The sequence below is a fragment of the Actinoplanes sp. NPDC026619 genome (assembly GCF_040638295.1).
In the GTDB taxonomy this organism is placed as follows: Bacteria; Actinomycetota; Actinomycetes; order Mycobacteriales; family Micromonosporaceae; genus Actinoplanes.
Map to the genome: position 1 here is coordinate 284,409 of NZ_JBEZYA010000003.1, position 115,343 is coordinate 399,751.

Annotated in this window: 93 protein-coding genes (2 of these 93 cut by a window edge); 33 read left to right on the plus strand and 60 right to left on the minus strand. The window is 70.7% G+C overall.

Annotated features, from left to right (window positions below; translation table 11 throughout):
* On the minus strand, positions 1–3,107 hold the 5' portion of the coding sequence (gene galT / locus AB0E90_RS09730; RefSeq protein ID WP_360402110.1) for a galactose-1-phosphate uridylyltransferase. 307 nt of this gene lie to the left of the window's left edge; only the first 3,107 of its 3,414 coding nucleotides appear in the window; the start codon lies at positions 3,105–3,107; its stop codon lies off the left edge, out of view.
* Between the two features lie 256 nt (positions 3,108–3,363).
* Between galT and AB0E90_RS09735 the strand changes: the two genes are divergently transcribed.
* From AB0E90_RS09735 to AB0E90_RS09760, 6 genes are all read left to right on the plus strand, one after another.
* On the plus strand, positions 3,364–4,674 hold the full coding sequence (locus AB0E90_RS09735; RefSeq protein ID WP_360402113.1) for an extracellular solute-binding protein: 1,311 nt from the start codon (positions 3,364–3,366) through the stop codon (positions 4,672–4,674).
* A gap of 64 nt (positions 4,675–4,738) precedes the next feature.
* Positions 4,739–5,686, plus strand: a complete 948-nt coding sequence (locus AB0E90_RS09740; protein ID WP_360402116.1) for a sugar ABC transporter permease — start codon at positions 4,739–4,741, stop codon at positions 5,684–5,686.
* Between the two features lie 2 nt (positions 5,687–5,688).
* Complete coding sequence (locus AB0E90_RS09745) at positions 5,689–6,591, plus strand: carbohydrate ABC transporter permease (protein WP_360402119.1); 903 nt, start codon at positions 5,689–5,691, stop codon at positions 6,589–6,591.
* Between the two features lie 23 nt (positions 6,592–6,614).
* Complete coding sequence (locus tag AB0E90_RS09750; RefSeq protein ID WP_360402122.1) at positions 6,615–7,628, plus strand: LacI family DNA-binding transcriptional regulator; 1,014 nt, start codon at positions 6,615–6,617, stop codon at positions 7,626–7,628.
* A gap of 84 nt (positions 7,629–7,712) precedes the next feature.
* Positions 7,713–8,819 carry a glycosyl hydrolase 53 family protein gene (locus AB0E90_RS09755; protein ID WP_360402125.1) on the plus strand — a complete coding sequence of 369 codons (1,107 nt, stop codon included), beginning with the start codon at positions 7,713–7,715 and terminating at the stop codon, positions 8,817–8,819.
* 113 nt (positions 8,820–8,932) lie between these two features.
* Positions 8,933–10,294: an NAD(P)/FAD-dependent oxidoreductase gene (locus AB0E90_RS09760; protein WP_360402128.1), complete on the plus strand. Its 1,362-nt coding sequence runs from the start codon at positions 8,933–8,935 to the stop codon at positions 10,292–10,294.
* 2 nt (positions 10,295–10,296) lie between these two features.
* On the opposite strand, the gene AB0E90_RS09765 is transcribed toward AB0E90_RS09760, so the two are convergent.
* The 3 genes from AB0E90_RS09765 to AB0E90_RS09775 form a co-directional block, all read right to left on the minus strand.
* Positions 10,297–12,312: a multicopper oxidase family protein gene (locus AB0E90_RS09765; protein ID WP_360402131.1), complete on the minus strand. Its 2,016-nt coding sequence runs from the start codon at positions 12,310–12,312 to the stop codon at positions 10,297–10,299.
* Positions 12,309–12,797 (minus strand): DUF6220 domain-containing protein, encoded by a 489-nt coding sequence (locus AB0E90_RS09770; protein WP_360402134.1) that lies wholly within the window; start codon positions 12,795–12,797, stop codon positions 12,309–12,311. The genes AB0E90_RS09765 and AB0E90_RS09770 overlap by 4 nt, the downstream gene beginning before the upstream one ends.
* 129 nt (positions 12,798–12,926) lie before the next feature.
* Complete coding sequence (locus AB0E90_RS09775; RefSeq protein WP_360402137.1) at positions 12,927–13,892, minus strand: carboxymuconolactone decarboxylase family protein; 966 nt, start codon at positions 13,890–13,892, stop codon at positions 12,927–12,929.
* Positions 13,893–14,037: 145 nt separating this feature from the next.
* On the opposite strand from AB0E90_RS09775, the gene AB0E90_RS09780 reads away from it, so the two are divergent.
* Positions 14,038–15,162, plus strand: coding sequence for a sensor histidine kinase (locus tag AB0E90_RS09780; RefSeq protein WP_360402140.1), 1,125 nt, complete (start codon positions 14,038–14,040; stop codon positions 15,160–15,162).
* Positions 15,159–15,821, plus strand: a complete 663-nt coding sequence (locus AB0E90_RS09785; protein WP_360402143.1) for a response regulator transcription factor — start codon at positions 15,159–15,161, stop codon at positions 15,819–15,821. Before AB0E90_RS09780 ends, AB0E90_RS09785 begins: the two co-directional genes overlap by 4 nt.
* On the opposite strand, the gene AB0E90_RS09790 is transcribed toward AB0E90_RS09785, so the two are convergent.
* From AB0E90_RS09790 to AB0E90_RS09800, 3 genes are all read right to left on the minus strand, one after another.
* Positions 15,792–20,606 (minus strand): DUF4011 domain-containing protein, encoded by a 4,815-nt coding sequence (locus AB0E90_RS09790; protein ID WP_360402146.1) that lies wholly within the window; start codon positions 20,604–20,606, stop codon positions 15,792–15,794. The two genes, AB0E90_RS09785 and AB0E90_RS09790, sit on opposite strands and share 30 nt — an antisense overlap.
* A 128-nt stretch (positions 20,607–20,734) precedes the next feature.
* Complete coding sequence (locus AB0E90_RS09795) at positions 20,735–22,927, minus strand: MMPL family transporter (protein ID WP_360402149.1); 2,193 nt, start codon at positions 22,925–22,927, stop codon at positions 20,735–20,737.
* Positions 22,928–22,942: 15 nt separating this feature from the next.
* The gene (locus tag AB0E90_RS09800; RefSeq protein ID WP_360402152.1) at positions 22,943–23,512 is read right to left on the minus strand and encodes a helix-turn-helix domain-containing protein; all 570 of its coding nucleotides are present in this window, start codon (positions 23,510–23,512) and stop codon (positions 22,943–22,945) included.
* A 258-nt stretch (positions 23,513–23,770) separates the two neighbouring features.
* Here AB0E90_RS09800 and AB0E90_RS09805 point away from each other — a divergent pair, with 258 nt between their 5' ends.
* A complete protein-coding gene (locus AB0E90_RS09805; RefSeq protein ID WP_360402155.1) occupies positions 23,771–25,963 on the plus strand; it encodes an MMPL family transporter in 2,193 nt (730 codons plus the stop codon).
* A gap of 121 nt (positions 25,964–26,084) precedes the next feature.
* On the plus strand, positions 26,085–27,269 hold the full coding sequence (locus AB0E90_RS09810; RefSeq protein ID WP_360402158.1) for a helix-turn-helix domain-containing protein: 1,185 nt from the start codon (positions 26,085–26,087) through the stop codon (positions 27,267–27,269).
* 38 nt (positions 27,270–27,307) lie between these two features.
* On the opposite strand, the gene AB0E90_RS09815 is transcribed toward AB0E90_RS09810, so the two are convergent.
* The 7 genes from AB0E90_RS09815 to AB0E90_RS09845 all read right to left on the minus strand — a co-directional run bounded on the left by AB0E90_RS09815 (position 27,308) and on the right by AB0E90_RS09845 (position 36,187).
* Complete coding sequence (locus tag AB0E90_RS09815) at positions 27,308–28,792, minus strand: MFS transporter (protein ID WP_360402161.1); 1,485 nt, start codon at positions 28,790–28,792, stop codon at positions 27,308–27,310.
* 74 nt (positions 28,793–28,866) lie between these two features.
* A complete protein-coding gene (locus AB0E90_RS09820) occupies positions 28,867–29,451 on the minus strand; it encodes a PadR family transcriptional regulator (protein ID WP_360402164.1) in 585 nt (194 codons plus the stop codon).
* 47 nt (positions 29,452–29,498) lie between these two features.
* The gene (locus AB0E90_RS09825) at positions 29,499–30,374 is read right to left on the minus strand and encodes a glycoside hydrolase family 16 protein (RefSeq protein ID WP_360402167.1); all 876 of its coding nucleotides are present in this window, start codon (positions 30,372–30,374) and stop codon (positions 29,499–29,501) included.
* Between the two features lie 105 nt (positions 30,375–30,479).
* Positions 30,480–31,370 carry a glycoside hydrolase family 16 protein gene (locus AB0E90_RS09830; protein WP_360402170.1) on the minus strand — a complete coding sequence of 297 codons (891 nt, stop codon included), beginning with the start codon at positions 31,368–31,370 and terminating at the stop codon, positions 30,480–30,482.
* Between the two features lie 183 nt (positions 31,371–31,553).
* Complete coding sequence (gene ftsH, locus AB0E90_RS09835; protein ID WP_360402173.1) at positions 31,554–33,563, minus strand: ATP-dependent zinc metalloprotease FtsH; 2,010 nt, start codon at positions 33,561–33,563, stop codon at positions 31,554–31,556.
* A gap of 107 nt (positions 33,564–33,670) precedes the next feature.
* A complete protein-coding gene (locus tag AB0E90_RS09840) occupies positions 33,671–34,822 on the minus strand; it encodes a hypothetical protein (RefSeq protein WP_360402176.1) in 1,152 nt (383 codons plus the stop codon).
* Positions 34,823–34,939: 117 nt separating this feature from the next.
* Positions 34,940–36,187, minus strand: a complete 1,248-nt coding sequence (locus AB0E90_RS09845) for an FAD-binding protein (protein ID WP_360402179.1) — start codon at positions 36,185–36,187, stop codon at positions 34,940–34,942.
* 75 nt (positions 36,188–36,262) lie between these two features.
* On the opposite strand from AB0E90_RS09845, the gene AB0E90_RS09850 reads away from it, so the two are divergent.
* Positions 36,263–37,999, plus strand: a complete 1,737-nt coding sequence (locus tag AB0E90_RS09850; protein ID WP_360402182.1) for an Ig-like domain-containing protein — start codon at positions 36,263–36,265, stop codon at positions 37,997–37,999.
* Between the two features lie 44 nt (positions 38,000–38,043).
* Here the strand turns inward: AB0E90_RS09850 and AB0E90_RS09855 are convergent, their stop codons facing one another.
* The 11 genes from AB0E90_RS09855 to iolC are packed head-to-tail and all read right to left on the minus strand — an operon-like array spanning position 38,044 to position 49,940.
* Positions 38,044–38,898, minus strand: coding sequence for a sugar phosphate isomerase/epimerase (locus AB0E90_RS09855; protein ID WP_360402185.1), 855 nt, complete (start codon positions 38,896–38,898; stop codon positions 38,044–38,046).
* The gene (locus AB0E90_RS09860; RefSeq protein WP_360402188.1) at positions 38,895–39,905 is read right to left on the minus strand and encodes a Gfo/Idh/MocA family oxidoreductase; all 1,011 of its coding nucleotides are present in this window, start codon (positions 39,903–39,905) and stop codon (positions 38,895–38,897) included. The genes AB0E90_RS09855 and AB0E90_RS09860 overlap by 4 nt, the downstream gene beginning before the upstream one ends.
* 11 nt (positions 39,906–39,916) lie before the next feature.
* Complete coding sequence (locus AB0E90_RS09865) at positions 39,917–40,735, minus strand: ATP-binding cassette domain-containing protein (RefSeq protein WP_360402191.1); 819 nt, start codon at positions 40,733–40,735, stop codon at positions 39,917–39,919.
* A gap of 3 nt (positions 40,736–40,738) precedes the next feature.
* Positions 40,739–41,797: an ABC transporter permease gene (locus AB0E90_RS09870; RefSeq protein ID WP_360402194.1), complete on the minus strand. Its 1,059-nt coding sequence runs from the start codon at positions 41,795–41,797 to the stop codon at positions 40,739–40,741.
* A gap of 4 nt (positions 41,798–41,801) precedes the next feature.
* Positions 41,802–42,794, minus strand: coding sequence for a sugar ABC transporter substrate-binding protein (locus AB0E90_RS09875; RefSeq protein ID WP_360402197.1), 993 nt, complete (start codon positions 42,792–42,794; stop codon positions 41,802–41,804).
* The gene (locus tag AB0E90_RS09880; RefSeq protein ID WP_360402199.1) at positions 42,781–43,728 is read right to left on the minus strand and encodes a TIM barrel protein; all 948 of its coding nucleotides are present in this window, start codon (positions 43,726–43,728) and stop codon (positions 42,781–42,783) included. The genes AB0E90_RS09875 and AB0E90_RS09880 overlap by 14 nt, the downstream gene beginning before the upstream one ends.
* A 9-nt stretch (positions 43,729–43,737) precedes the next feature.
* Positions 43,738–45,234 (minus strand): CoA-acylating methylmalonate-semialdehyde dehydrogenase, encoded by a 1,497-nt coding sequence (locus AB0E90_RS09885; RefSeq protein ID WP_360402201.1) that lies wholly within the window; start codon positions 45,232–45,234, stop codon positions 43,738–43,740.
* Positions 45,235–45,242: 8 nt separating this feature from the next.
* Positions 45,243–47,111 carry a 3D-(3,5/4)-trihydroxycyclohexane-1,2-dione acylhydrolase (decyclizing) gene (iolD, locus tag AB0E90_RS09890; protein WP_360402203.1) on the minus strand — a complete coding sequence of 623 codons (1,869 nt, stop codon included), beginning with the start codon at positions 47,109–47,111 and terminating at the stop codon, positions 45,243–45,245.
* The gene (gene iolB, locus AB0E90_RS09895; RefSeq protein WP_360402205.1) at positions 47,108–48,004 is read right to left on the minus strand and encodes a 5-deoxy-glucuronate isomerase; all 897 of its coding nucleotides are present in this window, start codon (positions 48,002–48,004) and stop codon (positions 47,108–47,110) included. Before iolB ends, iolD begins: the two co-directional genes overlap by 4 nt.
* The gene (locus AB0E90_RS09900; protein ID WP_360402207.1) at positions 48,001–48,870 is read right to left on the minus strand and encodes an aldolase; all 870 of its coding nucleotides are present in this window, start codon (positions 48,868–48,870) and stop codon (positions 48,001–48,003) included. The genes iolB and AB0E90_RS09900 overlap by 4 nt, the downstream gene beginning before the upstream one ends.
* 41 nt (positions 48,871–48,911) lie before the next feature.
* Positions 48,912–49,940 carry a 5-dehydro-2-deoxygluconokinase gene (gene iolC, locus AB0E90_RS09905; RefSeq protein ID WP_360402209.1) on the minus strand — a complete coding sequence of 343 codons (1,029 nt, stop codon included), beginning with the start codon at positions 49,938–49,940 and terminating at the stop codon, positions 48,912–48,914.
* Positions 49,941–50,155: 215 nt separating this feature from the next.
* Here iolC and AB0E90_RS09910 point away from each other — a divergent pair, with 215 nt between their 5' ends.
* Together AB0E90_RS09910 and AB0E90_RS09915 are read left to right on the plus strand one after the other, a co-directional pair.
* Positions 50,156–50,908 carry a GntR family transcriptional regulator gene (locus AB0E90_RS09910; RefSeq protein ID WP_360402211.1) on the plus strand — a complete coding sequence of 251 codons (753 nt, stop codon included), beginning with the start codon at positions 50,156–50,158 and terminating at the stop codon, positions 50,906–50,908.
* Between the two features lie 205 nt (positions 50,909–51,113).
* Complete coding sequence (locus AB0E90_RS09915; RefSeq protein WP_360402213.1) at positions 51,114–52,829, plus strand: serine/threonine-protein kinase; 1,716 nt, start codon at positions 51,114–51,116, stop codon at positions 52,827–52,829.
* A 49-nt stretch (positions 52,830–52,878) separates the two neighbouring features.
* On the opposite strand, the gene AB0E90_RS09920 is transcribed toward AB0E90_RS09915, so the two are convergent.
* From AB0E90_RS09920 to AB0E90_RS09930, 3 genes are all read right to left on the minus strand, one after another.
* Positions 52,879–53,484, minus strand: coding sequence for a GNAT family N-acetyltransferase (locus AB0E90_RS09920; protein ID WP_360402215.1), 606 nt, complete (start codon positions 53,482–53,484; stop codon positions 52,879–52,881).
* 73 nt (positions 53,485–53,557) lie between these two features.
* A complete protein-coding gene (locus AB0E90_RS09925) occupies positions 53,558–55,075 on the minus strand; it encodes an APC family permease (protein WP_360402217.1) in 1,518 nt (505 codons plus the stop codon).
* Positions 55,076–55,113: 38 nt separating this feature from the next.
* The gene (locus tag AB0E90_RS09930; protein WP_360402219.1) at positions 55,114–55,764 is read right to left on the minus strand and encodes a GPP34 family phosphoprotein; all 651 of its coding nucleotides are present in this window, start codon (positions 55,762–55,764) and stop codon (positions 55,114–55,116) included.
* 459 nt (positions 55,765–56,223) lie between these two features.
* Between AB0E90_RS09930 and AB0E90_RS09935 the strand changes: the two genes are divergently transcribed.
* Positions 56,224–56,985 (plus strand): class III extradiol ring-cleavage dioxygenase, encoded by a 762-nt coding sequence (locus AB0E90_RS09935; RefSeq protein ID WP_360402459.1) that lies wholly within the window; start codon positions 56,224–56,226, stop codon positions 56,983–56,985.
* Between the two features lie 82 nt (positions 56,986–57,067).
* On the plus strand, positions 57,068–58,063 hold the full coding sequence (locus AB0E90_RS09940) for a TerC/Alx family metal homeostasis membrane protein (protein WP_360402221.1): 996 nt from the start codon (positions 57,068–57,070) through the stop codon (positions 58,061–58,063).
* Here the strand turns inward: AB0E90_RS09940 and AB0E90_RS09945 are convergent.
* The 9 genes from AB0E90_RS09945 to AB0E90_RS09985 form a co-directional block, all read right to left on the minus strand.
* Positions 58,060–58,317 (minus strand): hypothetical protein, encoded by a 258-nt coding sequence (locus AB0E90_RS09945; protein WP_360402223.1) that lies wholly within the window; start codon positions 58,315–58,317, stop codon positions 58,060–58,062. The two genes, AB0E90_RS09940 and AB0E90_RS09945, sit on opposite strands and share 4 nt — an antisense overlap.
* 174 nt (positions 58,318–58,491) lie before the next feature.
* Positions 58,492–61,278 (minus strand): AAA family ATPase, encoded by a 2,787-nt coding sequence (locus AB0E90_RS09950; RefSeq protein ID WP_360402225.1) that lies wholly within the window; start codon positions 61,276–61,278, stop codon positions 58,492–58,494.
* Positions 61,279–61,404: 126 nt separating this feature from the next.
* Entirely contained in the window at positions 61,405–62,025 is a 621-nt protein-coding gene (locus AB0E90_RS09955) for a hypothetical protein (protein ID WP_360402227.1), read from the minus strand.
* A gap of 9 nt (positions 62,026–62,034) precedes the next feature.
* Positions 62,035–63,243 (minus strand): ABC transporter permease, encoded by a 1,209-nt coding sequence (locus AB0E90_RS09960; protein WP_360402229.1) that lies wholly within the window; start codon positions 63,241–63,243, stop codon positions 62,035–62,037.
* 85 nt (positions 63,244–63,328) lie between these two features.
* Positions 63,329–64,066, minus strand: coding sequence for an ABC transporter ATP-binding protein (locus AB0E90_RS09965; protein WP_360402231.1), 738 nt, complete (start codon positions 64,064–64,066; stop codon positions 63,329–63,331).
* The gene (locus AB0E90_RS09970) at positions 64,063–65,265 is read right to left on the minus strand and encodes an HlyD family efflux transporter periplasmic adaptor subunit (protein ID WP_360402233.1); all 1,203 of its coding nucleotides are present in this window, start codon (positions 65,263–65,265) and stop codon (positions 64,063–64,065) included. The genes AB0E90_RS09965 and AB0E90_RS09970 overlap by 4 nt, the downstream gene beginning before the upstream one ends.
* Before the next feature lie 65 nt (positions 65,266–65,330).
* Positions 65,331–66,845, minus strand: a complete 1,515-nt coding sequence (locus tag AB0E90_RS09975; protein WP_360402235.1) for a HAMP domain-containing sensor histidine kinase — start codon at positions 66,843–66,845, stop codon at positions 65,331–65,333.
* Complete coding sequence (locus AB0E90_RS09980) at positions 66,842–67,600, minus strand: response regulator transcription factor (RefSeq protein ID WP_360402237.1); 759 nt, start codon at positions 67,598–67,600, stop codon at positions 66,842–66,844. Before AB0E90_RS09980 ends, AB0E90_RS09975 begins: the two co-directional genes overlap by 4 nt.
* Positions 67,601–67,669: 69 nt before the next feature.
* Positions 67,670–68,965 (minus strand): efflux RND transporter periplasmic adaptor subunit, encoded by a 1,296-nt coding sequence (locus AB0E90_RS09985; protein WP_360402239.1) that lies wholly within the window; start codon positions 68,963–68,965, stop codon positions 67,670–67,672.
* Between the two features lie 188 nt (positions 68,966–69,153).
* Here AB0E90_RS09985 and AB0E90_RS09990 point away from each other — a divergent pair, with 188 nt between their 5' ends.
* Positions 69,154–69,744, plus strand: a complete 591-nt coding sequence (locus AB0E90_RS09990; RefSeq protein ID WP_360402241.1) for a hypothetical protein — start codon at positions 69,154–69,156, stop codon at positions 69,742–69,744.
* 118 nt (positions 69,745–69,862) lie between these two features.
* Here AB0E90_RS09990 and AB0E90_RS09995 read toward each other — a convergent pair whose 3' ends face one another.
* Together AB0E90_RS09995 and AB0E90_RS10000 are read right to left on the minus strand one after the other, a co-directional pair.
* Positions 69,863–70,333 carry a hypothetical protein gene (locus AB0E90_RS09995; protein ID WP_360402243.1) on the minus strand — a complete coding sequence of 157 codons (471 nt, stop codon included), beginning with the start codon at positions 70,331–70,333 and terminating at the stop codon, positions 69,863–69,865.
* Between the two features lie 104 nt (positions 70,334–70,437).
* Entirely contained in the window at positions 70,438–71,430 is a 993-nt protein-coding gene (locus AB0E90_RS10000; protein WP_360402245.1) for a LacI family DNA-binding transcriptional regulator, read from the minus strand.
* 36 nt (positions 71,431–71,466) lie between these two features.
* Here AB0E90_RS10000 and AB0E90_RS10005 point away from each other — a divergent pair, with 36 nt between their 5' ends.
* The gene (locus AB0E90_RS10005; RefSeq protein WP_360402247.1) at positions 71,467–73,845 is read left to right on the plus strand and encodes a glycoside hydrolase family 3 C-terminal domain-containing protein; all 2,379 of its coding nucleotides are present in this window, start codon (positions 71,467–71,469) and stop codon (positions 73,843–73,845) included.
* 5 nt (positions 73,846–73,850) lie between these two features.
* Here the strand turns inward: AB0E90_RS10005 and AB0E90_RS10010 are convergent, their stop codons facing one another.
* The 4 genes from AB0E90_RS10010 to AB0E90_RS10025 form a co-directional block, all read right to left on the minus strand.
* Positions 73,851–74,519: a hypothetical protein gene (locus AB0E90_RS10010; protein ID WP_360402249.1), complete on the minus strand. Its 669-nt coding sequence runs from the start codon at positions 74,517–74,519 to the stop codon at positions 73,851–73,853.
* A gap of 74 nt (positions 74,520–74,593) precedes the next feature.
* On the minus strand, positions 74,594–74,800 hold the full coding sequence (locus tag AB0E90_RS10015) for a hypothetical protein (protein WP_360402251.1): 207 nt from the start codon (positions 74,798–74,800) through the stop codon (positions 74,594–74,596).
* 114 nt (positions 74,801–74,914) lie between these two features.
* Positions 74,915–76,297 (minus strand): MFS transporter, encoded by a 1,383-nt coding sequence (locus AB0E90_RS10020; protein ID WP_360402253.1) that lies wholly within the window; start codon positions 76,295–76,297, stop codon positions 74,915–74,917.
* Positions 76,298–76,320: 23 nt separating this feature from the next.
* Positions 76,321–76,884, minus strand: coding sequence for a histidine phosphatase family protein (locus tag AB0E90_RS10025; RefSeq protein WP_360402255.1), 564 nt, complete (start codon positions 76,882–76,884; stop codon positions 76,321–76,323).
* Positions 76,885–77,041: 157 nt separating this feature from the next.
* On the opposite strand from AB0E90_RS10025, the gene AB0E90_RS10030 reads away from it, so the two are divergent.
* Positions 77,042–77,443 carry a hypothetical protein gene (locus AB0E90_RS10030; RefSeq protein ID WP_360402257.1) on the plus strand — a complete coding sequence of 134 codons (402 nt, stop codon included), beginning with the start codon at positions 77,042–77,044 and terminating at the stop codon, positions 77,441–77,443.
* Positions 77,444–77,446: 3 nt separating this feature from the next.
* Here the strand turns inward: AB0E90_RS10030 and AB0E90_RS10035 are convergent, their stop codons facing one another.
* From AB0E90_RS10035 to AB0E90_RS10050, 4 genes are all read right to left on the minus strand, one after another.
* Positions 77,447–78,244, minus strand: a complete 798-nt coding sequence (locus AB0E90_RS10035; RefSeq protein WP_360402259.1) for a DUF6879 family protein — start codon at positions 78,242–78,244, stop codon at positions 77,447–77,449.
* A 187-nt stretch (positions 78,245–78,431) separates the two neighbouring features.
* Positions 78,432–79,046, minus strand: a complete 615-nt coding sequence (locus tag AB0E90_RS10040) for an FMN reductase (RefSeq protein ID WP_360402261.1) — start codon at positions 79,044–79,046, stop codon at positions 78,432–78,434.
* Positions 79,043–80,125, minus strand: a complete 1,083-nt coding sequence (locus AB0E90_RS10045; protein ID WP_360402263.1) for an LLM class flavin-dependent oxidoreductase — start codon at positions 80,123–80,125, stop codon at positions 79,043–79,045. The genes AB0E90_RS10040 and AB0E90_RS10045 overlap by 4 nt, the downstream gene beginning before the upstream one ends.
* A gap of 339 nt (positions 80,126–80,464) precedes the next feature.
* Positions 80,465–81,013: a DUF4352 domain-containing protein gene (locus tag AB0E90_RS10050; protein WP_360402265.1), complete on the minus strand. Its 549-nt coding sequence runs from the start codon at positions 81,011–81,013 to the stop codon at positions 80,465–80,467.
* Between the two features lie 192 nt (positions 81,014–81,205).
* On the opposite strand from AB0E90_RS10050, the gene AB0E90_RS10055 reads away from it, so the two are divergent.
* Entirely contained in the window at positions 81,206–82,096 is an 891-nt protein-coding gene (locus AB0E90_RS10055; RefSeq protein WP_360402267.1) for a hypothetical protein, read from the plus strand.
* Positions 82,097–82,169: 73 nt separating this feature from the next.
* On the opposite strand, the gene AB0E90_RS10060 is transcribed toward AB0E90_RS10055, so the two are convergent.
* A complete protein-coding gene (locus AB0E90_RS10060) occupies positions 82,170–82,736 on the minus strand; it encodes a DUF4352 domain-containing protein (protein ID WP_360402269.1) in 567 nt (188 codons plus the stop codon).
* A gap of 355 nt (positions 82,737–83,091) precedes the next feature.
* Between AB0E90_RS10060 and AB0E90_RS10065 the strand changes: the two genes are divergently transcribed.
* The 4 genes from AB0E90_RS10065 to AB0E90_RS10080 are packed head-to-tail and all read left to right on the plus strand — an operon-like array spanning position 83,092 to position 87,643.
* Positions 83,092–83,871: an SCO2525 family SAM-dependent methyltransferase gene (locus AB0E90_RS10065; protein ID WP_360402271.1), complete on the plus strand. Its 780-nt coding sequence runs from the start codon at positions 83,092–83,094 to the stop codon at positions 83,869–83,871.
* A 51-nt stretch (positions 83,872–83,922) separates the two neighbouring features.
* Positions 83,923–85,767: an SCO2524 family protein gene (locus AB0E90_RS10070; protein WP_360402273.1), complete on the plus strand. Its 1,845-nt coding sequence runs from the start codon at positions 83,923–83,925 to the stop codon at positions 85,765–85,767.
* Positions 85,768–85,769: 2 nt separating this feature from the next.
* Positions 85,770–86,687 carry an SCO2523 family variant P-loop protein gene (locus AB0E90_RS10075; RefSeq protein ID WP_360402275.1) on the plus strand — a complete coding sequence of 306 codons (918 nt, stop codon included), beginning with the start codon at positions 85,770–85,772 and terminating at the stop codon, positions 86,685–86,687.
* A complete protein-coding gene (locus AB0E90_RS10080) occupies positions 86,684–87,643 on the plus strand; it encodes an SCO2522 family protein (protein ID WP_360402277.1) in 960 nt (319 codons plus the stop codon). The genes AB0E90_RS10075 and AB0E90_RS10080 overlap by 4 nt, the downstream gene beginning before the upstream one ends.
* Here the strand turns inward: AB0E90_RS10080 and AB0E90_RS10085 are convergent.
* A complete protein-coding gene (locus AB0E90_RS10085; protein WP_360402279.1) occupies positions 87,628–88,596 on the minus strand; it encodes a hypothetical protein in 969 nt (322 codons plus the stop codon). The two genes, AB0E90_RS10080 and AB0E90_RS10085, sit on opposite strands and share 16 nt — an antisense overlap.
* Positions 88,593–89,513: an SCO2521 family protein gene (locus tag AB0E90_RS10090; protein ID WP_360402281.1), complete on the minus strand. Its 921-nt coding sequence runs from the start codon at positions 89,511–89,513 to the stop codon at positions 88,593–88,595. Before AB0E90_RS10090 ends, AB0E90_RS10085 begins: the two co-directional genes overlap by 4 nt.
* Before the next feature lie 256 nt (positions 89,514–89,769).
* Between AB0E90_RS10090 and AB0E90_RS10095 the strand changes: the two genes are divergently transcribed.
* Positions 89,770–90,756: an FAD-dependent oxidoreductase gene (locus tag AB0E90_RS10095; RefSeq protein ID WP_360402283.1), complete on the plus strand. Its 987-nt coding sequence runs from the start codon at positions 89,770–89,772 to the stop codon at positions 90,754–90,756.
* Here the strand turns inward: AB0E90_RS10095 and AB0E90_RS10100 are convergent.
* Positions 90,718–91,251: a helix-turn-helix domain-containing protein gene (locus AB0E90_RS10100; protein WP_360402285.1), complete on the minus strand. Its 534-nt coding sequence runs from the start codon at positions 91,249–91,251 to the stop codon at positions 90,718–90,720. The two genes, AB0E90_RS10095 and AB0E90_RS10100, sit on opposite strands and share 39 nt — an antisense overlap.
* Positions 91,252–91,287: 36 nt before the next feature.
* Here AB0E90_RS10100 and AB0E90_RS10105 point away from each other — a divergent pair, with 36 nt between their 5' ends.
* Complete coding sequence (locus AB0E90_RS10105; RefSeq protein ID WP_360402287.1) at positions 91,288–92,133, plus strand: alpha/beta hydrolase; 846 nt, start codon at positions 91,288–91,290, stop codon at positions 92,131–92,133.
* Between the two features lie 119 nt (positions 92,134–92,252).
* On the opposite strand, the gene AB0E90_RS10110 is transcribed toward AB0E90_RS10105, so the two are convergent.
* From AB0E90_RS10110 to pgi, 3 genes are all read right to left on the minus strand, one after another.
* Positions 92,253–93,617, minus strand: coding sequence for a glycosyl hydrolase family 18 protein (locus AB0E90_RS10110; protein ID WP_360402289.1), 1,365 nt, complete (start codon positions 93,615–93,617; stop codon positions 92,253–92,255).
* Between the two features lie 76 nt (positions 93,618–93,693).
* Positions 93,694–94,776 carry a winged helix DNA-binding domain-containing protein gene (locus AB0E90_RS10115; RefSeq protein WP_360402291.1) on the minus strand — a complete coding sequence of 361 codons (1,083 nt, stop codon included), beginning with the start codon at positions 94,774–94,776 and terminating at the stop codon, positions 93,694–93,696.
* A gap of 32 nt (positions 94,777–94,808) precedes the next feature.
* Positions 94,809–96,440, minus strand: a complete 1,632-nt coding sequence (gene pgi, locus AB0E90_RS10120; protein ID WP_360402293.1) for a glucose-6-phosphate isomerase — start codon at positions 96,438–96,440, stop codon at positions 94,809–94,811.
* A 182-nt stretch (positions 96,441–96,622) separates the two neighbouring features.
* Between pgi and AB0E90_RS10125 the strand changes: the two genes are divergently transcribed.
* Entirely contained in the window at positions 96,623–98,632 is a 2,010-nt protein-coding gene (locus AB0E90_RS10125) for a glycosyltransferase family 39 protein (protein ID WP_360402295.1), read from the plus strand.
* Between the two features lie 131 nt (positions 98,633–98,763).
* The gene (locus tag AB0E90_RS10130) at positions 98,764–100,017 is read left to right on the plus strand and encodes a benzoate/H(+) symporter BenE family transporter (protein ID WP_360402297.1); all 1,254 of its coding nucleotides are present in this window, start codon (positions 98,764–98,766) and stop codon (positions 100,015–100,017) included.
* Positions 100,018–100,109: 92 nt separating this feature from the next.
* Here the strand turns inward: AB0E90_RS10130 and AB0E90_RS10135 are convergent, their stop codons facing one another.
* Both AB0E90_RS10135 and AB0E90_RS10140 read right to left on the minus strand, forming a co-directional pair.
* Positions 100,110–102,389 (minus strand): sigma-70 family RNA polymerase sigma factor, encoded by a 2,280-nt coding sequence (locus AB0E90_RS10135; RefSeq protein WP_360402299.1) that lies wholly within the window; start codon positions 102,387–102,389, stop codon positions 100,110–100,112.
* A gap of 8 nt (positions 102,390–102,397) precedes the next feature.
* On the minus strand, positions 102,398–102,721 hold the full coding sequence (locus tag AB0E90_RS10140; RefSeq protein WP_360402301.1) for a YciI family protein: 324 nt from the start codon (positions 102,719–102,721) through the stop codon (positions 102,398–102,400).
* 130 nt (positions 102,722–102,851) lie between these two features.
* On the opposite strand from AB0E90_RS10140, the gene AB0E90_RS10145 reads away from it, so the two are divergent.
* Positions 102,852–103,493: a DUF998 domain-containing protein gene (locus AB0E90_RS10145; protein ID WP_360402303.1), complete on the plus strand. Its 642-nt coding sequence runs from the start codon at positions 102,852–102,854 to the stop codon at positions 103,491–103,493.
* A 184-nt stretch (positions 103,494–103,677) separates the two neighbouring features.
* On the opposite strand, the gene AB0E90_RS10150 is transcribed toward AB0E90_RS10145, so the two are convergent.
* Positions 103,678–106,182: an EAL domain-containing protein gene (locus AB0E90_RS10150; protein WP_360402305.1), complete on the minus strand. Its 2,505-nt coding sequence runs from the start codon at positions 106,180–106,182 to the stop codon at positions 103,678–103,680.
* A gap of 312 nt (positions 106,183–106,494) precedes the next feature.
* The gene (locus AB0E90_RS10155) at positions 106,495–106,959 is read right to left on the minus strand and encodes an anthrone oxygenase family protein (RefSeq protein WP_360402307.1); all 465 of its coding nucleotides are present in this window, start codon (positions 106,957–106,959) and stop codon (positions 106,495–106,497) included.
* Between the two features lie 65 nt (positions 106,960–107,024).
* Between AB0E90_RS10155 and AB0E90_RS10160 the strand changes: the two genes are divergently transcribed.
* The 3 genes from AB0E90_RS10160 to AB0E90_RS10170 all read left to right on the plus strand — a co-directional run bounded on the left by AB0E90_RS10160 (position 107,025) and on the right by AB0E90_RS10170 (position 110,750).
* Complete coding sequence (locus tag AB0E90_RS10160; protein ID WP_360402309.1) at positions 107,025–108,200, plus strand: dipeptidase; 1,176 nt, start codon at positions 107,025–107,027, stop codon at positions 108,198–108,200.
* A gap of 31 nt (positions 108,201–108,231) precedes the next feature.
* Positions 108,232–108,498, plus strand: coding sequence for a hypothetical protein (locus AB0E90_RS10165; RefSeq protein ID WP_360402311.1), 267 nt, complete (start codon positions 108,232–108,234; stop codon positions 108,496–108,498).
* Positions 108,499–108,599: 101 nt separating this feature from the next.
* Entirely contained in the window at positions 108,600–110,750 is a 2,151-nt protein-coding gene (locus tag AB0E90_RS10170; RefSeq protein WP_360402313.1) for a peptidase M6 immune inhibitor A, read from the plus strand.
* Here AB0E90_RS10170 and AB0E90_RS10175 read toward each other — a convergent pair.
* A complete protein-coding gene (locus tag AB0E90_RS10175; protein WP_360402315.1) occupies positions 110,729–111,535 on the minus strand; it encodes a cyclase family protein in 807 nt (268 codons plus the stop codon). The genes AB0E90_RS10170 and AB0E90_RS10175 overlap by 22 nt on opposite strands.
* 104 nt (positions 111,536–111,639) lie before the next feature.
* Here AB0E90_RS10175 and AB0E90_RS10180 point away from each other — a divergent pair, with 104 nt between their 5' ends.
* Together AB0E90_RS10180 and AB0E90_RS10185 are read left to right on the plus strand one after the other, a co-directional pair.
* The gene (locus AB0E90_RS10180; protein ID WP_360402317.1) at positions 111,640–112,305 is read left to right on the plus strand and encodes a MerR family transcriptional regulator; all 666 of its coding nucleotides are present in this window, start codon (positions 111,640–111,642) and stop codon (positions 112,303–112,305) included.
* Positions 112,306–112,322: 17 nt separating this feature from the next.
* Complete coding sequence (locus AB0E90_RS10185) at positions 112,323–114,704, plus strand: VIT domain-containing protein (RefSeq protein WP_360402319.1); 2,382 nt, start codon at positions 112,323–112,325, stop codon at positions 114,702–114,704.
* A gap of 153 nt (positions 114,705–114,857) precedes the next feature.
* On the opposite strand, the gene AB0E90_RS10190 is transcribed toward AB0E90_RS10185, so the two are convergent.
* On the minus strand, positions 114,858–115,343 hold the final stretch of the coding sequence (locus tag AB0E90_RS10190; protein ID WP_360402321.1) for an alpha/beta hydrolase. The gene runs 783 nt beyond the window's last position; only the last 486 of its 1,269 coding nucleotides appear in the window; its start codon lies off the right edge, out of view — the gene reads right to left on this strand; it ends in the stop codon at positions 114,858–114,860.

Genomic DNA, 115,343 nt, shown 5'->3' on the forward strand with positions numbered 1-115,343 from the left:
CGGTGCGGGGCCAGGTGCACCTCGACCGGCCAGCGGGAGGCCGCGGGCACATACGCGGTCCAGTGCTCGGTGGCGGCCACGATCCGGGTGCCGGCCCGCCGCTCGGCGTCCAGGATGTCGCGGAACAGATTGCCGCCCTGGTGCGCCGACGCCATCTCGATCATCCGGGCGGCCTTGGGCGGCACGAACGGGAACGCGTAGATCTGCCCGTGCGGGTGCGGCAGGGTCACCCCGATCTCGCGGCCACGGTTCTCGAACGGGAACACGTATTCGATGTCGGGCGACGCGCCGAGTTCCAGAGTGCGGTCGGCCCACGCGTCGATCACGGTCCGCGCGCGACTGGAACTCAGGCTGCCGAACGACCCCTTCGGGGCCGAGGAGAAGCAGACCACTTCGGTACGCCCTCTAGCAGGCTGGACCGGCCAGATGGATTCGTCGTCGACGAGTTCTGCATCGCCCGCGACCCGGGGCGAGAACGAGGGAAAACGGTTCTCGAACACCACGACGTCGTAGGCCGGCTCGGCGATCTCGGTCGGGAAGCCGCCCGGCACGGTCGGGGCGAGGGGGTCCTGGTCGGCGGCCGGCAGGAAGGTTCGGTCGTTGCGCAGCGCCGCGATCGCGATCCACTCCCCGGTGAGCGGGTCGAGGCGCATCTCCGGCCCGGAGGCATCGGCAGCGGCCGGCAGCGGCCGCTGGTCGACGGCCGACCGGTCCGCGTAAGGCTCGGAGTCGTCGAAGTAGATGATCTCCCGCCCGTCGGCCATCCGGCGCGACGTGCGGCGTACCCGATGGGGCTCCCGCCAGACCGGCCGCCCCTCGACCTGAAGCGAGTCGATCGCCAGAAGCTGGCCGTCGGCCGCCGCCAGGCGGTCCCGCGCGTCCTCGGGCAGCGAGATGGTCGACCCGGCGGCCAGCGGCAGCAGGTGCAGCGTGACCTCGGACTCCGCCCGCGCACCGACGTCGCGGAGGCTGACGACCCACTCCGAGCCGTCCCAGAACCGATCGGTGACCGTCCGCCCGTCGACCCGCAGCTGCCCGACGTCTCCCGCCCAGCGAATCCGCAGGTAGGCATCGGCCCCGGCCGCGAAAACCCAGCCCGGCACCGGCACCCGGTAGACAGCGGCAAGCTCGTCGAACGCCTCCGCCGAAGGCGCCGACTGCCGCCCTTCAAACTTCTCGTAGCCAACCGGCACCGCCCCGCCGGCAGCACGCACCAGCTCCGGCTCGACGCTCTCCCGCAACCCGCCGGCGGAGTCGGCAGAACCGGCCGGCGCGGCGGAGCCGGTCGGCGCGGCCGGCTCGAGCGGCAGGGGTGTGAAGGCGCGCAGCGCCTGGTCGTACAGGTGGGCGCCGGCCGCGGTGGACTCGATGCGGCCGTCGGCGGCCCAGGTCAGCTCGGCGGGCGACAGCAGCAGGCGGCGGGCCGGGCCGGCCTCGCTCACCCAGATGTCGGCGGCGACGGCGGCGGGCAGGACCAGCAGGTCCAGCTCGCCGCCGTCCGTCCGGAGCCGGACCGGCGACAGGTCCGGCTCGACGGTGGCGGCCACGCCGCCGACCGAGTAGGTGACGTCGATGCCGGGCTCGGCGACCAGCACCAGCGTGGGGATCCGGCCGGGGAGCACCGTCAGCGCCGACGCGGTGGCCCAGTCCAGGCGCACGCCGCCGGCGGTCAGCGCCAGTGGCCAGCGCGCCAAGGTGCCGGCCGGGATGTCGATCGGCTCGGCCGGGAGCACGATCTCCGAGGAGGAGAGTTCTACATGGAATTGGGCATCCTTGTAGAGCGGCAGCGGCTCGTGCGGCTGATGCCAGGCGATGAAGAGGAAACCGCTCTCACCATCGCTGCGCAACGCCCAGCGGAGAGTTGCAGAATCCTCGACGCCGGCGGGCCGCACCTCGGGCAGGGTGGACGGCATGTCGGCGAGGGTGGCCCCGAAGGCGGCGAGGAACGCGTGCTGCCGGCGCAGTTCGGCGTGTGAGGCGGCGAGCAGCCCGGCCTCGCCGATCGGCGCCCCGAAGTCGTACCCCAGCGATGGCATGTCGTTGGGGTAGCCGGTGGCGTGCGACTCCTGCATCGGGTACGGGCCGGCCGGGTTGGTGCCACCGGCGTACATGTAATAGCCCTGCCAGGCCGACCCGTTGCCGATCTTGCAATGGGCGATGGCCGCGATGTCCGGGGCCGCCGGCCGTGGCCGGCGGTGATAGGCGGTGGCCATGCCGCCGCCGAGTTCGCAGGTGGCGGGCGGGAAAAGATCCGAGGGGGTCCGCGGATGGGCCGCGTCCGCCCGCATCCCCTGCAACTGCATGCGCCGCACGTCGGCGCCGATGCCGGGGTCGTCCCAGACGTGCGAGAAGAAGTAGTGGTCGCGGAACGTCGGGTCCCAGGGCGCGTCGGCGTCGACCCAGAAGCCGTCGCCGTAACCGCCGTAGAGCGGCAGCACCTCATCGGCCGGCAGGTCGGCGCCGCCCCACGCGGTGGCGGTCCACAGCGGCGCGGACATGCCGGCCGAGCGGGCCAGCCGCTTGAGCGTGGCGATGTGCCCGGGCTGGTCGTAGAGCTCGTTCTCCAGCTGGATGCCGATCACCGGCCCGTCGGGGCCGCAGCGCCCGTCCAGTGCGAGTGCGATCTGGCCGAACCACTCCTCGACGAGCGCCAGGTAGCCCGGGTCGTCGGTGCGGTGGCGCACCGGCGCCTCCTGCACCCAGTCCGGGAAGCCGCCGTTGCGCGACTCGCCGTGGCACCAGGGCCCGATCCGCAGGATGACGTCGAGCCCTTCGGCGACCGCCATGTCCACGAACGCGGCCACGTCCAGGTTGCCGTCGAAGCGCGGCTCGCCCGGCAGGGGCACGTGGTGCAGCCAGAAGATGTAGCTGGCCGCGACCGTGACGCCACCGGCCCGCATCTGCCGCAGGCGCCGCCGCCACCGGTTGCGCGGGATCCGGCTGTAGTGGATCTCGCCGGAGACCGGGATGACCGGAACGCCGTCGCGCTCGAGGTAGCGGCTGGTCAGCGAGACCCCGGGCCGGGCGTCCTCGTCGTTGGTCATCCGTGGCCGGCGCAGCGGCTGGGACCAGGGATGGTGCCGTACGGCGAGCGGGTCGGTGGGCACAGGGACTCCTCTGCGACGAACGGATGCTGCGGGCCGACGTGATCAACGATCGACCCACTGCTGCGATCGGGACTGTAACCGGTCACAGGCGTAGTGCTCCGCACGATACATCCAGTTAACGGGCTGGACGCAAGCACTTGACAACCACGAAAACTCGCAGCACTGTAACCGGTCACAGGTCCTGTTCGGTGACGCACGTCTCCCCCGGCAGCGACCCCGGCCGCACCCACCCCGGCCGGCCGATCGAGGAGGATCGTTGAAAAAGACACTCGTTGGCGTTCTCGCCGCCACCCTTTTGATGACCAGCGCCGCCTGCTCCAGCTCCGACGACAAGGACAGCGGCAGCACCGCCGCCAAGCCCGGCGAGAAGGTCGAACTGACCTACTGGGCCTGGGCGCCGAACATGGACAAGGTCGTCGAGGGCTGGAACACCGCCCACCCCGACATCCACGTCACCGTCAACAAGCAGGACGGCGGCGACCCGGCCGTCACCAAGCTGCTCACCGCGATCAAGGCCGGCAGCGGCGCGCCCGACGTGATGCAGGCCGAATACCAGAAGATCCCGACCCTGGTCTCGGCGAACGCGCTCGCCGACATCGCCAAGGAGTCGGGCAGCCTGAAGTCGAAGTTCCCCGACTCGGCCTGGAACGCGGTCACCCTCGGCGGCGAGGCGCTCTACGGCGTGCCGCAGGACTCCGGCCCGATGATGTTCTACTACCGCACCGACGTCTTCGAGAAGCTGGGCCTGCAGGCTCCGAAGACCTGGGACGACTACGCCGCGGCCGCTCGCAAGATCCACGCCGCGAACAAGAAGCAGTACCTCGGCACCTTCTCCGCGACCGACGCGGGCTGGTTCGCCGGTCTGTCGCAGCAGGCGGGCGCGTCCTGGTGGGGCATCAACGGCGACACCTGGTCGGTCGCGATCAACGACGCCGCCACGCAGAAGGTCGCCGGCTACTGGGGCGGCCTGGTGCAGGAGGGCGTCATCGACAACAAGCCGATGTACACCCCGGACTGGAACGCCGCGCTCAACGACGGCACCCAGGTCGGCTGGACCAGCTCGGTCTGGGGCCCCGGCGTGCTGCAGGACAACGCCGCCAGCACCAAGGGCAAGTGGAAGGCCACCCTGCTCCCGCAGTGGGACGCCGCGGCGCCGGCCAACGGCAACTGGGGCGGCTCGGCCACCAGCGTCACCAGCCAGAGCAAGCACAAGGCCGAGGCCGCGCAGTTCATCGCCTGGCTCAACACCGACCCGGCCGGCATCAAGGCCCTGGCCGGCACCGCCAACGTCTACCCGGCCGGCGTCGACTCGTCGGCCGCGCTGACCACGCCGCCGGCGTTCATGTCGAACCAGACCGATTTCTACTCGGTCGCGGCCGAAGCTGCCAAGATCACTAAGCCGTTCACCTACGGCCCGAACGTCAACGTGGCCTACAGCAGCTACAACGACGCCTTCGGCAAGGCGGCCGCGTCGAAGAAGGTCGCGGACTTCACCGCCGCCCTCAGCACGATGCAGTCGACCACCGTCGGCGACATGAAGAACACCGGCTTCAAGGTCGCCGGCTGATCAACCCCTGATGCGGCGCGGCCACAGCCGCGCCGCATCCCAGCACGACAGAAGGTGACGGCCCGTGTCGGCGCTTCCCACCCCATCCCGTACGCCGAGGACGGCAACCCGCCGTGGCGGGCGCGCCGCCGCACCGTACTCGTTCCTCGCTCCCGCTCTGATTCTGTTCGCGGCGTTCCTGGCCGCGCCGATCGTCTACGCGGGCTACCTGAGCCTGCGCCGGGTCAAGGTCAGCGGCCTCGGGCTCGGCGCCGGCGCACGCACCGAGATCTGGGCCGGCCTGAGCAACTACAGTCGCTCGCTCTCCGACCCCGACTTCCTGCCCAGCGTCTACCGGATCGGCGCCTACGGCCTGATCGTGGTGCCCACCATGCTCGGGATGGCCCTGCTCATGGCGCTGCTGCTGGACGCCGGCCGCACCCGGGTCGGCACCTTTACCCGTACCTCAATCTTCCTGCCCTATGCCGTACCGGCCGTGATCAGCTCGTTGCTCTGGGGTTTTCTCTATCTGCCCCGGGTCAGCCCGTTCACCGACCTGGCGCACGCCCTCGGATTCGAGCCGCCCGAGGTGCTCACCGGCTCGTGGACGCTGTGGGCGGTCGCCAACATCGCGGTCTGGGGTGGCACCGGCTTCAACATGATCGTCATCTACACCGCGCTGCGAGCGATCCCGACCGACCTGTTCGAGGCGGCCCGCCTCGACGGCGCGAGTGACAAGCAGATCGCCTGGCGCATCAAGATCCCGGTCATCCTGCCCAGCCTGATCATGACGTTCGTGTTCTCGCTGATCGCGACGCTGCAGGTCTTCGCCGAGCCGATGACGCTCAAGCCGCTCAGCAACACGATCTCCAGCACCTGGACGCCGCTGATGAAGGTCTACCGGGACGCCTTCGTCCGCAACGACATCTACTCCGCCGCCGCCACCTCGGTGATCATCGCGGTCGCCACCTTCGCCGTGTCCTTCGGGTTCCTCAAGCTCGTCGGGAACCGGGCCTTCAACCAGGAGGACTGACAATGACCATCTCCACCGTCGTGCCGGTCGTTCCGGCCACCGCCCAGCCCAAGGCCACCGTCCGGCAGAAAGGCAACCGCAAGAACAGCACCCTCGCGACCGTTCTGCTGCTGCTCGGCGCGCTCTACTGCCTGTTCCCGGTGCTGTGGGTGCTGATCGCCTCGACGAAGAGCTCCGGCGAGTTGTTCTCCACCTTCACCCTGTCGCCCAGCACCCACCTGTTCGACAACATCGGCGACCTGTTCTCCTACCGGGGCGGGCTCTACTGGCGCTGGATGGCCAACACCGTGGTGTACGCAGGGGTCGGCTCGGCCGTCTCCACACTCATCTCGGCGATGGCCGGCTTCGCCCTCGCCAAGTACGACTTCCCCGGCAAGAAATTCGTGTTCAACGTGATCCTGGCCGGGGTGCTGGTGCCCGGCGTCATCCTGGCCATCCCGCAGTACCTGCTGCTGGCCAAGGTCGGCCTGACCAACACGTACTGGTCGGTGCTGCTGCCCAGCATGATCGCCCCGTACGGGATCTATCTCTCCCGGATCTTCGCGGCCGCGACCATTCCGACCGAGGTCCTCGAGGCGGCCCGGATCGACGGCGCCGGCGACTGGCGCACCTTCGGCCGGGTGGTGCTGCCGATGATGCGATCGGGCCTGGTCACGGTGTTCCTGTTCCAGTTCGTGGCGATCTGGAACAACTTCATGCTGCCCTACATCATGCTCGGCGACGACCATCTGTACCCGATCACCGTGGGCCTGTCCGGACTGCTGAACCAGGGCGCCAGCCAGCCCGCGATGTACATCACGGTGGTCACCGGGGCGCTGATCTCGATCATCCCGCTGATCGCGCTCTTCCTCAGCCTGCAGCGCTACTGGCGGGTGGACCTGGGCGCGGGAGCGGTGAAGGCGTGATGGCGCAGTCTATAGTCCCGAACGTGCGAAAGCGGCCCACCATCCGCGACGTGGCGCGCGAGGCCGGGGTCTCCTACGCGACCGTCTCCCGCGTTCTGAACGGGCGGGAATGGGTCAGCCCCGAAGCCGTCCGCGTCGTGCGCGAGGCCATCGCCCGGACCGGTTACACGGCGAACCCGCACGCCCGCTCGCTGGCCACCGGCAAGTCCGGGTCGATCGCGTTCCTGCTCACCGAGCCGCAGCACCTGCTCTTCGAGGACCCCAACTTCTCGGTGCTGCTGCGCGGCGTCGCTCAGGCGCTGAGCGATCGCGAGCTGACGCTGATCCTGATGATCGCGTCGACCCCGGAGGAGCGGACCCGCACCATCGCCTACCTCTCCGGCGGGCACGTCGACGGGGTGCTGCTGGTGTCGCCGCACTCGGGCGACCCGCTGCTGTCGCACCTGGTGCAGGCCGAGGTGCCGATCGTGGCATGCGGCCGGGTCCTCGGCTATGAGCAGCAGATCAGCTCGGTGATGGCCGACGACCGCTCCGGCGGGCGCTCGGCGGTCGAGCACCTGATCGCGGTCGGCTGCAAGAAGATCGCCACGATCACCGGCCCGCAGGACACCGCGGGCGGGGTCGACCGGCTGCAGGGCTACACCGAGGCGCTGATGGCGCACGGCCTGCCGGTCGAGCCGGCCCGGATCGTGCACGGCGACTGGGGCCGGGTCAGCGGCGCCACCGCCATGCGGCAGCTCCTCGAACAGGCCCCCGACCTGGACGGGGTGTTCGCCGCCTCGGACGCGATGGCGGCCGGCACCCTGCCGGTGCTGCGTGACGCCGGCCGGGACGTGCCCGGTGACGTGCGCGTCATCGGCTTCGACGACTCCGGGCTGGCGGCCACGACCGATCCACCGCTCACCACGGTCCGGCATCCCCTTGACCGGATCAGCGACGAAATGGTCCGTCTCCTCACGGACGTCATCAACGGGCGTACCCCCTTGTCGATCACCGTGCCGACGTCACTGGTGATCCGGGAGTCCTCGCCCGCCTGAGGCCAGCATGTCCGGCGGCGTAGCCACCAGCGCATCCGGACATGCCGGAAATGTACGGCAAACCCTATCCCCCAAGGAGGGTTCATGAAACCGTCCCTCAGAGTGGTAGCGGCCGCGCTCGTCCTCGCGGTCCCGCTGGCGCTCTCCGCCACCCCCGCCCACGCGGCGAACACCCTCACCATGCTCGGTGCGGACGTGTCCACGCTGCAGCGCAGCCTCGACCTCGGGGCGAAGTACTACAACAAGGCCGGCACCGCCGCCGACCCGTACGACATCCTCAAGGCGGCCGGCGCCAACTACATGCGCCTGCGTGTCTGGAACAACCCGGCCAGCGGCTACAACAACAAGGCCAAGGTTCTGCAACAAGCGAAGGCGATCAAGGCCAAGGGCCTCAAGCTGCTGATCGACTTCCACTACTCGGACACCTGGGCCGACCCGGGCAAGCAGTACCCGCCGGCCGCCTGGTCGTCGCACTCCCTCGCGCAGATGCAGACCGACGTCTACAACTACACCTACGACGTGTGCACCGCGCTCAAGTCGCAGGGCACCACGCCGGACAGCGTGCAGATCGGCAACGAGATCAACGTCGGCATGCTGTGGCCCAACGGCAAGGTCACCAACAGCAACTTCGCGCCGCTCGCCTCGCTGCTCAAGCAGGGTTACAACGCGACCAAGGCCTGCAACTCGGGCACCCAGGTGATGATCCACACCGCCGACGCGGACAGCGACGCCAACGCCCGCTGGTTCTACGACGGCATCAAGGCGCAGGGCGTCACCTGGGACGTGACCGCACTGTCCTACTACTGCATGTGGCACGGCAGTCTTTCTAATCTTTACAACGTGCTTGTCGACGTGAAGTCCCGCTACGGCAAGCCGGTGGTGATCGCCGAGACGGCGTACCAGTTCACCACCGCCAACGCCGACAGCCAGTCGAACTCGATACCCGGCACCGTGCTCTGCGACGGCCAGCCGGCCAGCTGGGCCGGGCAGGCGACCGAGTTCACGTACGTGCAGAACACCGCACGTAACGCCGGCGCGGTGGGCGTCTTCTACTGGGAGCCCACCTGGTACGCGATCGCCGGCAACGGCTGGGACCCGGCCAACATCAACGGCACCGGCGACGGCTGGGACAACATGGCGGTCTTCGACTGGACCGGCCACGTGAACCCGAACATCGTCTGGGCTCCCTAAACGCGGACGGGGCCCGGCGTGATGTTTCTCGCCGGGCCCTTTACCGTGCTCACCGTCACGGCATAATCACCCGGATCGGGGCGCTGTAAAGAACGCACGAGATGGGAGCAACAATGCATCGTGTCGTCGTCATCGGCGCCGGTTTCGGCGGTCTCTTCGCCATCAAGGCATTGAAGAACGCCCCGGTCGAGATCACTCTGATCAACGGCACCGCGTACCACCTCTTCCAGCCCCTGCTCTACCAGGTGGCCACCGGCATCCTCAGCGAGGGCGAGATCGCGCCGCCGATCCGCGAGGTGCTGAAGAAGCAGAAGAACGTCGACGTACGCCTGGGCTGGGCCCGTGAGATCGACGTCGAGAACAAGATCGTCAAGGTGGACGGTCCCGGCATCGACTACGAGGTCGGGTACGACACGCTGATCGTCGCGGCCGGCGCCGCCCAGTCCTACTTCGGCAACGACGGCTTCGCCGACAACGCCCCCGGCATGAAGAGCATCGACGACGCGCTCGAGCTGCGCGCCCGCATCTTCGGCGCGTTCGAGATCGCCGACCTGCACACCGAGCCGGAGGACATCGAGCGCTGGCTCACCTTCGTGGTGGTCGGGGCCGGCCCGACCGGCGTGGAGATGGCCGGCCAGATCGCCGAGCTGGCCCACCGCACCCTGCCCGGCCAGTACAAGCACATCGACCCGCGGGAGGCCCGGATCATCCTGGTCGACGCGCTGCCCGCGGTCCTCAACACGTTCGGCGACCACCTGTCCACCCGGGCCCTGCGCCAGCTGCACCTGCTCGGCGTCGAGGTCGAGCTGAACACCAAGGTGGTGGGGGTCGACCCCACCGGCATCGAGGTGGACAGCGAGCGCGGCCACCAGCGCATCGGCTCGATGACGAAGGTCTGGGCGGCCGGGGTGTCCGCTCCCCCGCTGGCCCGCAAGATCGCCGAGAAGACCGGCTCGAAGACCGACCGGTCCGGCCGGATCTTCGTGGAGAAGGACCTGACCGTGCCCGGGCACCCGGAGATCTTCGTGCTCGGCGACATGATGAACCTCAACGACGAGCACGGCAATCAGCTGCCCGGGGTCGCCCAGGTCGCCATCCAGGGCGGCCGGTACGCCGCGAAGGCGATCAAGAACCGCCTCGAGAGCAAGCCGGCCGGCAAGCCCTTCAAGTACTTCGACAAGGGCAGCCTCGCCACCATCTCCCGGTTCTCCGCCGTGGCCAGCATCGGCAAGCTGCGGCTGGACGGTTTCCCGGCCTGGGTGATCTGGGTCGCGGTGCACCTGCTCTACCTGGTCGGCTTCAAGAACCGGGTGACCGCGGTGATGCACTGGGCGGTCAGCTTCATCGGCCGCGGCCGCTCCGAGCGGGTGTCCACCGTGCAGCAGGCGTTCGCCCGGCGGGCCATCCACGAGTACGGCGACCCGTTCGAGCGGACCCGCCTGGAGGCGATCGTCGCCGAGAAGTACCGCGAATAGTTTCACCCGGTCACCACCAGGTGCAGCATCATCCCGGCGTCGGCGTGCGGCAGGTTGTGGCAATGGTTGGCCCAGGTCCCGGGGCTGTCGGCCCGGAAGGTGACCTCCCAGACGTCACCGGGCCGCACGTCGAACGAGTCCAGCCACAACGGGCTGCCACGCGCCGCGGTGCCGTTGCGAGACAGCACCAGAACATGAAAACCATGAAGATGCCACGGGTGTACGCCGAGGGAGCGGTTGACGATCGTGAACTTGACCGTGTCACCACGTCCTACCACCTGGTTGGGAATGTCGGGGTAGGCCGCTCCGCCGACCGTGTGGGCATAGCGCGGCACCAGGCCACGCAGGTCGAGGCCGCGGTCCAGCACGAGCGTGAACGCCCGGTCGGCCCCGGCCCAGGGCGCCGGCGCGGGTGAGCCGTAGGCGAGCGGATCCAGCACCGGCCAGGTGTCCGTCGCGGCCGTGACCGCCCCGGTCGAGTAGACCGGGCGGCCGTCGACGAGCAGCGCGATCGGCGTGGCGGGCGCGGTCAGAGTGAGGTCGTAGCGCCCGCCGGCCGGGATCGCCACCGCGGTCCCGCTCAGGTCGGTCGGGCCACGCAGGTCGACGCCGTCGATCGCGGCGACCCGGAACGGCGCGCCGGCCACGGCGTACCGATGCGTGGTGTTGTCGGTGTTGATCAGCCGCAGCCGCACCGGGGAGCCCGCGCCGACCCGGTCCGAAGCCGCCGCGGGCAGCGGATGGCCGGCCAGCGTGTGCACCGCGATGACCCGGTCCACCCCGGCAGCAGCCGCCGGCCGCACCACGAACGCGCCGTAGAGGCCCATCCGCACACCCTCCGACGTGGCCTCGTGGGTGTGGTACCAGTAGGTCCCGGCCTGGTCGGCGCGGAAGCGGTAGACGAACTCCTGCCCCGGCAACACCGCGTCCTGGGTCACCCCCGGCACCCCGTCCTGACTGTTCGGCACGTCGTAGCCGTGCCAGTGCAGCGTGACGCCCGCCCCGACGTCCCGGTTGCGCAGCGTCACCTCAACGACGTCGCCGACGGTAACGGCCAGCTCCGGCCCGGGCACCTGCCCGTTGAACGCCCACGCCCGCACGGCCGCCCCGTCCACCGTGACCGTGGCGGTTCCGGCGGTCAGGGTGAAACGCTTGGTCGGCTCCCCCACCGCCAGGGCGACGGGATAAACATGACGATGGGGTACGCCGGGGGCCGCCCCCGGCGCAACACTGAGCCCGACGCCGGCCACCAGCGCCGCGCCCGCCACCGCAAGGATCGCCCGGGAGACACCCGCCCCCGGCCGCGGCCCGACCAGGCGCCAGGTAACCGCGGTAGCGGCCGCAACCGCGGCAACCGCCAGCAGCCCGACGCCCACCGAAGCCGGATAGCCGTGCAACACCGTCACGAGCAGGGCAGCAGTCTCGGCATAGCCGGCGAAGAGCAGCGCAACAGCAACCGAGCGAATGTCCCGCGGACCCGCCGGCACAGGCAGCGCAGCGTCTCGCTGCGGCAGCGGTGCGGCTTCAGACGCCCCCGCCCCTCCCTCCGGACGCGGTGCCGTTCCGAGCATCGCCGCCCTTCCCACCCGGAACGGCGCTTCGAGCGCTCCCGCCCCTCCCACCGGAAGCGGCGCCTCAGCCACCCCCGGTTCTCGCGCCGGAAGCGGTGTTTCACGCGCCCCAGCCCCTCGCGCCGGAAGCGGTGCCGCTTCAGGTGCCGCCGGAGTTCGCGTCGCTCGCGGCCATCTGGGCCGGAGCAGCCCCGCGACGGCGGCGGCGATCGCGGCGAGCGAGAGCGGGCCGGCGATCAGCACCTTCTCCGCCGCGAACCACCAGCCGGCCCGGGCGAGCGCTATCACCGTGACCGCGCGGGCGAGCGTGGCCAGCAACGCACCGGCCGCCAGGGCCGGCGCCACCCGGCTGCGTCCGGCGGCAGCCGCCCCGCCGGCGCCGAGCCAGCCGGCCGCCGCCAGGACCGCGATCAGCAGGTCGGCGATGATCAGCGAGCCGGTGGTCATCGCGAACCCTCACCGGCGGCCTGCGCAGGCATCTCGTGCGGGTGCCGCGCGGCGTCCGCGCTCAGCCCGCCCGGTTCCGCCGCCGGGCGGCCCAGCTGCTGCGCGGCGCGGAGCACTCCCACCACGACGTGCACCGCGATGATGCCGTTGACCGCGTGCAGGCCGCCGATGATCAGGCCGACCGTGGTGCTGCCGCCGGAATCATCGGTGAGCCCGGAGGCCAGCGCGGCCAGCAGCACCTGCAGGACGACCAGGCCGAGCGGCAGGGCGGCCATCCCGATGACCCGGCCCGGCGCCCGGGCCAGGGCGGCGAACACGATCGTGAGAATCGTCAGGACCGGGATCACGGCCATCCCGTTGATGCTGTGCAGCGCGTACGAGCCGTCCCCGGCGGGTTTGGTGAACGCGCCCACCGCGGCGAACACGAACTGCAGGGCGAACGCGACCAGAAGCAGGCCGCTGACGATGACGAAGGCCTTGCGCATGATGTCCGTCCTAACGAAAGTTTGGTCAACGTGGCCAGGTCGGCAGCGCCCGGTGCCGGTTTCCTTGGACCGGGCCACGAAGGGCCACGCCCCGGGAACCGCCCGCCCACGGCCAGGTTGAGATCGGGTTCAGTGGTGAGCCGGGTCGAGTGCCCGGGCGACGTGATCGGTGGCCGTGATCGCGCCGTAGGCGACGAGCCGGACGAGATCGGCGTCAGCCGGCCGGGAGAGCCGCCACAGACCGACGTCACCCCGGGTGATCGAGGCGGGCGCGAACGCGGCGAGCAGCGCGATCCGGGCGCCGACCCGATCGGCCGGCGGCAGATCGCGCACCAGGTCGGCGGCCCACTCGGCCGGCCGCTCCGGATGCTGCCCGTTCTCCCAGCCCACCGTGCCGGTCACGGTCTCCCGGCCCAGCTCGCTCAGCAGTTCCCCACCCCGGCAGGCGGCGTTGCGCAGCGACGCGTACGCCACCCCGGCCGGGCTGTCCCCGGCCCAGGCCGGCGGCGGCGCGGCCGCGATCAGCCGCAGACCGCGGCCCGGTGGCCGGGGTTCCCGGACCGCCCGCGCATAGAGGCGCCCACCGGCCGAGCGCACCGCCGGGAACCGCTGCAGCCCGCCGGGCAGCAGATCCGGGGCGAGCAGCGCGGACACGATCCGGTTGATGAAGTGGAAGGCGAGCAGGGTGCCGGTGATCTCCGGCCGGTACGGCCCGGGGCGGCGGCCGGCCGCAGCCCACCGGGCGAGCTCGGCGTGCCGCGGCTCAGCGGGTGTGCCACCTGCGGCGATGACCTCGGCCAGGCCGGGCTCGCCCAGCGCGTGCAACATCGTGACGTGCGCGTCGAGGCAGAACCGGCACCGGTTGGCCCGGGACACCGAGGCGGCGACGACCTCGCGGTCGACCCGGTCGGTGTCGCCGGCGAGCAGCGCCTCGCGCATCAGCGCCCAGGTCGCCGCCAGCAGCTCCGGCATCGGTGAGAGCGCCTGGAAGGTGGGCATCGGCCCGAGGAAGTCCTCGCGCAGTTGCCGGTAGACCTCGGCGACGAGGCCGGTCGCTGCCCTCGCCGGGGCCGGCGTGAAGAAGCGGTATGTCATGGCGTCGATGCTGGTCGCCGCCGGGCGGGAAAGCGTCCAGCCGGCGCAGGCACCTGGGGAGGGCACCGGCACAACCCCTGATGTACGTCCATCTACTGCGGAGGTTGGATGCCCGGCCTCGGCCGCTCGTCCTACAGTGCGAGTCATGCGTCCGGATCTGCCCTACGCCCTCGCCGGCGTCACCCTCGGCGCCCTGCTGCTCGGCAACGCGGCGGTCGCCCCCGACGCGGCCGCGGTCCACCCGCTCGACCTCCTGCTGGTGCTGGTCATGACGGCGGCGGTGGCGGTGTCCCGGCGCTTCCCGGTGCCGGCGCTGGCCGTGGTCACGGTGTCCATGCTGGCCGTGCACGTCCGGGTGCACGCCGGGGTGGCCGCCGCGTTCCCGGTGCTCGGCATGGTCTGCCTGGCCGCGTGGCGCGACCACCGGTTGCCCGCGCGCCTGGCCAGCGTGCTGTTCCTGACCGGATTCCTGGCCCGGGACATCTCGGCGGCGCCGCCCGGCCGCCCCGGTCAGGTGCTGGTCGAGCGCACCTCGCTGCTGCTGGGCTGGTTCGTCGCGGTCAACGTCGCGGCGCTGGTGGCCCGGCAGCATCGGGCCTACCTCCGGGAGGCCGAGGAGCGGGCGGCCGAGGCGGAGCGCACCCGCGAGGAGATGGCGCTGCGCCGGGCCGGCGAGGAGCGGCTGCGTATCGCCCGCGACCTGCACGACTCGCTGACCCACAGCATCTCGGTGGTCAAGGTGCAGGCCGGCATCGCGGTGCACCTGGCCCGCAAGGCCGGCGACGAGCCCTCCCCCGCGCTGCTCGCGATCCAGGAGGCGAGCAGCGCCGCGATGCGCGAGCTGCGCGAGACGCTCGACGTGCTCCGCGCGCCGGACGCCGACCGGCTCGGCCTGGGCCGGGTCGGCGAGCTGGCCGACCGCACCCGGGCGGCGGGAGTGCCGGTGCGGGTCAGCGTCTCGGGCGAGCCACCCGAGCTGCCCGAGGAGGTCGACCAGGCCGGCTACCGGGTGGTCCAGGAGGCGCTGACCAACATCGCCCGGCACGCCGGCCCGGCCACCGCCGAGGTCCGGGTCGAGTACGCCCCGGCGCTGCTGACCGTCTCGGTGACCGACGACGGCCGGACGCCGGCGACCGGGTCGCCGACACCGGGCGTCGGGTTGCGTGGGATGCGGGAACGGGTCACCGGGCTGGGCGGCACCCTGGATGCCGCCCACCGCGACGGCGGCGGGTTCGCCGTGCTCGCCCGGTTCCCCCTGGAGAAAGCGTGATCAACGTCCTGCTGGTCGACGACCAGGCGCTGATGCGGGCTGGCTTCCGGGCACTGCTCGACGCCGAGGACGACCTGACGGTGGTGGGCGAGGCCGCGGACGGCGGCGCCGCGGTCGTGCTGGCCCGCCGGCTGCGGCCCGACGTGGTGCTGATGGACGTGCAGATGCCGGGGCTCGACGGCATCGAGGCCACCCGGCGCATCGCGGCCGACCCCGGCCTCGACGGCGTACGCGTCCTGATCCTCACCAACTTCGGACTGGACTCCTACGTCTTCGCGGCGCTGCGGGCGGGCGCCAGCGGCTTCCTGCTCAAGGACGCCGACCCGGCCGACCTGTTGCAGGCCATCGCCGTGGTGGCGCGCGGGGACGCGCTGCTCGCCCCGTCGGTCACCCGTACCCTGATCAGCGAGTTCGTCACCGGCCCGCCGCCGGCCGACCCGGCCGCCGGGCGGGACGCGCTGACCGCCCGCGAGCAGGAGCTCGTCCAGCTGGTGGCGCGCGGGCTGAGCAACGACGAGCTCGCCGGCCGAATGGTGATCAGCCCGCTCACGGTGAAGACGCACATCAACCGGGCGATGGCGAAGCTGCACTGCCGCGACCGCGCCCAGCTGGTCGTCTGGGCGTACGAGTCAGGCCTGGTCGCGCCCCGACACCGGTGAGATGTCCTCCATCCTGGGCTCCACCAGGACGTGACCGATGGGGCGGTGGGTGACGCCGCCCCAGGCCCGGCCGGGCAGCCGGTCGAAGCCGGGGGCCGGGTCGGCCAGCGCGCGCTGGATCGCGCCGAGCAGCCGGCCGGCTTCCTGCTGCTGGTTGGCGTACCAGGCGGTGGACCACACCCGGTGCAGGTGCCAGCCGAGCTCGGACAACTCCTTCTCGCGCAGGCGGTCGCGGTCGCGGGCGGCGCCGACCTGCCGGTAGCCGGGGCCGTCGAACTCGATGCCCAGCGCGTACACCTCGTCCGGGTGTTCGGGGTGCAGGATGCCGAGGTCGACCCAGTGGCCGGAGGCGCCGATCTGCCGGCGGACGTTGAATCCCCAGCCGGTGATCGTGGTCAGCACCGATTCCTCGAAGGCCGACATCCCCTCCCGGTCGGTGGCGTCCTTGCCCAGCGTGGCCGCGTCCCGCTCGGCGTACTCCAAAAATGCCTTGAGGTGGCGAATGCTCTCGTTGCCCATGTCCGGCACGTCGGAGGCGTGGATCGAGGAGACCACCTCGATCCGCTGGCGGCCGCGGGTGATCGCCACGTTCAGCCGCCGCCAGCCCTTCGGCCGGTTGAGCACGCCGAAGTTCGTGCTGATCTTGTCGTTCTCGTCGTAGCCGTAGCCGACCGACATGATGATCACGTCGCGGACGTCGCCCTGCACCGCCTCCAGGCTCTTGACGAAGAAGCCGTTGAGCCGGTCCGAGTCGTCCAGCAGGTGTTCCAGGTCGGGGCGCTCGGAGATCATCCGCTGGACCGCGTTGTCGACCGCGTCGGCCTGCGCCACCGACAGCGTGACCACGCCGAGCGACCGGCCCGGCCGGTGGGTGAGGTGATGCAGCACCCGGGCGGCGACCGCGTCGGCCTCGATCGGGTTGTCCGAGCTGGTCAGCCGGTGATAGATGCCGTCCACCGGATAGAGCTGCACGCCGTGGTCGGGTTCCCGGGCGTACGCGCGGGGCAGGCTGACCAGATCGCCGCCGTAGTAGGCCAGGTTGGCGAAGGCGAACAGCGCCTCGTGCCGGCTGCGGTGGTGCCAGTCCAGCTCCAGCGTGGTGAACGTCTGCTTGGCCAGGTCGAGGATCGACGGGAAGTCGGTCACGTCGTCCTCGACGCGGTCGTAGAACGTGGTCGGTGGCAGCTGCCGCTCGTCGCCGACCACGATGAGCGCGTCCCCGCGGTACACGCAGTTGATCGCGTCGGCCGTGGTGACCTGGGAGGCCTCGTCGATGATCACGACGTCGAACTCGATCTCCGGCGGGAGCAGCCGGCTCACCGCGAGCGGCGACATCAGGAAGCACGGCTTGAGCGCCTGCACCGCGTGCCGGGCCTGGGCGATCAGGTCGCGGACGGCAAGATGGCCGGTGCGCTTGCTGCCCTCCCGGCGGATCAGGGCGGGTTCGCCGGTGGTGGCCGCGGAGGGGCGGCGGGCCTCGACGGCGTAGACGATGTCGGCCAGGGCGGCCGAGCCGAGCTCGGCGTCGAGCAGCTTGAACACCTCGACGAGGTGGCCGCGCTCCTCGGCGTCGGTCGGCATGAGGCCGGGGTCGTCCCGGATGACCGCGTCGGCCCAGCCGCGGTAGAGCGCCTTCTCCAGCACCGGCCAGATCTGCTCGGCCGCCGTCTGGTGGTCGGCGCAGTATTCCAGCGCGTCCTTGAGCCCGAAGGAGTCGATCACGTCGCGGGCATCGGAGTGGACGAACCACTCGTCCTGCCCGTCGGTGTCGTGGATCAGCTCCAGGAGCAGGTCGCGGGCGCTGTCGTAGTCGCCGAGGTGGGTGGTCAGCTCGATCCGCCGGTCCGCGCCGAACGCGGCCAGCACCTGCTCGCGGGCCTGTTCCCAGCCGGCCACCGCGGCCGACAGCCCGTCGCTGGGGGCCGCCTCGGCGATGGCGTCCGCCTGGTCCGGGGTGAGCGCGGCGTCGTGCCCGGTGTGGATACGGCGGGCCTCGGCGGTCCACGCGACGATCTCGTTCATCAGATCGTCGTTGGTCTTGGTGCCCCGGTAGATCGAGCCGAGAACGGCGGCGTGCGGCCCGGCGCTCGACCAGATGGCGGCCTCGGCGTCGACGGCGGCCTGGCGCTGTTGGGCGATGTCGACGGCCTCGGCGAGGGTGAGGTCGCCGCGCCCGGTCGGCCCGCCGTAGGCACGCAGCATCTCGGCGGCGGCCCGCAGCGGGGAGATGTGCGCGCGCATCCAGATGACGGCGTCCTGCACGGCGCCCTCGCCGAGTTCGGGCCGGGGCGCGCGGGCCGGTGGCTCGCGCAACGTGGTGCGGAACCGGTCGAACTCGTCGCGGGCCTCGTTGACGATGCGCAGCAGCGCGCTGTTCGGCCGGGCCGCGGTGACGTGCACGACGACGGCGGCGAGCGCCTCCGGCGGGGTCTCCCGGATCACCTCGTCCGCGTTGTGCAGCGCCTCCTGCACGGCTGCGAAGTCGGTGTCGAGGCCGTCCCAGTGCCGGCCGAGGATCTCGGCGTGCTCGTCGGACATCTCGTCCAGGTGGTCGAGGGCGGCCTTCCAGTTCGCCGCGTCCTCCACGTTGGCCAGCGCTTCCTCCGGCTTCACCTCGGGCAGCGCGGCCTCGATCGCGGCCTTCTTGTCGCGCCGGTAGGTGCGCAGCAGCCGGCGCGGGCCGCGCTGGTTGTTGAGCCGGTCGGCCATCTCCTCGATCGGCTCGTTCAGCACGCCCTCGTCGAAGTGGCGGCGGGCCTGCGCCTCGGCGGCCTGGACCGCCTCGACGGCGCGGCGCAGCGAGCGTACGGCGGCATGCGCGGCGGCCATCCCGCCCTCGGCAAACCAGACGGCCTCCGGCTTGGCGTCCCGGGAGATCAGCTCGGCGATCTTGATGACCCGGTTGGAGTCGGCGAAGGAGACCACGTTGGGCAGGCCGAGCCGGGCGGTGACCCGGTCGAGGCTCTCCTGCCGGATCTCGAGCCGGTCGGCCTCCTCGGCGAACTTGTTGGCCAGGTGCTCGGCCTGCGCGGCGTTCAGCGGGTTCAGGTCGAGCGCCGGCGGCGTCAGGCCCAGGTCGGGCACCGAGGTCAGCTCGGCGGCGGACGGCAGCTCGGCCCACGGGATGCCGCCGTAGCGCAGCGCGGCCAGGTGCTTGGTGAGGTCCTCGGCCGCCTCCTGCACCGGGGCGAGGCTGACCGCGACCAGCCACTCCGGGACAATCGTGGCCGGGCGATGGCCGGCGTGCGCAGCCAGCGCGGCGAGGGTGCCGGCCCCGGCCGGTTCGTGCAGGTCGAACGCGTCGGCGAGCACCGAGTTCGCGATCACCGTCTCGGCCAGCTGGCCGAGGGCGGCCATCGCGGCGCGCAGCCGGCCCTCCATCGGATCCCGCTCGGTCGCGTCCCGCCACAGGTAGCTCTCGCTGCGCAGCCGGCCGAGCCGGCCGACGGCGTCGCGGATCTGGAGCATGGCATCCGGCGTCAGCTCGGCGGGGATCTCGCGCGGCACCGGCGCGGCCGGCACGTCCTGCAGGGTGGAACACACCCCGATGATCTCGTGCAGGGTCCGGCCGAGCGGCGGACGCATGCGATTGAGGCTTTCCGCGTACGACGTGAGCCGTTCCCGCCGCTCCCGCACCGCGCGCCGGTCGATCGGGTCCATCGCGGCCAGCGGCGCCGGGTCGGTGTCGAGCGCCTCGGACAGCGCCGCGGCCACCTCCCGCCGGCCGGTCAGGTCGCTGTGCAGCGGCAGCAGGTAGTTGCCGAGCCCGGATTCGGACAGCCGGCGGTGCACGGTGTCCAGCGCGGCCGCCTTCTCGGAGACGACCAGGACGCGTTTGCCCGCGTGCAGCAGGCAGCCGACGATGTTGGCGATCGTCTGGGACTTGCCGGTGCCGGGCGCGCCGTCGAGCACGAAGCTGTGCCCGGCCACCGCGGCGGCCACGCAGGCCCGCTGGGAGGCGTCCGCGTCCAGCAGCAGCGGCACGTCCTCGGCCGGCACGATCTCGTCGATCCGGTCGACCGAGATCGGGTCGAAGGCGAACGTCCGGTCGGCGTCCCGGGTGGCCAGGGCCCGCACGATCGGGTGCTCGGCGATGTGCGGCTCGCTCTCCACCAGGTCGGCGTGGATCGACTCGCGGTGCACGCCGAACATCGAGAGCAGCACGGTCTCGTCGGCGTACCACCCGGGCCGCTCGCCGATGGCCACGTCGATGTGCGCCCACAGCACCGTGACGTCGAGCTCGCTGAGCGCCGACACCGCGGGCAGCTCGATGTCGTGCGGCTCCATCCGCAGCGCGAGGGCCGGGTTGACGATCGGGTCGTCGGGGCGGGCGCGCAGCACCGGCCCGGCCGGGTCGATCTCCACCGGGACCAGCAGGATCGGGCTCTGGTGCAGGGTGTTGCGCTCGTCGGTCCAGTGCAGCATGCCGATCGCCAGGTAGAGCGAGCTGACGCCGCGGTCGATCATCTCCTGCCGGGACCGGCGGTAGAACCGGTGCAGCATCGCCCCGAGGTCGTGCTCGGCGAGCGGGGTGCGCAGGATCGGCCGGCTCTCGTCCTCGCCGTCATCGCCGGGGAAGCCGAACGCGCCGTCCTCCTGGAGCACCTTGAGGATGCTCTTGGGCGACGGCCCGGTGATCTCCACCGCGTCCGAGGGGGTTCGGCCGAAGTTGAGCAGGCGGTTGGCGTCCGTGAGGTCGACGAGTCCCGAGCGCCACGTTTCCAGCGCAGCCCGGACCGCGCCGTCGGGTTGCTCGCTCAGTTCCGCTGCATGATCCGGCCGCATGCCTCAATTCCAGCAAGTTCGCCCGCTTCCGTCCGGATATTCGCCGTATAGCTCATGATCGGCTCGGGAGCGGGCAAACTTGGGTCTGTCCTGCCGATCGCGCGCGAGCGAGGCGAGACAGACCCAACTCACCTCGTTGGAGCCGGCTCACCCTCGGCTGAGGCGGCCGGGCTGGCCGGGCGGCGCTCCAGGGCGATGCCCTCGACGTCCAGCTCGGGCAGCTTCGACAGCCACTTCGGGAACCACCAGGCGGCCCGGCCCATCAGCGCGATGGCGGCCGGGATGGCCACCATCCGCACCACCAGGGCGTCGAACAGGATGCCCATGGCCAAGGCGAACGCGATCGGCTTGATCGTGTCGTTGCCCTGCGGCACGAAGCCGGCGAAGACCGAGAACATGATTGTCGCGGCCGCGACGACCACCGGGGCGGCGTGCCGGAACCCGCTGACCACGGCCTGCCGGGGCTCGGCGCCGTGGGCGTGCGCCTCGTGCATCCGCGACACCAGGAACACCATGTAGTCCATCGCCAGGCCGAACAGGATGCCGACGATGATGATCGGCGACAGGCTCAGCAGCGGGCCGTTGACCTTGGCGTTGACCACGAAGTCCAGCCAGCCCCACTGGAAGACCGCGACCGTGGCGCCGAACGAGGCGCCGACCGTGAGCAGGAAGCCGAGCACACCGACCACCGGCACCAGGATCGACCGGAAGACCAGCACCAGCAGCACGAACGCGAGGCCGACCACGAGGACCAGATAGATCGGCAGGGCGTCGTCGAGCTTCTGCGACACGTCGATGCTGATGGCCGTCTGGCCGGTGACGTAGACCTTGGCGTCCGGGCCGTCGCTGATCTTGTCCCGGATCGCGTGCACCAGGTCGACGGTCTGGTCGTCCTCGGGGCCGCTCTTCGGGATGATCGTGATGAGGGCCGCGGTGCCCTTCGCGTCCGGCTGCGGGGCGGTCGCCACCAGCACGCCGGGCAGGGCGCTGACCTGCTGGCGCACGGTCGCCGCGTAGGCGGTCGACCCGGAGCCGTCGACCAGGACCAGCAGCGGGCCGGCGAAGCCGGGGCCGAACCGCTCGGCGATGATCGTGTCGGCGTTGGCCTGGGTGCTGCCCGGGACCTCCTTGAGGATCAGCGAGGTCTGCATCTTGGTGACCGGGATGGCGATCACGCCGAGCGCGGCCACCGCGAGGAGCAGGCTGGCCCAGCGCTTGGTCGAGACCGTCTGGGCCCAGCCCTTGAAGAATCCGCGGCCGGCCTCGTCCTCGGTCTTCTCGATCGGCGGGGCGTTGCGGAGCTTCCGCGGCAGCGCCTTGCGCCCGATCATGCCGAGGATCGCCGGGACCAGGGTGATCGCGACCAGCACCGCGATCACGATGGTGCCCGCCGCGGCCAGGCCCATCTGGGTGAGGAACGGGATGCCGGCGACCGACAGGCCGGACAGGGCGATCACCACGGTCAGGCCGGCCGTCACCACCGCCGAACCGGCGGTGCCGACCGCCATCGCCGCCGCTTCCTGCACCTCCAGGCCGCGCCGCAACTCCTGTCGGAACCGGGTGATGATGAACAGCGCGTAGTCGATGCCGACGGCGAGGCCGAGCATGATGGCCAGGATCGAGGTGGTCGACTGCAGCTCGACGAAGCCGGTCAGGGTGAAGATGCCGGCCGCGCCGATGCCGACCCCGACGATCGCGGTCAGCAGGTTCATGCCCGCCGCGATCAGCGAGCCGTAGGTCAGGGCGAGCACGAGCAGGGCGACGACCACGCCGAGGCCCTCGGCCGGGCCGCCGACGTCGGCGCCGGACTCCTTGGACGCCTCGCCGCGCACCTCCACGGTCAGGCCGCCGCTGCGGGCGTCGGTGACCGCGCTGACCAGCGCCTCCCGCTCGTCGGTGGTGATCTCCTCGGCCTGTACGCCGTAGGTGACCGTGCTGTACGCCGCCGTCTGGTCCTGCGACACGATCGGCGACTGGGGATCGAGCGGGTTGCTGGCCGAGACCACGCCCGGCAGCCTGCCCAGCAGCGCGACGGTCTTGGCGACCTGGGCCGCGTTCTGCTGCTCGGTGATCTTGCCGCCGGCCGGGGCCTCGAACACGACCTGCGCGGTGGCGCCGGCCGACGCGTCGCCGAAGCGCTGCTTCATCAGGTCGAGCGCGGTCGTGGACTCCTGGCCCGGGATCGAGAAGGTGTTGACGGTCGGCCCGGAGAGGGTGGCCGCGCCGACGCCGACCGCAACCAGCGCGAGCAGCCAGATGACCGTCACGAGGACCTTGTGCCGCACGGCGGACAGGCCGAGGCGATGCAGCAGGGTTGCCATGAGGGAGTCCCTTGCCTAGTTGTTCGGGCGCTCGTGACCGAGCGCGTCGTAGCTGACCTCGACGATGTCGGCGAGGGCGGCGGGGGTGAGCTTGTCGTGCATGGCCACGGTGGTGACGGCGAGCGCGCCCAGCGCGCCGACTATCCGCACCAGGCGCGGCATGTCGTGCTCGGCGACGCATTCCGGGGCGGCGACGCCGAAGGCCGCGAAGACCGCTTCGCCGGTCTCGTGCAACGCCTCACCGTCCGGGGCGCTCATCAGGCCGCTGAGCAGCAGTGCGACCGCGCCCGGGCGTTCCATGGCGAGCCGGGCGACACCGGTGATGACGATGCGGTCGCGCGCCGGGCCGACCGGCAGGGCGCCGGCCTCGGCGGCGATCACGCGCAGGTCGGCCAGGGCCCGCTCGATCACCGCGGCCTGGAGCGCTTCCTTGGACGGGAAGCGGTGCAGCAGGCCGGTCTTGGAGTAGCCGACCGCGTCGGCCACGCGTTGGATCGACGTCTCCTTGAAGCCGTGCCGCGCGAACAGCGTGGCGGCGGTCTCCAGGATCTCGTCCTCGATCTGCTGCTTCGTCAGACGCGGCATGCGGACCAGCCTAGACGGAGATGGACCAACTCGGTCGGTAAAGGACCGTGTCGGTCCTCACACGATTGTCCGGGTAAGCCCTGAGTGTTTCTCGGGGTCAGCCGCCCGATTTGTCGATCTTATCCGGCATCCTGTCGCCCATCCGACGACTCGCGCCCGATGACCGGATCCGGGGGCGACCGGGGTCCGACCCGGATGTTCCCAGCTCGCGCCCTGCATACCTTCAGTTTCGACACAGGAACCGATGAGGGAGCCCCGATGGCCAAACGGCCGATGACGGTACGCATGGCGCGCTGGAGCGCCGAACACCCGTGGCGCGCGATCGCGCTCTGGGTGGTTTTCGTGGCGGTGTGCTTCGTCGGCGGCAACGCGGCCGGGACGCACGAGGCGACCGCGTCGGACGATGCCATCGGCGAGTCCGGCCAGGCCTACGTGATGATCGACGACGGCAAGTTCGCCGACGAGCCGGCCGTCGACAACGTTCTGATCACCGCGCGCTCCGGCGCGCTGGACAAGCAGGCCGCGAACGCTGCGGCGAAAGACGCCGCCGCCAGGCTGGGCAGCGTCACCGGCGTCGCGAAGGTCGGCGAGCCGATCCCGGCCACCGACGGCACCGCGCTGCTCGTGCCGATCACCATGTCCGGCGACCCGGACACCGCCTCGGACCGGGTCGAGCCGCTGCGCGCGATCACCGCCGAGGTGCAGGCGGCCCACCCGGATCTGCGGATCGAACAGGTCGGCGGGCCGTCGATCATGAAGGCGCTCGACGACACCCTCGGCGACGACTTCCAGAAGGCCGAGATCCTCAGCCTCCCGGTCACGCTGTTCATCCTGATCCTCGCGTTCGGCGCGCTGATCGCGGCCGGCGTGCCGCTGCTGCTCGCGCTCTCCTCGGTCGCGGCCGCGATGGGCCTCTCCACGCTCGCCTCGCACCTGGTGCCGATGGGCGACGCGACCAGCAGCGTGATCCTGCTGATCGGCATGGCGGTGGGCATCGACTACTCGCTGTTCTACGTGCGCCGGGAACGGGAGGAACGGGCCCGCGGGCGCAGTCACGTGGACGCGGTGGAGATCGCCGCCGAGACCTCCGGCCACGCCGTCGTGGTCTCCGGCACCGCGGTGATCATCGCGATGGCCGGTCTGTTCCTGGCCGGTGACTCCACCTTCTCGTCGCTCGCCACCGGCTCGATCCTGGTCGTCGCGGTCGCCGTGATCGGCTCGCTGACCGTGCTCCCGGCCCTGCTGGCCAAGCTCGGCCGCTGGGTGGACCGCCCGCGGGTGCCGCTGATCTGGCGCCTCACGGCCAACCGGGGCGACTCCCGGGTCTGGCGCAAGCTGCTCAGCCCGGCACTCAAGAAGCCCGCGATCACGCTCCTGGTCAGCGTCCTCGCCCTGCTGGCCCTGGCCGCCCCGGCGCTCGGGATGAAGCTCAAATTCCCGGGCACCGAGGACCTGCCGCGCACCACGCCGGCGATGCAGGCGTACGACCGGCTGACCGCCGCGTACCCCAGCAACGGCACCAACCACCAGGTGGTCGTGCAGGCGCCGGCCGGGCAGGCCGGCACCGTCAAGGCGGCGCTGACCGGGCTGGCCGCGAGCACGCAGGGCGACCCGCTGTTCGCGAAGCTCGAGGCGGACGGCCCGAAGATCGACGTCTCGGCCGACGGCACGGTGGCGGTGCTCGATCTGGCGACGCCGTTCAGCGCCCGCAGCGACCAGGCCGCGGACAGCCTGCACGAGCTGCGGCAGAACCTGGTCCCGGCGGCCCTGAACGGCATTCCCGGCGCGAAGTACGCGGTCGGCGGCGGTGTCGCCGAGAACGAGGACTACGCCAAGCACATCTGGCACACCCTGCCGATCGTGGCCGGCTTCGTGCTGATCCTGACGTTCCTGGTGATGGCGTGGACGTTCCGCTCGGTCGTGGTCGCGCTGACCTCGATCGCGCTGAACCTGCTCTCCGCCGGCGCGGCGTACGGCCTGCTCGTCCTGGTCTTCCAGCGCAGCTGGGCGGAGGACCTGCTCGGCTTCACCTCGACCGGCGCGATCGTCACCTGGCTGCCGATGTTCCTGTTCGTGGTCCTGTTCGGGTTGTCGATGGACTACCACGTCTTCGTGGTGAGCCGGATCCGCGAGGCGGTCGGCCGGGGCCTGTCCACCCGGGAGGCGGTCGCCGAGGGCATCGTCGGCTCGGCCGGCACGGTCAGCAGCGCCGCCATCGTGATGGTCGCGGTCTTCTCGATCTTCGCGACGCTGAGCACGATCGACATGAAGCAACTGGGCGTCGGCCTGGCCGCGGCGATCCTGCTGGACGCGACGATCATCCGGGCCGTGGTGCTGCCGTCGGTGATGACACTGCTCGGTCCGGCGAACTGGTGGGCGCCGCGTTTCATGCGGCCGCGCACGCAGACCGAGGAAAGCGAGGAGCGCAAGCCCGAGCTTGTGGGGGTATAAGCGATACGAACGGCGGACCGCTCCCATGTGGAGCGGTCCGCCCGTTTTTTGTAGCCTTTGTCAGCTGCGACGGCTGTTACCTTCCAGTAACGTATCTGGAACAAGAGAGGGCGGCCCCCACATGCCCGTTGACTCCTCCCTCACCGGCACGGTCGCGGCACTCGTGGCCGAGCTGGCCACCGACGCCGACCTGGTCGACGACGTCGTGGCGTCGGCGCGTGCCAACTTCCCCGAGGTGGCCCGGCTGCCCTGGGCGGAGAGCCGCCGGCACGTGGCCGCCCTGCTCGCCGCCGGCTTCACCGCGTTCGCCCGGGCCCTGGCCGAGGGCGACTTCGGCCCCGACCTCGACTTCAGCGAGGCGCGCCGGTTCGGGGCCGAGCGGGCCGCGCTCGGGGTGCCGGTCGCCGGCCTGCTCGCCGGCGTCCACGGCGGCCGCAGCCGCCTGCTGGAGATCGCCATCAACCGCGGCCGCGAGGCCGACATCCCCTACGACGAGCTGCTGCAGGCGCTGCTGAAGCTGGACAAGTACGGCACCGACCTGGAACGCCACGTGATGGACGGCTACCGCGAGGCGGAACGCGACCTCAACCGCGACGACCGCACCGCCCGCATCCGGGTGCTGCGCCGCCTGCTGCTCGACGACGACGGCGGTCCGACCGCGCCCGAGGAGGATCCGGCCCGGTTCGGCCTGCACGACGGCGGCACCTATCACTGCGTGCTCTCCGACGTGGCCGACCCGACCCGGGTGCGGGCCCTCGAGCAGGCGTTCGCCCGGTGCGGCGGTGTCCTCGCCCCGGTCGGCGGCCGGCTCAGCGGCCTCACCCCGCGCCTGCCCGGCAGCCGCGCCCTCGACCCCGGCGTCCTGGTCGTGACCACCCCGCCGGTCACTCTCGACCAGGCCCGCGCCGCCTACAAGCTGGGCCGCACGGCTCTGCACGCCGCCCGGTCACGGGAGTCCACCGGCGTCTGCGACGTGGTCGAGCTGGCCGGCGAGACGGCGCTGGCGGCCCAGCCGATGCTCGCCGCGTTCCTGAGCGAGGGCCTGCTGGGCGCGCTCTCCCCCGCCGACGACTTCCACCGCGAGCTGGTCGGGACCGCCCTCGCCTATCTCGACCACGGCCAGCGGCTCGACCTGACCGCCGGCTCGCTGCACCTGCACCCCAACACGGTGCGTTACCGGCTGCGCCGCCTGCAGGACCTCACCGGCTTCGGCACCCCGGCCGAGGGCCTGCCGGTGCTGGAGACGGTGCGCTGGTGGTGGGCGCTGAGCACCTGGTCACACCACCCGGCCGACCCGAACGCCTGAGGTTTCCTCGCGGAGACGACGTCGCGGGCGGGGCGGCGCTACGCGGTCGTCGAGGCCATCGCGGCCTCGGGCGCCGGGTCGGTTTCGCGTGGCCGGCGGGGCAGCAGGAAGGTCAGCAGGCACACTGCCGCCGTGATGCCCAGGCCGACCTGCAGGCTGCGTTCGAGGCCGGCGACGTAGCCGGGACGCCCGCCGACACCGGCGTGGTCGTCGAGCGTGGTGAAGAAGACGGTGCCGATGGCGGCGACGCCGATCGCGCTGCCCAGTTGCTGCAGGGCGTTGAGGACACCGGACCCGGAGCCGATCTCGTCCTCGCCGAGCGAGGCGAGCACGAAGTCGAACAGCGGGGCGATCACGAGTCCCATGCCGAGGCCCCACAACAGCAGCGGGCCGGCCAGGTCCCACCCGGTGACGCCCATTCCGGTACGGCCGAGAACCATCAGGGTCAGGATCAGCCCGGCGGCCTGCAGTCCGTTCCCGAGCTGAAGGGTGTTGCGGCCGAGCCGGGGAGCGAGCGCGGCGGCGCCGACCAGCGCGCCGACGGAGGAGCCGAACGCGTACGGCGCGGCGGTGAGTCCGGCCCGGATCGCGGAGAAACCGAGCCCGAGCTGCAGGAACAGGGTGAGGGCGAGTCCGACGCCGAAGGTTCCACCGAAGAAAACCAGCGTGAAGATCACTCCGCCGGAGAATCCCCGGCGCCGGAAGACCGATGGCTGCACGAGCGGCTCCCGGCCGTGGCGCAGGCGCATCCGCGTCCAGAGCACGAGCCCGGCGAGAACGGCGAGACCACCCGCGATCATGAGATAGGTCCACGCCGGCCAGCCCGCCTCCCGGCCCTGGATGAGGGGGTAGGTGACCAGGGCCGCAGCCGCCGCGACGAGGAGAATCCCGACGGCGTCGAGACGGCCGGCGGACTCCTGCCGGGACTGCGGGAGGACGCGCGCCGCCCCGATCGCGGCGAGGATCCCGACCGGCAGGTTGATCAGGAAGACCAGCCGCCAGCCGGTGCCGAACAGGTCGGCGTCCACGAGGACACCACCGAGGACCGGCCCGGCGACGGCCGCGAGCCCGACCACCGGCCCGAAGATCGAGAATGCCCGTCCCTGGTCGGCCGGAGCGAACACGGCGAGGAGCAGGGCGAAGCCCTGCGGGATCAAGAGCGCGGCAGCCACCCCCTGAAGCAACCGCCCGGCAATCAGGATCGATGTATCGGGAGCGACGGCGCAGAGTGCGGAGCAGGCGACGAAGCACCACGCGCCGACGAGGAACAGGGTCCGGCGCCCGAAGCGGTCGCCGAGGCGCGCTCCGGCGATCAGGAAGACGGCGAACGTCAGGGAGTAGCCGCCGGTGATCCACTGCACGGCCGTGGTGCTCGAATGCAGGTCGCGGACGATGCTCGGCGCGGCCACGTTGACGATGGTGCTGTCGAGCAGGTCCATGATCTCGGCGCCCAGGATCAGGGCCAGGATCAGCCACGCCCGCGGGTGGCTCTGACGTTCAGGGGTGATGGCAAGGGCAGACATCGGTGATCCTCCCGGAATAATCACCGTTGAATATTCGCCCTTGAACAAAACGCGTCAAGATGGAGTGACAGCGGTCACCCGACCTCCCCGGGGAAGACGTAGCTGCCGGTGCGGATGCGTTCCAGCAGCTCACGAGTGAAGGTGAGCTCGCCCTGCAGCCGGGCGGCGGCGAGCTTCACGAACTCCACGGAGTGCGGCGGCTTGGTGGGACTGTCGACCGTCTGCATCTCGTCGAACTGGAACTGCCGAAGCTGACTCTCCAGCCTCGCGGTCCGCTCTCCGACGGCGGCGATCACCTCGTCGCGACCCAGATCGACCAGGAAGCACAACGCCGCCATGAACGGCGCCGTTCGATAGGGGTCGACCTCCCACAGGGCGCCGCGGAGCAGGTTCGTGAAGGCCGACTCGCCCTCCTCGGTGAGCCGGAACTTGATGCTGTCCTTGTGGGCCCGGCCGCTCTTGGCGGCCGGTTCGGCGCCCTCGACGACGAGCCCGTCCTTGACCAGCGCCCGCAGCGCGCCGTAGATCGATCCCGGATTCACGCTCGCCCAGTCCTGGACTCCCCAGCTGGTCAGCTCGCGCATGATGGCGTAACCGGTCGCGGGCTGCTCCTGCCGGGTCGCGCCGAGGACGAGTAACCGGGTCGGATCAACGCTCATGCCGAGATCGTTGCACGAGCCGATGACCGGCCCGGACCCTGCAAACGTCAGGAGGCCTTCTTGTACTTCCAGATCTTCACCCAGTCGACGTCCATGACGACCTCCTTGGGTGTCTGGGCGTTGCGGCACACGATCGGGTAACCACAGCCCTGGTCGAGCTGGAGCGCCAGGTGCATCGGCCCCTCGGTGGGCAGGCCGGTGTCGATCATGTCGGCCGTGACGTTGAAGTACGGTTGGCCGTCCAGGTAATAGGTGACCCGGTTGGGCAGCCACTCCACGCCGACGGTGTGGAACTTGGTGAAGTCGGCCTTGGTGTAGTCGACGCCCACGTGCTCGTTGTTCTTGCCGTGGTGCATGTAGGTGCCACCGCCCTGGCGCTTCGGGTCGATGACCTCCATCATGTCGATCTCGCCGTTCTTGGGCCAGTCCTCGTTGTTCTCCGGCCACAACAGGACGGCGGGGGCGTAACCGGCGCCGGCCATCACCCGGAACCGCACCTCCCACTTGCCGTACTTCTGGTCCCGGTAGTACGCGGCGCCGGCGCCGACGTCCTTGCCGACCCGCTTGTTCTCGCCGCCGATCAGGTGCAGCATCCCGCCGGACACCTCGACCTGCTCGCGAGCCCGGGGTGGCTTGTTGTCCGGGCTGTCGTAGACACCCCACAGGCTGTTCAGCGAGCTGTTGAAGTTCTCCACATAGACCGGGCTGCCCCAGTTCACCGCACTGCCCGGCTTGGGGCTGGTGTTGGCACTGGCCGTGCCGAGCTTCGTGCCGGGAGTCGGCGATCCGGCCGACGGAGTCGCCCCGATCCACTCACCGGACGACGGCGCATCCGTCGCGCCCTCCTGCTCGGTCCCCCCGCATGCCGCGGCCCCGAACGCCAGAACCAGCCCGGCGCCGACCGCGACCAACCGCTTGAGCAAAACCCCTCCCGGAATACGAAACCGCCCAGGTCCCCGTGCACCGTAGGTGATGAGGCAGCAAATGCCAATCATCAAACGGCCCTAACAGTTTTGTTTTCCGCCAGGTCAGGGCGCTTTGTAGATCCGCACCCAGTCGACGTCCATGACGACCCGTGAGGGCGTCGAGGAGTTCCGGCACCCGGCGTAGTCGCCGCAGCCCTGGTCGAGCTGAAGGGCCAGGTTCATCGCCGACTCGGTCGGCAGGCCGGTCTGGATCTGGCTCGGGGTCACGTTGAAGAACTTCTTGCCGTCCAGGTAATAGGTGACCCGGGTGGGCAGCCACTCGACCGCGATCGTGTGGAACTTGGTGAAGTCGGTGTTGGTGTCCGTGCCGACCTGATGGTTCTCCGAGCCGTGGTGCAGGAACGTGCCGAACGACGAGCGGTCGGCCGAGGTCACCTCGGCCAGGTCGATCTCACCGACCGTGGGCCAGTCGTCGTTGTTCTGCGGCCACAGCAGCACCACCGCGCCGTAACCGGCGCCGGCCATCGCCCGGAAGCGCACCTCGAACCGGCCGTACTTCTGGGCGATCCCGTACATCACGCCGCTGCCGACGTCCTTGCCGGCGCTCGAGCTCACTCCGCCGGCGAGGTGCAGCATGCCGCCGGAGACCGACACCATGTCGCCGCTGCGGGGCGGAGTGCCGCCCGGCGTGTCGTACTTGCCCCACCTGCTGGAAAGTGAGCCGTTGAAGTCGTCCACGAACACCGGGCTGCCCCAGCCGGCCGGGTTCGCCGGCTTCGTGGCGGCCGGCGCCGTGGTGGCAGGCGGTGACGTGTTGGTGGTGTAGGCGGCGGCTCCGAGCTTCTGCATGGGCGCAGCCGACGCGACCGAGCCGGACGGCGTCGGGGTCGGCACGACAACACTGGTCGAAACGCCGGGCTGGGACTCGAGCGCGGCGTCGGCCTCGTCATTCGTCCCGCACGACGCGGCGGCACACAGAACTGCAAGCCCCACGCCGGTAGCGGCTAACCGCTTAAGCAAAACCAACCCCTCCAGAGGTACGACGGCCGGGTGCGTGTTACATGCTTCCGGTGATCGGCGGAGCTCGGGACCGGTGGAACGGTTCATGATCTCAACCCTGCGGCTGAGGCAGTTTGCCGGGACTTAAGAAACTCTCGACGCTGGGTGACGCCCGCCTCACGCGGGGGTGGGAGCTGCGGGAATGCCGGGCGCCGGCACTGTGCCCGGCGTCTCACCACGGGCGATCGCGCCGGGGGCGGTGGTGCGGTCGATGCCGGCCGCGGCGTAGGCGTCGGCCTCGTCGAGGGTCTCGCTCTCGATCAGCTTGTGGGCCAGCTGGTTGAGCTGGGCGCGGTGCTCGCGCAGCAGCCGCAGCGCGTCGGCGTAGCACTCGTCGACGATCTTGCGGACCTCGGCGTCGATCAGCTCCTTGGTCGCCGGGGCGACGCCGTCGAGGCCGAACGGCGACTCCTGCCCGGGCGGCGGCAGCACCGTGACCGGGCCGATCGCGTCGGACATGCCCCACCGGCCGACCATCTGCCGGGCGATGTTGCTGACCTGGTCGAGGTCGGACTCGGCGCCGGTGGTCATGTCGCCGTAGACGACCTCTTCGGCGGCCCGGCCGCCGAGCGCGCCGATGATGCGGCCGCGCAGGTATTTCGCCGAGTATCCGTAGCGGTCGGTCGACGGGCTCTGGAACGTGACGCCGAGGGCCTGGCCGCGCGGGATGATCGAGATCTTGCGGACCGGGTCGGCGCCCGGGGTGAGCATGCCGAGCAGAGCGTGGCCGGACTCGTGGAACGCGGTGCGCTCCTTCTCGTCGGGCGTGAGCATGATGCCCCGGACCGTGCCCAGCATGATCTTTTCCAGCGCGTCGGTGAAGTCGGGCGTCTGCACCTGGTCGTGCCCGCGGCGGGCGGCGAGCAGGGCGGCCTCGTTGATCAGGTTTTTCAGGTCGGCGCCGACCATGCCGGGGGTCGACGAGGCGAGCGCGTCGAGGTCGGCGTCGGCCGCGACCGGCACGCCACGGGTGTGCACGGCGAGGATGGCCCGGCGGCCGGCCTGGTCGGGCGGGCTGACCGTGACCCGCCGGTCGAACCGGCCGGGGCGCAGCAGCGCGGAGTCGAGGATCTCGGCGCGGTTGGTCGCGGCCAGCACGACCACGCCCTCGCTGCCGGTGAAGCCGTCCATCTCGGTGAGGATCTGGTTGAGCGTCTGCTCGCGCTCGTCGTTGCCGCCGAGCGACTGGGCGCCGCCGCGGGCACGGCCGATCGCGTCGAGCTCGTCGATGAAGATGATCGACGGGGCGACCTTCTTCGCCTGGTCGAACAGGTCACGCACGCGGCTCGCGCCGACACCCACGATCATCTCGATGAACTCGGACGCCGAGATCGAGAAGAACGGCACCTGGGCCTCGCCGGCGGTCGCCCGGGCGAGCAGGGTCTTGCCGGTGCCGGGCGGGCCGGACAGCAGCACGCCGTGCGGGATCTGCGCGCCGAGCTTGCGGTATTTCTCGGGCTCGCGCAGGAAGTCGACGATCTCGGTGACCTCCTGCTCGACCTCCTCGATGCCGGCCACGTCGGCAAACGTGGTGCGCGGCCCGGACTCGGGCTGGTAGAGCTTGGCTCGGGACCGGCCGAAGCCGCCGAGGCCACCACCGCCGAGCCCGGAGGCCATCCGCCGGCTGACCCAGACGAGCAGGCCGACCAGCAGGATGGTGGGGCCGAAGCCGACCAGGATCTGCTGCCAGACCGGGGCCGACTTGTCCGGCGAGTTGGCGTTGACCGGCACGTTGCCCGCCTGGAGCTTGGCGAGCAGGTCGTCGTCGGCGAAGGACGGGCGCTGGGTGGTGAAGCGGTCGACCGAGGTGGCCTTGGTCTCGCCGGACGGCGTGTAGGACGCCTTCTTGGTGAACTCGCCCTCGATGGTGTCGCCGGTCGAGGTGACCTCCTTGACGTTGGCGGCCTGCACCTGACTGAGGAAGTAGGTGTAGGACACCGAGGTGCGCTCGGGCGGCGCCAGCAGGAACGACGAGATGATCCAGTTGATCGCCAGCAGCACGACGAGCATCCAGCCGAACCGCAGCCATGGCGACCGCGGTTTCTTCGGCCCGCTCGCGTCGGGGCCGGGCGGCGCGCCTTCGACGCGCCAGGGGTGTCGGGCGGGCTGAGGCGCATCGTCGGGCATGAACGCAAAAGTACCGCTCGCAGGTGACAGAAAAGGGCCCCCGTAAGCAAGATCTCCGGACGCCCCACCACCGTTGGGGGCGCCCGGAGATCCGACCAGGTAGTGCCTTACTTCACGACGGTGCAGGTCTTGAGGCCCTCGGCGTTCAGGTCGGGCTTCGCGGCGTTGCGGCCGATCGCGGTCTCGATCCGGTTGATCGTGGAGAACCGCTTGTCGGCCAGCGGGCCGAGGATCGCGTTCTGCACGAAGGCGGCGCCACCCTGGCCGACCGAGCTCTCCAGCCGCTTCTGCGACTCGGCGATCTGGGTGTTGAGCAGGGTGAGGTTGCTCTGCACCTCGGCCGCGGCCTGGGCCGGGACGGCCACGTTGACGTTCACGGCCGGGCAGCTGATCTTGCCGGCCGAGGCGGCGACGGCGGCGGCGTCCTGGGCCTGAACCGCGGTGCCCTGAGCGGCGCCGGCGCTGCTGCTCACCGAGCAGGTCTTGAGGCCCTCGGCGTTCAGGTCCGGCTTCGCGGACTGGCGGCCGATCGCGGTCTCGATCCGATTGATCGTGGAGAACCGCTTGTCGGCCAGCGGGCCGAGGATCGCGTTCTGCACGAAGTTGGCGCCGCCCTGGCCGACCGAGCTCTCCAGGCGCTTCTGCGCCTCGGCGATCTGGGTGTTGAGCAGCTCGAGGTTGCGCTGCACCTCGGCGGCGGCCGACACCGGCACGGCCACGTTCACGTTGACCTGCGGGCAGCTGATGTTGCCGACGCCGCTCGCCGCGCCGTCGCCGGCGGCCTCGCCGGCCGCGGCCGAGGAGGGAACGGCGGTGGGCTGCTCGGCCGACGCGCCGCCACCCTGGTTCAGCGTGCAGGTCTTGAGACCTTCGGCGTTGAGATCCGGCTTGGCCGCGTTACGGCCGATCGCGGTCTCCATCCGGTTGATCGTCGCGAACCGCTTGTCGGCCAGCGGGCCGAGGATCGCGTTCTGGATGAAGTTCGCGCCGCCCTGGCCGACCGAGGTCTTCAGGCGGTTGTTGGCCTCGCTGATCTGGGTGTTGAGCAACGTGAGGTTGCTCGCCACCTCGGCCTGCGCCTGGGCCGGGACCGCGACGTTGATGTTCACGGCGGGACAGTTGACCGTCGGGACCGCCTCGGCCGCTGACGCGACGCCGAGACCGACGCCCGCGATGACGACCGCGACCCCGGCCACGGCGCCGATCTGCCAGCGGCGCGCGTTACTGTTGGGCTTCTTGTACGACCGGGACCTGTACATTGGACTCGCGCCTTCCCGTATGCCTCACCAAAATTGGCTTCGGCTGGCAATACGGGAGCGCTCCCACGGACGGATCAACACTTAAAGAAGTTTTTATTCGCCCAGGTTGTTACCGGTTTACTTGACATCCCCCAAGATCGCGTCCAACCAGGGGTTTCGGAACGTCCCGGTCGGGTCGTAACGGCGTACAAGATCTTGGAAGTCGCCGAACCGCTCATATTCCGCCGTCAGCGCCGAAGGCGCCGTGGTGAAAACCTTGCCCCAGTGCGGCCGCGGGTGCAGCGGCGCCAGCCGCTCCTCGACCTCGGCCACCACCGGCAGCACCACGTCGGTGTCCGCGATCCAGGTGAAGTGCAGCGCCACCGAGTCGCGGTGATAGTTCGGGCTCATCCACAGCTCGTCGGCCGCGACGCCGCGGATCTCGCAGACCTGCAGCACCGGCGCGACCTTCTCGCGGATCGAGGCCACCGCGTCGATCGCGGCCAGCGCGTCGGAGGCCGCCACGTGCCACTCCGACTGCAACTCGGCGCCGGCGCTCGGGGTGAACTCCATCCGGAAGTGCGGCAGCCGGGTGTGCCAGGGGCCGGGCTCGCCGGACTGGTCGGTGCTGTTGGCCGGCGGCATGCCGGGCACCGGGTGGCGCGGCCCGTCGGCCCGGTGCGCCCCGAACCAGTCCCCCTCGAGCTCCGAGGCGCGCTTGAGCCAGCCCATGTTGGCGTCGAGGCCGGTCCAGTCGGTGAACAGGCTGACGCTGTAGCCGTCGGCGAGCATCTCGGCCAGGTGGGCCTCGATCGACGCGCGCGGCACCGTGTCGTACACGTACTGCCGCAGCTCGAAGGACGGGACCACGTCGAGGGTCAGCGCGGTGACGACGCCGGGCGCGCCCAGCCCGACGACCGCGCCGAGCAGGTCCGCGTCGTCCCTGGTCAGGGTGGTCTTGCGGCCGGTCCCGTCGATCAGCTCGAGGGACGAAACTGTCGTGGCGAGGTTGGCGTTGCGCACGCCGGAGCCGTGCGTGGCGGTGGCGACCGCGCCGGCCACCGAGATGTGCGGCAGCGATGCCATGTTCCGCACGGCCAGGCCGGCCTCCTCCAGGCGCACCGCGAGCTCGCCGTAGCGGATGCCGCCGTCGACCCGCACCGACCGGCGGTCGGCCGAGATCTCCACCAGCCGCGGCAGGTCGGCCAGGGAAATCAGGTCGCCGTCGGTGTCGGCCATCCGGTTGAAGGAGTGGCCGCTGCCCAGCACACGCAGCGGCCCGCCCGCGGCGACCAGCTCCTGGACTTGCTCCACGCTCGCCGGGCGATGCAACCGCCTCGCACCGAAGACGATATTGCCGGCCCAGTTGGTCACGCGTTCGCTCATCGCCCCAGCTTATGACGTCGCGGACAACTGCGAAAAGATCTTGAGTCAGGGACCGGGCCGCCGATATCTCCCGCTGTGAAGTACCGACTCCCTGCAGCCGCCGCCGCCATCATCGCCGCCGCCTCTCTCGGCCTTACCGCTGTCCCGGCTCCGGTCTTCGCCGCCCCGAAGATCAGCGCTGCGGCTTCCGCCGACTTCCAGGCCTATCCGCTGGTCATCTCGGACATCGATCTGAGCCCGGCCGCCCCGGTCAGCGGAGCGCTGACCATCACCCCGACGATCAGCTCGTACGGCACGGTGAAGTCAGTCGGAGTGTCGATCAAGCCGCCGTCCGGCCAGATCGTCAAGATCGCCGCGCTGACCGCGCCGTGGACGATGAGGTGGAACACCGCCGGTCAGACCGGCACCGCCATGATCACCATGACCGCCACCGACAGCCTCGGCAACACCACCGTGGCGACCACCAGCGTGCTGGTCGACAACGCCCTGCCGTCGGCGGCGATCACGCTGGCCGGACTGGTCGGCGGCGTCACCCCGGTCGCGCTGACCACCCCGTCCGACGACACCGCCAAGATGGACGTCTACGTCCAGAACAGCCTGGTGGGCTCGGCGACCTCGGCGCCGTGGTCGGTCGACTGGGACACCACCGCCTTCACCGGCACCGTGACCGTCAAGGTCGTCGTCACCGACACGGCCGGCAACATGTCGACCACCACCAAGGTCGTCGGCGTCGACAACACCGGGCCGAAGCTGACCTGGAGCGGCCCGATCAACTCGGCCAAGACCGCCCTGCGCGGCACGATCGGAGTCAAGGCGGGCGCCATCGACCCGGCCGGCACCACCCTGGTCGAGGTACTCGGCCCGGACGGCAGCGTGCTCGGCACGTCCACCGTCTCGCCGTACGTCATCCCGGTCGACACCACCGGCTTCGACGGCAGCACCACGCTGACCCTGCGCGCCACCGACAAGCTGGGCAACGTCAGCACGCTGGACCAACCCCTGGTGTTCGACAACACCGCCCCGGAGATCACCGACCTGGTCGTGAGCCCGGCGTCGCCGGCGCGCGGCACCGTCACCCTGACCCCGCAGATCACCGAGAACACCGGTCTCAAGGGCGTCGGCGTCACCCTGACCCTGCCGAACGGCAAGAAGATCGCGCTGTCGGCCGGGCTCGCGCCGTACACCATGTCGTGGGTCAGCAACGGCACCACCGGCACCGTGACCGCGGTGGTCACCGCCATCGACCTGGCCGGCAACACCGGCACCTCGACGACCACCTTCACCGTCGACAACACCATGCCGTCGGCCACCTGGACGATGGCGAACTACGTCACCGGCATCGTCCCGGTCGCGCTGAACAACCCGTCCGACGACACCGCGAGCATGCAGCTGCTGATCCGCGGCAAGGTGGTCGACGAGATCACCTCGGCGCCGTGGTCGATCGACTGGGACACGACCGGCATGAGCGGCCCGACCCAGGTGATGATCAAGACGACCGACACGGCCGGCAACGCCGCGAGCGTCGTCAAGACGATCTACGTCGACTACGCCGGCCCGGTCGCGGCGGTCACCTCGAACATCAAGATCAGCGGCAAGGCCCAGATCAGGCTGAGCGTCACCGACGGCGCCGGCATCGCCTCGGTCGAGCTGCTGGACGCGAGCGGTCAGTCTCTGGCCACCTCGACGACCGGCCCGTACACGCTGAACGTCGACACCACCGGCATGGCCAAGGGATCGGTCACCTGGACGCTCAAGGCGACCGACAAGCTCGGCAACGTCCGCAGCGTGCCGAAGACCTTCGTCATCGCCTGAGTTCTTGTTACTGAAACCCGCGCGGGCCTGTCCCGCGCGGGTTTTCAGTGTTTCTGCAGGTACTGGTTGACCTGCGCGAGGTTGAAGCGGGCCGACTCCTCGGCTCGTTCCTCCCAGGCGAAGACGCAGACGGTGGCGATCCCGTCGAAGCCGACCTCGGACAGGGTGGTGAAGAGCAGGTCCCAGTCGACCTCGCCCTGCCCGATGTCCAGGTGCTGGTGGACCCGGGCGGTGGAGCCCGGCGGGTTGACGATGTAGCGCAGCCCGGACGACCCGCGATGGTCGAACGAGTCGGCGATGTGCAGCTGGGTCAGCAGCGGCCCGGCGTGCCGCATCACGGCGGCGAGGTCGCCGCCCTGGTGGAACGTGTGCGGTGCGCAGTAGAGGAACGACACCAGGTCCGAGTTGATGCCGCGGACCATGTTCACCCCGGCGATGCCGTCCTCGATGAAGTCGTCCGGGTGCGGTTCGAGAACGAGCCGCACCCCCTCCCGCTCGAAGATCGGCAGCAGCTCCTCCATCGAGCGCCAGAACTGCGCCTCACTCTCGTCCGGCGCCTCGGGCCGGCCGTTGAACTCGCTGTTCATCACGGTGACGCCGAGATCGACGGTGATCTCGATGGCCCGCTTCCAATAGCGCACGGCCGCCTGCCGGGCGTCCTCGTCCGGCCCCGACCAGCGGTAGAGCGGCAGCATCGAGGCGATCTCGACGCCGGCCGCGGCCAATTCCCTCTTGAACGCGGCGACGCCGGCGTCGTTGATCCGCGGGTGCAGGAAGAACGGCAGGAAGTCGTCCCGCGGCGACATCTCGATGTACTGGTAGCCGAGGTCGGCCACCACGCCGGGAAGCGAAAGCAGCGGAACATTGCGCAGCATGTAGGGGTCGAGCGCGATCTTCATCCGAGCACCTCGTACAGCTTCGGCTTCTCGGGCAGGGTGACCGCGACGCGCTCGCCGGTGCGCAGCGCCTCGACGGCGGCGTCGGAGACGACCGCCGCGGCGTAGCCGTCCCAGGCGGAGGGACCGAGCGGCCGGCCTCCACCGGCCAGCGCGTGCACCCACTCCTGGATCTCGATGTCGTAGGCGGCCAGGAAGCGCTCCCGCCAGTCGGCCGGCACCGGGGTGCTGAGGCGGCCGGACGACCGGACCTCCAGGGGGCTCAGCGAGCCGAGCGCCGCCGTGCCGTTCTCCCCCACGATCTCGCCGCGGATGTCGTACCCGTAGCGGATGTTGACCGACAGCTCGACGTCGACGATCACCCCGTCGGCCATCTCCAGAATCAACAGCAGGGGGTCCTGCAGGTCGTTGCCGTTGCGGCTCTTCTTCGGTACGAGGACCCGCGCGGCCGCGATCTCCTCGCCGAACATCCAGCGCACCATGTCGATCTCGTGCACCGCCGTGTCGGTGATCGCCATCTCCTTCTGGTAGAACGACGGCACGCTGGCATTGCGGTGGGCGCAGTGCATCATCAGCGGCGCACCGATGTCGCCGGCATCGAGGGCCTGCTTGAGCTGGCGATAGGCGAAGTCGAACCGCCGCATGTAGCCGACCTGCACGAGCCGCCCGCCGGTCGCGGTCTCCGCCTCGACGATCCGCAGGCAGGCCTCCTGGGTGGTGGCGAGCGGCTTCTCGCAGAACACCGGCTTGCCGGCGGCGATCGCGGCCAGGACGTACTGCTCGTGGGTGGGCCCCCAGGAGCAGACCAGCACAGCGTCCACGGCCGGGTCGGCGACCACGTCCTCGCCGCTGGCATGGACGGCCGCCCCGATCCGGCCGCCGACGTCGGCGGCGATCGCCGAGTCGACGTCCGAGACCGCGGTGACGGCCACGCCGGACAGCACCGTGGTCATCCGCCGGATGTGGTCCTGGCCGATCATGCCGGTGCCGATGACACCAACGTTGAGCATGAGGATCCCCTTTACTGGCGGCCGAGTTCGTGGGACAGCTCGGCCAGCTCGTCGCCGCCGGCCATCTGCGTGGTCAGCTCATCGAGGCTGACCTCCTTGCGGGTCTTGTCGAGGGTGGTCTGGCCCAGCTTCAGGATCACGAAGTGGTCCCCGACCATGTAGGCGTGGTGCGGGTTGTGGGTGATGAAGACGACGCCGAGGCCGGCGTCGCGGGCAGCGGCGACGTATTTGAGCACCACGCCGGACTGCTTGACGCCGAGGGCGGCGGTGGGCTCGTCGAGGATCAGCACCCGGGCGCCGAAGTAGACGGCCCGGGCGATCGCGACGCACTGCCGCTGACCGCCGGAGAGGGTGCCGATCGGCTGGTTGATGTCCTTGACGACGATGCCCATCTTGCGCAGCTCGGCATCGGCGATCTCGCGCATCTGCCGGACCTTGAGCCCGGCCAGCGGGTAGTTGCCCGCGGTCAGCTCGGAGCCGAGGAAGAAGTTGCGCCAGACCTCCATCAGCCCGACCACCGCGAGGTCCTGGTAGACGGTGGCGATGCCGTGCGCGAGGGCTTCGCGCGGGCTGCTGAACGTCACCGGCTTGCCGTCGACCCGCAGGGTGCCCTCGTTGTGCGGGTGCAGTCCCGACATGATCTTGATGAGAGTGGACTTGCCGGCGCCGTTGTCGCCGAGCACGCAGGTGACCTCGCCCGCGTTGACCCGCAGGTTGATGCCGCGCAGCGCGCGGATCGCCCCGTAGGACTTGCCGACCTCGTCCATCTCGATGAGTGGTTCGCCCTTGTGCAGCCCCTGATCGGCATGCGAGGCGAGTGTGTCCGTCATGGGTCAGCCCACCTTCCGCATCGTGGAGATCCGCTTCACGTACAGATTCACCAGTACGGCGAGCAGGAGCATCACGCCGAGGAAGGCCTTGAACCAGTTCGGGTCCCAGCCGGCGTAGATGATGCCGAGGCTGGTCATGCCGAAGATGAACGCGCCGATGGCCACGCCGATCGAGTTGCCGAAGCCGCCGGTCAGCAGGGTGCCGCCGACCACCGCGGCGATGATGTAGAGGAACTCGTTGCCGACGCCGCCGCCGGCCTGCAGCGTGTTGAACCGGTAGAGCTGGTGCATCCCGACGAACCAGCCGAGGAACGACACCGTCATGAAAAGGCCGATTTTCGTACGGAGAACCGGCACACCGACCGCACGGGCGCTGTCCGGGTTGCCGCCGACCGCGAAGATCCAGTTGCCGGCCCGGGTGCGTTGCAGCACCCAGGTGGCGAGCCCGACGAAAAGGATCCACCAGAGCACCGACGTCCACACCGTCACCGAGCCGACCTTGAAGCTGGACGAGAACACCTTGCCCAGCGAGTCGTAGCCCTGGATCTTGCTCACGTCGAGGCTGGAGACGGTCTTGGTGACGAGCTTGGTGACACCCAGGTTGGCCCCCTGGAGCACGAAGAACGTGCCGAGGGTGATCAGGAAGCTGGGAATGCCGGTGCGCATCACCAGATATCCGTTGAGGAAGCCGATCAGCAGGCAGAACGCCAGCGACAGCAGCGCGCCGACCCACAGGTTGACGCCGAAGTACCAGCAGAACATCGAGTTGAACAGGCCGGCCGTGTAGACGATGACGCCGGCCGACAGGTCGAACTCGCCGCCGATCATCAGCAGGCCGACGCCGCAGGCGACGATGCCGATCACCGACGACTGGTAGAGCACGGTGAAGAACGACTCGGCCGAGCGGAACGACGGCGCGAGCGACAGGAAGAAGATGAAGATGATCACGGCGGCCACCAGGGCGCCGATCTCGGGACGGGCGAGCAGGCGGTTGGACAGGCCGAGCTTGACCCGGCCGGCCGGTGCGGAAGCGGGTGAGGGCCGTTCGATCGTCGAGGTCATCACGTCACCGCGTGTTGTTCTTGGTGAACGGCAGGATCTTGTCGATATTGTCCTTGTCCACGAAGGACGGCCCGGTCAGCACGGCCTTGCCGCCGCCGATGTCGTTGCCGTTCTTCAGGTACAGGTAGAGCGACGTGACGGCCATGTAGCCCTGGACGTACGGCTGCTGGTCGATCGAGAACTCGATCTTGCCGTCCTTGATGTCCTGGGCCGCCTCCGAGTTGAGGTCGAAGGTGACCACCTTGGCCTTGCTGCCGGCCTGGTCGATCGCCTTGAGCGCGTCGATCGCCTGCGGGGCGCCGAGCGTCACGATGTAGTCGATCGACTTGTCCTGCGCCAGCTTGGCCTGCAGCGTCGACGTCACGGCCGCGTCGTCGGCCCCGTTGACCTGGATGTTCTCGGCGCTCGGCGCCGAGGTCTTGACGCCGGCGCAGCGGGCCTCGAGCGCCACCGACCCGGTCTGCTGGATCACGCACAGCGGATGCTTGCCGCCGGCGTCGGCGATCCGCTTGCCGGCCGCGGTCCCGGCGAGCGTCTCGTCCGAGCCGAAGTACATCAATGCGCCGAGCCGCTGGTAGTCGTTGATGCCGGAGTTGAACCCGACCACCGGGATGCCGGCCTCGGTGGCCGCCTTGACCGAGCCGGCCAGCGCGTCCGGCGTGACCAGGGTGGTGGCGATGCCGCTGACCTTGGAGTCGACCGCGTTCTGGATCAGCACCGCCTGCTTGGGCGCCTCCGGGTCGTTGGAGTATTTGATCGTGACCCCGGTGTCCTTGGCCGCCTGTTCGGCGCCGTTCTTGACCTTGTCCCAGAAGGTGTCACCGGGCGTCTCGTGGGTGATGAAGGCGATGGTGTAGCCGGAGCTGCCGGCGGCGTTGCCGCCGCCGGAGCTCGTGTCGTCGGTCTTCTCCCGGCCACCGCCGCTGCAGGCCGTGGCCGCGAGAGCGGCGACGGAGAGAGCGGCGGCGAACCGGAGCGTGCGACTAAGCCGGATCATCGGGTGTCTCCTCGGATTGGACGGTGCCGGCCCGGGAGTGGAGGCCGACGGAGTTGAGGTAGGAGCGGGTGCGCTGGGCGATGGGCAGCGGCACGTCGAAGGCGACCGGGTACATGTCCTGCTCGACCACGACGAACAGCTCGGCGTCGAGTTCGCTGAGCGCGTCCATCACGGCCGGGACGTCGGGGCTGCCGGCCGGTGGCTCGACGCTCGCGCCCATGGCCACGGCCTGGCCGAACGCCAGGTCCTCGGCGACGGCCCGGCTCGCGATCGCCGGGTCCATCTGCTTGATGTGCACGTAACCGACCCGGTCCGGGTATTTGCGGATCAGGGCGGGGACGTCGGCGTTGCGGTAGGCGAGGTGCCCGGTGTCCAGGCACAGCGAGACGAAGCGGGGATCGGTGTCGGCCAGGAAGCGCTCGGTCTGTTCCTGCGTCTCCACCTGGTAATCCGCGTGCGGGTGGAATCGCAGGTGCACGCCGTACTCCTCGTACAAAATCTGCCCGAGGGTGTTGGTGTTGCCGGTCAGCGTCTTCCATTCCTGGTCGCTGAGGTTGGCCGCCTCGCGGTAGGCGCCGGTGACGTCGTCGCGGTAGCCGGGCACCGGCACGAAGATGACGTTCTCACCGCCGACCGCCGCGGTCAGCGCCGCGACCTTGCGGGTGGCCTCGACGACCGCGTCGAAGTCCTTGTGCGGCCCACCGGCCCCGGCGACGGTGCCACCGGCCACCGACAGGCCACGCGCGGCCAGTTCGTCGGCCAACCGGGCGGGGTCGGTCGGCAGGTAGCCGTAGGGGCCGAGCTCCAGCCAGTGGTAGCCGGACGCGACCATCTCGTCGAGGAACCGCTGCCAGGGGGTCTGCCGCGGGTCGTCGGCGAACCAGACACCCCAGGAGTCGGGGCAGGAGCCGAGTTGCAAGTGACGAGTCTCCATGAGGAACCCTTAGCTAGCCGTCGGGAAGTGGAGGGAAGCGCCGGACGCGTGATCCACGTGCGGCCACCGCGAGGTCACGACCTTGCCGCGGGTGTAGAACGAGACCCCTTCGGGCCCGTGGACGTGCTTGTCGCCGAACAGCGAGTCCTTCCATCCGCCGAAGGAGTAGTAGGCCATCGGCACCGGGATGGGGACGTTGATGCCGATCATTCCGACGCGTACGCCGCGCTGGAATCGCCGGGCGGCCTCGCCGCTGCTGGTGAAGATCGCGGTGCCGTTGCCGTACGGATTGCTGTTGATCAGGTCGATCGCAGAGTCCACGTCGTCGGCGCGCACGGTGGACAGCACCGGCCCGAAGATCTCCTCGGTGTAGACGTCCATCGACGGCTGCACCTGGTCGATGACGGTGGGCCCGACGAAGAAGCCGTTCTCGTGCCCGGCGACGCGCAGCCCGCGCCCGTCGACCAGCAGCTTCGCGCCCTGCTTCTCGCCGCTGCCGATCAGCGACTCGATCCGCTCCTTGGCCGCCGCGGTGACCACCGGGCCCATCTCCGAGCTCGGGTCCCGGCCCGGCCCCACCTTCACCTCGGCGGCCTTGCGCGACACCAGGTCCATCAGCGCGTCACCGGCGCTGCCGACCGCGACCGCGGCCGAGATCGCCATGCACCGCTCGCCGGCCGACCCGAACGCCGCCGCGACCAGGTGCTGGGCGGCGAAGTCGAGGTCGGCGTCGGGCAGCACGATCGCGTGGTTCTTGGCGCCGCCGAGGGCCTGCACCCGCTTGCCGTGCGCGCTGCCCTCCTGGTGGATGTAGCGGGCGATCGGGGTGGAGCCGACGAACGAGACGGCCGCGATGTCCGGGTGCCGCAGGATCGCGTCGACCGCCTCCTTGTCGCCGTGCACCACGTTGAACACGCCGTCCGGCAGGCCGGCCTCGCGCCACAGCTGCGCCACGTAGTTCGACGCGCTGGGGTCGCGTTCGCTCGGCTTGAGCAGGAACGTGTTGCCGCAGGCGATCGCGACCGGGTGCATCCACATCGGCACCATGGCCGGGAAGTTGAACGGGGTGATGCCGGCGCACACGCCGAGCGGCTCGCGGAAGCTGAACACGTCCACACCGGTCGACGCCTGGTCGGTGTAGGAGCCCTTGAGCAGCTCCGGGATGCCGCAGGCGAACTCGATCACCTCGAGCCCGCGCTGCACCTCGCCGGCCGCGTCGGACAGCACCTTGCCGTGCTCGTCCGAGATGAGCTCGGCGATGTCGCCGACCCGCGCGTTGACCAGCTCGCGGAAGTTGAACAGGATCTTCGTGCGCTTGCTGAGCGACGCCTGGCTCCAGGACGCGAACGCCGTCTTGGCCGCGGCGACGGCCACCTCGACATCGGCGGTGGAGGCCAGCACGACCTCGTGCTGTTGCTCACCGGTCGCGGGGTTGAAGACGGGTCCGCGGCGGGAGCCGGAGCCGGCGGTGAATTCCCCGCCGATCCAGTGCTCGATGGTTGACATGTGAGTCCTTAGAGGTAGTGCCGCTGGTCGCGCTTCGCCGCGTCGTAGACCTCGCGTGCGGCTTGCGTGGAGGACAGATCAGAGATTTCCGGTACGGGGACGTCCCACCACGATTCCGAGGAGGGCACCGGCGACAGCGGGTCGGTCTCGATGTGCACGACCGTCAGCCGGTCGGCCTCCCGCGCCCGTTTCAGGCCGTCCCGCAGGTCGGCGATGGTGCGGCAGCGGATCACCGAGGCGCCGAGGCTCTCCGCGTTGGCCGCCAGGTCGACCGGCAGGTAGCCGCCGTCGTAGTCCCCGGTCGCGCCGCGGTAGCGGTAGCTGGTGCCGAACCGCTGCGAGCCGAGCGACTCGGACAGCGCGCCGATCGAGGCGAAGCCGTGGTTCTGCACCAGGACGACGATCAGCTTGATGCCCTCGGACACGGCGGTGACGATCTCCTGCGACATCATCAGGTAGGAGCCGTCGCCGACCAGCGCGTACACCTCACGCGACGGGTCGGCCATCTTGATCCCGAGCGCGCCGGCGATCTCGAAACCCATGCAGGAGTAGCCGTACTCGACGTGGTACTGCTTCGGATCGTTCGACCGCCAGAGCAACTGCAGGTCACCGGGCATGCTGCCGGCTGCCTGCACCACCACGTCGCGTGCTGCGCACGCTTCGTTCACCGCCCCGATCACCTCGGCCTGAGCGGGGAGAGGGCTGTGTCCCATGTGGTACGCCGAATCCACCGCGACCTGCCACTCGGCGACCCCGACCCGATAGCCGGTCGGGAACTGCTTGCCGTCCAGGGCCGGGAGCAGCTCGGACAGCCCGGCGCGGGCATCCGCCACGATCGGGAAGGCGGACTGCTTGGCCGCGTCGAAGCCGGTCACGTTGATGTTCACGAACTTCACGTCCGGGTTCCGGAACGCCGTACGGGAGGCGGTGGTGAAGTCGCTGTATCGCGTGCCGACGCCGATGATGACGTCGGCGTCGCGGGCCAGCCGGTTGGCGACCGGGGTGCCGGTGGCGCCGACGCCGCCGACCGAGTTGGGGTGGTCCCAGCTGAGTGCGCCCTTGCCGGCCTGGGTGTCAGCGACCGGGATGCCGGTGAGCCGGGCGAACTGGTCGAGTTCGGCCGACGCCTCGGAGTAGATGACGCCGCCACCGGCGATCAGCAGCGGCCGTTCGGCGTTGCGGATCACCTCGGCCGCGCGCTGCACGGCCACCGGTTCGGCGACCGGGCGGGCCACGTGCCAGACCCGCTTGGCGAAGAGCGCGTCGGGGAAGTCGTACGCCTCGGCCTGCACGTCCTGGGGAAGACAGAGGGTGACCGCGCCGGTCTCGGCCGGGTCGGTCAGCACCCGCAGCGCCGCCAGCAGCGCCGACGGCAGTTGCTCGGGCCGCCAGATCCGATCGAAGAACCGGGAGACCGGCCGGAACGCGTCGTTGACCGAGATGTCGTAGGAGCGCGGGTCTTCCAGCTCCTGCAGCACCGGCGAGGCGGCGCGGGTGGCGAAGACGTCGGAGGGCAGCAGCAGCACTGGCAGCCGGTTGACGGTGGCCAGGGCCGCGCCGGTGATCATGTTGGTCGAGCCGGGGCCGATCGACGCGGTGCAGGCCATCGTGGACAGCCGGTTCTTCATCCGCGCGAACCCGGCCGCCGCGTGCACCATCCCCTGCTCGTTGCGCGCAAGATGGTAAGGAAGATCGACTGTGTCTGTTCCAGCGGCGCCGGTCCGCTGCGCCTGCAGCAGTGCCTGGCCGATGCCGGCCACGTTGCCGTGACCGAAGATGCCGAAGCAGCCCGCGATCGTGCGCTGTTCCACCCCGTCCCGCTCGGTCCACTGGCTGGCCAGGAACCGGACGACGGCCTGGCCGACGGTGAGCTTCACGGTCGTGTCCTCTCTTTGCTGGAAGTGAGCGGCAGGCGCTCGTCGATCGGCACGCCGGCCCAGGAGCCGCGCACCCAGCCGTGCTCCGGGTCGTCGCGCACCAGCCACTCCCGGGCGCCCGGCCCGGCCATGACGTTGAGGTAGTAGAGGTCGTAGCCGGGGGCGGCCATCGACGGGCCGTGCCAGCCGTACGGGATCAGCACCACATCGCCCGAGCGCACCTCGGCGCACACCTCGATCGGGCGGTCCGGATGCCCGTACACCCGCTGGTAGCCGCAACCGGCCGTGCCGGCCGGCGAGGGCGAGACCTCGTAGTAGTAGATCTCCTCCAGGCTGGACTCCCCCGGGCCGGTCTCGTCGTGCTTGTGCGGCGGATAGGACGACCAGTTGCCGCCCGGGGTGAGCACCTCGCACGCGATCAGCCGGTCCGCCTCGAAGCTCTCCGGGGTGCAGAAGTTGTTGACCTGCCGGCTGGCCTGCCCGGCCCCGCGCAGCTCCACCGGCACGTTCTCGGCCGGCCCGTAGCGGAACGGAAGCCGCCGGTCGGCGCGGGCCGCGGGCAGCGCGAACCGCCCGCCGTTGGGCGCCCGCACGGTGACCGCGGACTCCTTCGGCACGTACGCGAAGTCGGTGACCCGGGAGAACACCGACCGCCGCCCGGTCAGCGTGACCCGCTCGTCGTCGCAGGTCACGTCGCAGCCGCCGGTCAGCGGCAGCACGAGCATCTCGTCCGGCCCGGTGAAGAACCGGGCCCGCGCCCCGATCGGCAGGTCGAGCACGCGCAGCCCGCTGTACCGCCAGCCCGCGTTCTCCGGCGACACCACCGTCTCGAACGGCTTGTCGGCCACGCTCCCCCGGCGCATCAGCGGATTGACCCTGGCCCGCATCGTCATAGCAGCTCCACCGCCCGGTCCACCGCGTCGGCGACGCCGCCCTTCGCGGGGTAGAGCAGGGAGCGCCCGATGACCAGCCCCTGCACGGTGGGCTGGCTGAGCGCCTTGGCCCACTGCGCATAGGCGGCCGCGGCGTCGTCGGAAACCTCACCGCCGAGGATCAGCGCCGGCAGCGTGGTCGCCGCCATCACCCGCTCCATGTCCGGCACCACCGGAACCTTCAACCAGGTGTACGCCGAGGTCGTGCCGAGCCCGGCCGACACCGTCATGGCGCGGATCATCGACTCGGTGGTCAGGTCATTGCGCACCCGCCCGTCCACCCGGTGCGAGATGAACGGCTCCACCATCGCCATCCGCCGGTGCGCGGCCAGCGCGCTGACCGCGTTGCCACAGGCCTGAAGGGTGGCCACCGTCCCGGCGTCGTCCGGGTCGATGCGCAGCAGCATCTTGCCGCCCTCGAAGCCGGCCGCCGCGATGCTCCCCGCGTCGTAGGCGGTGAACCGGTCGTCCATCTCGAACGAGGTGCCGGCCAGGCCGCCCCGGTTCATCGAGCCGATGACAACTTTGTCGTCGAGCGCGCCCAGCAGCAGCAGATCCTCGAGGATGTCCGGGGTGCCGAGCACGCCGTTGACGCCCGGCCGGGCGAGAGCGGTACGGATCCGGTCGAGCAGGTCGACCCGGTTGGCCATCGCCAGCGGGTCGGCGCCGGCGCGTAGCGCTCCCCGGGCCGGGTGGTCGGCCGCAATGATCATCAGCTTGCCGTGCGGCCCGAACAGACTTGCCGGCCGTCGCCGGGCCGCGGCAGCGGCGGCGATGGCATCCGGGCGCTGAGTGCGCAACGCGAGAAGGTCAACCAGTTCAGGCACCGCAAACCTCCTCGACAGTGATGGCGTCGGAACGATCGGACTCAGGCACCGGGTGCCTCCTCACCGATCGGCGCACGGACGCCGGAGCCGGCGATCGCTCCGGGGAAGTGCGCCGGCTCCGGCGGTTTCTCCTCGCCGAGCAGCACCCGCACCTCGGATTCGGTGGGCATCGCGTCGGCGCAGGACAGGCGCGAGGCGACGATGGCTCCCGCAGCGTTGGCGAAGCGCATCGTCGCCTCGAGATCCCAGCCGGCCAGCAGGCCGTGGCAGAGGGCGCCGCCGAACGCGTCGCCGGCGCCGAGGCCGTTGACCACGTCGACCGGGACGGGCGGCACCTCCACGCGCTCGCCGCCCTTACGCGACGCGAGCACGCCTTTCGGGCCCTGCTTGACCACGGCGAGTTCGATGCCGGCCGCGTGCAGGGCGTCGGCGGCCCCGGCCGGGGTGCGCACGCCGACGGCGGTCTCGGCCTCGTCGAGGTTGCCGACCGCGACGGTCGCGAACGGCAGGGCCTCGGCGTACCACCGGCGGGCCTCCTCGCGCGAGGACCAGAACATCGGCCGGTAGTCGAGGTCGAAGACGGTGATCGCGGCCCGGTCCCGGGCATGCAGGGCGGCCAGCGTCGCCGAGCGGGACGGCTCGGTGGACAGGCCGGTGCCGGTGATCCAGAAGATATCGGCGGCGCGGATCGCGTCGAGGTCCAGTTCGGACTCGTGGATCTCCAGGTCGGGGGCCTTGGGGAAACGGTAGAAATACAGCGGGAAGTCGTCCGGCGGGAAGATCTCGCAGAACGTCACCGGCGTCGGCAGCGCCGGAACCGGCGTCACGAAGCGGTCGTCGACGCCGAAGCCACGCAGCGCGTCGTGCAGGAACTCGCCGAACGGGTCAGCGCCGGTGCGGGTGATCACGGTGGCCCGGCGACCGTAGCGGGCGGCTGCGACGGCCACATTGGAGGCACTGCCACCCAGGAACTTCTCGAAGGTGCGCACCTCGCGGAGCGAGACCCCGATCTGTTGTGGGTACAGGTCGACGCCTATGCGTCCCATCGTCAGTACCTCGTCGGCGGGCATGCTGATCCTTCCGGCGAATGTTCACAAATTGGGCACGCGTCAGCGTGCCGAGTGCCGTGCTCGTTACGGCGCGATGAAGAAGTGATTGAAGCCGTCGGTAGCCGACCGGCGACGCTAGGTTTGCTGCCCTCGATGTAATAACGTGAGGTCTCTTACGTCAATACTTTGTCCTGACAAAGTCTTGAGCGCTCATCGATGTCCATTGGGGGAATGTCGTGACATCCGATCCAACCCCGGTGCGCCCGGTCGAGGTTGACCGGACCAGCCCGGTGCCGCTGTATTACCAGGTGGCGACGCGTTTGCAGGAGCTCATCGAGTCGGGTGAGATCGGTGTCGGCGACCGCATCGAGAACGAGGTGGACCTGGCCGACCGGCTCGGCGTCTCCCGCCCGACGACGCGCCGGGCGATCCAATACCTCGTCGAGCGCGGCATGCTCGTGCGCAAACGGGGCGTCGGCACCCAGGTCGTGCACCCCAAGGTGCGGCGCCCGGTCGAGCTGTCCAGCCTCTACGACGACCTGATCGCCGGCGACCAGGAACCCCACACGGTCGTCCTCGACCTCAAGATCGTGCCGGCCGACACCGAGGTGGCCGCCGCGCTCAACCTCGCCCCCGGCGCCGAGGTGACCTGGATCGAACGCCTGCGCTACGCCGGCGGCGAGCCGCTCGCCCTGATGCACAACGCCATCCCGCTCGACGTGCTGGACTTCAAGCCCGAGGAGCTGGCCGCGCGTGGCCTCTACGAACTGCTGCGCCGGGCCGGCCACGTGCCGCGGATCGCCACCCAGATCATCGGCGCCCGCACCGCAACCGCCGGCGAGGCCCGCATCCTGGGCGAGAAGCGCGGCGCCTCACTGCTGACGATGACCCGCACCGCGTGGGACGACCGGGGCCGGGCCCTGGAGTACGGCAGCCACCTCTACCGGGCGAGCCGCTACAGCTTCGAACTCAACCTCTCCGCCGGCTGACCGATTTTCACCAGCGGCGAACGTGAGGCTGCATCCGGCATTACTCGCATGCCCGAAACACCCGTAGAACGACCAGGAGCACGCAGGGTGACGGTCAGCTGACTCGACTGACCCTGTGTGAGAGAACGGGCGCTGCAAGTTGCTTGCCGCCGAGATCGATACGGACGATCGTCGTCGCCCCCGATCTCGGAAGGACGGCGCTCACGTGCAGTCATCCCCCTCCACGAGTGGCGACGACGCCGCTGCCACGGCCGACCTGAGCGGCCGCTGCGTCGGTAACTCCTATGTGCTCGTCTGCCCGGTCGGGCACGGCGCGACCGGCACGGTCTGGCGCGGCATCGACCGGGCCACCGGCGAATACGTGGCGGTGAAGCTGCTCCACGAGGGACTGCTGCGGCAACCGAAGCTGGTCATCCGCTTCGTGCAGGAGCGCACGATCCTGATGATGATGCGGCACGAGAACATCGTCGGCGTGCGCGACCTGTTCAGCGTCGGCGGCTCGCTCGCCCTGGTGATGGACTACGTGAGCGGCGGAAGCCTGCGCACCCGGCTGCAGAGCGCCGGAACGCTGCCGCCGGCCGAGGCCGCGAGCCTGCTCGCCCAGGTCGCCGCGGCGCTCACCCAGGCACACGAGATGGGCGTGGTGCACCGCGACGTCAAGCCGGACAACATCCTGCTCGAGGTCGCCGAGGACGGCCGACACGAGGTGCGGCTGACCGATTTCGGTATCGCCCGGGTCCTCGACGGGGCCGGTCTCACCACGCCGCAGGCGATCGTCGGCACGCCGCACTACATGGCGCCCGAGGCGATCCAGGGCGAGGCCGAGCCGGCGTCCGACGTGTACGCGGCCGGCATCGTGCTGTTCGAGCTGGTCACCGGTCGTCCGCCGTACGCCGGTGAGCCCCTCGCGGTGCTGCGCCGGCACCTGGAGGAGTCGCTCACGCCGCCGCCGGGCATGCCGCCCGCGGTGTGGTCGCTGATCGAGTGGTGCGTGGACAAGGACCCGGCCCGCCGCCCGTCGGCCGGCGAGCTGGGCGCCGCGCTGCGGGATCTGGCGCGGCAGGTGGCGGGCGTGGCCGCATTGACGTCGGTGACGGCGGCCGGCGAGACCGGGCTGACCGAGCAGCTCGGCGGCCCGCATCCGTCGATCCGCCGCCCGGCCCGCCGCCGGCCTCCGCGCAACGGCCCGCGGTCCTGGATGTTCCGCCGCCACGGGCTGATGGCCACCCTGGTCACGGCGGCCGTGGTGCTCTCCGGTCTGGGTGGCTTCAACGCGTGGAAGCTGCTGAACACCCCGGACGGCCCGGCGGCGGCGATCGGGCGGCCCGCACCCGCACCCGCACCCAGCGGCCCGGTGGCGGGAGGCGCGGCCGGAGCGGCGGGCGCGGCCGGAGCGGCCGGCCTCGCGTCGGCGAAGCCGCTCCCCCAGGCGCCCGCCCTGGTCGCCGGGCGATTACCGGCCGGAGCGTCGGAGCTCGGCCCGCGGTCCACCAGGCCGGCCGCCCGGGCCTCGGTGGGGGTGTCCGCCGGTCCGGTGCAGGCGGGGGCGGGCGCGCAGGTCGAGTTCGGGCCGTGGCAGTGCGGCGACGAGTACAGCTGGAACCTCGGCCACCCGGTGCTGGCCCGGCCGTGCCACGCGGCGGGACCGTCGGTGCGGGTGATCGGCCAGATCGAGGCGGCGCCGGGCATCCAGGCCGACGTGTCGCTGACGGTGCGGGACGCGACGAGCGACGAGGTGGTAGCCGGCCCGTACACCTGCAAGGGTTTGATGTTCACCGATTTTGCCTTGAAGCACAGCTGCGGGCCGGCCGACCTGGACCCGCCGCGCGGCGGGCGCTACGTGGTCGCGGAGAGCTGGCGTTACACCGAGCGGCCGCTGCTGCCGGCCGGCAGCGCCCGGGGCCCGGAATTCGAGTGGTGACGCGGAAAGGCGCGGCCGGACGGTGGCCGCGCCTTTCGTTGCAGGGGTGTCAGCCCTTGCGCCACATCCGGAAGAAGTTCGTGCCGTCCGGAAGCGGCATTTCGAACGTCTCCATGTCGACGTAACCGGTGCGACGGTAGAGACGGACGTTGTTCTCGTTCGTCGCCTCGAGGTACTGCGGAACGCCCGCCGCGTCGAGCTCGTCGTGGGTGCGCTTCATCAGCTTCCCGCCCAGACCGTGCGCCTGGTGGTCCGGGTGGACCGCGAGGAACGCGAGGTGCCAGTGCGGGTCGTGCGGGTGATTCGCGGCGAACAGCTCGTCGAGCGCCTGGAACCGGTCGAGATAGTCCCCGGCGAGGGCAGCCAGCCGCTCCTCGTAGTTCGGCGGGTCGGGCGCCTCGCGGGTGTAGTCGAACCACACCGCGGTGGCGGCGTAGCCCGAGCCGGACGGGTCGTCGATGACGTCGACCCGGCCGTAGTTGTGCGCGTGCTCGGTGAGCAGGCCGAAGTAGTCGGAGTGCACCTTCAGCCGGTCCGCCGGCGACGGCACCAGGTACACGCAGGCGCCGAGGTGGAAGAAGGACAGGCTGACCAGCTCTCCGACCGCGGCGAGCTCGTCCTCGCGGGCCGGGCGGATCTCCGGGTATTCCGTCACGCCGATTCTCCGCTTCGCTCCGAATCGGCGCGACAAACCGTGCCCAGCCTGATGGTTCGCTCGCTGCGCCCGCTCACGCGTTGCTCTCCTGGTCGCCACGGAGCGCCGCCGCGAAGCCGCCGCCGGTGCTGGCGGCGGTCGCGCTGCGGGCGCCCAGGCCGATGCCGGAGTAGACGTCCGGGCGGCTGCTGCGCAGCACCAGGGCCCACAGGACACCGGCGAGGGTGATCAAGGCGTAGGCCAGCGGCACGACCCAGGTGGGGGTGCTGCCCGGCTCGACACCGAACAGGGTGGCGATGTTGGACAGCGCCAGGTAGCTCATGACCAGCAGCAGGATGGTGCCGACGACCGGGGCGCCGATGCGGTGCCAGAAGTCCTCGCCGGTCGGGTTCTTGGCGAAGTAGCCGATGACCGCGATCGAGGTGACCGTGATCAGCAGCAGGACGCCGATGCCGCCGGCCGAGCCGCCCCAGAAGAACATCTGGACCAGCGGGTCCCAGCCCATGACCGCGAAGAGCACCAGGACGATCAGGCCGAGCGCCGACTGGGCGAGCGAGCCGTTCTTGGGGGCGCCGGTGCCGGGCACCGTGCGGCCGAAGGCCCGCGGCAGCACGCCCTCGCGGCCGAGCGAGAAGGTGTACCGCGAGATGATGTTGTGGAACGAGATCATCGCGGCGATCAGCGAGGTCAGGAACAGCGCGTGGCCGAGGTGGATGGCCGCGGTGCCGAGCTGGTCGGACGCCACGTTGAAGAACAGGTCGGGGCCCTCGTTGCCGGCCCGGCCGATCACGTCGTCACCGGCCGACGAGATCATCGCCCAGGCCGCGAAGCCGTAGAGCAGGGCGATCAACGCGATGGAGATGTAGGTGGCCCGGGCCACGGTGCGGCGCGGGTCGCGGGACTCTTCGGAGAACACCACGGACTGTTCGAAGCCGACGAAGCCGGTGATCGCCATGGCGAGCAGTGCGCCGGAACCGGCGCCGACCAGGCTGCCCGGGTCGACCGCGGCGGACGAGGCGTGGAAGTCCGACGAGAAGAGGTCGGAGAAGCTGAACACCACGACCAGGATGATCTCGGCGACCAGCAGGGTGGCGAGCACCTTGCCGTTGACCGCGACGTCGCGCACGCCGAGGACGGCGGTGATCGCCCAGCAGACCAGCGCGAGGACCCACCACTGGATGTCGACGCCGAACCAGTCCTTGAACAGCGGCTGCGCGATCGCGCCGAAACCACCGTAGGCAGCGATCTGGAAGCAGTTGTAGGCGAGCAGCGCCAGCCAGGCGGCGCCGACGCCGACCGGCCGGCCGATGCCCTGCGAGATGTACGCGTAGAAGGCGCCCGCGTTGGCGATGTGGCGGGACATGGCGACGTATCCGACCGCGAAGAGCGCGAGGACGACGGCCATGGCGATGAAGGCAATGGAAATGCCGGTCAGGCCGGTGACCGCGAGGCCGGTGGGCACGACGCCCGCGACCACGGTCAGCGGCGCGGCCGCGGACATGACGAAGAAGACCACCGCTGCGACGCCGAGGCGATCGCGGGCCAGTGCGTTCGACAACTGGCTTTGCGGGGGTGATGCGGTGGTGGACACGCGGGTCTCCAGGAGGGGGTGAGGGGGTGTTGTGGGGGTTAGGCGCGCCGGGCCATGACGGCGTCGCCCACCGCGGCCTCGGTGTGCGCGACGAGGTCCTGGAGCATGGCCGGAAGGCGGCGCCGGAACTGGTCGAACAGCTGCCCGCGGCCACGGGCGTCGAGGGTGAGGAAGACGTGCTGGTCGAGGCCGGTGCCCAGGATGAGGCCGGCGAGGACCAGGTCGGGGACGTCGAGCAGCTCACCGCGCCCGATGAAGGTCCGGATGCGGGTGGCGGGCCAGCCGGCGACCATCGAGTCGGCCGGGACGAACGACACCTTGCTGCCCAGCAGGCCGCGTTTCTCCTGGCGGATCAACAACCCCGCCCGGGAGAGGCGGCGCTCGACGAGATCGGTGGCGATGCCGGTGGCCAGGAAGGAGATCCAGTCCCGGATGGCCCGATGGTGGCCCTCGCGCAACAGCTGGTCGAGGACCGCGGTGGTAGCCGGATCACCGGTCGGCCGATCGTCGATGAGCTGGAGCTTCCCGTCGACCAGATCCAGCCTCCGCCAGAAAACGAGCTCGCCGATCAATGCCGCTGCGAGCCCGAGGCCAAGGGTGGCCGGCGTCAGCAGGGACTTGCCTTTGACCGTGTCGTGCGCGGTCAGAAACAGATCATCGGCGAGGGGGAGCTGCGGCGACGACGCCACTGCGGGCCCTCCTTATGCGGTGCGGTTGCTACATGAAAATGTTACCGACGGTAATGGTCGTCGGTCGTCGCTATTGGTTACGGTGAGCGCCCCCCTGCGCAACATCGCGTAGCATGCCAGCGCCGCGCGCAAGTTGCAACGTCCTATGCGGAGGAAGTTTTCTTGACAACTGTCCGAATCAGAAACGCATTCGTTCCAATGCTTCTGACCAGCGACGCTTAAACTTTCTTCGATTGCTTGTAAAGCGAATTTAACGCACGTACGAGTTACCCCCCGTCGATCATGTCGATCGACGTTGATGCCCAAAGTTGGCAGCAATCAACTGATAACGGACAGTATTGATGATCGCCAACGTCTACTCTCCGTAATGATGACCGGCAGTTAGTTGACGACGCAAATAAGTGCGCGTACGATTAGCTCACTTAGTTGAAGCTTCAACGGAGGTCCACCGTGAGCCGCATGCCCGCCCTGTTCCTGAGCCACGGCGCTCCGCCCCTGGTCGACGACGCGCGCTGGGTTGCCCAGCTCCAGCAGCTCACGTCCGGCCTGCCCCGCCCGAAGGCGATCCTGATGGCCTCCGCGCACTGGGAATCGGCGCCGCTGATGCTCGGGGCCACCGAGACCGTGCCGCTGGTCTACGACTTCGGCGGCTTCGAGCGGCGCTACTACGAGACGAAGTACGCCGCGCCCGGCGCCCCCGAGCTGGCCGCCCGGGTCGAGAAGCTGATGCCGGACAGTGAGCACGTCACCCGCACCAACCGCGGCCTCGACCACGGGGCGTATGTGCCGTTGACCGTCATGTACCCCGACGCCGACATCCCGGTGCTGCAGATGTCGCTGCCCACCCTCGAGCCCGACCGGCTGCTCGACCTGGGCCGGCGGCTCGCCCCGCTGCGTGACGAGGGCGTGCTGATCGTCGGCTCCGGCTTCACCACGCACGGCCTGCCGTTCCTGCGCGACTGGCGGCCCGACGCGGCCGCCCCCGGCTGGTCGCGGGAGTTCGACGCGTGGGCCGCCGAGACCCTGGCCCGCGGCGCGATCGACGAGCTGGCCGACTTCCGCGAGCGGGCGCCCGGCATGCCGTGGGCACACCCGACGATCGAGCACTTCGCGCCGATGTTCCTGACGCTGGGCGCGTCCGACGATCCGGAGCGGGCGCCGGAGCAGCCGATCGACGGCTTCTGGATGGGCCTCGCGAAGCGGTCTTTCCAGGTCGCTTAGGCCATCCTTCAGGTACCTCCCAGGCTAACCGGGGACAATTCAAAGGAATCACCCCGCTTCACCAGCCCGGAGGTTCTGATTAATGCTTGAGGTCACCGCGCTCGGCTGGACGCTGACCATCGGTGTCATCGTCGCCCTGCTCGCCCTCGACCTGACCCTCGGCGTGCTGCGTCCGCACGCCGTCGGTTTCCGTGAGGCGGCCGCCTGGTCCGCCTTCTACATCGGGGTGGCGGTCGCCTTCGGCGTCGTCTTCGGCATGGTCGCCGGCTGGGACTTCGGCGCCCAATACTTTGCCGGCTACATCGTCGAGAAGAGCCTCTCGGTCGACAACCTCTTCGTCTTCGTGATCATCATGTCGACGTTCGCGGTGCCGGAGAAATACCAGCAGGAAGTGCTGACCTTCGGCATCATCATCGCGCTGGTGCTCCGGGTCATCTTCATCGCGCTCGGCGCGACGCTGCTCAACCTGTTCTCGTTCACCTTCCTGCTGTTCGGCCTGCTGCTGATCTGGACGGCCGTGCAGCTGTTCCGGCATCGCAACTCCGACCCGGACATCGAGGACAACCCGGTGGTCAAGGCCGGCCGCCGATTCCTGCCGCTGACCGACGACTACGTGGGCGGCAAGCTGCTCACCAAGGTCGGCGGCAAGCGGATGTTCACGCCGCTGTTCCTGGTCCTGATCGCAATCGGCGGTTCCGACCTGCTGTTCGCGCTCGACTCGATCCCGGCCGTGTTCGGCGTGACCGACGAGGCGTACATCGTCTTCATCGCGAATGCTTTTGCCCTGCTCGGCCTGCGAGCCCTGTTCTTCATGGTCAAGGGCCTGCTCGACCGTCTGGTCTATCTGTCGACCGGGCTGTCGCTCATCCTGGCCTTCATCGGCGTCAAGCTGGTGCTGCACTGGGCGCACAAGGACATCAGCGACTCGGTGCCCGAGGTCAGCATCGGGCTCTCGCTCGGCGTGATCGTCGTGGTCCTGGTGGTCACCACGGTCCTGAGCCTGCTCAAATCACGGAAAGACCCGGACGCGAAAGCCCATGCGGGCAGCGTCCGGGCCGGATCGTCGGTGGAGGACTAACCGAGGTAACCGCCCAGGCCGGCCGTCTCCCGGCGGCTGGCCTGCTGGCGCTCGAGGTCCTGGCGGTAGAGGATCGCCCGGATCTCCCGGGTCTCCTCGCTGCTGTGCCGGCTGATCAGCTCGTCGAGCTCGGCCCGCTCGGCGGTGGTGCGGAACGACGCGAGCTCGTCGGCGAGCCGGCGGTTGGCGATGCGCATGGTCCGGCGGTTGGCCAGAACGGTAAGGGCGTCGCTGATGCTGCTGGAGAGCTGCATGGTGGCGGGTCTCCTTCACGGATCGTAGTGGCGATAGGCTTCGTCGCCTTCACCAACAACACTCCACTCTCGTCGCTTCAAACCCAAATCCATCAGGTAAAACTCTGGATCCAAAAGTGACCCGGGCCACGAGTTTCTTGTAGCCGGGGTCACTCTCTGTCGACATTCTCCTGGTCAGGCCGTCGTGGTGACTTCGGACACCTGGGGCGGGATGTCCGTCGATTGAAGACGGGACAGCAACTGGGTGCGGCTGCGGACGCCGAGCTTGCGGTAGACCCGGGTCAGCGTCGCCTCGACGGTCTTGACGCTGAGGTAGAGCTGGGTGGCGATCTCCCGGTTGCTGGCGCCGTCCCGGACCAGGCCGGCGATGCGCAGCTCGGTCGAGGTGAGGCCGAGTTCGGGCAGGGGGGCGCCGGGGGCGGTGTTGCCCTCGGTGCGGGCCAGCGCGCGTTCGGTCTGCTCGGCCCACGGCTTCGCGTCGGCGGCCAGGAAGATGGCCAGCGCGGCGCTGATCGCCATCCGGGCCGCGGCGTAACGGCGCCGGCGTCGTTCGGCTCCACCCTGGACGAGCAGCGCGTGCGCCTGCTCGATCGGCTGGTGCAGCTGCTCGAAGTGCTGGGCCGCGGCCGCCGACAGCACCACCGCCGAGTCGGCCTGGCCGCTCTCGGAGAGCACCACGGCGGTGGCCCGGTCGAGGTACCCCAGCGTGGCCGGGCTGTTGCCGAGCCGATGCGCGGCGGCCCGCGCCTCGGCGAGGGTGGACGCGGCCTCGGCGTGCTCGCCCAGCGCGGCCAGCCCACCGGCCAGGTCGCCGTGCCAGCGCACGATCATCGGGTCGGCGCCGCCGGAGTCGGCCTCGAGGTCGCGCAGCCGGCGCAGCGCCGCGACGCCGGCCCGGGTCTCCCCCGCCCGCAACTCGGCCTGGCCCAGCGCGTGCAGGTTGCGCCGCAGGAACAGGCTGTCCCCCTCCTGCTCGCTGGCGCGCACCCCCCGGCGGGCGAACCCGGCCGCGGCGGCGAGGCTGCCGCCGGCCAGCTCGGCAACGGCAGCGGTGTACCAGGTGGGGCCGGGGCTGAGGCCGGCGTGCTGGGCGGCGTCGACGGCGCGGTGGGCGTACTGCAGGGCGTCGCGGCAGCGGCCGGCCCGGGTGGCCACCTCGGACAGGCTGCGCAGCACCTCCACCCGGGCCTCGCCGATCCGGTCGTGCTCGGCCACCACCAGCAGTTTGAGCAGCTCCTCGCGGGCTTCCTCGAGCCGGTCGTCCATCATCGCGAACCGGGCCGCCATGTAGCGCGGACCGTAGTGCAGCCAGTCCGGCGCCGGGGTGGCCGGCAGGTCGAGGGCCTGGTGCAGCGTCTCGATCCAGCGCGCCTCGCCGCGCAGCCGCTGCACCTGGGCGATCAGGCTGAGCGCCATCGCCTCGATGGTGGGGTCGCCGGCCTGCCGGGCGGCGTCGACGGTGCGGCCGGCCTCGGTCGCGGCCCGGTCCGGGTCGCCGGTGAGGAAGGCGGCCCAGGTGAGCCGCAGCCGGATCGGGGCGATCAGCGCCGGGTCCGCGCCGGCCTCGGCGAGCGCGGCCGCGAACGTCTCCCCCAACTCGGCGATGCCCTGCCCGGCCAGGTCGAGCAGGACGAGCCGGGCGCGCACCCGGTGCCCGGCCGGCGCGTCGGCCGCGATCACCGCCTCGGCGGCCCGGCCGGCCAGCGCCGACGACCCGCCGGTCAGCGCGGTGCGGGCGGCCACCACCAGCCAGTCGAGCCGTTGCGCGGCCAGGGTGTGCGGGCAGCGGTCGGCGGCGAGCAGATAGAGCTCGGCGGCGGCGCGGCCGGCGCCCCGGTCGGCGCACCGGTCGGCCGCCGCCGCGAGCGAGCGGGCCACGGCCGCGTCCGGCCGGCTGGTGCGCAGCGCCCGGTGCCGCAGCGCCTCGAGCGGGTCGATCGCGCCGGCGGCCAATGCCGTGTGCGCGGCCGACCGCTCGGCCGCGGTCGACTCCTCGGCGAGGACCTGGGCGATCAGCGGCGGGGTGAACCGGATCGTCTCGCCGTCCACCTGGACCACCTCGGCGGCGACCGCCAGCCGCAGGTCACGCCCGGCGTCGTCGCGGCCGGCCCGCAGCAGCACGGTGCTGGTCGGCTCGGTGGCCAGGGCGGCGACCAGCAGCGTCGTGGTCACCTCGGCGGGCAGCGCCTGCACCCGGTCGCGCAGCAGCTCGCGCGCGGCCTCCGGGACCGGGCCGGGCCGCCAGGCCGGGCCGGGGGCGACCGCGCCGCCGAGCGCGAGGGCGAGGAACGGGTTGCCGGCGCTGGCCTCGTGCATCCGGCTGGCGATGCGGCAGGGCAGGCCGCGGGCCTCGAGCAGCGCGGTCAGGTCGTCGGCGTCGAGCGGCGGCACGGCCAGTTCGAGCACCGGGGCCGGGCACAGCCGGGCGGCGCGGCGCTTGCCGGCCGGGTCGGGGCGGCGCTGGGCGGCCAGCACCCGCACCTTGGGGCCGGGCCGGCGGCGCATGGCGAAGCCGATCATCTCGGCCGACTCGGCGTCGAGCCACTGGGCGTCGTCGACGACGAGCAGCACGGCGCGGCGGCGGGCGCAGTGGGCCAGCAGCAGCGGCAGGACAAGGCGGCGGACCAGCGCGGCCGTGCCGCCCCGGGGCGGCAGGCCCTGCCGCAAAGCATTGAGAGCCGCACGCTGGGCGGGTGGCAGCGCCGCGGCGGCGTCTTCCGGCAGCTGCGACACGAGGTCGGCGATGGCGGCGTACGGCAGGGAACGCTCCGTGCGCACCGGCCGCAACCGCAGCACCAGCTCACCACGCGCGGCCGCGGTCGAGGCCACCGCGTCGAGGATCACCGTCTTGCCGATGCCGGCCGGGCCGTGCAGGGCGACGCCGCCGCCGGTGGAAAGCCGAATTTCGACGGCGGCAAGCAGCGCACCGCGGCCGCGGATGATGGTCGCGTCGGGCTCCACGCGAGTCACACCCCCTAGGTCCGAGCTGGCTACAGCGTAGGAACCCAGGGGGCGGCCATCAATGCCTTCGGTGATGACAAGATATTGACCTTGTCACATATGAACTTCTGTACGTATCGATGCGTACTATTTAGCCCCGGCCGTGACCGAGGTGGCGGTGACCGTGCCGTCGGTGCCGGTCGCGCCCTGCACGGTGATCGACTGACCCGCCTTGACGTCGGAGACCTTGCCCTTGCTCGCGGTCGAGACGGTGGTCTTGCCGTCGGTCTTGACCGTCACCACGTCGCCGTCGGTGGTCTGCACGTAGATCGTCGATCCGTCGACCAGTTTCACCGTGCCGGTGGTGCCGGCCGCCGCGGTGGTGGCGCCCGCGGCCGGGGCGCCCTGCCCCTGCTGACCGGTCCCGGTGCCCCCACCGCCGAGGTTGCCGCCGCCGTAGGCGCCGGCGCCGTTACCGCCGCCGTACCGGCCCGCACCGGTACCGGTGCCGCCGCCCGGGAAGGTCCCGGTCCGGCCGCCGGCGTTGGTGGTGCTGGTGCCCCAGTTCTTCTGGGCCTGCAGGCCGCCGGCGAAACCGCCGACCAGCAGGACGACCGCGGCGAGCACGATGGTCGCCTTGTTCCACCACTTCTTCGGCGCCGCCTTGGCGAGCTCCTGCGCCAGGCTGTCGTCGCGCGGGTCGTCGAGGTCCGGATCGGCCGGGAGGGTGGAGATGATGGCGGTGTCGTCATTGTTCAAGGGAGTCACAACGGGTCCTCACTCGTAGCGCAGCGCGTCGATGGGACGCAGCCGGGCGGCGCGGCTGGCGGGCAGGCCGCCGAAGAAAAGTCCGATGGCGATGGACACGCCCAGGGCGAGCCCTACCGAGCTGGGCACGATCACCGGTTTGACCCCGACGATGTCGAAGTTGCTGCCGATCAGCGCGGCCGCGACGCCGAGCAGGCCGCCTATCACGCTCAACAGGGTGGCCTCGATCAGGAACTGGTTGAGGATCACCCCCCGCTGTGCGCCGAGCGCCTTGCGGATGCCGATCTCCCGGGTCCGCTCGGTGACGGTCACCAGCATGATGTTGGTGATGCCGATGCCGCCGACCAGCAGACTGATCGCGGCGACCGCGCCGAGCAGCGTGGTGAACGTGTCGGCCGTCTCGGTCTGCGTCGCCAGCAGCTGCGACGCGTTCTGGATCCGGTAGGCGCTGGTGTTCGAGCTGGTGGACGACGTCGAGGCGGTCAGCCGCTGGTCGAGGATCGTGGACACCTCGGACTGCACCGTGTCGACCTTGCCCGGGTCCTTGGCCTCGACCAGGATCGAGCTGAGCGCGCCGTAACCGGTCAGCACCTGGCGGACCGCGTTGAGCGGCGCGATCGCGGTGTCGTTGGCGTCCTGCGCGCCGGTGGAGCTCTTCTCGTCGAGCACCCCGACCACGGTGAACAGTGCGCCGCTGACGGTGACCTGCTTGTCGATCGGGTCGAGGCCGGGGAACAGTTCCTCGGCGACGGTCTGGCCGATCACCACGACCCGGCGGCCCTGGGCCACGTCGTCCGCGCTGAACGTGGCGCCCTCGCCGACCGGCGTGTTCGACGCCTTGAACCAGTCGGTGGTGGTGCCGACGAACGTGCTGACGTCGTGATCGGTGCCCTCGTAAGTGATGGTCGCGGACGAGCTGACCACCGGCGACACCGACGCCACGTCGGGCGCCATGCTCTGGTCCTTGAGCGCGTCGGCGATCTCGGTGGTGAGCGACGTGTTGGACGACCCGCCGCGGTTGGTGCTCATCACCGTGATGGTGTTGGTGCCGAGCGCCTCGATCCGGTCGCTGACCGCCTTGGCCGAGCCGTTGCCGACCGCGACGAGCAGGATGACCGAGGCGACACCGATGAGGATGCCCAGCATGGTGAGCGCGGACCGCAGCTTGTTGGCGGACAACCCACGCAGCGCGAAGCGAACGACTTCTCGAAAGCTCATGCTGCGCTCACCTCTGGCATGCCCTTCTGGCCCTCGCCGGCGAGGGCGCTGCCATGTGCGGCTGATTGCCGCTCGGTGCAGGCGTTCATGCCGTATGCCGTCCCGCGAAGGCGCCGACCGGGCGCTGGTTGAGTGGCGACTGCCGGTTGTCCTCGACGATCTTGCCGTCGACCAGGCGGATCAACCGCTTGGCGCGGGCGCCGACCTCCGGCTCGTGCGTGATGATCACGATGGTGCGGCCGGCCGCGCTGAGGTTGTCGAAGACGTTGAGCACGTCCTCGGTGGAGTGGCTGTCCAGGTTGCCGGTGGGCTCGTCGGCGAGCAGCAGGGCCGGCTCGGTGACCAGGGCCCGGGCGACCGCGACGCGTTGCTGCTGACCGCCGGAGAGCTGGTTCGGCTCGTGCCTGGCCCGGTCCTGCAGGCCGACCACGCCGAGCGCGTCCATCGCCCGCCGGCGCCGCTCGCGCGGTTTCACCCCGCCGTACGCGAGGGGAAGCTCGACGTTCGCGACCGCGGTCGTGCGCGGGATGAGGTTGAAGGACTGGAAGATGAACCCGATGAGCCGGTTGCGGGCCAGGGCCAGTTGCCGGTCGCCGAGCTTGCTCACGTCCACCCCGTCCAGGTGGTAGGTGCCGTGGGTGGGCACGTCGAGCGCGCCGAGGATGTTCATCAGGGTCGACTTGCCGGAGCCGGACGAACCCATGATGGCCACGTAGTCGCCGCGTTCGACGACGAGCGACACCCCGGCCAGCGCGTGGACGGTCGCCTCGCCCTCGCCGTAGATCTTCTGGAGGCCGCGGACCTCGATGACCGGCCGCGTCATCGCCGGGTCCCGGTGCCGCCGCCGAGGTTGCCGCCGCCGCCCGGCGCGCCCCCGCCGCCGAAGTTGCCGAAGCCACCGCCCTGCTGGTTGGTGGTCGTGGAGGTGGTGGAGGTCTTGAGCACGACCGCCTCGCCGACCGTGACACCGGAGGTGATCTGGGTGGCCTCGTCGCCCTCCAGGCCGATCTCGACCTGGCGGGTCTCCTGCGTGCCGTTGGTGACCACCGTGACGGTGTGCCGGGTGCCGACCGTGGTCACGGCGGCCGAGTTGACGAAGGTGGCGTCGGCCACCGTGCCGGTGGTGACCGAGACCGACACGGTCTGGCCGACCTTGGCGCCGGTCGGCACCTTGTCCAGGGTCAGCGTGACGCCGTAGGTCACCACGCTGTTGCTGGTGGTGCCGGACGGGTCGATCGCGGTGACCTTCGCGGTCGCGGTGGTGCCGGACAGCGCGTTCCAGGTGACGTCGGCGGCCTGCTTCTCCTTGAGCTTGGTCGCGTCGGCCTCGGCGAAGTCGGCGGTGACCTGCATCTTGGTCAGATCGGCGATCTCGACGAAGCCGGACGACGAGGAGCTCGACGAGGAGGTGGAGGTGCTGCCTCCGCCGGTGCTCGATCCGCCGCCACTGCTGCTGCCGGACGACGAGGAGCTGCTGCCCGAGGAGGAGCTGCCGAGTGTGCCGTTGACGGCGGTGACCGTGCCGGCCATCGGGGCCTTCAGCACGGTGCCGTCCACCCCGGCCTGAGCGCTGTCGACGGTGTCCTGGGCCTGGGCGACCTCGTTCTCGGCGGTGGAGGTGTCCGACCCCGCGTCCTCGGCCCGGTCGAGGGCGTCGTTGGCGGCGTCCAGATCGGTCTCGGCGGCGTCCAGGGTGCGCTGCGCGTCGGCCGGATCGACCTTCGCGAGCAGCTGTCCCTTCTTCACCACCGAACCGACCTTCACGTAGATCGCGGTGACCGTTCCGCCGGTGACGAAGCTTCCGGTCGCGGTGGTCGCGCTCTCGACGGTCCCGTCCGCGGACACGGTCTTGGTGACCGTGCCCTGCTGAACCGGAACCGAGCGAACCGAGGCGTTGGCGGCCGTCGTGGTGTCCGGTCCTGACAGGGTCTCGTACGCCCAGAAGGCCCCGGCGACGAGGGCGACGCCGAGGGCGGCGTTGACCGCCACCGAGGGACGTCGCAGGTTAAGGCGCGCTGGCATGCGGGACACTGTGGTGGGGTGGCCTGGGAGGATCTTCGTCGGAAGCTCGGAGCCAGCTCGGAATCTCACGGCGCGTCACCGGAAGTCGGCAACAGCACTCGGAAAGTCGCCCCTCCGCCGCGTGGCGCATCCAGCTCCACCCACCCTCCGTGACCGTGAACGATCGCGGCGACGATGGACAGCCCGAGCCCCGACCCACCGCCCTTGCCGCGGCTGCGGCTGGTGTCGGCGCGGTAGAGCCGTTCGAAGACCCGCGGCGCGTGCAGTGGCGGCACGCCCGGCCCGTCGTCGGTGACCTCGAAGACCGCCAGAGGCAGGCCGGGCCGCACGGTGGCCGGGCCGGACAGCACGGTCGTGGTGCTCGGTGGCCGGGCCGGCAGCCGGCCGACCCGGACGGTGACCTGGGCGCGGGCCGGCGTGTGCTGCAGCGCGTTGGCGACCAGGTTGGTGGCGACCTGGCGCAGGCCGTGCTCGTCGCCGAGCACGGTGGCCGGCTCGAACGTGTCGGTGTCGTCGGAGAGACCGGCGAGCTTCACCGGCCGGCTGGGCACCCGGGCGTGCGCGTCTCGGATGATGTCGGCAGCGATCTCGAGCAGGTCGACCGGGCGCACCGCGGGTGGTCGCTGCCGGTCGAGGCGGGCCAGCATGAGCATGTCCTCGACCAGGACGCCCATCCGGGCGGCCTCGCTCTCGATGCGGCTCATCGTCTCGTCCAGGGCGGCGCCGGGCGGCGCTCCGCCCCGCCGGTACAGCTCGGCGAAGCCGCGGATCGAGGTCAGCGGGGTCCGCAGCTCGTGCGACGCGTCCGCGACGAACTGCCGCAGCCGCTGCTCGCTGGCCGTGCGCGCGTCGACCTCGGTCTCGATGCGGGCGAGCATCGAGTTGAGCGCGAGGCCGAGCTTGCCCGGCTCGGTGTGCGGGTCGGTCGCGGCGACCCGGCCGCCGAGATTGCCGGCCGAGATGTCGGTGGCCAGCTCCTCCATGTCGGTGAGCGGGCGCAGGCCGAGCCGCACCACGAACCAGGCGCCGCCGGCCAGCAGGGCCAGCACCAGCACGGTGACCCCGGCGTCGATGAGCATCAGCTGGTCGGTGGTCTGCTGCACCTCGGAGAGGGAGACCCCGATGACCCCGTAGCCGCCGCTGGTCGAGTCGGGCACGGCGATCACCCGCCAGTCGGAGTTGAGGCCGCCGATCGTGTACGGCTTCGCGGTGGCGGCCCGCGCCTGGACCTCGGCGAAACTCTCGACGGACGCGCGCGCGGAGTCGCTGATGTAGCTGCGCGCCGTGTCGAGCGAGCCGTCCGCCCGGTAGACGTACGACAGTTGCTCGGGCCCGAGTCGCTGGAAGCGGTTGCGGGGGATGACGTTGATGCCGGCCGCGCGGTTCTCGGCGAACGGCCGGGCCATCCCGCTCAGCTGATCGTCGATGCGGCCCAGGAGGTAGGTGCGGATCAGCACCAGGCCGGCGATGTTCGCGACGAGCAGCGCGACCGCGGCGAGCGCGCCGACCACCAGGACGAGGCGGGCGCGCAGGGTCCAGTGGCTCCACCGCCGCGGCCGCCAGCGGAGCCTTCTTCTCACTCCTCGCCGCCGCGTGGCAGCCGCAGTGCGTAGCCGACGCCGCGGACGGTGTGGATCAGCGGCGGGTCGGTCTTGTCGATCTTGCGGCGGAGGTAGTAGACGTACGACTCGACGATGCGCCCGTCGCCGCCGAAGTCGTACTTCCAGACCCGGTCCAGGATCTGTGCCTTGCTGACCACCCGGCCCGCGTTGATCATCAGGTAGCGCAGCAGGTTGAACTCGGTCGGCGACAGGTCGATCAGGCGACCGGCCCGGCGCACCTCGTGCGCGTCCTCGTCGAGCTCGAGGTCGGCGTAGCGCAGCACCCCGGTGTCGGACGCCGACGGCGCGTCCAGCTCGGGCTGGCTGCGCCGCAGGATCGCCCGGATCCGCAGCACCACCTCTTCGAGGCTGAACGGCTTGGTGACGTAGTCGTCCGCGCCGGCCGCCAACCCGGAGATGCGGTCCTCGACCGCGTCCCGGGCGGTCAGGAAGAGCACCGGCACCCGGCTGCCGGTGGACCGCAACCGCTTGGCGACGTCGAAGCCGTCCAGGTCAGGGAGCATCACGTCGAGCACGACCAGGTCGGGCTCGAACTCCTCGACGGCCACCAGTGCGCGGTGGCCCGAGTCGACCACCCGCACGTCGAACTCGACCAGCCGGAGCGTGGCGCTCAGCAGGGCGGAAATGTTCGGCTCGTCGTCGACGACGAGGACACGAGCAGCCCGGGGCGGGGGCTCGCTGAGAGCGACTGAGGAACGGGAATCAGATAGCACCCGGAATGAGTATCAACGCTACCTAGGAATTCCCTATGAATCGAGCGAGAGCGAGCTGTAGACGCTCCGTCACCAAGATCGGGTCACCTGATCACCCTCGGTCAATCCGGAGGTGATCTCGGTGTACTGGTCGCCGCGCAGACCGACCCCGACCGCCACCTGGCTGCCGCCTTTGAGCACGGTTCCGGTGTCGCCCTTGACGTTGTGCACCGCCGTGCTGGGCACCCGCAGCACGCCGGTCTTGGACCCGGTGGTGATCTTCACCGACGCGCTCTGGCCCACCAGCAGGTCGGTCGGCGCCTGGTCGAACGACAGGACGACACCGTAGGTGACCATCGTGCCGTCGCTGGTGCCGGTCGGGTCGACCTGCACGACGGTCGCCTTGAAGTCCTGGCCGACCCGGTCGGCCAGGGTGACCACACCCTTCTGCTTGACCGCCAGCCGGTCCGCGTCGGCCTCCGGGAAGGACGCGCTGATCTGCATGTCGTAGACGTCGGCGAGGGTGATGAAGGTGGAGCCGGCGCTGACCTGGCTGCCGACCTTGCCACTGACGCTGATGATCCGGCCGGCGATCGGCGCGGTGATGGTGGCGCCTTCGAGGGCCTCCTCGGCCTCCTCCAGCGTGGTGTTGGCCTGCGTGACCCGCTGCTCGGCGCTGAGGATCGCGTCGCCGCCGCTGCTGCTCTGCCCGCTCCCCTGCTGGCCGCTGCCGCTCCCGCTGCTGCCGGAGGTGCTGGAGCAGCTCCCAGTGCCCGAGCCGGTGCCGGTGCCGGTGCGGCCCTTGGTCGTGGTCGGCTTGGCGGTTGCGGCCTTCGACGTGGCGGTGGCCGCCGGCGACGTCGTGGCGGTCGCGGCCGGCGAGGCGGTGGCCGTCGGCGACGCGGTCGCGGTCGGCGACGTCGTGGGAGTGGTCGCGCCGCCGCCGGTGTAGGCCGCCGCCACGTTGCATCCGCTCGACGAGGTGGACGACGTCTTGGAGGCGTTGTCCTTGGCCTCGGTCAGCGCATCGTCGGCGTCGTCCAGCGAGCTCTGCGCGTCGTCCACGGCCTGGGCCGCGTCGGTGTCGTCCACCTTGGCGAGCACCTGACCGGCGGTGACCGTGGTGCCGGCCCGCACGGCCACGCTCTCCACTGTGCCCTTCACCGCGAACGAGAGCGTACGTGTCTGTGCCGGCTGCAACGTGCCCGTCGTGGCCACCTCGGTGGACACGTCGCCGCGGTCGACCGCCGAGACGGCGGCCGCCTTCGGTTTGTCGGTGGCGTCCGCGGTCAACGCGTGCACCACCCCGTACACGATCAGCGCGAGCACGACGACAGCCGCGGCGACCCAGATCCAGCGCCGACGACCGGCCAGAACTTCACCCATGGCCGGGAAGTGTTCACTGCCGTCCTCGCCGAACCCTCGGTCCTGCCTCGGAGTTGGCTCGGAGACATCGATCTTGCACACAGGTCAAACACAGCGGCTCAAAGGGAACTCCGAGGATCTCCCTACGTTCCGTGCAGGTTTGCGGGCTTGGGTGGGGCCCGATATCCGTGGCCCAGAAAGAAGGCAACGTGCGCAAGGTCAGTTCGAAGGCGCCCCGCCGCGCGGCGGCGCTGTTCGTCGCGTCGGCTGCGGTCCTGCTGGTCGCCGCGTGCGGCAGCAGCAGCTCCGACGACTCCTCGGGCGGCGGTAACAGCAACGGCAACGGCAACAACAGCGCGTTCGCCGCGTACCAGCAGTGCCTGGCGAAGAACGGCGTGACCATCACGATGCCGTCCCGCGGCGCACGCACCGGCGCATCCGGCGGCCCCGAGGGTGACGCCCGGCCGTCCGGCCAGCCCCGGCCCTCCGGCAGCTTCTCCGGCGGCAACCGCGGTCAGGGCGGTTTCCCGGGCGGCGCTGGCGGCTTCCAGAAGCCGGCCGACGTCGACGACGCGACGTGGCAGAAGGCGCAGGAGGCGTGCGCTTCGGTGCGGCCCTCGTTCGGTGGCGGCATGGGCAACGGCCGTGGCAACGGCGCGAACGCCGCCTACCAGAACTGCCTCAAGGAGCACGGCGTCACCGACACCGCGAACCTGAACACCTCGGACGCCACCACCAAGAAGGCGATCGAGACCTGCAAGGTGCTGCAGCCGCAGGCCAGCGCCACCCCGACCGCCTAGCGGCGGTCAGCTCCGCGCCGCCGGTGCGGTATCCCCCGTAACGGCATCGGCGGCGCGGCCCGTCTCCCGGGCCGTTCGCGAATTGGCCCCCCGGCAGGTCGCGGACGGCCCGGGTCTTCTACTGCCGGTCCTGGTGGTTGAGCTGCGCCCAGCGGCCGGCCATCTGCCGGCGGCGGCAGGCGACCAGGTGGCTGGCCAGTATCGCCGGCTGGCCGCCACGGACGCAGGCGTCGGCGCCTGCGGTGAGCACGCCGGCCACCAGCTCGGCCGGGGCCGCGTCGTCGACCAGCGCGATGACCTGGGTGCGGCTGGGCAGCAGGCGCCGGGCGAGCGCGATGTCCCGCACCGCCGGGCCGGAGAACAGCACCAAATCGTCGGCGCTGACGTCGTCGAGGTCACCGGCTGTGCGCACCGACCAGCCGGTCGGCAGGTGCTGGGCGAGCCCAGCGACTCGGCCGGCCGGGCCCAGCACGGCGACGACCGGGCGCGGGCCGGCGCTGACCGGCAGGCTGGCCGGGTTGAGCGGCAGGTCCGTCGCGGTGGCGCTGAAGTCGCGGTGGCCGGTGGAGCGGTTGAGTTGCACAAGCATGGCGGACCCCCTGGTGGGCGGTATTACCTTCGGGTCCCTTCACCATTCGCCCGCAGCCTTGGTCATCCATGTGGCATGCCTGTGCGTTTCATGTACAACTTTGATCAAGCAGACTCGCGCCGGACGAGGTGCACCAGCTCGGCGGTCGGCACGGCCGGGGCGGGGCGGCCGTGGATCGCGGCCACCACGGTGGCGGACAGGTAGGCGGCCACCGCGGCCTGGTCGGTGGTCACGGTGGTCAGCGCGGGCTCGGCCAGGCGGGCGGCCGGGATGTCGTCCACCCCGATCACGGCGAGCGCGACCAGGCCGGCCCGGCGGGCGCCGGCCAGCACCGCGAGCGCCACCTCGTCGTTGTACGCGCACACCGCCGTCACGCCGGTCGCGTGCCAACGGCGTACCGCCGAAGCGGCCTGCTCCGCCTCCAGCGCGACCGTCTCGATCGCCGGACCACCCACCTGGCTCGCCCGGCATTCGTCGCGGACGCCGGCCAGCCGCGGCTCCGCGAAGATCCGCAGCCGCTCGTCGTCCGGATAGGCGTAGCCGATCCGGGTGTGCCCGGCGGAGATCAGGTGGCCGGCCTGCTGCCGGCCGATGAGCTGCTGCGGCACCGCCAGCTCGCGCTGGTCGCGCGACCCCCGGCCCAGCGGCGTCACGACCAGCGCCACCCCGGCCGCCCGCATCGCCTCGATCTCGCCGGGCGAGAAGTCAGCGTAGGCGATCACCGCGGCCGGGGTGATCGCCTTCCAGATCTCGAACATCGGCCGGTCCTCCCGGTTGCCCGGGTGCACGACCAGGGTGAGCCCCTGCCGGGCGAGGGCGGTGGAGAGGTTGCCGAGCATCGAGCCGACCTCGGGGCCGATCGGCCAGTCCGGCAGCAGGCACAGCACCACGTCGGAGCGGCCGGTGCGCAGGGTGCGGGCGGCGGCGCTGGGCGCGTAACCGAGGCGGGCGGCGGCGTCGAGCACCCGGGTGCGGGTGTCGGCGGAGATGGTCTGCTTCGGGGTGTCGTTCATGACGTAGCTGACCGTGGCGCGCGAGACGCCGGCCAGTTGCGCGACGTCGGCGCTGGTGACGCGGCGATGGTTGGTCTCGGCCATGGTGACAAGCCTACTTACACGTGTAACCATGAGTCCATGACCACCGACGACATCACGCCCCTCGTCAAGTCGCTGGATCTGCCGGCCAAGGTGCGGCTGCTCACCGGCGCGTCCGCCTTCTCGCTGGCCGCCGAGCCGGCCATCGGGCTCGGCGAGATGCGCTTCTCGGACGGCCCCACCGGGGTGCGCGGGCTCAAGTTCACCGGCGGCCGGGTGGTGTCGCTGTTCCCCAACGCCACCCTGCTCGCCTCCGCCTGGGACCCGGACGCCGCCTACGAGGTGGGCCGGCTGCTCGCCGAGGAGGCGATGGCGCAGGAGATCCACGTGGTGCTCGGGCCGACCATCAACCTGCACCGCAGCCCGCTCGGCGGCCGGCTCTTCGAGGCGTACTCCGAAGATCCGTTGCTGACCGGCTGCCTGGCCGCCGCCTATGTGCGTGGCCTGCAGGACTCCGGGGTGGGCGCCTGTCTGAAGCACTTGGTCGCCAACGAGTCGGAGACCGACCGCAACACCGTCGACAGCGTCCTGTCCGAGAAGACGCTGCGCGAGCTCTACCTGCTGCCGTTCGAGATGGCGTCGGACGCGTGGTCGATGATGTCGGCCTACAACGACGTCAACGGGGTCGCGGCCACCGAGCAGCAGCACGTGATCAACGACGTCGTGAAGAGCTCCTGGGGCTACACCGGGCTCGTCATGTCCGACTGGTTCGCCACCAAGACCGCGGCGCCGGCCGCGAACGGCGGTCTCGACCTGGTCATGCCCGGCCCGCGCGGCCCCTGGGGCGATGCGCTGGTCGAGGCGGTGCGCTCCGGCGAGGTCGACGAGGCGGTGATCGACGATCACCTCGGCCGCCTCCTGACGCTGGCCCGGCGGGTGGGCGCGCTGGGTGCCGCGCGTTCCTGGCCGTCGTCGCTGCCGGCGCCCGATTCGGCCGTACGCCGTGAGCAACTCACCCGGCTCGCCGCGAACGGCATGACCGTGCTGAAGAACGACGGCGACGTGCTGCCGCTGGCCCGTTCCGCGCGGGTCGCCCTGATCGGCCGGCACGCCGTCGAGACGATCGACATGGGTGGCGGATCGGCGCAGGTCAACCCGCCCTATCAGGTCAGTGTGGCCACCGGCCTGTCGGCTCTGCTGTCGTCGCTGACGGTGGTGGACGGGGTCGAGGTGCGGACCCGGCCGGTGCCGGCCCGCGACGGCTTCCTGACCGACCCGGTCACCGGGGCGCCCGGGATCCGCGTGGTCCTGTACGACGCCGCCGGCGCCGAGCTCGAACAGCGGTCCTGCGCCCAGGCCAAGACGATGATCGGCATGGACGACGACTTCACGACCCCGGCGGCGTCCGCCGTCCTGTCCGGACGGATAGCCACCGCCGGCGAGGTGGAGCTCGGCGTCCTTGGCGTCGGAGACTGGCAGATCACGGCCTCCGCTGTCGAATTGTCCTATTCACTGCGACCCAGCGGCAGCGGCTTCGGCGAGGAGGTGCTCACGCCGCCGCTGCGGACCGACCGGTTCACGGTGGCGGCGGGCGCCGTCTTCACCGCGACCGTCTCGATGACCTCCGACATGGGCCTTTTCGGTCTCATCGGGCGGGTGGCCTCACGCGAGACGGTCGACGTGATCGACGACGCGGTGCGCGCGGCCGCGACCGCCGACGTGGCCGTGGTCGTGGTCGGCCTCACCGAGGAGCAGGAGACCGAGTCGGTCGACAAGTCGACGCTGCGGCTGCCCGGCGCGCAGGACGCCCTGATCGAGGCGGTGGCCGGCGCGGCCCGGCACACGGTGGTGGTGGTCAACGCGGCCACTCCGGTGCTCATGCCGTGGCGGGAGCGGGTGGACGCGGTGCTGTGGGCCGGCCTGCCCGGCCAGGAGGGCGGGCACGCGGTCGCGGCGGCCCTGCTCGGCGACATCGAACCGGCCGGCCGCCTGGTCACGTCGTTCCCGGCCGCGGACGGGGCGTCGCCGGCCTGGTCGGTGACCCCGGTCGACGGCAAGCTGGTCTACACCGAGGGCACGTTCATCGGCTACCGGGGCTACTTCGCCCGGCGGGCCGCCGAGCCGGCGTTCTGGCTGGGCCACGGCCTCGGTTACGGCAGGTGGGAGTACACCGACGCCCGCCTGATCAGCGGCGACTCCCCCGCCGTCGCGGTCACCGTGACCAACGTCGGATCGCACCCGAGCCGCGAGGTGGTGCAGGTCTACCTGCGCCCGATCGAACCCGACGAGCCGGTCCGCCTGGTCGGCTGGACGGCGGTGGCGGTCGCCCCCGGCGAGTCGGCCCGGGTGACCGTGGAGACCGACGACCGCCTGTGGCGCCGCTGGGACACCGAGTCGGCCTCGTGGTCCCGCCTCGCCGACGGCGGCGAACTGCTGGTGGCCCGCGGCCTGGGCGACATCCGAGCAACCGTGTCCTGACCGGTTCAGGCCGCCGTGACCGGCCGCTGGGTCAGCGCCAGAACGGCCAGCGCCGCGGCGGTGAGCGCGGCGCAGGCCAGGAAGACGCCGCTGTAGCCTCGGCTCGTCGTCGAGCCGAGGCTGATGATCGGGCCGGAGACGATGGCGCCGACGCGGCGGGTGTTGACGTAGAGGCCGGACGCCAGCCCCGGCCGCGGGATCAGCTCCTGGAACAGGGTCAGGCCGATGCCGGCGATGACCAGGGTGGCCAGCGGCGGGCCGGCGACCCAGGCGAACGAGACGATCGCCCGGGTGCGCACCACGTCGGAGCTGGCGGCGCCGCTGTGCTTGAGGTGGGCGAACAGCAGTGAGTTGCCGACCCCGGCCGGCCCGCCGAGCACGGCGAGGCCGCAGACCGCGACCGGCAGCGACGTGGTGGCGGCGAGCAGCCCGGCCAGGGCCAGGGTGAGGACTCCGCAGGCGACCATCGGCCGGACGTAGTCGTGCTTGCGGTCGGCGTACGCGGGCAGCACGAGCGAGGCGACGAAGCCGCTGGCGTTGTAGATCGCCAGCACCACCCCGACCTGGGCCGCGGTCGCGCCGTAGACGTCCACGAGCAGCACCGCCAGCGCCGGGTTGAGCAGGGCGAACTGGAGGCCCCACAACAGCGCGGCGGACGGGATGCGAAGTCTCACCACCCGAGCCTAGGAATCTTGCGGCTCACCGGGGAGGTTCCGGCAGAGCCTCCCTCGTGGGCCGCGAAAGCTCCCTAGGGACATCCGCGCCGGCGTCGTTCCAACTCCTCGGCGGCGCGGCGTTCGGCGTGGACGCCGGCCGCGCCCGGCAGGTCGGTGTCGTGGACCGGCTGCTCGCGTTCCCACGCCCGGGTCTCCGCCAGCACGCCCTCGGTCGCCGGTCCGGGCGGCACGGGACGGCGCCGCCGGCAGCGCCGGAAAAGACGGCCGAGCAGTCCCACGTCTCCCCCTCCGGCCCGCTAACGATCTTGAAACTAGCGGGACCGGTGGGCGTGGACTCTCGGCCGAGTCGACGGGGCTTGTTGATCATTCGTTTGTGCAGGTAGGACTTTCGGTCAGGGGCGGGCCCGGCCGGCGACCACATTGCCCGCCCCGGGCGGCAGCCGGAACGCGTCGATCGCCGGAATCACCAGCAGCACGGCCAGCACCACGAACGCGAACCGGTAGGCGCCGTCCACGTCGAGCGATGCGCCGCCGCCGAGCCGCACGAGCAGCGCGCCGACCGCCACACCGAGTCCGCCGCCCAGCTCCTGCACTGTCGACATGAGGGTGTTGGCGCCGGTCATCCGCTCGGTCGGCACGTCGGCGAAGGCCACCGTGTTGTAGGTGGTGAATCCGACCGACCGGAAGATCCCGCTGAGCGCCAGCAGCACCAGCAGCAGCGCGAGCGGCGTCGAGGGGCGCAGGAACGCGATCCCGGCGAGGCAGGCCGCCGACGCCAGCACCGCGCCGAGCATCACCGCCCGGATGCCGAACCGGCGCATCAGCGGGGTGGTGGCCGGCTTGATGCCGACGTTGCCGGCGAACAGGGCGATCACCACGAGGCCGGCGTGCGCGGCCGTCCACCCGAAACCGACCTGGAAGAACAGCGGCAGCAGGAACGGGATCGCGGTGATGACGGCGCGGAACACCGAACCGCCGAGCGCGGTGACCCGGAACGTGCGCACCCGCAAAATCGAAAGATCAACCAGCGGCTTGTGTACGCGGAGCAGATGGCGCACGGTGGCGACGAGCGCGACCACCGCCAGCAGCAGTGATCCGATCGCGAGCGCCCAGTCCGGGTGCGCCTCGGCCACCGTCTCCAGCCCGACCACGAGCGCGGCGATGCCGGCCGCCATGAACAGGAAGCCGCGCCGGTCGAGCGGCCCCGGCTCCTCGCTGCGCACGTCCGGCACCAGCTTGAACGACAGCAGCAGCGCCACCACGCCGAGCGGCAGGTTGATCAGGAAGATCCAGCGCCACGACGCGTACTCGCTGAGGAACCCGCCGACCGCGGGCGCCAGCAACGGCGCGACCAGGGCCGGCCAGGTGAGGTAGGCGATCGCCCGCACCAGGTCGGTCTTGGCGGTGGTGCGGATGACGACCAAGCGGCCGACCGGCACCATCATGGCGCCGCCGACCCCCTGCAGCACCCGGGTGCCGACCAGCATGGGCAGATCGACGGCGGCCGCGCACCCGGCCGAGGCGAGGGTGAACACGGCAATCGCCACCGCGAACACCCGGCGCGCCCCGAACCGCTCGGTGAGCCACCCACTGATCGGGATGAGAACGGCGATGGTCAGCACGTACGCGGTGATCGCCACATTGACCGTAACCGGCGCGACCCCGAGGTCGGCCGCGATGTGCGGCGCCGCCGGCGCAATCACCGTGGCGTCGAGAAACTCCATGAAGTACGCGCCGGCCACCAGCAGCGCCAGCCAGCGCGCACCCTTAGTCATAAGTAGATCTTCGCCGACTGCGGTCAGGCGTTCCAGGAGTCGATCACCGGGTTGTCGTGCTCGAAACCGAGCGTCGAGATCGTTGCCGTGCCGAGTGCCAGTTTCCCGCCGCCGCTGGCCGGCATGCCGATCCAGCGCGCGCCGGCCACCCGCAGCGAGTGGCCGTGCGCGACCAGCACGACGTCGCCCTGGTCGAGGAGGGCGCGGGCGCGTTCGAGAGCCCGGTCGAGGCGCGCGCCGACCTCGTCGGGCGACTCGCCGCCGGGCGCCCCGTCGGTCCAGAGCCACCAGCCCGGGTCCTTCTCGCGGATCTGCGGCGTGGTGATCCCCTCATACTCGCCGTAGTTCCATTCGGCCAGGTCATCGCTGGTTTCGGTGACCTTCAGCCCGGCCAGCTCGGCGGTCCGCAGGGCCCGCTTACGCGGGCTGGAGATCACTGCGGCGAACGTACGCCCGGCCAGGCGCTCGCCTGCCTGCCGCGCCTGCCGCTCGCCCTCGGGGGTGAGTTCGAGATCGGTGTACGACGTGTGCCTGCCCGTCGCGCTCCACTCGGTCTGCCCGTGCCGGATCAGCACAATTTCCGCCATGCAATGTTTCTACCGTGCCGCCGCCCGCCTCGCCCGGCTACCTCGTCACACTCGAGAGGTCCGCAGGCATTGCGCCCAGCCCGCGCATCTGCTTTTGTCGATCTAAATCCGGCGGATCGTGGGCCGCCGGGAGGCTTCCGTCAGATCGGGGGTCAGCATGTCAGCTTCATTCGAGCTCGTGGTGGACCGGGCGTTCCGGGTCCTGGCCGACGAGCTGGGCCTGACCGGCCCGGCCGGCGTCGATCCGGCCGCGGTGTCCTATTCCGGCCCCGATGTCTCCTACACGATCACTCTCGACCCGGCCACCGGCACCGTGTCCACGGTCGTCGCCCGCGACCTGGACGGCGTCCGCCTGACCGCCGACCTCCCGGCCCTGGTCCGTGGCGCCGCCCTGGGCAACCCGGCCGCGGTCCCGTGCGGCGCCCGCTCCCTGCCCGAGATGCGGGCCACGGTCGCCGCCCAGGCCGTCTACGTCCGCCGGCTGCAGCCCTACCTGACCGCCCTGAACGCCATGCCCCTGATGCGCGCCGCCCACGCCCGCGAGCTGCGCTCCGCCTAGGGCCTACGGGCGGCCGGTGCGGGCGGCGGCGGTCCACAGCTGTTCGAAGCGCTCCTGGCGCTTCTTGACCAGGCGGGGGTCGACGACCAGGGCGACGCCGGCGATCGGCGGGGTCACGCTGTCGTCCAGCACGCGTGCGGTGTGGAACTCGTAGCTGACCTTCTGGTCGAAGACGATGAAGTCCTCCAGGTCGGTCTGGCGCACGAAGTAGATGTCGTCCGGGCGGATCAGGCGGGTCTCGACGCCGATCTCGTCGTGCGGCGCCAGCAGCGCGCGCAGGCGGTCCGGGTCGGGGAGGCGCTCGGTCAGCAGGAACAGGCGGCGGATGCGCACGTTGCGGTCGATCGCGGCGCGCTGGCGGTCCAGGTACTGCCGGCCGAGGTCGCTCGTCCAGAACTCGCCCTCGCCGAACGATGCCATCGTGACCGCGTCGATGCTCATGGTGGCCGTCTCGGTCAGGCCGAGCAGCCAGTCCGGATCCTCGTCGGCGCGGCCGGATCGGCCGTCGCGGCCGTCGCGCAGGCCGTCCAGGTCGATCACCGGTGTGGCCGGCGGCGCCGAGGTGCCCGCGGTGACCAGATGGGTGACCTCGCGGCGGGCCGGGGCGTTCGCCCGGCGGGCCAGCTCCAGGCGCCGGGACGCCTCGGCCGCCTCGATGATCAGCTGGGCGACGAGCGTGAAGGCGCCGACCGCGACCGCGACGGCGGCGCGCCACATCTCGCGCTGGTCGCCGATGCCGGTGAGCAGGTAGGTGAGGCCGCCGACGACGGCGGTGACAAGTAACTTGAGTCCGATGCGCACGGTAACCCCCGCGTGACGACAGTGCGTACCATCACAGTGCAGTCACGCCGCGTGTGCAATGCCCGTGCACGATCAACGAAAAGGGGCGGCCTGTGAAAGCCGCCCCGTCACGCGAAAGTGGCGTTTCCGGCCCGGTTTTGCCGCTTGCTCGCTGCCGAGAAGCACGGGACCGGGCCACGCCGTACTGCTAAGGGTTCTTCAGTAGATCTTCGAAGTTGACCGTGAGAGCGAAGGGGTCGGTGACCGAGACCGAGTCGCGCCGCGAGATCTCGCGGGTCAGCTCGGCGGCGGCGCGGTCGATGCGCGAGCGCAGCGTGCCGTCGGCCGAGTCCGCGCCCCAGTCGTCGCTGGCCGCGAAGACCGCCGTCGGGACCACCGCGGCCCGCAGGTAGGCGAAGAGCGGGCGCAGCGCGTGCTCGAGGGTGAGGCTGTGCCGGGCGGTGCCGGCGGTCGCGGCGATCACGACCGGCTTGTCGGCCAGGGCGTCCTTGTCGAGCACGTCGAAGAAGGACTTGAACAGGCCGCTGTAGCTGGCCGTGAAGATCGGCGTGACCGCGACCAGTCCGTCCGCCGCCTCGACCGTCTCGATGGCGTCCTTGAGGGCGGCCGGCGGGAAGCCCGTGAGCAGGTGGTTGGCGATGTCGTGGGCCAGGTCGCGCAGCTCGATGACGGTGACCGTGAGCTGGATGCCGTCCGCCGCGGCCCGGGAAACCGCGGCGGCCGAGATCTGGTCCGCCAGCAGGCGGGTCGACGAGGGCTGGCTCAGGCCGGCGCTGACGACCGCCAGGGAACGCTGGTTCATGCGTTTACCTTCTTCGCGGCGAGCAGGGACTCGTGGGTGGGCGCGTCCGGCACATGGGCCGGCTTCAGCGCCGCGAACTCCTTGCGCAGGACCGGCACAACCTCGGCGCCGAGCAGGTCGAGCTGCTCGAGGACGGTCTTGACCGGCAGGCCGGCGTGGTCCATCAGGAACAGCTGGCGCTGGTAGTCGCCGACGTAGTCGCGGAAGCCCAGCGTGCGGTCGATGACCTCCTGCGGCGAGCCGACGGTCAGCGGCGTCTCGCGGGTGAAGTCCTCCATCGACGGCCCGTGCCCGTAGACCGGGGCGTTGTTGAAGTAGGGCCGGAACTCCTTGACCGCGTCCTGCGAGTTCTTACGCATGAACACCTGGCCGCCGAGGCCGACGATGGCCTGGTCGGGGTCGCCGTGGCCGTAGTGGGCGAACCGCTCGCGGTAGAGCGCAATCATCCGAGCAGTGTGCGAGGCGGGCCAGAAGATGTGGTTGGCGAAGAAGCCGTCACCGTAGAAGGCGGCCTGCTCGGCAATCTCGGGCGACCGGATCGAGCCGTGCCAGACGAACGGCGGGATCTCGTCGAGCGGCCGCGGCGTGCTCGTGAAGGACTGCAACGGGGTACGGAACTTGCCCTGCCAGTCGACGGTGTGCTCACGCCACAGCTGGTGCAGCAGGGCGTAGTTCTCGATCGCGAGCGGGATGCCGGCCCGGATGTCCTTGCCGAACCAGGGGTAGACCGGCCCGGTGTTGCCGCGCCCGAGCGTCAGGTCGACGCGCCCGTCCGAGAGGTGCTGCAGCATCGCGAAGTCCTCAGCGATCTTCACCGGGTCGTTGGTGGTGATCAGCGTGGTGGCGGTGCTGAGCTGGAGCGTCGACGTCTGCGCCGCGATGTAGGCGAGAGTCGTGGTCGGCGAGGACGAGAAGAACGGCTCGTTGTGGTGCTCACCGAGGGCAAAGACGTCGAGACCGACCTCCTCCGCATGCTTCGCGATGGTGACGATGTCCTTGATGCGCTGGCCTTCGGACGGCGTCTGCCCGGTGGTCGGGTCGGTGGTGATGTCGCTGACGCTGAAGATCCCGAACTGCATGACCCGCTCCTTGGTTTGTTCCCCGTTACCGACGCTCGCCACAACGTCCTTGCGCCGACAACTATTTCAAATTCAAAGAACCCCCGCAGCGGCGCGCGTCACACTTGCCGGCGGCAGCTAGGGTGCACGCTCATGGGAGCGATCAAGCCGTGGCACCTGATGCTGTGTTGCCTCTTCGTGGTCATCGTGATCGGCGTGATCACCGCGGTCATCATCGCCGCCACAAGAAAAGGGAAGAAATAGCCCATATAAGTACGCGGTGGGACGAGTCCCCTGCCACTCGACGGCAAGCCACCGGCAACACCGGGCCGTTGCGCCACTTTCGCGCGAGGCGGCGGGTCAGGGCAGAGCCATCCGGACGCCGGCCGACAGCAGGGTCTCGTGCATCTCGATCTCGGTGGGCTTGGTCCCGGCCGGCACGTCGAACACCACCTGGCCCTTGACCGTCTCCCCCGGGACCACAGCCTCGTACCAGGTGACCGGGTTGACCTGACGCTCGGCGCCGGTGTCACTGGTGTACGGGGTGCCGCTCGAATCGAAAACCTTCTGAGCGCTGCCGTCGAAGTTCCGCGGCGTGCGGTCCCGGTTGGTCACCTGGATGGCGACCAGACAGTAGACACCCTGAGCCCGGATCGCCGCCGTGCCCGAGCCGGCCGTCGGGGTTCCACACTTCACCCCGGACATCCGAAACTCGAACACACCGTCACGCCCGGTAGCGCCCACCGCCACCACTTCGCCGCCCCCATCATCACCGCGACCGACCGCATACCAGGTGGCACCACCGCCGACGACCAGAAGAACGGCGGCGGCCGCGACGACCAGACCACGCCGGCGCGCGGCCGGCGACTTCACGGACGGTGATGGCGACATCGTCGTGGGGTAGCTCATGCTTGTACCCAACGACCTTTGTTGATCTCGCGCATGGCCCATATAGACGACCTTGCACCGGATGATCGGTCACATCCGTGTCACCACCACGTTTCCCGGACGTGAATTGGCGGCCGAGCGCACGCCCCGACACCTTGCCCAAGGAGGCCACGGTCCGCTGTGATGGAGGCACGCCGACCGTGGGGGTGACGCGTGCAGATCCTGATCAAGGTCGTCGTCACCGCCATCGCGGCCGGCCTGGCCTACCTGCTGGCCGGCGCCGCCGGACAACCGCGGATCTGGCAGCTGACCATGTCGGTGTTCGTCGGCGGCGTCGTCCTGGTGGTCCAGTTCCTGATCGAGAGCGTGGCGAACACGAGCCGGCTGAGTGCCGAGGTGGACGTGGTCAGCCAGACGGCGACGCACCTGGCTGGCGCCGACGAACACCTCGACAGCAGCGATCTCACCCGGCTCGTCATGGCGGTCGGCCGGATCGACCGGCGCAAAGATCTGCAGATCCAGTTCGCGAACCACCAGATCAAGGCGCTGGTGGAGCTCGTCAACGGGTTCGTCTCGGGGCGCGCGGACCATGAGGGCGAGGACCCCGACTGGCTCCTCGGACTGACCGACACCGCCACGATGAGCATCGACGCCACCAGCATGACGTCGTTCGACCGGGCCGGCCGATTCGTCGACGAGGGCGGGTTCTGGTCGAGCGACCTGGGCCTGCGATATCTGGGCCGGCAGCGCCGCGCGATCGAGAGAGACGTTCGCATCCGCCGCCTCTTCCTGCTCAGCGAAAAGCCGGCCGAACCGGCTCAGATCAAGGCCCTCCTCGATCCACACGAGAAGATCGGCGTAGAGACCAGGATCCTCCGGTTCAGCGAGATCCCGTTTCTCCATCAACAGTCTCTCGACGACTTCATCCTGTTCGACCGGCAGATCAGCTACGAGTTCCACACGACGCCGGCCCTGAGCGAAGACGTCACCCCGCTGATCGCCAGCGTGGCACTCGTCTCCGATGCCCGCTTCGTCAAGAGACGGCACGAGCGGTTCGAGGACCTGTGGGCAGCCGCGGATCCCGCCGGAGACCGCCCTCGCTAAGGCCGATTTTGATCAGCGGCGAAGCCTCTTCGCATCCGGCCGTGGTACCCCCTGGTCTGCGGCTGAAGACGGCTCAGCGCAGGGTTACCCGGACGCCGGGCGAGAGCAGGGTCTCGTGTAGTTCGATCTCGGTGGGCTTTGTTGCCTCGAGGACGTCGAAGACCAGGCGGCCGGTGAGGGTGGCGCCCGGGGCGATCGGGCCGGACCATGCCTCGGCGTTTGCCTGACGGTCGGCGCCCGAGTCGCCCACGTACTGCGTGCCGCCGGCGTCGTAGAGCTTCTGGGCCGCGCCGTCCAGGTGCTGTGTGCCGCCGCCGCGGTTGGTGACCTGCACGCCGACCAGGCAGTAGACACCCTGGGCGGTGACCGCCGCGGTGCCGGTGCCGACCGTCTTGGTTCCACACTTCACGCCGGACACCACGAACTCGAACGTGCCGTCGCGGGCCACCGCCCCGGCCGCCACCGGGCCGGGCCGGTCGTCGCCGCCGAACAGGGACCGGCCGAAACCGGTGGCGTAGCCGGCCGCCGCGGCCGCGGCCAGCAGCACCACGGTGGTCACGGCGATCGTCCGGCCGCGGCGGTGGCGGGCGGCGGGCGACTTCACGGACGGTGACGACGACATCGTCGTGCGGTTGGTCATGTGAGCACCCAACGACCAATGCTGATCTCGCACATGGACCGTGCAGTCGACCTTGGCGAGATGATCGGCCACAACAGTGGCACCAGGGGCCACCTGCATGCCCGGCGAAACCGGACACCGGGGGCGGACAGGGCCGAAGGTTACGAGTTAAAACGGTCAGATTTCGATCCGGTTGCCACCCGCCAGCCGTATTTCTAACTCGTAGGCGATGTCCTAATGTGCATGCGGCAAACGGCGAGCGCCCGGATGATGCGCGTGACTAGGCTGGGAGTTACCCTGAGTGAACCAGCCGACTCTGCGCGCCTCCCGCACCTCGGCCGCTGACTCATACATCCCCGAGAGGCGGAGGATCCCGGTGTCCGACGACGACCCACGCGCAGCGGTTGCCGAGCATGTCCCCATAGTCGACGAGGTCGGTAACGCCGACGTCGAGTGGGATGTCTTCGACTCCAACGCTTACTTCGCCCACAATTACGGCACGCTGCGCTGGGACGACGCCGCCATCATCAAGATCATCGCCGATTTCTTCGCGGCGAATCTCCACCAGCAGTTCATCGGGCACGCGATCGACGTCGGGTCGGGCACGAACCTCTACCCCGCACTGACGATGTTGCCATACGCCTCCCGGGTGACACTCTACGAGCGGGCATGGACGAACCGGGACTGGCTGAGTCACTCGTTGGAGGAACCTCAGCCCTCGTGGGGTCAGTTCTGGACGGCGATCGCCGGCGGCCGGCACCACTACGACCGGATCACCAAGCCGCTCGAGCTGCTCGCCGACCGGGCCGAGGTCGCCAAGGGCAACGTGTTCGACCTCAGGCCCAACCGGTACGACCTGGGCACCATGTTTTTCGTCGCCGAATCGATCACGACCCGGGACGACGAGTTCCGCCGGGCGACCCGGTTGTTCGTCAACTCGCTGACACCCAATGCGCCGTTCGCCGCCGCCTTCATGCGCAACTCCTCCGGTTACGTCGTCGGCGACAAGCGATTCCCGGCCTGCATGGTGAGCGAGGACGACGTGCGCGATGCTCTTGAGCCGGTTGCGCGCAGAGTGGAAATTAAGACGGTCGACAGTCACGACCTCCGCGAAGGATACGGCGGGATGATGGTCGCTACCGGCCGCAAGAAGTAGCACCGGCCTGACACTCTGAGCTGACAACGCAGACCCACGGATGGGTAGCCGATGCAGATCAAGCCACGTCAACAGCTCCTCGACATCTGGCGGGCCACGGCCCGGGTCTCCTATCAAGACGCGTGGAGTCCTGGCGGCCTCAGTGGCAGCAATTCCATCAGCGATGCCGAGCAACTGCTGTGCATCATGGCGCCCGCGACCGAGATACCGCTGTTCCGGCTCGACCAGCCCGACACGGTCACCGACGACGTCCTCGAAGCGCTCAAACCGCTCGGTGACAACCTGCAGATCCCGCAGCGGCTGCTGCGCGCCCTGAGCGAGTACCTGAATCGCTACACCGCGCCGGACGGCACGCCGGTCTTCTCCGGCGGCACCTACTTCGGCACCGAGGAGCCGAGCGAGAAGGTCGATCAGGAGCAGCTCGACCTGGACGTGGTCGACTCGTTCTCGATCTCCGTCACGCTGGCGCTGGCGATCATCGGTTTCACCAAGGTCTTCCGCCAGGTGGTCACCCGGGCGTCGCTGCTGCGCCAGGTCGAGGAGGTGGAGCGGCTGGCGAACCGGCGGCTGACCGCCGCCATGGCCGGTCTGCTGCGCAGCTTCACGGTCAACGTGTTCACCGCGGACAGCCCGCTGGGCCAGGAACTGGTCCGCACGGTGAACCAGGAGCGCCGGGCCACGCACGTGGTGGTCGACGAGTTGCGGGTGGCGCTGCGAGAGATCAACGCCCGGCTTCGTGACGACGTCACCATCGGTTCCGGTGCGGCCGAGGGCAGCGAGCTCGACAACCCGAACCGCCTGTTCGAGTGCGGCTGGTCGTGGGGCGTGGTCCGGGACGCCCCGAAGATCGAGACGTCGGCCGATCTGGGCGAGCAGCGCAACGGCGTGGCGCAGAACGCGCCCTACCTCTACTTCACCACCGTTGCGCTCGACGCCATCCAGGCGCTGTCGTCTGAGCGCACCCGGCTGCTCGGCCTGCTCGACCCGGAGCAGGCCCGTCTCGCGCAGTCGCTGCAACTGCGGTTCGAGCTGACCCGTTCCTACTGGGCGACGATCGCGACGTTCGGCTCCGGCCGCTGGCCGCTGGAGGACCTGCCGTGGCGGGCCACCGACGGCATCGAGTTCGACTACTTCGCCCTGCTGATCACCGGCATGGTCATGCAGAACATGCAGTCCGTGCGGGCCACCAACGCGAACATGCGCCGGGTCGCCGACGTGCTGGAGGAGCTGGCCAATCGCAGCCGGATCACCCGCCGCTCGACCGAGCCGGAGACGGCCGTCGGCGTGCACTACCCGGGCCTGCACTTCCCGCTGGTCGGCAGCGACGCGCTGGGCGGCCCGCAGCTGCAGTGGACGGTGGCCGACATCGCCCCCACGCTGTTCAAGCGCACGCTCACGCTGTCCGGCATGACCACCGACGGCCCGACCCGCAGCCGCCTGCTCGACCTGTCCGACGCCATCTGGCAGCACCTGACGGTCCGGGTGATCCGTGACGGCGACGACCACGGTCTGTGGGACTGGGCGGCCGGCGCGTTCTCCTACCTGCCCGACGGCGTCAGCCAGGTTTCTTGGTATTACACCAAGCGGGTGGTCGACTGCCTGGTCGCCGCGGCGGCCGTGATCAACGAGCCGACGCTGCGCAGTGAGCTGCTGCTGCAGATCGCGGCCGACCTGCTCAACGAGGCCGACCACCTCTACGACCGGGAGCTGCTCAACGGCACCACCACGCGGGGCGAGACCCTGCGGGTCGACCTGGAACGCATCGGGGCGGAGCTGAAGCGGGCCCGCTCGGTGCACCGGGAGAAGCCGGGTGTGGCGGTGGCCGTGGCCGAGGACGTGCTACGGAAGCTGGACCGATTGTCCGCGGCCCGTCGCGCCGACGTCGGGATGACCTGACCATGATCATTTTTGCGACCTCGGACAAGGGTGGCACCGGGCGTTCGGTGACCGGCAGCAACCTCGCCTACCGGCAGGCGTTGCAGGGCAAGGACGCGTGTTACGTCGACTTCGACTTCGGCTCCCCGACGGCGGGCGCCATCTTCGACCTGAGCGACGTGCAGGCCGGAACGAACGGCGACGGCCTGCACACGTACCTGGAAGGCAAGATCGCCCAGCCCCGCATGATCAACGTGTGGGCGGAGACGCAGCGGGAGGCGCTGCGTAACCGGCCGGCCGGCGTGGGCCGGCTGACGCTGGTGCCCGGCGACCGCGGCGGCGGCGAGTTCCCGTCGTCCCCGCCGGCCGTGCAGCGCTGCATCGACCTGCTGGTCAGCCTCGACGAGCAGTACGACCTGGTCCTGGTCGACCTGAGCGCCGGCCGCTCGTACGCGACCGAGATCGTCCTGGAGGCGACCGCCCACCCCGAGATGGAGGGGGTGGAGGCCCGCTGGGTGGTGTTCCACCGGTGGACCCGGCAGCACATCGTCGCCGCCGGCGGCCTGGTGCACGGCAAGAAGGGCATCCTCGACACCGGCGAGTTGCACGGGCACGACCGGGACGCGTTGATGGAGAAGATCCGGTTCGTGCGTACGGCGGTGCTCGACCCGTCCGCTTCCGAACAGGCCGGCCTGCGCCCGGAGCAGCTCGCCTGGCTCGACGTGTGCAACCGGCGGCTGCAGGACCTGGCCGCCCAGAACCGGGTGGGCCGGGTCAACCTGCTCGGCGTCATCCCGCTCGACCCGGTGCTGCAGTGGCAGGAGCAGTTGCTGACCAACGACGACGTGTGGCTGCACCGCACCGCCAACGAGCGCACCGTCAACGCCCTGGAAGACCTGGCCAAGCGGATCCTCGACGTCGATTCGTGGGAGGGCCTGTGACCACGGCCGACGATCTGTTCACCGAGGAGAGCGCCTCCCCGGTCGTCCAGTCGGTGGCCCTGTCCCACCTGTCCGTCGAGCTCGGTCACCTCTACATGGAGGATTTCCGGGCCGGCGAGGGGCGGCTGCGTGAGCATTTCCGCCGGGTGGCGCCGTGGGCGCAGGCGGCCGTCGAGCAGACCGCCGGCCTGCTCGGCCCCAACCGCACCCCGCGGATCAGCACCTGTTTCCTGATCGACGACTACTTCACCCGGTTCTCCAGCCCGCCCGAGGTGATCTCGGCGCTGGTCGCGGCGGCCGGGGCGGCCGGCCTGGAGATCGACTACGTGGCCCGGGAGTCGGGCTGCGCCCGGGCCGGCGACGTCGAGGTGGCCACCCTGGTGGCCGAGCACGTGGTGCACGAGCCGCACGAGGGGGTCAACGGCGGCCGCCCGCCGGTCACCGAGTCGGGCTGGCTGTCCAACGGCGAGCGCTCGCCGGTGACGACCGCGTCGGCGATGTCCGGGCCGAGCCGGTGGCGGCCGCCGCGGCAGAGCGCCGTACAAAATCATTCGATCTTCGTCGACATCGAGGTGTGGAGCGGCCCGCCCGAGGATCGCCTGTGGTCGTGCCCGTTCCTGGCCTCGGTGTGGCAGTTGCAGCGGCTCGGGCTGCTGCGGCACGGTGGGCGGCCGATCGCCGAGCCGGTCGAGGTCAAGGTCGAGCAGCTCTCCGAGAACTGGGACGAGATGCCGCCGATCGTCCAGCTCAACCCGCGGGCGTCGGCGCTGCGGGCGTACCGCACGTTCACCCCGCTGGACAGCCGCTTCCTGCCGATCGAGCTGGCCGTGCGCACCATCCTCGGTCAGGTGTGGATCGACCCGCTGGTGGACGGCCAGGTGTGCGGGCGGGCCCGGGGTGAGGGCATGGAGCTGCCGACCGAGCCGGTGGGACGGATAAGTTACGCGTTCCTCTGAACGTCGGGCACCGGCTGCGGCTCGTGCGAGACCTTCCACAGCTCGCCGAAGAGCACGGCGCACTCGTGGACCCGGGAAGCGGTGAGAACGAGGCGGGTCTCGGCCACCTGAGCGAGCCTGGGGTCACCGATGGTCGGCGTGGTCTCGTAGGCCAGCGCGTTGTCGAAGATGATCAGGTCTCGCACCTGGACCCGCAGCCGGGCCGGCACGTCGGCCCAGTACAGCAGCCGCACCTGGATCTTCATGTCGATCTGTTCCTCGTAGACGCGGCGCAGGATCGGGTCTGCCGCCATGGCCGGCTCGTCGAGCACGAAGATGCGCCGCACCCGCCGGCCGTCCTCGGCCACCCGCCGCTGCGCGTCCAGGTAACGCTGGCCGATCTCGCTCTGCCACAGGTCGTGGTCGACCGCGGCCATGCTGATCGCGTCGATGCCCTTGGTGGCCGTGCGGGTCAGCCCGAGCAGCCAGTCGCGGTCCTCGCCGTAATAGGTGGCGGTGCCGCCGTCGGCGATCTGCTTGAGCAGCTCTGAGGTCTCCCGCACCTTCGCCTCGACGAACTGGTGGATGATCGGCGGCGAGTCGGGCGGGATGCGCGTCGAGTTGGTCACCAGCTCGGTGACGAGACTGGCATGCCGCGACGACTGGATCTGCCCGAACAGCTTGGTCGCCTCGCCGATCTCGAGGATGAGGCCCTTCATCTCGGCCATCCCGGCCTTCTGCATCTCCTCGACGCCGACCAGGCGCTTCTCGAAGTCGACCAGGAAGCGCACCATCAGGGCGATGCCGCCGATCAGGATGGACAGCATGATCGAGATGCTCATGTCCTGATGCAGACCGTTCGTGATCAGGAACGTGAGGCCACCGCTGGCGACGGTCAGCACCAGGGTGCGCACGACGCTCGAGGTCTCCCGCAGGGGCGCGGGCCGGCGGCCGGCCATCGATTCGCCGGTCATGACCGGTACGCCACGGAGAGAGCGGCCACGGCGCCCGCGGCCACCTGGTCGCGGACCCGGTTGACCAGGGTGTTCCACTGTCGGCTGAAGCCGACCCGGCCCTCCAGGACGCCCCACAGCACGCGGGCGATCTCGTCGTCGTCGGAGCGGGGCAGCCAGAGGTGCAGGAGGTAGTCGATCGCCGGCAGCAGCCGGGCGATCACCTCTTCCCGGGGCAGCACCCCGATCGCGGCCTTGCGGGTCACCTCGAGCAGCACGGTGATCAGCCAGTCGTGCAGGGCGAGGTCTTCGGCGACGGTGGCCAGCCGGGACGGGCTGGCCTCGGCCGCGGTCAGGCTGAGCACGCGCAGCTCGTCGCCGTGCACCGCGAACCGGATGCCGACCGGGCTCGGGTCGCACGGCTCGATCAGCACCACCCAGCGCAGGCTGGTGCGGGCGGTGCGCAGCGCCGGGCGGCCGGCGGCGCGGGAGTTGCGCTGGACCCGGTCGGCGGCCTGCCGGGCGATGCCACCCATGTCGAGGGCGTCGGCGGCCTGCTGCGGCGCGCAGAACGCCTCGGCCAGCTCGTTCCACCGGGTGCGGCCGACGCTCTCGATGACGCCGGGCCGGGACAGGTAGTGCGACCACGGGCGGCGGGCGCTGCCCTCGGCGCGTTCGATCGTCGCGTACGCCGAGCCCTGCACCACGTGGCCGTCGATGATCGCGGCCCGCTGCCAGGCCGTGCCGATGCCGCGCACCCGTCGCGAGGGGCCGGGCAGGCCGAGCGGGCAGTCGACGCCGACCGGCTTGTCCGGGGCGCGCACGTGCGAGCGGGGCCGCTCGGAGATCCGGACCGCTTCACCGGCCACCAGATCCACCAGGGTGCCAGCGATGTCGCCGGGCACCGGACCGCCCCCGCGAAGCAGTCCGGTCTGCACCTCACCAACGATGAGCAACGTCAAGGCCCCCTAATCCTCGACGACCACGCGAACCTGGCCGCGTGACGCCAGCCGTTCGATTGGAACCCATGGATCGGTGGATTGCAACACCGTGAGTGATCAACCGAAGACGATGAGTCATAGTTCCTACCATCCCGACAGGACAACGAACAAGGTCGTAAGGGGATTGTCTTCAGTCGCCGTAGATTTTCCTCTCACCGTACGACCACGCATCCACCACGGTTAGCGTCAGACCGTGCCCTCCATTCCCTCCGATGTGCTCATAGTCGGGGCCGGTGTGTCCGGGCTGACCACTGGCTTCCGGCTCGCCCGCCAGGGCCTTCGCGTCCGGATCCGGGCCGAGGACGCCCCGGGTCGCACCAATTCCGCCGCGGCCGGCGCGATCTGGGACCCGATCTACGCGGAACATCCGCGGGTCGGCGTCTGGGCGGCCCGCAGTTATGAGGTCTTCTCGCGGATGACCGAAAGGGGCTTTCCCGGCGTACGCCTCGTCGACGGCATCGAGGCCTCCCGCGAGCCGATGGAGACACCCGAGTGGGCGCTCCTGCTGCCCGGTTACCGCGAGTGCACGCCCGACGAGCTGCCGCCGGGTTTCGTGCACGGCTGGCACTACCGGGCGCCGATCATCGACATGCCGCCCTACCTGGCCCGCCTGGAGCAACTGGTGCGCGAGGCCGGCGGCGACTTCGAGTACGGCGAGCACCTGTCCAGCCTGACCGAGGCCGACGCGCCGATCGTGGTCAACTGCAGCGGCGCCGGCGCGCACGACCTGGTGCCCGACCCCGAGGTGACGCCGATCCGCGGCCAGCTGGTCGCGATCCGCAACCACGGCATGACCGACTTCTTCGCCGAGCACACGCCCGAGCTCGGCGAGATGGTCTACCTGCTCCCCCAGGGCGACACGATCCTGCTGGGCGGCAGCGCCGAGCCCGGCATCGCCGACCCCGAGCCCGACCCGGCGGTGGCCGCCGCGATCATCGAGCGCTGCATCGGCATCTTCCCGTGGATCGAGAACGCCGAGGTGGTCGGCCACCGCGGCGGCATCCGCCCGTCCCGCCCGAAGATCCGGCTCGAGCACGAGGAGGCAGACGGCCGGCACGTGGTGCACAACTACGGCCACAGCGGCGCCGGGGTGAGCCTGTCGTGGGGTTGCGCCGACGACGTGACCGACCTCGTCCTGGGGCTACTCGGCCGGAAGCGGGAAGAGGACGGGGCTGAGTAGGTACGGCGTACGCCCGTCGGCCGGCTCGTTGGCGAGCACCGGCAGGATCGCCTCGCGCAGGCCGGCGATCAGCCGGTCGCGCTCCTGCACGGTCAGCCAGATCGCGTGCTGGCGGTAACCGACCATGTCCCGCGCCGGGTCCGCGCCGTCGGCGTCGAGATAGGCGCCGAACTCGGCGAGCAGCACCGCCGTCGCGGTCGCGAACGCCCGCCGGTGGTCGTCCACGGTGGCCGACGCGGCGGTGGCGGCGTCGACGACCGCGCGTGACCGCACCAGGCGGTAACTGCGCTCGACGAAGCCGCGCACCCGCTGCTCCCCCGCCACCTCGATGATCCCGGCGTCGGCGAGCACGCCGACGTGCCGGTAGACGGTGGCCTGCGAGACGTCGGGCAGGCGGGCGCACAGCTGCGCGGTGGTGACGGTCCGGCCGGCGCCGGACAGCGCGTGCACGATCCGCAGCCGCACCGGGTGCAGGAGGAGTTCGAGCGGGTCCATTCCGTAATATTCGCACGACTGCTAATGTTCGCAGCCATGAGAACAATGGTCGGCGGCATCGCATTCTACGTGCAGGGCGGCAACAGCCCGACGACGGTCTATTTTCCGGGCGCGGGCCTGGTCGGCCTCGACTACCTGAACCTGGCCGATCCGGATCAGGGCACCCACGTGTTCTACGACCGCGGCGGCACCGGGTGGAGCACGCCGGTCCCACTGCCCCGCAGCGCCGCCGACGTGGCCCGCGAACTGCAGGAAACGCTGCCGGCGCCAGGGCCGTACCTCCTGGTCGGTCATTCGATGGGCGCGGTCTACGCGCGCCGTTTCGCCCAGCTGTTCCCGGCCGACGTCGCCGGGATGCTGTTCCTGGATCCCGGCCACGAGGACCTGCTCGCGCACCTGCCGCCGGAGGCGGCTGCGCTCGGCGCCGCGATGAAACCGGACCCCACGCAACTGCCCGACCTCACCGAGGCGCAACTCGAGGCCGCGAGGCAGGCGTACGCCTCGCTGCTCGCCGCCTGGCCTGATGAGGTACGCGCGGAGCTGACCGACCACCATCTCGCCAACTGGCGCACCGGCCTGCACGAGGCGGCGAACCTGGAGTCCGAGGTCTACGACGAGGTGCGCCACGGCGGCGAGGTCCCCGACGTGCCGGTCATCGTGCTGACCGCCGGCGCCGGCAACCCGGCCTGGTCCGCCTACGGCTCACCGGAGCTGGTGGCGAAGACCCTGGCCGGCATCCGCGACCTGCACGCCGAGCTGGCCGCCTCGTTCACCCGCGGCGAGCATCGGGTGCTCGACGGCGCCACCCACCAGTACGCCCACATCGAACAGCCGGACGCCGTCCGAGCCGCCCTGCACGATCTGATCGCCCGGCTGGATTGAAACCAGGTCGGCGCCGCCGGCCGTCCGCTGAGGGGGGACTCGGCCGGGCCGGCGGCGCCTGCCCGCCCCCGCGCGAGGAACCGGGCCGGCGGCACATCACCGGCCCGGTCGAGGTTTGCTCAGCGGCCCTCGAGCGACTTCACGTTGTCGCCGAAGGTCCAGCCCTTCGAGCCGTCCCAGTTGATCGACCAGGTCATCAGGCCCTTGATGGCGCTGACGCTCTGGTAGCCCTGCGAGACCAGCGACGGGGTCATGTAACCGCCGCCCGCGCCGGACTGGGCGGGCAGGCCCGGGACCTGCTTGTCGTACGGCACCTTGATGGTCACGCCGCCGATGGTGAGACCGTTGTTGAGGCACTGGGTCTGCACGGTGAAGCCCTGCACGGTGCCGGCCGAGTAGGAGTCACCGGAGCACCCGTACATCGAGCCGTTGTAGTACTGCATGTTCAGCCACCACAGCCGGCCGTTGTCCGCGTACTTCTTGATGATCGGCAGGTAGGAGCCCCAGATCGAGCCGTAGGTGACGCTGCCGCCGGTCACGTAGGCGGTCTCCGGCGCCATCGTCAGGCCGAAGTTCGACGGCATCCCGGCGAGCACCCCGTCGATGATCCGGATCAGGTTGGACTGCGAGGCGGACAGCGTGCTGATGCTGCCGCTGCCGGTCAGCCCGGTCTCGATGTCGATGTCGATGCCGTCGAAGTTGTACGCCTTGAGGATCGGCACGATGGTCGCGACGAACCGGTCGGCGACGGCGCTGGAGCTCAGGTCGATGCCGGCCGCGGCCCCGCCGATCGACATCACGATGGTGGCGCCGGCCGCCTTGGCCGCGCACATCTCGGCGGGCGTGGAGACCTTGACGCCGGCGTCCATGCCGTTCTCCCACAGCACCGTGCCGTCCGAGCGGATCACCGGGAAGGCGGCCGCGATCACGTTGTAGCCGTGCTGCAGGATCCGGCTGTCGTTGATCGGGATCCACCCCAACCCGGGATGTACGCCGTTGGACGCGCCGTCCCAGTTCTCCCAGTAGCCCTGCAGCACCTTCCCGGCCGGCCGCGACTTGACCGCGCAGGTGGAGCCGGTCGGCGGCGTGGTCGTCGGAGCCGTGGTGGGCGGGGTGGTCGGCGGCTTGGTGGTCGGTGCGGTCGTCGGTGCGGTGGTCGGCGGCGTCGTGGGCGGCCGGGTGGTCGGTGCGGTCGTCGGCGTGGTGCCGCCGGTGCACGCGCCCAGGTCCTTCCACAGCGACGGCGTCGCGGCCGGGTTCCAGCCCGCGCCCGCATAGGCGGTGTGCGTGACGAGCGCCTGATAGAGGTGCGCGTTGTAGGTGACCTGCTGCCCGACCGTGTAGGTCGGCCCCTCGGTCCACACCGTCCCGGAGCACGCCACCGCCGCGAACGACGTGCCCTCCCCCGCGACGACGACGGCCATCGCCCCGGCCGCCACCGCCACCCCTGCGATCAGCGCCAGCACTCGACGTCGGACACCCATGACTGCTCCCTCGACCGGAGACGGAACGTGAACGTGACGCGCGTCATGCACATCCTGACGTTCACATTCGTAAATATCAAGGGTTCTTAACAGTCAGCGGAAGTCCGAGGAATTTCGCGAACGGCTCGAGCGCCGCGGCGGCCTTGCGGTGGTCGGCGGCGGTGAACTTCACCAGCGGCAGCACGGTGACGGTCACGCCCTTGGCCCCGATGACCCGCTTCCAGGTCGCGACCACCCGGCCGGCCCGCACGAGCGTCGACTGGAACACCCCGTTGCCGCCCGGGATGATCGCCGCGAGGTCTTCCGGCGAGGCCATCAGCGACCGGTCCTTGTAGCCGAGCAGGTATTCGTCGAACCCGGGCAGCGCCAGCCACGATTTATCGGATAGCTCGGACTCGGCCGTGCCGGACCCCATGATCATCTCGACGCCGTCGACGTCGACCGTGGTCAGGGCGTCGCCCGTGACTCCCAGCCCGATCTTGAGGTCGCCGAGAGTCAGCCCGGTCCACCCGGCGAAGTCCTTCCGGGTGGCCGGCCCATGGCTCTGGAAGAACCGCAGGGCGATCAACCCCAGCGCTTCCTCGCGCGAAGGCCGATACGGGTCCGGCACCCACTCGTCCAGGAGCACGAACGTCTGCTCCTTGCCCACGTGCGGCGCGATGGCAGTGACGCCGCGCTGCGACGCGTACCAAAGCAGGTGGTAACCCCGCTGCCCGCTCACCTCGACGCCGCCGCTGGTCAGCGTGTCCAGGCACTCGGCTCGCGTGAGCCGTTTCCCGCCCGCCAGGGCGGCGCCGAGCACCTCCATCGCCTTCTCGGCGGTCGCCTTGTCGAGGCCGAGCAGCTCCCAGCGCTTGGCGACACCGTTGAGCGCGCGCACGCCCATGACGTTGAGCATCCAGTGCGCGTCGACGGCCGGCACGAGGTGGACCGTGCCGCGCATCGGCCAGGTCCGCAGAACCTCGCGTTTCTCGAGCGCGTCGTTGATCTCGGAAACCGAAACCCCCGGCATGCGAGCGCCGAGGGACCACAGCATGCTGTTCGCGTCCTGCGACTGCATCGCGCCGAACCACGACACGATGCCACCGACCGTCGAGGGCGCGTTGCCGCGCAGCAGCAGGCTGGTGAGCCGCAGCCCTAGGGCCGTCCGAGCGTCCATGGGACGACCCTAGAGCCTGGGTCCGACAAGAATCAGCGGCCGCGGCCGGCGCGGTACCACTTGATCAGGTTGTTGGTCGACGAGTCGTCGTCCGTCGCCGGCGCGGACGAGGAGGTCAGCTTCGGCGCGAGCTGGTTGGCCATCACCTTGCCGAGCTCGACGCCCCACTGGTCGAAGGAGTTGATCTCCCAGATCGTGCCCTGGGTGAACGTGATGTGCTCGTAGAGGGCGATGAGCTGCCCGAGCACGGCCGGCGTCAGCTTGTCGGCGACGATCGTGGTGGTCGGGTGGTTGCCCTGCATGACCCGGTGCGGCGCGACCTCGGGGTCGGTGCCCTCGGCCTCGACCTGCTCGAGCGTGCGCCCGAAGGCCAGCGCGCCGGTCTGGGCGAAGAAGTTCGACATGAACAGGTCGTGCATGCCGCCGATGTCGTGGTTGGGCTGGGCGAACCCGATGAAGTCGGCCGGGATCAGCTTGGTGCCCTGGTGGATCAGCTGATAGAACGCGTGCTGCCCGTTGGTGCCGGGCTCGCCCCAGAAGACCTCGCCGGTCTGGAAGCCGACCGGGGAGCCGTCGAGGCGGACCGACTTGCCGTTGCTCTCCATGGTGAGCTGCTGGAGGTAGGCGGCGAAGCGGTGCAGGTATTGCGAGTAGGGCAGGATCGCGTGCGACTGGGCGCCGAGGAACGTGTCGTACCAGACGTTGATCAGGCCCAGCAGGGCCGGCACGTTCGACTCGAGCGGCTGGGTGCGGAAGTGCTCGTCGACGGTGTGATAGCCGGCGAGCAGGTCGGCGAACTGCTCCTTGCCGATCGCGATCATCACCGACAGGCCGACCGCGCTCGGCAGCGAATAACGGCCGCCCACCCAGTCCCAGAAGCCGAACATGTTGGCCGTGTCGATGCCGAAGTCGGCCACCCGGGACGCATTGGTGCTGACCGCGACGAAGTGCTTGGCGACGGCCGAGTCGTCGAAGCCGTCGGCGGCGAGGAGCCAGTTGCGGGCCTCGGTCGCGTTGGTCAGCGTCTCCTGCGTGCCGAACGTCTTGGAGACGATCACGAACAGGGTGCTGGCCGGATCGAGGTCGTGGGTCTTCTCGTACAGATCCGTGGGATCGATGTTCGAGATGAACCGGCACTCGATCTCCGGCGTCTTGTACGCCTTGAGCGCCTCGTACGCCATCACGGGGCCGAGGTCGGACCCGCCGATGCCGATGTTCACCACGGTCTTGATGCGCTGCCCGGTGTGCCCGGTCCACGCGCCGGAGCGGACCTTGTCGCTGAACGCGCCCATCCGGTCGAGGACCTCGTGCACCTCGGCGACCACGTCCTGCCCGTCCACCACCAGGGAGGCGGAGCGCGGCAGGCGCAGCGCGGTGTGCAGCACCGACCGGTCCTCGGTGACGTTGATGTGCTCACCCGAGAACATCGCCGCGATCCGCTCGCTCAGGCGGGCACGCGAAGCCAGCGCCAGCAGGTCGGTGATGACCTCGTCGCTGATCAAATTTTTGCTGTAGTCAACGGTCAGGTCGGCGACGGTAGCGGTGAGGCGCTCGGCGCGCCCCGGGTCGCTGCCGAACAGATCGCGCAGATGCACGGCCGAGAACTTCTCGGCATGCCCCGCCAGGGACTGCCATTCGGCGCTGTCGGAAACGTGTTCGCTCATTTGCCTGTCTCTCGCTCGAACCCGGACTCTCGTCCTCATCCTGGCATGAAACGGTTCGCGTCACCGATCAGTTCACTACCCGGCCCGCCACTCTGGGCGGCGTGCGGTGAGATCACCGGCACATAGAGACCGCACAGGCACACCACAGAGCGGACGTAGCCGCCACGGACAACGTGGGACGCATGACGACGCTGATGGAACGCCCGCGGGCGGCCGAACCCCGGCAAGAACCACCGCCACCGCCGCGCCGCGAGCGACGCTGGCCCGTCCTGGTCCTGCTCGCCGGAACGGCGGTCCTCTACCTCTGGAACCTGAGCGCGTCCGGCTGGGGTAACAGCTTCTACGCGGCGGCCGCCCAGGCCGGCGCGCAGAGCTGGAAGGCCTGGCTGTTCGGCTCGATGGACGCCGGCAACGCCATCACGGTCGACAAACCGCCCGCCGCGATGTGGGTGATGGGCCTGTCCGCACGCATCTTCGGCGTCAACAGCTGGGCGATCCTCGCCCCGCAGGCGCTGATGGGCGTGGCCGCCGTCTTCCTGCTGTACCTGACCATCAAGCGCTGGTTCGGCCAGGCCGCCGGCCTGCTCGCCGGCGCCGCCCTCGCGCTGACCCCGGTCGCGGTGCTGATGTTCCGCTTCGACAACCCCGACGCCCTGCTCGTGCTGCTGATGACGGCCGGCGCGTACGCCACCACCCGGGCGGTCGAGAAGGCGTCCTGGAAGTGGCTGGCGCTGACCGGCGTACTCCTGGGCTTCGGCTTTCTCACCAAGATGATGCAGGCGTTCCTGGTCCTCCCCGGCTTCGCCCTGGTCTACCTGATCTCCGCGCCGACCACCCTCGGCAAGCGGATCAAGCACCTGCTGATCGCCGGCCTCGCGCTGATCGTCTCGGCCGGCTGGTACGTCGCGCTGGTCTCGCTGTGGCCGGCCGACTCGCGGCCGTTCATCGCCGGCTCGACCAACAACACCCTGTGGGAGCTGGCCCTGGGCTACAACGGCCTGGGCCGCATCCTCGGCGGCTCCGGCAACGGCGGCGGAGGCGGCGGCGGCGGCAACACCAGCTTCGGCGGCGCCACCGGCATCGGCCGGCTGTTCGGCACCTCGATGGGCCTGGAGATCTCCTGGCTGCTGCCGGCCGCGCTGATCGCCCTGGTCACCGTGCTCGCCCTGACCTGGACGGCGCCGCGCACCGACCGGGCCCGCGCCGCCACGATCATGTGGGGCGGCTGGCTGCTGGTCACCGGCATCACGTTCTCCTACATGAGCGGCACCATCCACCCGTACTACACGGTTGCCCTCGCCCCCGCGATCGCCGCCCTGGTAGCCATCGGCGGCCGGGTGCTCTGGCTCTACCGCGCCAAGATCTGGGGCCGCGGCATCCTGGCCGCGATGATCCTGGCAACCGCGATCTGGGGCTCGGTGCTCATGGGCCGCGCCGACTGGCTGCCGGCTCTGCGCTGGGCGTCACTCGTTCTCGGCGGCGTACTCGCGCTGGTCCTGCTCCTTCCCGGAGCGAAGCTCCGCGGCTTCGCGGTGGTCGCGCTGGTTGCCGCGATCCTCACGGCCGGCGCTTCCGGCGCCGCTTACGCGGCATCGACGGCCTCGGTGGCCCACACCGGTTCGATTCCGACCTCCGGACCGTCCGGCCAATCTTCAGGCATGGGAGGGGGTACGCGTGGGACAGCCCCCAACCGCACGGGCACGTCGGGCGGCCCGACGGCAGGAAGCAGCTCGTCCACTGCGGAGGGCCAAGCCGACTCGTCCTCGTCGTCCACCGAATCGTCCGGCTCCACCGACTCCTCAACAGCGCCCACGGGCGGCGGCGGGATGGGCGGCTCGACCAGCAGCAGCGCGCTGACCGCCCTGCTGAAGGCCAGCACCACCAAATGGTCGGCGGCGATCAGCGGCGCCACCTCGGCCGCCGAACTGGAACTCGACAGCGGCACCTCGGTGATCGCCCTCGGCGGCTGGAACGGCAGCGACCCGAGCCCCACCCTCGCCCAGTTCGAGGCGTACGTGGCGGCCGGCCAGATCCACTACTTCATCGCCAGTGGCGGCGGAATGGGCGGCGGCGGAACCGGGGGAACCAGCACGGACTCCTCGCAGATCGCCACCTGGGTGGCCGCCCATTACACCGCCACCACGGTGGGCAGCACCACGGTCTACGACCTCACGGCCGCCGCGACCAGCTAGGACCCTGAACCGCCGGCCCAATTTCCTGGGAACCGGGGCCTCCGCGACACATCGAGGCCCCGACTTCCACGAAAACGGTTCCAGGAGCCCCGCGCCTGATCAGGTGCGGGGCTCCGCCGTTATCATCCGGCGTGAGCATCCTGACCCGAGTCGCGCCGCTGTCCGCCGTGACCGCCGGCCTGCTGGCCACGATCGTCGGCGTGACCAGCTCCGCCGCCATCGTCTTCAGCGCCGCCCGCGCGGCCGGCGCGAACGACGCCGAGCTGGCGTCCTGGATGCTGGCCCTGGGCGTCGGCATGGGCCTGACCTGCATCGGCCTGTCGCTGCGCTACAAGGCCCCGATCGTCACCGCATGGTCGACACCCGGCGCGGCCCTGCTGGCCACCGGCCTGGGCGGCTTCACCCTGCGGGAGGCCACCGGGGCGTTCCTGGTCTCCGCCGCTTTGATCACCCTGTCCGGCGTCACCGGCTGGTTCGCCCGCATCATGAGCCGGGTCCCGATCCCGCTGACCGCCGCCCTGCTGGCCGGCGTGCTCGTCCAGTTCGGCATCGGGTTGTTCACCTCGATGCAGCACAGCCTGGCCCTGGTGCTGACCATGTTCGCGGTCTACCTGCTGTGCCGCCGCTTCCTCCCCCGCTACGCGGTCCTGGCCGCCCTGGCCGCCGGCGTAGTGGTAGCCGCGGCCACGTCGTCGCTGCACGTGGCCGAGATCCACCTGGCCTGGGCCAAGCCGATCTTCACCACCCCCGCGTTCTCCTGGCCGGCGATAGTGGGCGTGGCCCTCCCCCTGTTCGTGGTCACGATGGCCTCGCAGAACCTCCCCGGCGTGGCCGTCCTGCGCAACGACGGCTACCAGGTCCCGGTCTCCCCACTGATCGCCTGGACCGGCGCCACCAACCTGCTCCTGGCCCCGTTCGGCGCCTTCGGCCTGAACCTGGCCGCGATCACCGCCGCCATCTGCACCGGCCCGCAGGCCCACCCCGACCCCCGCCGCCGCTACCTGGCCGGCGTCTGGGCCGGCCTGTTCTACCTGGTCATCGGCGCCCTGGGGGCCACCGTCGGCTCCCTGCTCACCGCCCTGCCGCCCGCTTTGGTCCTGGGCATCGCCGGCATCGGCCTGCTGGCCACCATCGGCTCGTCGCTGACCTCAGCCCTGACCGACGACCGCTGGCGCGAGGCCGCCGTGGTCACGTTCCTGGCCACCGCCTCCGGCCTGAAACTGCTGGGCATCGGCTCCGCCTTCTGGGGCCTGATAGCCGGCCTACTGACCGCCGCCGCAACCGGCGCCTTCACCCGCCGCCCGGCCCCGTCCCCTGCACCGGTGACGGCACCGGCACCGGCACCGGCACCGGCACCGGCATCCGCACCAGCCGACCAGCCGTAACCGCAGCACCCAAGCCGCCGTGCCGCAGGGCCAAGCCGCCCTAACCGCCGGCGACCGTGCCCGCAGCAGGCCGAGCGGTGTCGCTCCCCGGCTTAGCCGTCCGCCGATCGGAGCTGTTTGAGCGTGGCCCCGGTGGCTCGCTTGAACAGGTATTCCGCCCGCTCGTAGGAGAGCCGCGCCCGGCCGGTCTGCGGGCATCGATCGGCTGTTGCGCCCGGTGCCGCCCGGCGGTCGGTGAGAAACAGCGGACCCGACGCGCGCCCGGCAATGAGCTCAGGCAGCAGCCGAGCGGTCCCGGAACGCCAGGCCACCCACCGCCCACCCACCCGCACGCGCCGATCGTCCAGGTCCAGCCCCTCGACATCGACGGCCAGAACTGTGGTCACCGGCGCCGACGACTCGTGCAGCAGACACCACAGGGTCCGCTCCCGCAGCGGGTACCGGCCGTCGGCGAAAAGACCCGGCAGATCGAGCGCACCCCGGCCGCCAACCGACAGATCAACGGCCGACGGGTCACTGGCCGACAGATCAGCGGCCGACAGATCAGCGGCCGAATCCGGCGCGACCGGCGCCACGCCCTCGGCCCGCCGTTCCAGCCCGGCCGCGAGATCGGCCCGTCCGCACCAGGCCCCGAAAGACCGAAGCGTGGCCCGATGCCGATTCCAGGTCCGCGGCGCGGCATTCCCCCACGCCAGGACGCACACTTTCGCCACGACGTCAGCGCTGAGCTCCGCCAGCGGAAGACTGTCGCCGAGCGCCCGCCGCAGCCGCGTGAAGGTCTGCCCGTAGGAGCGCAGCGTGGCCCGGTCCAGGTCACCCCGCCCGAGGAAAGCAGCCGCAGCCCCACCCAAAGTGTCCGGCCCACCCAAAGTGCCCGGCCCACCCAAAGTGCCCGGCCCACCCGAAGCACCCCGCCCACCCGTCGGGGCCGCCGACGCATTCGAGACCCCAACATCCTGGAAACCGGTGTGGCCCTGGCCGCGAAAGATCCTTCCCGCCTCGCAGCCGGTCGGCGCAGTCTCGCCAGGCGACGACTCGGCCGGCGGAGCGGCGGCCGTCTCGGCAGAATCCCGCCCCACGCCGAGGTTTGCCGGTGCGGCGGGTTCGGTGCCGGCGGCGAGCGCGGAGGACATGTCTGCGGCGCGGCGGCGGAGGAACTCCTGTTCCGGGCGGTTGCGGGTCAGGGCGAGCGCCCGTTCGAACTCGCGGCGGGCCTGGGCGTGGCGGCCGAGGCGGGCGAGCAGGTCGCCGCGCACGGCCGGGAGCAGGTGGTAGTCGCGTAGTGCGGGATCGGTCAGGAGGGCGTCGGCTTCGGTGAGGCCGAACTCCGGGCCGTAGGCCATGCCGACCGCCACGGCCCGGTTCAGGTGGACGACCGGGGAGGGCTGGAGGCGCACGAGAGCGTCGTAAAGCTTGGCGATGCGCGCCCAGTCGGTGTCCCCGGCGGTGGCGGCCTGGGCGTGGCAGACCGCGATGGCCGCCTGCAGCACGTACGGCCCCGGCGGCGCTCCGGTGGCCCGGGCCCGCAGCAGGGCGGCGAATCCGCGTTTGATCAGCAGCTGGTCCCAGCGGCCGCGGTTCTGTTCGTGCAGCAGCACCAGTTCGCCGGCGGCCCCGATGCGGGCCGCCGTGCGGGACGCCTGCAACTCCATCAGCGCGACCAGGCCGTGCACCTCGGCCTCGCCCGGCACCAGCCCGGCCAGCATCCGGCCCAGCCGCAGCGCTTCCCGGCACAGGTCGGCCCGGACGAGGTCGTCACCGGCCGTCGCCGAATACCCCTCGTTGAAGATCAGGTAGAGCACCTCGAGGACCGACGGCAACCGCTCGGCCTGGATGCCGGCACCGGGCCGGGTGAAATCGGCCCCTTCCTCGGCGAGAATCTGCTTGGCGCCGGCGATGCGGCGGGCCACCCGCGGCTCGTCGATCAGGAACGCCCGGGCGATCTCGGCGTTGCTGAGCCCCGCGACCAGCCGCAGCGTCAGCGCAACCCGGGCGTCCCGCTCCAGAGCCGGATGACAACAGACGAAGACCAGCCGCAGTACGTCGTCGTGCTGCTCCTCCGGCCGCCCCGCGTCGAACACGAGCGCTTCGTCCCGGCCGCTCTCGTCGTGGGCCAGCGTGCGGGCGGTTCGCTCGGCGAGCTGGGAGCGGCGGATGTGGTCGACCGCCCGGCGCCGGGCGACCGTGGTCAGCCAGGCGCCGGGGTTGTCGGGCACTCCCGCGAGCGGCCACTGCTCCAGGGCGGCGACCAGCGCGTCCTGGGCGAGCTCCTCGGCCAGGCCGACGTCGTGGACGAGCCGGGCCAGCCCGCCGACGATGCGGGCCGACTCCAGCTTCCACACCGCGCCGATCGTGCGGCTGACGTCGGACATGACCGGGATCAGGGCCCGAAGACCTGCTGGATGGTGCTCTCGCCATCTCCGACGACCTTGCGGAATCGGCGGGCCAGCTCGATCGCCTCTTCCCGCGATCCGACCTCGACCAGGGCGAACCCGGCCGCGGCCTCCTTGGCCTCGGCGAACGGCCCGTCGGTGACGGTGATCTCGTCACCGACCGACGACATCGTCACGCCGCCGGGCTCGAGCCCGCCGGTGGCCAGCAGCACGCCGGCCGCGGTCATCTCATCGATGAACGCCGCCATGTCGGCGAACAGCTTCTCGTCGGGCTGGGTGTCGGACGGCTTCTGGATCATCAGGAAACGCATGGTGACTCCTTGTTCGGTGGTGACGCTGACACCCCTGCGTCGGCCCAGCATAGCGACAGGGAACGGCAGCATTCCCTGTCACATCGGTGACTCGACGTCCGGGCAAGAACCGATGAGAGAGGGACTCCTCATGACTGCCATCACGCTCACCGCCGCGCCGGCTCGCACCACCCGAACTCTGCTCGCCTTCGGCGTCACCGCCGGCCCGCTGTGGGCGACCGTCTCCCTGGCGCAGGCTTTCACCCGCCCGGGGTACGACATCACGCGCCACCCGCTGAGCATGCTGAGCAACGGCTCGCTGGGCTGGCTGCAGATCGCGAACTTCCTGGTGGCCGGCCTCCTGGCCATCGCCGGCGCGACCGCCCTGCGAGGGACCCTGACCAGCAGATGGGCGCCCCGCCTGCTGATCCTCAACGGCCTGGGCATGATCTGCGCCGGCCTCTTCACGATGGACCCGGCCGACGGCTTTCCGGCCGGCACGCCCGCCGGGCCCGGCACCCTGACCTGGCACAGCTACGCCCACTTCGCGAGCGGCACGGTGGCCTTCACCAGTCTGATCGCCGCCTGTTACGTCCTGTCCCGCCACTACGCCCGCGCCCACGACCGGTCCCGCGCGATCGCCTCGGCGGCGGCCGGAACCGCCCTGCTGATCGGCAACTTGTGGCCGATGGCCGGCGGCCCGGCCGGCTCCCTGGTCCTGGCCGTCGGCGCGATCACCGCCATGCTCTGGATCTCCACCGTCCATGCCGCGCAGCTCAGCAGCCGAATCTGATCGAGGTCTCCGAGTCGAACGCTCCCGGTCAGATCCGCGCCGGGAGCGTCGGCGCGTTGGCCGGCCTGTCGCGCACGTGACGGTCCCGAGCCGGGCACATCGTGTGAACCGGGGCCTTCTTCACGCGTACACCTGGAAAAGCGGAAGTTGATCGCCTGGCCGGACCCACACCGTGCAGAGCGTCCTAGGAGGCTAGGTATGCGGTTGGCACGGGGAACGGCTCGTTCTTCGCCAGCAACGCCGTGGCCTGTGCTTCCGGCAACGGGCGGGAAAGGAGGTAGCCCTGGGCGGTGTCGCAGCCCATCTCCTGCAGGCGAGCCAGCTGGACCTCGTTCTCGATGCCCTCGGCGACGGTGGACATGCCGAACCGCTGGGCGAGCCGGACGATCGTCAGGACCAGGGCATCGTCCTCGGTGGCGCCGCCGAGGCGGTCGACGAAGGAACGGTCGATCTTCAGGATGTCCATCGGGAAGCGGCGCAGGTAGGCGAGCGACGAATAGCCGGTGCCGAAGTCGTCCATCGCCAGCAGCACGCCCAGCGCCTTCAGGCGGACGAGCCGGGAGAGGTTCTCGTCGGTGTCGGTGAGCAGCACGCTCTCGGTCATCTCCAGGCACAGCCAGTCCGGCGGCATGCCGGTCGCGGCAAGGACCTCGGCGACCATCGCGGCGACGTCGTCGTCCTCGAACTGGCGCACGGAGACGTTGACCGCCATCTTCAGCGGGCGGCCCCAGGCAACCGCCTGCCGGCAGGCCTGCGTGAGCACCCAGCGGCCGAGCGGCACGATCAGGCCGGTCGTCTCGGCCACGCCGATGAACTCGATCGGGGGCACCAGGCCGCGGGTCGGGTGCTGCCAGCGGACCAGCGCCTCGAAGCCGATGATCTCGCCGGTGTTCAGGTCGACGTTGGGCTGGTAGTGGAGCACCAGCTCGTCGCGTTCGAGCGCGAGACGCAGGTCGGTGGCGAGCTCGAGGCGGCCGGCCAGCGCGTCGTGCATGCTCGGGTGATAGGTGGCGTAACCGCCGCCGCCGGCGTCCTTGGCCCGGTACATCGCCAGGTCGGCGTCGCGCAGCAGCTGGTCGGCGTCGAGGCAGTCGCCGGAGGTGGCGATGCCGATCGCGGCGCCGATGTGCAGCTCGCGATCGTCGACGTCGATCGGCTCGGCCAGCGCGGCCAGCAGCTCCATGGCGACCAGCTCGGCCTCGTCGCGGGCCTGGCCGGCCTCCACGATCACCGCGAACTCGTCCCCGCCGACCCGTGCTACCACCTTCGGCGCGGGAAGGCGGCGACGGATCCGCTCGGCGACGTGCACGAGCAGGTGGTCGCCGGCGTCGTGGCCGAGGCTGTCGTTGATCTCCTTGAAGCCGTCCAGGTCGAGCAGCAGGATCGCCACGTCGCCGGGCTTGTTGCGGGCCACCGCCTCGGCCAGCCGCTCCCGGAAGCCGGCCCGGTTGACCAGCCCGGTCAGCACGTCGTAGTGGGCTTCCTGGCGCAGCTGGTTCTGCAGCTCGGCGGCGTCGCTGACGTCCCGGGTGTTGAAGATCAGGCCGCGGATGTGCTCGTCGTGCAGCAGGTTCGTGATGGTCATCTCGGCGAGGCGGGGCTGCCCGTCCGCGTGGTACAGGGTGATCTCGAAGACGGTGGTAGCGCCCGGGGTGTCCTTGACCTCGTCGATGGCGGCCTGGACGCGGCCACCCACCTTGCGCCCGGCCAGCTCGACGAAGGGCCGGCCGATCAGCGCCGATGCCGGGTAGCCGAAGATCCGCTGCACGGACTCGCTCTGGTAGCGGACCGTTGAGTCGGCCTCGAGGACGGCCAACGAGTCGGTGCTCTGCTCGACCAGGGCGCGGAAGCGCAGCTCACTGGCCTGCAAGGCGCTGGAGCGTTCGGCGACCCTGGTCTCCAGGCGGCGCACCAGGCGCCGGTTGTCGATCAGCAGCAGCACCTGGCGCGCGACGACCAGCACGACGGCGATCGAGCGGGTCCAGCTGCCGACGGCGGTGGGATGCCCACCGAGGCCGAGCCGGAAGAGCCCGACGACCAGGCAGACCGTCAATACGCCGTACGGAAGCAGGTAGGTCAGCGTCCGCCGGTCCTCGGCCTCGGTGTCCGGTTCCTCCGGCCGGATGAGCGGGGCGGCCGCGAGCGCGGCGAACCCGGCCAGCCAGCCGATCGACGCCACGGTGGTCAGCCCGGTGTAGCCGGCGCTGGCGGCGAAGGCGACGACGACCATGGCCGAGGAGGCCAGCAGCAAGCCGCGGCGGTCGGGCAGGACCCGGCCGATCCGGGTGAGCGCGGTGAGGCCGGCGGTGCCGAGCAGGATGTCGCCGAGGGGGTAGATCGTGACCGGCGCGCCGGCGACGTGGTCCCGGCCGATGATCAGGTGGTAGCTGAGCCCCACCAGGGAGGTGCCGATGATCAGCAGGTCCAGCAGGGCACGCACCTTTTCCGGGCGGCTGCGCTGCGGCATCGGCAGCACGAACAGCCCGGCCCAGGCCAGCACGACCAGCGCCAGGTAGCCGGGCCCCGGGCCGGCGGGCGTGCCGCCGAAGAGCCCCGCCGCGGCGGCGCCCAGGCCGAGGCCGGCCCAGGCGAGCCGCACCCGGCCGCTGCGCCGCCGTGCCTGGATCAGGCAGGACGCCGCACCGGCAAGCGCCACGACGGTGGTAGCAGCGCCGATGACCGTGGTCATCGGACCCCCTTCCCCTGTCGGCACATCCTCGAACAGGAAAATCGGGCAAGCCGTCCGCCATCTGAGGTTTGCCGGGAAAGACGGCGCGGGCGGCTCCGGAGAATCCGGGGCCGCCCGCGCGAGTAGTCACAAGAAGAGCTACTTCTTCTTCTTGTTCTTCTTGTCCTTCTTCTTGTCCTTCTTCGACTTCTTGGCCATGTGGGGCCTCCCCTCGACGGTGTGTTCGCGCCGGACCGCCCAACTGCACGGCCGGACATCAACACTACGGAAACGGCCGGGGCCGCGGGGTGATGTGAAGATGACAGGTGGTGACTACGCCTGCGTCAGAGCCCAGCACAGCGAGGCGAAGGAACCGGTGCACAGCAGCGTGCGAGCGTGATTCCCGGGCACCCAGCGCGGCTCGAAAGCGCGCCGCGCCCGCTCCGGATCGGCCCGCCCGGCCGCGTCGAGGGCGTTGTTCAGCGGAATGTGCAGGCCAGCGGTCAGCGCGATCTGCCCGGCGTAGAGGATCAGCCCGATCGCGGTCGGCAGCAGCACCGCGGCCGGCCCGCTGACGGCGTAGAGAACCGTCGCGATCGCCGGGAACACCAGCGCCCCCACGAAGCAGATCGCGAACCAGCCGTTCGTGATGACCCGGTTGATGCGCTGCATGACCTCGACGAAAACCACCGCGTCGGCGCCGCGAAGAGCAGGCATGACCGAGATGGAGTACGCGTAGAAGAGCCCCGCCATCATCCCGGACGTGATCGTGGCAGCCAGCAGAACGACGATCCGCATGCCGTGCAGGCTAGTTCGTCCGAACCAGTTGCGCGCCGGCCACCGCACGAGGTAGCCAGGGACACATGATGCCGATCATCGACGGACACAATGACCTGCCCATGCAACTGCGCGGTCGCTTCGGGTACCGGGTCGAGGGGCTCGACGAGAGCCGGCCGGGTGTGCAGACCTCGCTGCCCCGGTTGCGGGCCGGGCGGGTGGGCGGGCAGTTCTGGTCGGTCTACGTGCCGTCCGACCTTTCCGAGGCGGACGCGGCCGTCGCGACGATGGAGCAGATCGACGCCGTCTACCGGATGGTCGCCGCCTACCCGGACGACCTCGCGATCGCCTACAGCGCGGACGACGTGGAGCGGGTCATCGGCGAAGGGCGCATCGCGTCGCTGATCGGGATCGAGGGCGGGCACAGCATCGCCACCTCGCTGGGCGTGCTGCGGATCTTCGCCCGGCTCGGCGTCCGCTACATGACGCTCACCCACAACCACCACACCTCGTGGGCCGACTCGGCGGCGGTCGCGCCGGCGGTCGGCGGCCTGAACGACGACGGCCGCGCCGTGGTGCGGGAGATGCAGCGGATCGGCATGCTGGTGGACCTGTCGCACGTGGCCACGCCGACTATGCACGCGGCGCTGGACACCGCGTTCGCACCGGTGATCTTCAGCCATTCCGGGGCGCGGGCACTGAACGATCACCGGCGCAACGTTCCCGACGACGTCCTGCTGCGGCTGCGGGACAACGGCGGCGTGATCCAGCTGACGTTCGTGGCGCCGTTCGTCTCGGCCGAGTACGCCACCTGGTTCGCCGCCGCCAACGAGGCGTGGGAGCGGCTCGGGCTGCCCGAGGCCGGGGCGTGGCCGCGGGCGCCGCGGCCGGGCGAGGACCCGGCGTCGGTGCGCAACTGGCCGGACGGCGATCCGCAGGACGAACCGGCGTTCCAGGCGTGGCTGGCGGCCAACCCGCGACCGGTCGTCACCGTCGCCCAGGTCGCGGACCATGTCGAGCACGCGCGGGACGTCGCCGGGGTGGATCACGTCGGGCTCGGCGGAGACTACGACGGGACGACCGATCTGCCGGTGGGGATGGCGGACGTGTCCGGGTACCCACTGCTTCTCGACGAGCTCACCGGCCGCGGCTGGTCCGAGGCCGATCTCGACAGGCTCACCGGGCGGAATATCCTGCGGGTGCTGCGGGAAACAGAACGGCTGGCGCAGGAGCCGTTGTGGCCGCTCTCGCCCGCACGCTGACCGGGATTCGCCTTCGACAGGACGGTGGGACATGCCGATCGGAGCTCAGCCGCCGGGCCGGCGCGGCACCGTCGATGAGCCCTACAGCGCGCTCAATCTGCGGCTCGTGCTGGCCGCGTTCGGTTTCGTGGTGTGCACGCTGCTGTCGATCTGGCTCTTCTACCTGGGCTGGACGCTGCCCGGATGGTTGCTCGCGGCCTGGGCCGCGGCCGCCGTGATCGACATGGTGGTGGTGCAGATGCGGCGGCGCGCCCGGCGCCGGGCCGAAGGCGACAGCGACCACTCCCTGTTCGAGTAGCGCGTGTTGACAACCCGGCCGCCGCCACCCGGGTAGCGTCCAATTTCATGGAGCGCGTCCGTTTTGCAGCATTTGCAGTTGTCGCACTTATTGCGCCGTTGATGGCGACTCCGGCGCACGCCGGGCCAGGTTCCCCGCCACCGGTCAGCGACATCCGCGAGCTCGACCGGAAGCACTTCACGCTCGACGGCGCCCCGCTGCCCGAGCATCCGCGCTATCGGAAGCGGCCGGAGGGCCGGCGCGCCACGGCGGGCACCCCCGCGGTCGGCACCTCGCGGGAGTGGCTCGGGCTCGACGACACGACCGGCAAGTACTACCCGAAGACATACAAGCTGCGGGCCACGGGCAAGCACGTCGAGGTCTGGGTGGCCGACGACATCGCGTTTCCGGCCACGGACTGCCGCAAGAGTGCCATGGAGGTCACCGACCAGCAGGTCACCGGCCTGGTCCACGAGTTCGACGACAAGATCTATCCGATGGAGACGACCGCCTTCAGCACCCCGCCCGATCGGGACGGCAGCAACGCGAAGCGCACCGGCGACTTCAGTGGCGACGGCGACAAGACGGTCACGCTGATCGACAACATCCGCGACGACAACTACTTCCATTACCCCCAGGCGATCACGTACGTCGCCGGGTTCTTCTCGGCACAGCTCAACGAGATGTTCGACCGCAACGTGATGACGATCGACGCGTACGACTGGAAGCACCGCTTCGGCGCCGAACCGGCCGACGAGCCCACCGACGACCTGTGCACCAGCCGGCCCGCGCACCCGCGGATGTACGAGAGCACCTTCGCGCACGAATGGCAGCACCTGCTCGAGTACTACGCCGACCCGGACGAGTCGACGTGGGTCAACGAGGGGCTGTCCGACTTCGCGCAGACCCTGACCGGTTACGTCGACGCCCGCGCCACGATCGACGACCCGGGCAACGACAACCACCTCCTGTGTTACCAGGGCTTCGGCTCGGTGAAGACGAAGTACAACCCGAACCCGCGCCAGTGCGGCGGGCCGCAGAACTCGCTGAACCTGTGGGACGAGGGCACGCCGACCGAGGTGCTGTCCGACTACGGCATCTCCTACCAGTTCATGGTCTATCTGGCCGATCGGTTCGGCCTGTCGATGATCTCGCTGCTGCACCGGGACGGGATCCGCCAGGGGCTGGCCGGCATCCAGGCCGCGCTGCCCACCGGCACGGCCCTCTACGACGTGGTGCACGACTTCCAGACGATGACGCTGGTCGACCGGTTCGTCGGCGAAAAGGGCGGCAAGATGTCCGGCGTGCCGCGGAGCCGGGTGACCTCGGAGAACCTGCGCTCGACCGTCAATCTCGACAACCCGGCCGCCTACGACCGGCCCGGGGTAGCACCGAACGGCGCCGACTACGTCCCGCTGCCGACCCCGCTGACGTCGCTGACCTTCGTGGGCGAGAAGAACCTGCCCCCGCGGCCGATGGGCTGGACGGTCGCCGGCGACACGCTGTTCTCCGGCAACGCGGGCGGCCTGGACTCGCAGGCGGTCCTGCCGATCAAGGTGCCCGCCAAGGCGGCGAAACTGACGCTGGAGACGTCCTACGCCATCGAGGACGCGTTCGACTTCGGCTACGTCTCCATCTCCACCGACGGCGGCCGGACCTACGTCCCGATCGCCGGGGACCGGACCCGGCAGGGGCTGCTGGGGCCGGGCCTCAGTGGCGCCAGCGGCACCGTGGTCGACGCCGGTTACGACCTCAGCGCGTACGCCGGCAAGAAGGTTCTGCTTTGCCTTCGCTATGTCACCGACGGCGCCGTCGACAAGGGCGGCTGGCGGATCGGCAAGATCACCCTGGGCGGCCAGGTCGTGAGCGACGGGCGTTCGCTGACCGGCTGGCGCTCCCCCAGCGCGGTCACCCCCACCCCGGTCCACGGTTGGCACGCCACGCTGGTCGGCATCGACGGCAACACCGCCCGGCTGGTCCCGATCTCGGCGTGGGCGAAGGTGAAGGCCTACCCCAAGGTGGTGGCGATCATCGCCTATGACGAGCCCACCGAGAAGGTCGGCCAATACGCCCCCTACCGGCTGGTCGCCAACGGCGTTCTCCAGCCGGGCGGGGGCTCTGAGCCCAGCACCCAGCCCGTCCCTCAGCCCGTCTCTCAGCCCACCGCTGAGCCCAGCACTCAGCCCAGCACTCAGCCCAGCACTCAGCCCAGCACTCAGCCCAGCACTCAGCCCAGCACTCAGCCCAGCACTCAGCCTGGCAGGATGCCGTAGATCAGGGCGGTGGAGCCGGCGCCCGCGCGATTGATGTGGCCGCCGCAGAGGATGTGGGCGCCGGTGGGTGGCAGGGCCGCCAGGTTGGCGAGGATCTCCAGGCTGATCCGGTGGCGGCGGTAGACCAGCAGTGAGACCGCGTAGGTGGTGTCGGTGCCGACGTCGGGGCTGAACGTGTCGGTGCCGGTGCCGCCCCGGTGGCCGATCCGGCCGGTGTCGGCCAGCCAATTCACCGTGTCGAGGGCGAAGCCCGGCTGGTGCATCGCGCCGGCGGCGTCGTAGTTGAAGTAGGCGTCGGTGCCCCACCGGGCCTCCCACCCGGTCCAGATGATCACCATGGACTCGGCCGGGATGCGGCCGTGCCAGCGCTCCCACGCCTTGATGTCGTCGATCGTGACCTCGTAATCGGCGTTGCGGGCGCATTTGTCCCGCACGTCGATCTTCGCCGCCGGCAGGAAAAGGTCTCCCAGGTCCAGGTCGTCGGCGAGCGCCTCACCCTCGTTGAAGTGGCCCGGCGCACCCCAGTGCGTGCCGGTGTGCTCGCCCTCACGGACGAACCGCAGGTAATAACCGTCCTTCTCGATGGTCGCGATCGTCTCGAGTTCGAACGCGGGGTCGCCGGGGAAGACATTGGTGGTGGCCGGGTCATTGACGTGGGACAGGCTGATCAAACGCTGCCGGAAAAGTCGCAGCGGGTCATGGCCGCTCGCCTGCGCCGCCTGCCCGCTCACCACCGCCCCCGCCAGCCCGGCCGCTGCCGCACCCATGATCTCTCGTCGTCGCATGGCATCGTGCTTACCTCCTCGCCCGCCCGGTGACCCCCGCCCGGTCGGCTCCCCGACATTGACACTGTCACGATGACAGTGTCAAGCTCGTAAGCGTGTGGACGATGGACGAGTTGGTCGAGAGAGTGCGCCAGGCCCTGGAGGCCGAATATCCCGGCGCGCCCAACGGCCGTGTCCGCGATGTGCCCGACCGCCGCGCGATCCGTTGGTATACGACGATCGGCCTGGTCGACCGCCCGCTCGGCATGCGCGGGCGCACCGCGCTCTACGGTCCGCGCCACCTGCAGCAGCTGGTGGCGATCAAGCGCTGGCAGGCGGAGGGTCGCAGTCTGGCCGAGATCCAGGCCGACTTCGTCTGGCTCAGCCCCGAGGCCCTCTCCGACGCGTCCCGCGTGCCGGAGCAGCTTCTGACCGCCGAGGAAGAGCCGGTGGAAGAGGTGACGCGGCCACGATTCTGGGCCGACCGCCCAGCTGCCGGTCCCACACCTGCTCCGCCCGCCCTTGCTTCGCCCGCCCTTGCTCCGCCCGCCCTCGCTTCGCCCGCCCTTGCTCCGCCCGCCTTCACTTCGCCCGCCCTCGCTTCGCCGGCCGAGCCGCCGGTTCGTGCCGGTGCGGCGGCGCCGGTGCACGGGGTGACGCTCGGCGGCGGCGCCATCCTGCTCCTCCCCCACCCCGCCTCCGACACCGACCGTGGCGAGATCGCCACGGCCGCCGCACCCCTGCTGCGCCTGCTCGAGTCCCGTGGCCTGATCGATGGGAGTTCCCAATGACCCTTACCGTCACTCCGATGAGCCCGGACGAGCTCGGACGCGTCCGCATCCTGCCCGACGCCGGCTTCGGCAACCTGCGCACCGACCGCGGCAACCTGCCGCTCGACCGGCTCGACGTCCGCGCCCGGGTCAGCGGGCTGGTCGCCCGCACCGTGGTGGTGACCGAGTTCGTCAATGTGCACGACACCGCGCTCGAGGCCACCTACGTGTTCCCGTTGCCCGACCGGGCCGCGGTCACCGGCATGACGATGACCGCCGACGACCGCACCGTCGAGGCCGAGCTGCAGGAGCGCGGCGCGGCCCGGGAGGCGTACGACCAGGCCATCGCGGCCGGCCAGCGCGCGTCGATCGCCGAGGAGGAACGGCCCGACGTGTTCGCCATGCGGGTCGGCAACATCCTGCCCGGCGAGCGGGTGGTGATCGAGCTCCAGTTGGTCGGCCCGCTGCCGTTCGAGGACGGCGCCGCCACGTTCCGCTTCCCGCTGGTCGTCGCGCCGCGCTATGTTCCCGGCACCCCGCTGCCCGGCCCCTATGTGGGCGACGGCCAGGTGCCCGACACCGACGCGGTGCCCGACGCCTCGCGCATCACTCCCCCGGTCCTGCTGCCCGGCTTCCCCAACCCGCTGCGGCTGTCGATCGGCGTCGACGTCGACCCGGCCGGGCTCACCCTCGGCACGGTGCGTTCCAGCCTGCACACCGTCACCGACTCCGGCGGCACGCTGAGCATCGAACCCGGCGAGCGCGCCGACCGTGACTTCGTGCTGCGCATCGGCTACGAGGGCGGCGGCGAGACCGCGATCGCCGTGCCCGACGAGGCCACCGAGGAGCCCGGCGGCGTCTACCAACTGGTCGTGCTGCCACCGGAGAGCACCGCCGCGGCCCGCCCCAAGGACGTGGTGCTGCTGCTCGACCGGTCCGGCAGCATGGGCGGCTGGAAGATGGTGGCCGCCCGCCGGGCCGCGGCCCGGGTGATCGACACGCTGACCACCGCCGACCGGTTCGCCGTGCTCACCTTCGACCACCAGATCGACCACCCGGCCGACCTCGGCGAGGGGCTGGCCGAGGCGAGCGACCGCAACCGTTTCCGGGCGGTGGAGCACCTGGCCCGCGCCGATGCCCGGGGCGGCACCGAGCTGCTCGCGCCGCTCACCGAGGGGCTGGGGCTGCTGCGCGCCAGCGAGGGCCGCGACCGGGTGCTGGTGCTGGTCACCGACGGCCAGGTGGGCAACGAGGACCAGATCGTCCACGATGTCACGCCGCTGATCGGCCCCACCCGCGTGCACACCATCGGCATCGACCGGGCCGTCAACGCCGGCTTCCTCGGCCGGCTCGCCGCCCTGGGCGCCGGCCGGGCCGAGCTGGTGGAGAGCGAGGACCGGCTTGACGAGGCGATGGAGCACATCCACCGCCGCATCGGCGCGCCGGTCGTCACCGGCCTGCGGGTGGATGCCACCGGCCTGTCCCTGGTCGACGACGAGCGCACCCCGGCCCGGCTGCCCGGTCTCTACCCGGGCGTGCCCCTGGTCGTGGCCGGCCGGTTCGCCGGCAAACCCGGCGGGAGCCTCACCGTCACCGGCCGCACCCGCGACGACCAGGAGTTCCGCACGACGGTCGAGGTGCGCGAGCGCGCCGAGCCGGCGATCACCGCCCAGTGGGCCCGGGCCCGGCTGCGCGATCTGGAAGATGCCTATGCGGCCGGCGACCGCGGTCTCGAGCAGCGCATCGTCGCCACCTCGCTGCGATACGGCGTGCTGTGCCGGTTCACCGCGTTCGTGGCGGTCGACAACCGGGTGGTCAACGAGGGCGGCGAGACCCGCCGGGTCACCCAGCCGGTCGAGCTGCCGTCGGGCTGGGAGGGCGGCGGCGACGTCGCGCCCGCCATGCTCCGGATGAGCGCCGCGAGCCCGCTTCCCCCGATGCCGCCGATGGCCGCGCCGGCCGGTCCGGCGCACTTCGCCCAGCCGCGGGCCGAGGCCGGCATCGCCCGTTCACGCGGCCCGGTGGGCTTCGCCAACGTGCCGTCGATGCTGCGCGCGGGCAAGGCAGCCGTCCCGGCGGGCGCGGCGCTCTCGCTCGACCAGGTGCGGGAGATCGCCGCGACCGAGGCCCGGCGGCTGCGCGAGGCCACCGGCCTCGCCGCCTACGAACGCCGCGACCTGCTGGACGACCTGTCCAGCCGGCTCGAGGTCCTGATCGGCTCGACGACCGACAAGGAGTTCGCGCCCCTGCAGGAGCTGGTTGCGTTCCTCGGCGGCGACGGCCCACTGGACGAGAAATGGGCCAAGGCCGTAGCGGTCCTCACCGCCTTCGGCGGCGGCGACAACCGACGGCCGGAGCCCGGCGAGAGCCCGGACCCGGACCCCGACCGCCCGTCCCGCAAGACGTTCTGGAAGCGCTGAGCCGCCGCCCAGCGGCGGCGCCCGCCGTGGCCGCCGCTGAGTGCCACAGGCGCGCTCAGCGCCACACGCGCGCTGGGACTCGCCGAGGCCGTGGCCTCGGCGTGAACGGGTGGATGCCCGACTCGGGGAAGGGCGGGCATCCGGTGGGACGGGTCAGCGCACTGGCGGGAGCACCTTGGGGGCGTCCGTGGCCGGCAGGCCGTGGGCGGCGATCTCGGCCGGTGACGCGGATGCCAGGTCGAAGGTGTCGGCCGACGACTGGGTGGCGGTGTCATCCAGCGGGGTTCGGAACGGCTGCTCGGCGCCGACGCAGGTGGTGCCCTTCGCGGGCAGCGAGCGGTAGAGGAGGTAGCGGTCGGTGATGCCGGTGGCGCAGGCCGAGGTGCCGTAGGCGGTGTGGCCCCAGTTGTCGCTGGACAGCAGGCGGCTGTTCGGCAGCAGCTTCGACGCCGCCACGGCGTCGTCGTAGTTGGTGGCCGGGTCCCAGAAACTGCCGACGATCAGGACGGGGTGCTTGGTGTGTTTGGTGAACGGTCCGGTGTAGGCGTCCTCGTCGCGCACCGTCCAGTGGTCGGTGGCGCACTGGACGCTCGCCCACGCCCAGGCGCGGCCGAAGTAGGGCGCACGCTGGTCGGCGCG

What these genes read in the sequence shown, in the direction of transcription:
- AB0E90_RS10070 (WP_360402273.1), top strand. Translation starts at nt 83,923, where the DNA reads ATGCAGATCAAGCCACGTCAACAGCTCCTCGACATCTGGCGGGCCACG.
- AB0E90_RS09790 (WP_360402146.1), bottom strand. Translation starts at nt 20,606, where the DNA reads ATGCGGCCGGATCATGCAGCGGAACTGAGCGAGCAACCCGACGGCGCG.
- AB0E90_RS09775 (WP_360402137.1), bottom strand. Translation starts at nt 13,892, where the DNA reads ATGACATACCGCTTCTTCACGCCGGCCCCGGCGAGGGCAGCGACCGGC.
- AB0E90_RS10165 (WP_360402311.1), top strand. Translation starts at nt 108,232, where the DNA reads ATGCCGATCGGAGCTCAGCCGCCGGGCCGGCGCGGCACCGTCGATGAG.
- AB0E90_RS10150 (WP_360402305.1), bottom strand. Translation starts at nt 106,182, where the DNA reads ATGACCACGGTCATCGGCGCTGCTACCACCGTCGTGGCGCTTGCCGGT.
- AB0E90_RS10140 (WP_360402301.1), bottom strand. Translation starts at nt 102,721, where the DNA reads ATGCGTTTCCTGATGATCCAGAAGCCGTCCGACACCCAGCCCGACGAG.
- AB0E90_RS10025 (WP_360402255.1), bottom strand. Translation starts at nt 76,884, where the DNA reads ATGGCGGAAATTGTGCTGATCCGGCACGGGCAGACCGAGTGGAGCGCG.
- AB0E90_RS10155 (WP_360402307.1), bottom strand. Translation starts at nt 106,959, where the DNA reads ATGCGGATCGTCGTTCTGCTGGCTGCCACGATCACGTCCGGGATGATG.
- AB0E90_RS09945 (WP_360402223.1), bottom strand. Translation starts at nt 58,317, where the DNA reads ATGCAGCTCTCCAGCAGCATCAGCGACGCCCTTACCGTTCTGGCCAAC.
- AB0E90_RS09880 (WP_360402199.1), bottom strand. Translation starts at nt 43,728, where the DNA reads ATGGAGACTCGTCACTTGCAACTCGGCTCCTGCCCCGACTCCTGGGGT.
- AB0E90_RS10105 (WP_360402287.1), top strand. Translation starts at nt 91,288, where the DNA reads ATGAGAACAATGGTCGGCGGCATCGCATTCTACGTGCAGGGCGGCAAC.
- AB0E90_RS10145 (WP_360402303.1), top strand. Translation starts at nt 102,852, where the DNA reads ATGACTGCCATCACGCTCACCGCCGCGCCGGCTCGCACCACCCGAACT.
- AB0E90_RS09745 (WP_360402119.1), top strand. Translation starts at nt 5,689, where the DNA reads ATGACCATCTCCACCGTCGTGCCGGTCGTTCCGGCCACCGCCCAGCCC.
- AB0E90_RS09805 (WP_360402155.1), top strand. Translation starts at nt 23,771, where the DNA reads ATGGCCAAACGGCCGATGACGGTACGCATGGCGCGCTGGAGCGCCGAA.
- AB0E90_RS10005 (WP_360402247.1), top strand. Translation starts at nt 71,467, where the DNA reads ATGACCACCGACGACATCACGCCCCTCGTCAAGTCGCTGGATCTGCCG.
- AB0E90_RS10135 (WP_360402299.1), bottom strand. Translation starts at nt 102,389, where the DNA reads ATGTCCGACGTCAGCCGCACGATCGGCGCGGTGTGGAAGCTGGAGTCG.
- AB0E90_RS10040 (WP_360402261.1), bottom strand. Translation starts at nt 79,046, where the DNA reads ATGAACCAGCGTTCCCTGGCGGTCGTCAGCGCCGGCCTGAGCCAGCCC.
- AB0E90_RS09995 (WP_360402243.1), bottom strand. Translation starts at nt 70,333, where the DNA reads ATGCTTGTGCAACTCAACCGCTCCACCGGCCACCGCGACTTCAGCGCC.
- AB0E90_RS09865 (WP_360402191.1), bottom strand. Translation starts at nt 40,735, where the DNA reads ATGACGGACACACTCGCCTCGCATGCCGATCAGGGGCTGCACAAGGGC.
- AB0E90_RS10115 (WP_360402291.1), bottom strand. Translation starts at nt 94,776, where the DNA reads ATGGACGCTCGGACGGCCCTAGGGCTGCGGCTCACCAGCCTGCTGCTG.
- pgi (WP_360402293.1), bottom strand. Translation starts at nt 96,440, where the DNA reads ATGAGCGAACACGTTTCCGACAGCGCCGAATGGCAGTCCCTGGCGGGG.
- AB0E90_RS10050 (WP_360402265.1), bottom strand. Translation starts at nt 81,013, where the DNA reads ATGAGCTACCCCACGACGATGTCGCCATCACCGTCCGTGAAGTCGCCG.
- AB0E90_RS09970 (WP_360402233.1), bottom strand. Translation starts at nt 65,265, where the DNA reads ATGCCAGCGCGCCTTAACCTGCGACGTCCCTCGGTGGCGGTCAACGCC.
- AB0E90_RS09855 (WP_360402185.1), bottom strand. Translation starts at nt 38,898, where the DNA reads ATGAAGATCGCGCTCGACCCCTACATGCTGCGCAATGTTCCGCTGCTT.
- ftsH (WP_360402173.1), bottom strand. Translation starts at nt 33,563, where the DNA reads ATGCCCGACGATGCGCCTCAGCCCGCCCGACACCCCTGGCGCGTCGAA.
- AB0E90_RS09940 (WP_360402221.1), top strand. Translation starts at nt 57,068, where the DNA reads ATGCTTGAGGTCACCGCGCTCGGCTGGACGCTGACCATCGGTGTCATC.
- AB0E90_RS10045 (WP_360402263.1), bottom strand. Translation starts at nt 80,125, where the DNA reads ATGCAGTTCGGGATCTTCAGCGTCAGCGACATCACCACCGACCCGACC.
- AB0E90_RS10030 (WP_360402257.1), top strand. Translation starts at nt 77,042, where the DNA reads ATGTCAGCTTCATTCGAGCTCGTGGTGGACCGGGCGTTCCGGGTCCTG.
- AB0E90_RS09820 (WP_360402164.1), bottom strand. Translation starts at nt 29,451, where the DNA reads ATGAGCGTTGATCCGACCCGGTTACTCGTCCTCGGCGCGACCCGGCAG.
- AB0E90_RS09935 (WP_360402459.1), top strand. Translation starts at nt 56,224, where the DNA reads ATGCCCGCCCTGTTCCTGAGCCACGGCGCTCCGCCCCTGGTCGACGAC.
- AB0E90_RS09845 (WP_360402179.1), bottom strand. Translation starts at nt 36,187, where the DNA reads ATGAGCGAACGCGTGACCAACTGGGCCGGCAATATCGTCTTCGGTGCG.
- AB0E90_RS09770 (WP_360402134.1), bottom strand. Translation starts at nt 12,797, where the DNA reads ATGCGCAAGGCCTTCGTCATCGTCAGCGGCCTGCTTCTGGTCGCGTTC.
- AB0E90_RS09810 (WP_360402158.1), top strand. Translation starts at nt 26,085, where the DNA reads ATGCCCGTTGACTCCTCCCTCACCGGCACGGTCGCGGCACTCGTGGCC.
- AB0E90_RS10000 (WP_360402245.1), bottom strand. Translation starts at nt 71,430, where the DNA reads ATGGCCGAGACCAACCATCGCCGCGTCACCAGCGCCGACGTCGCGCAA.
- AB0E90_RS09965 (WP_360402231.1), bottom strand. Translation starts at nt 64,066, where the DNA reads ATGACGCGGCCGGTCATCGAGGTCCGCGGCCTCCAGAAGATCTACGGC.
- AB0E90_RS10160 (WP_360402309.1), top strand. Translation starts at nt 107,025, where the DNA reads ATGATGCCGATCATCGACGGACACAATGACCTGCCCATGCAACTGCGC.
- AB0E90_RS09795 (WP_360402149.1), bottom strand. Translation starts at nt 22,927, where the DNA reads ATGGCAACCCTGCTGCATCGCCTCGGCCTGTCCGCCGTGCGGCACAAG.
- AB0E90_RS10180 (WP_360402317.1), top strand. Translation starts at nt 111,640, where the DNA reads ATGGACGAGTTGGTCGAGAGAGTGCGCCAGGCCCTGGAGGCCGAATAT.
- AB0E90_RS09960 (WP_360402229.1), bottom strand. Translation starts at nt 63,243, where the DNA reads ATGAGCTTTCGAGAAGTCGTTCGCTTCGCGCTGCGTGGGTTGTCCGCC.
- AB0E90_RS10085 (WP_360402279.1), bottom strand. Translation starts at nt 88,596, where the DNA reads ATGACCGGCGAATCGATGGCCGGCCGCCGGCCCGCGCCCCTGCGGGAG.
- AB0E90_RS10075 (WP_360402275.1), top strand. Translation starts at nt 85,770, where the DNA reads ATGATCATTTTTGCGACCTCGGACAAGGGTGGCACCGGGCGTTCGGTG.
- AB0E90_RS09800 (WP_360402152.1), bottom strand. Translation starts at nt 23,512, where the DNA reads ATGCCGCGTCTGACGAAGCAGCAGATCGAGGACGAGATCCTGGAGACC.
- AB0E90_RS09885 (WP_360402201.1), bottom strand. Translation starts at nt 45,234, where the DNA reads ATGTCAACCATCGAGCACTGGATCGGCGGGGAATTCACCGCCGGCTCC.
- AB0E90_RS09765 (WP_360402131.1), bottom strand. Translation starts at nt 12,312, where the DNA reads ATGACCACCGGCTCGCTGATCATCGCCGACCTGCTGATCGCGGTCCTG.
- AB0E90_RS10020 (WP_360402253.1), bottom strand. Translation starts at nt 76,297, where the DNA reads ATGACTAAGGGTGCGCGCTGGCTGGCGCTGCTGGTGGCCGGCGCGTAC.
- AB0E90_RS09780 (WP_360402140.1), top strand. Translation starts at nt 14,038, where the DNA reads ATGCGTCCGGATCTGCCCTACGCCCTCGCCGGCGTCACCCTCGGCGCC.
- AB0E90_RS09985 (WP_360402239.1), bottom strand. Translation starts at nt 68,965, where the DNA reads ATGGGTGAAGTTCTGGCCGGTCGTCGGCGCTGGATCTGGGTCGCCGCG.
- AB0E90_RS10060 (WP_360402269.1), bottom strand. Translation starts at nt 82,736, where the DNA reads ATGACCAACCGCACGACGATGTCGTCGTCACCGTCCGTGAAGTCGCCC.
- AB0E90_RS09870 (WP_360402194.1), bottom strand. Translation starts at nt 41,797, where the DNA reads ATGACCTCGACGATCGAACGGCCCTCACCCGCTTCCGCACCGGCCGGC.
- iolC (WP_360402209.1), bottom strand. Translation starts at nt 49,940, where the DNA reads ATGCCCGCCGACGAGGTACTGACGATGGGACGCATAGGCGTCGACCTG.
- AB0E90_RS09760 (WP_360402128.1), top strand. Translation starts at nt 8,933, where the DNA reads ATGCATCGTGTCGTCGTCATCGGCGCCGGTTTCGGCGGTCTCTTCGCC.
- AB0E90_RS10175 (WP_360402315.1), bottom strand. Translation starts at nt 111,535, where the DNA reads ATGCGACGACGAGAGATCATGGGTGCGGCAGCGGCCGGGCTGGCGGGG.
- AB0E90_RS10110 (WP_360402289.1), bottom strand. Translation starts at nt 93,617, where the DNA reads ATGGGTGTCCGACGTCGAGTGCTGGCGCTGATCGCAGGGGTGGCGGTG.
- AB0E90_RS09860 (WP_360402188.1), bottom strand. Translation starts at nt 39,905, where the DNA reads ATGCTCAACGTTGGTGTCATCGGCACCGGCATGATCGGCCAGGACCAC.
- AB0E90_RS09815 (WP_360402161.1), bottom strand. Translation starts at nt 28,792, where the DNA reads ATGTCTGCCCTTGCCATCACCCCTGAACGTCAGAGCCACCCGCGGGCG.
- AB0E90_RS10125 (WP_360402295.1), top strand. Translation starts at nt 96,623, where the DNA reads ATGACGACGCTGATGGAACGCCCGCGGGCGGCCGAACCCCGGCAAGAA.
- AB0E90_RS10100 (WP_360402285.1), bottom strand. Translation starts at nt 91,251, where the DNA reads ATGGACCCGCTCGAACTCCTCCTGCACCCGGTGCGGCTGCGGATCGTG.
- AB0E90_RS09840 (WP_360402176.1), bottom strand. Translation starts at nt 34,822, where the DNA reads ATGTACAGGTCCCGGTCGTACAAGAAGCCCAACAGTAACGCGCGCCGC.
- AB0E90_RS10185 (WP_360402319.1), top strand. Translation starts at nt 112,323, where the DNA reads ATGAGCCCGGACGAGCTCGGACGCGTCCGCATCCTGCCCGACGCCGGC.
- iolB (WP_360402205.1), bottom strand. Translation starts at nt 48,004, where the DNA reads ATGACGATGCGGGCCAGGGTCAATCCGCTGATGCGCCGGGGGAGCGTG.
- AB0E90_RS09875 (WP_360402197.1), bottom strand. Translation starts at nt 42,794, where the DNA reads ATGATCCGGCTTAGTCGCACGCTCCGGTTCGCCGCCGCTCTCTCCGTC.
- AB0E90_RS09755 (WP_360402125.1), top strand. Translation starts at nt 7,713, where the DNA reads ATGAAACCGTCCCTCAGAGTGGTAGCGGCCGCGCTCGTCCTCGCGGTC.
- AB0E90_RS10170 (WP_360402313.1), top strand. Translation starts at nt 108,600, where the DNA reads ATGGCGACTCCGGCGCACGCCGGGCCAGGTTCCCCGCCACCGGTCAGC.